Genomic DNA, 111,411 nt, shown 5'->3' with positions numbered 1-111,411 from the left:
GACCGGCTGACGGCGCTTGCGGTCGATGCGAACGCCCACGGTGTCGCGCTTGTCCACGTCGAATTCCAGCCACGCGCCGCGGCTGGGGATGACGCGCACGCTGTGCAGGTCCTTCTCCGTGCCCTTGTCGACGCTGTGGTCGAAGTAGACACCCGGCGAACGCACCAGCTGCGAGACGACGACGCGCTCGGTGCCGTTGATGATGAACGTGCCCTTGTCGGTCATCATCGGGAAGTCACCCATGAAGACCGTCTGGCTCTTGATCTCACCGGTGTTGTTGTTGATGAACTCCGCTGTCACGAACAGCGGAGCCGCATAGGTCATGTCCTTGTCTTTGCACTCATCGATCGAGGCCTTGACCTCTTCGAAGCGCGGGTCGGAGAACGACAGCGACATGGAGCCGGAGAAGTCCTCGATCGGAGAGAGCTCCTCGAGCACCTCCTCGAGGCCACCGACTAGGCCGACATCGCCGCGAGCGGCCGCGCGCTCGCGCCATTCCGGCGAACCGATCAACCAGGCGAACGATTCCGTTTGTAGATCGAGAAGTCCGGGCACCTCCAAGGGTTCACGGATCTTCGCGAAAGACACCCGCAACGGGGCTCCGGGGATTCCGGCAACTGCCTTGGTCTGGGTGGAGACTGCCAAGATGCGTCCTTCCAGCACCTCACGCGCGTCGCGTGGTGGTCCGCGACCGTCGCTTGTCTGCTACGAATTCCGCTGGTTACTACCCGAACGAAACTCGAACAGGCAACCACGGAAGTAACACCGGAAGGGTGAACTTACGTGTGCAAATCGAGGTATGGACAGGAGGCAGCCAGCGCAACGTCCAAACCTACACCCAAGTACACGGGAGTGTCAAAGTACCACCCGTGTGATCGTCCGCATGGCTGCCGCGCCGCGTCGAAGTCGCTGGCTGCGTCCTTCAGGTGCGGTGCGCTGGAAGCCACTGTGACAGCTGCCGCTGTTGTGAATAGCGTGACGGTTCGGGCGAAACTCGTCAAGTGGCAGGCCCGGCCGGGGAGCCGGTGAGATCGCCTGCCGCGCTGCGTCATCCCCGCCGATACGGCGGGGGTTACTGGTCCACGATGTCGCTGGCCAGCCAGCGACCATCCACCTTCTGCATGTGCAGGACCACCGGTCCCGCGACGCTCTGCTGCGCTACGCCGTCCTTGGTGGCGCTCACCACCAAGTTGACGATCAGCTCGGCGCGATCATCGGTTAGCAACGTCACAGCAATCGGATCGGCTTTCGCGTCGGCGCTGGTCTGCGCCTGCTTGACCGCCGAAATCGTCGTGTCGGCGTACTTGTCCAAATCGGCGAGCATCTTCCCGGTGAGCACCTGCTTGGCGGTGTCCCGGTAGCCGTTGATGTTCTGTACGTCGTAGGCGTAGACGGTGCGCAGGGCGTGGTCGGCGGCCGCGCGCACTTCTTGGGTGGCCTCGTTGTCCACATACGCCTGGTTCGAGGTGTCCACCCCGGGCCGCTGGGCGGCCAGCCATGCGAAACCACCCAGCAGGGTAGCGGCGATCAGCATGCCGGCGACGAGTCCCCATCGGGGGCGCCCGCCGTCGCGGCGCGACGGACGACTCGGCTTCCGCGGCAGGATCCCACGCCACCGCGACGACCCGCCCGCGTCCGCACGGGGCTCTTCGCCGCGAACGGCACCCGACTGCCCGCCGGGCCGGGAAATGCCCGTCACGCGCGGTTTACGGCCGGTTGCGGGCCGCTCGGTACGCGCGGAGGCGGTACGCGCGGAAGACTCCGTGGCGGGCCTGCGCTTGGAGGTGACCCGGTTGACCGGTCGGCGAGACGTCATGGGTGTTCCTCCTACGATCCCGGCTTGGGCGCTGCGGGCGGCTGGTCGGCCGCCGGGGCGGGCGCCTGTTGAGCGGGGCCGCCGCTCAACAGCACCGGCTGGCTGAGCGAGGAGATCTGCTCGGCCTTCCAGATGTCGCCGTCCTTGGCCAGGTCGACGGTCCAGGTATAGCGGTAGTCGGCGGACGGGGAGTCCTTGCCCTTTTCGGTGACCTGTAGCACGACCAGCGCCGACGCCTTGTCCTGTTCGCTGTTGAGCGAGGTGAGCGCCGCGCCGAGCACCTTCGAGGTCATCCCGATCCCGCTCTGCTGGGCCAGCTTCTCGGCCTGGTCCTTGTTCTTCGTGGCCGAGTCCAGCAGCGCGCCGGTCATCGAGGACCTGGCCAGCGCCAGCGAGCCGGGCACGTCGTCCAAGTTCATCGAGGTCATGTTGAGCGCGGCCTGCCGGGCGGCGTCCAGCGCGGTGTCGCGGGCGTCGGCGCGCGGTCCGTCGGTCAGCGCGGCCCGCACCCAACCCGCTCCGAACCATGCTGCGCAGCTCAACGCGATCACCAGCAGCGCGGCGGAGCAGACCACAACCACCCGGCCCAGCGCGGACCCGCCGCCCGGACGCGCGGAGTCGCTCCGGTCGGCGGCCTTCTGATCGCCCGCGTCGCCCGGCTTCGCGGGCGGGGCGGGCTTGTCCGCCGTCGCGATGTCCGGCGCGTCCTGCGACACCGCATCGGACTGCTTGGCCAGGTCGGCGGTCACGACAGCGCCTCGCCGTCGCTCGGCTCGGTCGCGCTCCAGGACAGCATGCCCGTGGTTCGCTCGCTCCAGTCACTCACGCTCGACACCCTAACGTCATTGCTCCTGGTCACCGCTTCGGTGTGACCCCCAGCAGGGTCGACAACTGCACGGCGACCGGAGTCAGGTTCAGCTTCTCCGGATCGGTTTTGGGGTTGGAGTCCCAGGGCTGGACGATGGCCGGATCGGCGAATTCGGCTCGGTCGCCACCCCGGACGGCGGTCGGATTACCGAAGGGGACAAGACATCTGGCGTCTTTGTTGAACGGGAACTCGTCGCGCGTGTCGTCGAAGTCCGGGTTCTGCGCCTTCATCTGTTCCAGAATCCGATGCGTGCCCTCGTAGCCCACGGTACAGGCGGGTGGGTTGTTGGTTTCCAGCACGAGGCCGAAGTGGCTGGTCCCATCGCCGGGCGCGGTGGAGGACCCGCCGATCGACAGCTGCGGGATCATCTGCAACAAGGGCTTGATCGCGTAGAACTTCGGCGAGATCGCCTGCAACAACAGCCGCAAGTTGGCCAGGTCCTGGGTGAGCGCGCCGCCGCTCTCGTCGATCAGCGCGCCGATCTGCTCCCCCGCGTCGGTTCCGGTGCCGATGAGCCTGCGCACGTCGGGGTCGCTGGAGCGCAGCTGGGCGGTGAGCCGGTCGAGGCCGTCGCTGAATTCGCGGATCGCGGCGGACTGGTCGGCTTGCGTGCCGAGCGCGACACGGCCGTCGCGGACCAGCTGGATGGTCTGCGGGAGCGTCGCGTGGAAGGTCTCGGTGAACTTGTTCAGCGAATCGATCAGTACTCGCAGATCGTCGCCTTTGCCGTCGAACGCCTTGCCGAGTTCGCGCACCGTCGTGTTGAGCGCGTTCAGGTCCACCGAGCCCGCGAAGGAGTCCACGCTGGAGATCAGCTCCTCCACCGGCACCGGCAGGGTCGCCGAGGTGATCACCGAGTTGTCCCGCAGGTACGGGCCGGCGTCCGAGTCCGGCTGCAGGTCGACGTACTGCTCACCGATCGCCGAACGGTTGGCCACCACGGCTTTCGCCGACGCCGGGATCTTCGGCGAACTCGAGTCGATGACGAGGTTCATCACCACGCCCTCGCCGGTGAGTTCCAGCTCACCGACCCGCCCGACCGGGACGCCGCGGTAGGTCACTTCGGCGCCCTTGTAGATGCCGCCGGTCTGCGCCGCACGCAGCTTCACCGTGTACTCGTTGAGCCCCACCATGTGGTCGAGGCGGATGTACTTGCCGCCGACGTACACGACGCCGAGCACCGCGATCACCAGGAACGCGATGAGCTGCCATCGGACCAGACGTGTCACCGCGGACCACTCCCCACACCGAGTTGCTCGAGGATCGCCCCGGCCGGGTTCGGCGGCACACCCGGCGCGGGCGGCTGCGCCATCAGCGGCGGCAGCGGCAGGATCGATACCGTCGGCCAGCCCGGACGCGGGCCGTTGCCGTTGTAGTACGGATTGGTCGGGTCCACCGGCACCGGGGGGCCGACCGGCGGGATGTACACCGGATCGGGCTTGCCCACGCCGAGGTTGCCGAGGGTGACGCCGATCTGCTGGTCCACCGACAACCACGTGTTCACGCTGCCGCCGAAGGTGCTCTCCAGCGCCGAGTCGGGGAACGGGTAGGTCGGGATCAGGGGAACCGCGGCGACCAGATCCGGCGCCGCACGGCCCAGTTCCTGCAATGTCGGCCGCAGCGCGGTGAGGTCGCGGATCAGGTCGTCCTTCGAGGTGTTCAGCACGTCGAAGCCCACCTCGCCGAGCCGGTCCAGCTGCGCGAGCAGGCCGACCAGCTGCGGGCGCTGTTCTTCCAGGATCTTGATGCCCTGCGGCAGCTCGTCGAGGATCTTGCCGATCTGGTCGGTCTGCCTGCTGACCCGGCTGCTGAGCACATCGAGACCGTCGAGCGCGCGGGTGATGTCGTCCACCTGCTGGTTCAGGCCGCCGATCAGCGTGTTCGCCTGCTCGATCAGCGAGCGCACCCGGTCTTCCCGGCCGCCGAGTGTCTTGTTCAGCTCCGTGACGATCGGCTGCAACTGCGCGACGCCACCGCCGTTGAGCAGCAGCGACAGCGCACCGAGCACCTGCTCGACCTCGGTGGCGTGCCGGGTGCGGTCGAGCGGGATGACCGACCCGTCGGTGAGCCGGTAGGGATCGGGATCGGCGGCGGGCCGGGAGAGCTCGATGAACTTCTCGCCGAGCAGATTCGACTGCCGCACCTCTGCGCGCGCGTTCGCGGGCAGGTCCACCGAGGAGTTGACCAGAGTACGCACGGTGGCGGTCCACTGGTCTTCGCCGAGGCTGATCTTCTCGACCCGGCCGACCGGCACGCCCTCGACCTTGACCGCCGACTGCGGAACCAGGTCGAGAACGTCGTCGAACTGGATATCGATGTGCATCGGGCGCTCGCCCACGTCGGCGCCGCCGGGCAGCGGCACGCTGTAGATGCCGTCGGCGGCGCACGAACTGACCAGGGCGGCGGACAGACCCAGCGCCAGGGCCGCGCCGAAACCGCGTGCGACCGAACGGATCCGAATGCTCATCGCGCACCTTCCTGCGACGGCGGAAGCCGGTCCGACGGCGTGCCGGGCACCGTGCCCGGCACCGGGTCACGCTGCTGGTTCTCGCCGCTGAGGATGCCGAACGGCAGGATCAGCGTCGGGGTCTGCACCCCGGCGGTGATCTGGTCGGTGATCTCCTTGCAGTGATCGAGAACCGGCCGCATCTGTCTGCCGAGGGCCTCGAACTTGGGATCGCCCGGCATCAGTTTGGACAGGTCGAGCATCTTGCACACCACACCGAACGGGTCCTGCAATTCGGGGAAGTTGGCACGCATGTCGAGGGTGCCCGATTCGGCGTTGTGCACGTTGATCAGGTTGCTCAACGCCACCGGCAGGACCGGCAGCAAGGCGGCCACGTCGTCGCGCTGGTCGGACAGCGTCTTGGTGAGCGTGATCAAACCTTCGGCGTTGCTGGCGATCAGGTCTCGATTGTCGTCGATGAAGCGGGCGACGTCGCCGAGCGCGACAGAGAGCAGATGCAGCGCGGCGCCGAGGTCCTCGCGTTCGTCGGCCAGGAACGTCGACAGGTCGGCCAGCTGGGTGTTGAACTGCCGTACCTGCTGGTCGTTCTGGGCCAGCATGGTGATGAAAGCCTGCAAATTCTTGACCGTGTCGAAGATGTCGCCGCGCGCGTCGGACAAGTAGCGGGCCGCCCTGGACAGCTGGGTCAGGCTGTTGGCAAGCGCCTCACCGTTGCCCGCCAGATTCGCCGCGCCGGTGCGCACCAGGTCGTTCACCGCGCCCTCGGCATTGGCGCCGTTGGGGCCCAACGCGTCCGACAGTTCGGTGATGCTCTTGTACAACTGGTCGACTTCGACCGGCGTCGCCGTGCGCTCGCGCGGAATCGTCGCGTCGCGCGGCATCTTCGGGCCGCCGGTGTAGACCGGGGTCAGCTGGATGTAGCGGTCGGAGACGATGGACGGTGTGATCTGGGCGGCCCGCGCGCCCGCGGGCACATCGAACTCGCGGTTCACGCTCATCACGACCTTGACCTGGTCGCCCTGCGGCTCGACCTTGTCCACCGAGCCGACCGGCACGCCGAGAATCCGCACGTCCGAGCCCTCGTAGATGCCGACCGACCGATCGAAGTACGCGGTGATTCTGGTGGTGGTCAGCCGGTTGAACAGCCACCACAGCACCACCGCCACCAGCACGGCGAGGACGACTACCAGCGCGATGCCCACCTTGGCGCCGCGGCTGGAACCGCGCACCGCGCCGACGGGATCGTTACGCCAGTTCTCCGCCACGTCAGTTACCTCCCAGGGTGCGGATCGGCTGACGGTAGCCGGGGATTTCGGGTAGCGCGGGCGGCAGCACGTTGACGATCACCGCGTCGAACCAGCGGCCGGTCCCCAGCACGTTGGCGTAGAGGTTGTAGAACGGGGCCGCGAGTTCCAATGTCTTGGAGATGTTCTGCTGGTTGGCGTTGAGCAGATCGATGGAGGCGCGCAGATTCGTCAGCGCGGGGCCGATCTGCTCCTCGTTGTCGTGCACGAGCGCGCTCAGCTCCGCCGAAACCGTCTTGGCGCCGGACAACAACTGCTTGATGGACTGCTGCCGGATGTTCAGTTCGGCCAGCAGCTGGCCGCCGGAGGCCAGCAGCCGCTCGAACTCGGCGTTGCGGTCGGCGAGTACCTGCGTGGTCTGCCTGGTCGCGGCGAACAGCTTCTTCAGCTCCTGGTCGCGTTTGGCCAGCGTCTCCGACAGCCGCGCGACCCCGTCGATGGAGCCGCGGATCTCCGGCGGCGTCGTCTCGAACGCCTCCGACAGCACTTGCATGCTCTTGGCCAGCTGTGAGGTGTCGATCTGATCGATCGTGCGCGCGGCATCGGTGAACGCGTCCACCACGTCGTACGGAGAGACCGTGCGGGACAGCGGAATTCGCGTACTCGGATCGGCAGGCTTCGAGCCCCTCGGGTCGAGCGCGAGGTACTTCTGTCCGAGCAGCGTCTTGATCTGGATGGACGCGGTGGTGTCGTTGCCGATCCAGGTGTCCTTGGTGCGGAAGTCCACGAGCACGCGGTCACCGGCGAGCCGCACATTGGACACCGAACCGACCTTGACGCCCGCGACGCGGACTTCGTTGCCCTTCTTCAGGCCCGCCGCCTCGGTGAATTCGGCGGTGTACTTGGTCCCCGCGCCGATGATCGGCAACTGATCCAGGGAGAACGCCGACACCGTCACCAGCAGCACCATGGCGAGGCCGAGTACGCCCATGAACGCCGGGCTGCGCTTACCGAGCAGAGTCCGGTCGTCCATCAGCGAGCCTTCCCGTGGCAGCGCGGCGCCGCGTTGGTGTACAGCGGCTGGTTGATCGTCGGCAGGCCCGCGGGCAGGTTGAGCTGCGGCGCGTCGACCGCGCCCGGTCCGACGACGATGTCGATGCCGCACAGGTAGAACTGGAACCAGGAGCCGTAGCTGGCGGCGCGGCCGAGCTTCTCCATCTTCAGCGGCAGGTTGTACAGCGCTTCGTTCACCTCGTCCTGACGCTCGTCGAGCGTGCCGGTCAGCTGGCTCAGGCCCGCGATCGAGCCTTGCAGCGTCGGACGCACCGGGACGAGTAGGTCCGATGTCGCCGAGGTCAGGTTGGCCAGCGAGGTCACCGAGCGCCCGATCGTGTCGCGGTCGGCATTGAGGCCGCTGATCAGCGCCTCGGTGTTCACGATCAACTGGTCGAACTGGTCGTCGCGCTGGTTGACCGCGTCCAGTACGGCGGTCAGGTTGCGGGTCAGCTCACCGATCACGGCGTCCTTGTCCGCGATCTTGTTGGTCAGGTTCGCTGTGGTCGCGACCAGATCGCGGATCGTGCCCTGCTCGCCCTGGAAGACCTGGATGATCTCGAAAGACAACTTGTTCACGTCGTCGGCGGTCAGCGTGCGGAACAGCGGCCGGAAGCCGTTGAACAGCGTGGTCAGGTTCAGCGCGGGCCGGGTGCGCTCCAGCGGGATGGTGCCGCCCTTGTTCAGTTTGCGGCCCTGTTCCCCCGTGCCCTGCTCCAGCGCGATGTAGCGCTGGCCGACGAGGTTGCGGTACTTGATCGTGGCCGTGGTCGAGGCGGGCAGCCAATCCCGGTCGAGCAGATCGAACCGGACCTCGGCCAGCCGCTTGTCCACGATCGAGACATCGGTGACCTTGCCGACGCGGACGCCGGCGATGCGGACCTCGTCGCCCGGGTTGAGGGCGGTGACGTCGGTGAACCTGGCCTTGAACCCGGTGCCGCGACCGCTGTAGTTGGCGATCGACAGCCCGAGCATGGTCGTCACGAACAGGGTCACCACGACGAAGACGACCAGCTTGGTCAGCGGCCCGCCCAGGCCGCGCAGCTGCTGTTTCATCGCACGCTCACCTCGCTTCCGCGGAACGCGGGCGCGCCGGCCCGGGTCACCCAGCCCGGCACCTGATCCGGGGCGACACCGTTGGCCGCGCCGTAGATCGCGCCGAGCGACTGCTGCTCCATGGGAGAACCGGCGATGGTCGGCATCTTGCTCGCCGGGTAGACGCCGAACTGCGGCGGCTCCAGATGGCCGATCTCCTGGTCACCGGGGTTGCGGCTGGGGACAGCGTAGGAGCCGTCGTTGTTCGGGCCGCCGGTGTACTGGCCGGGGTCGACGCCCAACGGCATCTCGGGGATGCACCACGGCCCCCTCGTGTCCAGCCAGCGCGGTTCGTCCTGGTTGGGCAGGTACTTGCCGCGGGTGTTGGTGAGTTCGATGGTCACCCGGGAGCCGGGCGTATCGGTGCCCTTGCCGAAGATCCGGTCGATACGCGGCTTCAGCTGCGCGAAGTTCGCCAGCGAGCAGGCGTAGTTGGGCGAGTAGTAGGCCAGTTGCTCCAGCGCGGGGCGGGAGTCGGCGGCGACGTCGATGATGTTGTCGCGGTTGGCGATCAAGAACTCGGTGGTGGTGGCGGAGGTCGGCGTCAGCGTCGCGTACAGGACGTCGATATCGGTGCGTCGCTGCACGATCGTGGCGTTGGTCGTGCGTAGGTTGTCCAAGGCTTGGATCAGCTGCGGCGCCGCGTCGGAGTAGGTGGCCGCCACCTCGGCGAAACTGCGTAGGTCGGCTTGCAGGTCCGGAAGCACGACGTTGACCTGACGGAAGATGTCGTCCAGCTTGTCCACGCTCTGGCCGAGCGCCAGTCCTTGCCCGGCCAGCGCCTGGGACAGCGCGCCCAGGGTGGCCGCGAGATCCTGCGGCGGGATGGCCTGCAGCAGCGGTAGCAGGTCGTCGAGCAGTTTGCTCAGCTCGATCGCGTTGCCGCTGACGTCCTGGTGCAGCGTCAAGCCGTCGGTCAGGTGCTGTGGGCTGGGATTCTGCGGAATCACCAGGTCCACGTAGCGCTCACCGAACAGCGTCTTGGGTAGCAGGCGCGCGGTCGCGTTGGCGGGGATCTGGCGCGCCTTCTCCGGATCGATGGCCAGGTTCAAGGTCACCTCGCCACCCTCGGAGCGGCTCGACCGCACCGTGCCGACATTGATGCCGCGCACCTTCACGTCCGCGTTGCGGGTCAGCGCGTTGCCCACGCTGTCGGTGATCAGGTCGACGTCGACGGTCCGCACGAACTGCTTGTTGTAGATCGCGACGGTGGTCCACAGGAACAACGCGACCACGACGAAGAACGCGATGCCCAGCACTCGAATGCGCAGTCTCTCCGTCGAGCGCCAGGTCTGTGTGCGGCTCATCCGGCCACCCGCACCGTGGTGGTGGTGCCCCAGATCGCGAGGCTGAGGAAGAAGTCGAGCACGTTCACCAGGACGATGGCGGCGCGGACCGCGCGGCCGACCGCGACGCCGACGCCCGCGGGCCCGCCGGTGGCGTGGAACCCGTAGTAGCAGTGCACCATGATGATCACGAACGCGAAGACAAGCACCTTGAGGAACGAATAGAGCACGTCCTCCGGTGGCAGGAACAGACTGAAATAGTGGTCGTAGGACCCGCTGGACTGCCCGTTGAACCAGATGCTGATCGTCCGCGATGCCAGGAACGTGCCCAGCAGCCCGACGATGTAGAGCGGGATCACCGCGAGGAACCCGGCGATCACCCGGCTGGTCACCAGGAACGGCACGCCGGGCACCGCCATCACCTCGAGCGCGTCGATCTCCTCGGAGATCCGCATGGCGCCCAGCTGCGCGGTGAAACCACAACCGACCGTTGCCGAGAGCGCGAGCGCGGCGACCAGCGGCGCGATCTCGCGGGTGTTGATATAGGCGGTGAGGAAGCCGGTGAGCACCGAGCTGCCGAGCGCGTCGAGGGCCTTGAATCCCTGCAGTCCGACGACGACGCCGACCGAGCCGGACATGAACACGATGACGCCGATGGTGCCACCGATCACCGCGAGCGCGCCGCTGCCGAAGGTGACCTCGGCGAGCAGCCGCATGACTTCCTTGCGGTAGTGCACCGCGGTGCGCGGAATCCACGCGATGGCCCGCAGGTAGAACGACATCTGTTCGCCCGCGCGGTCGATGACGCCCAGCGGCATACGAGCGATCTCACCCACCCGGCGCATGGACTTGGCGACCGGGGTTCGGTATGACGTGGCCATCCGTCAGGCGCCCTTGGCCGGGACGACCTGTAGGTACACCAGGGTCAGAATGAGGTTCACGAAGAACAGCACCATGAATGTGATCACCACGGATTGGTTCACCGCGTCACCGACTCCTTTCGGACCCCCTTTGGGATGCAGACCCTTGTACGCGGCGATCACACCGGCGATCAGGCCGAACACCGCTGCCTTGATCTCGCCGATCCACAGGTCCGGCAGCTGGGCCAGGGCGGAGAACGACGCCAGGTAGGCGCCCGGGGTACCGCCCTGCAGCAGGACGTTGAAGAAATACCCGCCCGCGATGCCGACCACCGAGACCAAACCGTTGAGCAGCAGCGCGACCAGCATCATGCCGATCACGCGCGGCACCACCAGCTTTCGCACCGGATCGACGCCGAGCACTTCCAGCGCGTCGATCTCCTCGCGGATGGTGCGCGAGCCCAGATCGGCGGCCACCGCCGACCCTGCCGCGCCCGCGATGATCAGGGCCGTGACGACGGGAGCCGCCTGCTGGACTGTTGCCAGGACGCTGGTCGCACCGGTGAAGGATTCCGCGCCCAGCTGCTTGATCAACGAGCCGGTCTGCAGTGCGACGACCGCGCCGAAGGGAATCGCGACCAACGCGCTGGGCAGGATCGAGACGCTCGCAATGAACCACGACTGCTCGATGAACTCCCGCCACTCGAAGGGACGACGAAAGGTCTTGCGTAGAACGTCGATGAACAGCGCAAATATGTTGCCGGCCTGGGCAAACCCCGACTCCAGGGGAGTTCGCAATCGCGCCAGGGTCGAATTCACGATCGCAGATGTTACCCGTTAGTTGTGTTGTGTCGCACGGTGGTGTCGTACGTGCCGCCCGGATAATTAGCCAGGTCGCCGCTGTTGTACGCCATCACCTGCGTGTCGTCGCTCTCCGCAAGTGATTCACGGATCGCCACCTGGGCGGCGTGCGGCAGGGTGTGCATGATCTCGCGAACGCGTTCCTTGCGCCGCAGCACCGCCTGACGCACCGGCATGCCCGGGGTCGCACGCATCTGCGGGATGATCCCCTCCACCTCTTCGGCGCCGCCGTGGTGGTGACCGGCGTCCACCAGCGCCTGCTCGCGCGCCATCTGCGCCTCGTCCTTCTCCTCGGACATGCCGATCGGGCCGAGCATGCGGCCGTTGAGGAACTGCTTGACCACGGGCTCCTCGGAGGTCAGCAGCACCTCGCGCGGGCCGAACATGACCAGCTGACGACGGAAGAGCATGCCGATGTTGTCCGGCACGGTGCGCGCGAGGTTGATGTTGTGCGTGACGATCAGGATCGTGGCGTCGATCTGGGCGTTGATATCGATCAGCAACTGCGACAGGTACGAGGTGCGCACCGGGTCCAGGCCCGAGTCGGGCTCGTCGACGAGGATGATCTGCGGATCCAGCACCAGGGCGCGCGCCAGCCCGGCGCGCTTGCGCATACCGCCGGAGATCTCGCCGGGCAGCTTGCCCTCGGCCCCGAGCAGACCGGTGAGCTCCAGCTTCTCCATGACGATCTTCTTGATCTCGGATTCGCTCTTCTTGGTGTGCTCGCGCAGCGGGAAGGCCACGTTGTCGAACAGATTCATCGACCCGAACAGCGCGCCGTCCTGGAACAGGACGCCGAAGAGCTTGCGGATCTCGTACAGCTGCTTGTTGGAGCAGGTGGTGATATCGGTGCCGTCGACGTAGATCGAGCCGCGCTCCGGGCGCAGCAGTCCGATCAGCGACTTCAGGAACACCGACTTACCGGTGCCCGACGGGCCCAGCAGCGCGCTGACCTCGCCCGAGGGCAACGTCAGAGAGACGTCCTGCCAAATCCGCTGCGAACCGAAAGACTTGGTTACACTCTCGGTCCTGACCTCGACGCCCACGCCAACCTCCACAATTCTCAGCGAGCTGCCCACCGGCGAACCGCGCGCTCGGACATCGCGGTGCGTCACGTCACAGTGGGTTCGGTCACTGTAACCCATGAGAGAGACGGGGCACACCCCGAGCTGACTGAAGAGTAACCCCGCGATCCTTTCGCCATTTGTAATTGCGGCAAGTTTGCCGAAAAACAGCAAACGGGCGGCCCCACAAAGGGGACCGCCCGTTCGGCGTGTTTCGGTCCGGAATTACTTGACCGAGACCTTGGCGCCGGCCTCTTCCAGCTTCGCCTTGGCAGCCTCGGCGGCATCCTTGGCGACCTTCTCCAGGATCGGCTTCGGAGCGCTCTCGACGAGGTCCTTGGCCTCCTTCAGGCCCAGGCCGGAGACGATCTCGCGGACCACCTTGATGACCTGGATCTTCTTGTCGCCCGCGCCCTCGAGCACGACGTCGAACTCGTCCTGCTCCTCGACGGCCTCGGCCGGAGCAGCGGCACCGCCGACGGCGGCGACGGCGACCGGAGCAGCCGCGGTGACCTCGAACTTCTCCTCGAACTTCTTCACGAAGTCCGACAGCTCGAGCAGGGTCATGTTGCCGAAGGTCTCGAGCAGTTCGTCAACGTTGGCCATTGTTGTTTTCCTTTCGGTAGGTGATGTCTATGCGGGCGTGTCGTGCCGCACGGGTCTTACTCGGCGGCAGTCGCGCCTTCTTCGGCCTGCTTCTTCTCCTGCAGCGCGGCGGCCAAGCGGGCCACCTGCGAAGCGGGAGCGTTGAACAGACCAGCGGCCTTGGCGAGGTTGCCCTTCAGCGCGCCGGCCAGCTTGGCCAGAAGCACCTCGCGGGTCTCCAGGTCGGCGATCCGCTCGACCTCGGACACGGACAGCGGAGCGCCGTCCATGTAGCCGCCCTTGATGATGAGCGCCTTGTTGTCCTTCGCGAAGGTCTTCAGGGCCTTGGCCGCGTTGACCGGCTCACCGGTGATGAAGGTGATCGCGGTCGGTCCGACGAACAGCTCGTCGAGGCCTTCCACGCCCGCCTCGGCGGCGGCACGCTTGACCAGGGTGTTCTTGGCGACGGAGTACGTGGCGTCGGCGCCGAGCGCGCGCCGCAGCTCGGTGAGCTTGCCGACCGACAGGCCACGGTATTCCGTGACGACGGTGGCCGTCGAGCTCTTGAACTGCTCCGCGATCTCCTCGACCGCGGTGACCTTCTCGGGTTTTGCCATACTTCGCCTCCTCTCTGATTGGTCGGTTCGTATACGCGAACTACCGATCAGGGGCCGGCGACAAAACAAACGCCCCGAACGCAGAGCGTTCCGGGGCGCAACAGAAAACCGATCCGAGATGTACCCGGATCAATTCCCAGCCTCGGCTCTCCCTGCGTGGGCCGCCGGCAATGTCGCCGGACCTTCGACCGAACCCATGCGGGATCGGCGACCAACGGTCTTCGGTAGAACGGATTGGGTAGCGATCGAACTCGTCGATAACTGATGTCCAATGTACCTGTAGGGGTTCTTTCTGCCAAAACGACCCCTCACAGAACACCCGATCAAACGTGCCGCCTCTACCGTGTTGTGGTGCGGGACACATGGCCGGGGCGGCGAGGGCGAGTGCGAACGGCGATGAATGCACGGTAGGTCAATGATTCGCCGCTCGACCGGAAGCCGCCGAGCCGGGTTGCTGAGCTGTGATATCAGTCAGCCGAGCCGAAGGGCGCTGGTTCGACTCGGCTGACGCTCTTCACCTTTTCGATACCTTTGCCGAAGGAGGCGACACTCGATCCAGGATCGGCCTCCGCGAGCGCGACCAGATAGGCGTCGGCAAAGGACAACCGTAACGCCGCAACGGCGGGAACGCGAATGCGTTCCCGCCGTTGCGGTCAGCTCAGCTGCTGCTTACGCGTCCTCGTCGAGGAGGTTGCGGGTGCGGTTCGGGTCCACCGGGATGCCCGGTCCGGTGTTCGTCGAGACCGTCACCTTCTTGACGTAACGCCCCTTGGCGGTCGACGGCTTCGCACGCAGGATCTCGTCCAGCGCGGCGCCGTAGTTCTCCACCAGCTTCGCGTCGTCGAAGGACGCCTTGCCGATGACGAAGTGCAGGTTGGCCTGCTTGTCGACGCGGAAGTTGATCTTGCCGCCCTTGATGTCGTTGACAGCCTTGGTCACATCGGTGGTGACCGTGCCCGTCTTCGGGTTCGGCATCAGGCCGCGCGGGCCCAGGACGCGCGCGATCCGGCCGACCTTGGCCATCTGGTCCGGGGTGGCGATCGCGGCGTCGAAGTCCAGCCAGCCGCCCTGGATCCGCTCGATCAGGTCCTCGGCGCCGACGGCGTCGGCTCCGGCGGCCTCGGCCTCGGCGGCCTTCTCGCCCGCCGCGAACACGATGACGCGGGCGGTCTTACCGGTGCCGTGCGGCAGGTTGACCGTGCCGCGGACCATCTGGTCCGCCTTGCGGGGATCCACACCGAGACGCACGGCGACCTCGACGGTCGCGTCGGTCTTGGTGGTGGCGGTCTCCTTCGCCAGGCGCGCGGCGGCCAGCGGGGAGTAGAGCTTGGTGCGATCGACCTTCTCGGCCGCGGCGAGGTACGCCTTGCTTCGTTTTGCCATGATTCTCTGTCCTGTTCGATCCGCGGCGCTCCCGGGCTCTCCGTGGTCACGTAGGCTTCCGCCTCCGAGCCCGTCGCTGGCGCCGCTGTGTTGGTAGTTCAGACGTGGTTATCGGGCCTGGCCGGCCCTCCCACCAGGGAGCGATTCCGCTCAGCCTTCGACGGTGATGCCCATCGAACGCGCGGTACCCGCGATGATCTTGGCCGCCTGATCGATGTCGTTGGCGTTCAGATCTTCCTGCTTGGTCTTGGCGATCTCGCGCACCTGGTCCATGGTCACCTTGGCGACCTTGTTGCGGTGCGGCTCCGCCGAGCCCTTCTGCACGCCTGCGGCCTTGAGCAGCAGCTTGGCGGCGGGCGGGGTCTTCAGCTTGAAGTCGAACGACCGATCCTCGTACACCGAGATCTCGACCGGAATGACGTTGCCACGCTGCGACTCGGTCGCGGCGTTGTACGCCTTGCAGAACTCCATGATGTTGACGCCGTGCTGACCGAGCGCGGGGCCGACCGGAGGGGCCGGGTTCGCCTGGCCGGCCTGGATCTGAAGCTTGATGATCCCGGCGAGCTTCTTCTTCTTGGGGGGCATCTTTCTTTCCTAGGTGTTTGGTGTCCTTGCTCTTTGCAAGTCTGGTGTCGCGATCCTCGACCGGGCGGATTCACCCGACCGCTGACAGCGGTCTAGATCTTCGCGACCTGGGTGAACGCCAGCTCGACCGGGGTCTCGCGGCCGAAGATCGACACGAGCACCTTGAGTTTCTGCTGCTCGGCGTTGACCTCGGAGATGCTGGCGGGCAGCGTCGCGAACGGGCCGTCCATGACCGTCACCGACTCGCCGACCTCGAAGTCGACCTCGATGACCGGCTTCGGCGCGACCTCGCCGCCCGCGGCCTCGGCGCTCGACGCCGCGGCCGCCGCGGCGGGCTTCTTCTGCTGCTGCGCGGCCGGGACGAGGAACTTCACCACGTCATCGATGGACAGCGGTGACGGACGCGAGGTGGCGCCGACGAAACCGGTGACACCGGGGGTGTTGCGCACCGCGCCCCACGACTCGTCGTTGAGCTCCATCCGAACCAGGATGTAACCGGGCAGCACCTTGCGGTTGACGTGCTTGCGCTGCCCGTTCTTGATCTCGGTGACCTCTTCGGTGGGCACCTCGACCTGGAAGATGTAGTCCTCCAGGTCCAGGTTCTGCACGCGGGTCTCGAGGTTGGCCTTCACCTTGTTCTCGTAGCCGGCGTAGGAGTGGATGACGTACCACTCACCGGGGGCGCGCCGCAGCGCTGCCTTCATCTCGGCGACGGGATCGGCGGGCTCGGCATCCACAGCGGCGGCAGGGGCGGACTCAGCGGGCTCCGATTCCTCGAGCGCGGGCCCGTCGGTCGCGAACTCCTCGACGGAGTCGGTGGGCTCGGCCACCGCGTCGTCGGCCGGGAACTTGTCGGGTGTGTCGTTCTCCGGGGTGCTCACTGGGGCACTCGCTTCCTGTGTCGTCACGTACATCCTCTGCGTGCCGGGCCGGGCGCGCGGCGAAATCACTGCCGCCCGTGTCCGCCCGGGATCGGCTACCGGCGTCGGCGTCGTTCAGCTAGCCGAACAGCCAGTTGACACCCTTGATGAACGCCAGATCCAACCCGCTGATGAACGCGACCATGAAAATCACGAACACCAGAACAACGCTCGTATAGGTGACCATCTGCTTCCGGTTGGGCCAGATCACCTTGCGCAGTTCCGCGATGACCTCACGCAGGAACTTGATCAAACGCTTGAGCGGATTACCCGGCTTCCTGCGTTCGGCCCGATCGGTCGTCTTGGTTGCCTTACGCGACGGGCGGTCGAGCGTGGCGATCGAGCCCGTGTCGACCTGGGAGGAAGCACTGCGGGACCGCCGGGCGGACCGCTTTCCGCTCGGTCGGGTCGCTGCGGCGGTGCCATCGCCTTCGTCGGCGGCATGTGCGCCGCGGCGAGTGTCCCGCTCGTCGCTCACGCCTTCTCCTCGCTGCGCTCGGTGCCGCCGTGCGCGATGCGCGCTGTGCCAATGGCTCGCTCGCTACGCTCGCTCACGTCGGTCCTCTCTCGTCGCTGGCATCCAGGGCAGGGGCGACAGGACTTGAACCTGCAACCTGCGGTTTTGGAGACCGCTGCTCTGCCAGTTGAGCTACGCCCCTTCGGTCGGACGGTATCGGCTGTCCGACCACTGTTCGATATTCAGTTGTGCTCCGGTGTCACACAACACGCGCGCTACTCCGGCAGTTGCCGGCCCCGTCGACGATCCTCGCGGACCGCTTGGAACCAGCCCCACAGAGCAGCGCGCAGCGGCTGGCGACCCCAGAAACCTGAGTGTACGTTACCGTGCGCGCCATTAGCCAATCAGGGTCGCTGTAGCTGGTCAGGCCAGCTGCACCGTGGCGGTGGCGCGGCCGAAGATCTTCTTTCCCGCCGCCTTCGCCACGATGGCGACGACTGCGGTTTTCGACTCCGGATCGACCGATTTCACCTTACCGGTGTACTCGACCTCGGCGGCCTCGTCGGTGCCCACGTAGACCGGGCTGGTGAAGCGGACGTTGTACTCCTTGATCGCGCCGGGATCACCGAGCCAAGAGGTGACGAACCCGCCACCGAGACCCATGGTGAGCATGCCGTGCGCGACGACGTTGTCCAAGCCGACCAGCTTAACGACCTCGTCGCTCCAGTGGATCGGGTTGGCGTCGCCGGAGACACCGGCGTAGTTCACCAGATCGCCGCGAGTGAGCCGGACGATACGCGCCGGCAGCTCGTCCCCGACCGAGACGTCCTCGAAGCGGATGGCGTGCTTGGTGCGCACCGCCTCCGGCACTTGCGCGACCGGCGAGGGCGCCTGGGTCACGACGGGCGTGCTGCGCGGGCTGTGTCCCGGCGCTTCCTCACCGATGCCGTGCATGAGCACGTTGCGGACCGCGGCGTTCAGGTTGGGGTCGATATCGGCGCCGCTGCGGCCGACCAGGGTGGTGTAGGTGGTGAGTACCAGCTCGTCGTTCTGCGCGGTGACGATGTTCTTGGTGACCATGATGTCGCCGCCGAAGGCCTGGCGGAACGAATGCAGGTAGACGTCGCAGGTGAGCTGGTCGCCGACCTTGATCGGGCGATGAAACTCGAGGATCTGGTCGGTCTGCATGATCTGGCTGAGGTCGTAACCGGTGACGACCTGCTCGAACAGCTTGCGCTGGGCCAGGATCCCGACCAGGGAGATGAAGGTGACCGGCGCGAGCAGGTTGTCGTACCCGTACTCCTGCGCCACGTCCTCGTCCCAGTGCACCGGGTGGTAGTCCTGCACGGCGCGGGCGTATTCACGCACCTTCTCGCGGCCGACCTCGTAGTAGTCGTCGACGCGATAGTGGTGACCGACCATCGCCGCGGCGTTCGCCGCGGGGTCGAGCGCCTCGCCCGTCTGGACCGCTTCGTCTGTACCGGTGTTGATTGTCACGGGAGGACTGTACCTATCTGACCCCGTCGCCCGGAGTCGGCGGAGCGTTCACCACCGCACCCGCACCGTGAAAATGCGTCAGGGCCGGACAACTGTCCGGCCCTCGCGGTGCCACGGCCCGAGATACCGGGATGCGACTCCCGGCGCTACACCACGCGGTAGTTCACGCGCGGAGGACTAGCGGGATTCGCGGTGCGCCCGGTGTGTGCCGCAGTTCGGGCAGAACTTCTTCAGCTCCAGACGATCCGGGTCGTTGCGCCGGTTCTTCTTGGTGATGTAGTTGCGGTGCTTGCACTGCTCGCAGGCCAAGGTGATCTTTGGCCGGACATCGGTGGACTTCGCGGCCACGATATGCCTTCTTTCCGGTACCTGATGGGCTTGTATCGGTTGTGGTAGCGATGGCCGGACTTGAACCGGCGACACAACGATTATGAGTCGTTTGCTCTACCGACTGAGCTACACCGCCACGGCGTCGCATTGCCATGGTGCCGAGCCCGCACTACGGGAGCGATGCCGAGTCGGTCACCACCGGCAATCCGGCGAGCCCCCTAACGGAATCGAACCGTTGACCTTTTCCTTACCATGGAAACGCTCTGCCGACTGAGCTAAGGGGGCATGACTACTTCCGCACCGAGCCCCGAACACTCGACCTCAGCGCGGTGAAGTCTTGAACGAGGTTACACACTCCCAGCTCCCACCACCAAACCGCGTGGTCAGAGGGGTGTTTTACGCGCGGATTCCATCGTCCAGGGCCCGTTTGCGGCTCGCATTCGGGCACGAAAGCGCTCGTAGAAGTCGCGCCACGCGAGGCGACGATAGCGGACGGTTCCATCAGGTCGAGCGAGTGAGGGCGGCAAATACCCGCGCCGAATTGCCGCGTCCACGCAGACCCGCTCGAGGGCAAGCGCCGACAACCTGCCGATCCGGCGGTGGGCGCGTTGTCCCGGATCATGTCGAGCGACGGAACGCAGAGCCGTGAATTGGAGCGAGACCAACGTCGATCAGATCTCCTGGAGCACGGACCGAAGGCTCCGATCCCCGGAGCACGAAATCACTCCGTTGTCAGCTTCCCCACAAACCGCACACCCCCCAACGCAACCACGACAAGCGGGTCCGGGGGGCGAAGCCCGCCGGGCGGGGCGTGGGGGTTGCACCTTCACAAGACATTACGAAGCGAGCCCTGTACGCGCTTTCTGCGTACAGGGCTCGCTCAGTGAGCGGAGTGGCAGGTGTAGGATTCGAACCTACGTAGGCTTTCACCGACAGATTTACAGTCTGCTCCCATTGGCCGCTCGGGCAACCTGCCGTTCGCGCATTCTTTCGCGCGCTGAGCAGAATACATCGAACCCGCACCCTGAATGCAAACCGGCTGGCTATCGGCCGTGCGACCCGACTACCCTCGGGTCTCCGGGTAGAACTGACGGTGGCTGGAAGCAGAGGGTTCAGCTCACCCGTCGGACCGTCAGAACAGGAGCGCAGCGTGGCTGATTCGTCTTTCGATGTTGTGAGCAAGGTCGACCGGCAGGAGGTCGACAACGCCCTGCATCAGGCGGAGAAGGAACTCAACACCCGCTACGACTTCCGCGGCACCGGCGCGTCGATCGAATGGTCGGGCGAGGACAAGATCGTGCTCACCGCGGAGGCGGAAGAGCGCGTCAAGGCCGCGCTGGAGGTGTTCAAGGAGAAGCTGATCCGCCGCGACATCTCGCTGAAGGCGTTCGACGCGGGCGAGCCGGTCTCCTCCGGCAAGGTGTACAAGATCACAGGTTCACTGGTGCAGGGCATCGACTCCGAGCACGCGAAGAAGATCTCCAAGAAGATCCGGGACGAGGGCCCCAAGGGCGTGAAGGCGCAGATCCAAGGGGACGAGCTGCGGGTGAGCAGCAAGAAGCGCGACGATCTGCAGGCCGTGATCACCCTGCTGAAGAGCGAGGATTTCGGGATCGCGCTGCAGTTCGTCAACTACCGCTGACCGCCGGACCGGAGCGCGGCCGGGTCGGTCGCGTTGAGCGTGTCCACGAGGGTGTCCTCCTCGTAGGTGAAGTGGGTTTCCAGTTCCGTCGCGAGGCGTTCGAATTCCGTGCGCAGCCGCGCGGGGTCGCCCAGGTGCGGCGGGTCGAGAAGTGTCCGTAGTTCGGTCAGCGCGGTGGCGACCACACCGTGTTCGCGGCTCAGCCGGTCGACCACCGGCGCGAGTTCGGGATGCAGCCGCACCAGGGCGGGAAAGACCCCGTCCTCGCCGGTGTGATGTTCACCGAGCGCACCACAGAACGCCAGGCAGTGGGCGCGCAGATCCCGCGGCGGAGTTGGTTGGGCCGCGACGTCCGGTGCACGCACATACTCCGCGAGGCTCGCTCGAATTTCGGTGAGGTCGCGGCGCAGCTGGGCATGGACCTGACGCAGGTGGTCGCCAACGGCCGCGGCGCGCTGTTGCGCGGGTGCGGCCACTCCAGGCGAGTCGGCCGACGCCATCGTGCCCGCGACGCCGGCCGCTACGGTAGCGACAGCGCCTGTTCCCATCAGGAAGCGGCGCCTCTCGAGTTCGCGCCGCTCGAGCGGCTCCAGAGCGACGACGGGGATAGTCCGGTCGGTCGCCGCTCGATAGGCGGCGAACGCCGGCTCGTCGCTTGCCTGAGCGGCATAGTGACGGTCTCGCTCGGCGCCCTCGAGAACTCGGGCGCTCGCGGTGTAGGTCCGGATTCGCTCACCCTCGCCGATCTCGACGGTCACCTCCGGATTCGCCCGCACATTGTGGAACCAGGCGGGATGGTTGTCGGCGCCCGCATTGGATCCGAACACCAGCACACGGTCACCATCCGGGCGGTAGACGACCGGTACGGTGTGCCTCCGTCCCGTCTTCGATCCGGCGGTGGTGAGCAGGAGCAGGGACGCCCCCTCGAACATCCCGCCGACCTTGCCCGCGTTCGCGCGGAACTCCGCGATGATCGCCCGGTTGAAATTCTCTGGCCTGATCTCCGGATCGGTCATGTCCGATATCCCTTCCGCGGCTCACCTGCCGTGACCGCTGGCTATAACCTGATGCCGAAGTCAATATTTGCTTTGCAAGCAAATATGTTTTGTAGTCAAAGGTTATTGGGAGGTGGGCCGCATGTCAACCGAGGAGCGGGCCGGACTGGGCGTGGACGAGGGCATCCGCACGCTGCTGCTACTCATGCCGCGCGTCGTGGGGCGGGCCAAGAAGCTGGGCGTTCCGAAGGAACTGGAATCGTTCTCGCTGGCGCCCCGGCACCTGTCGCTGCTGGCCAACCTGGTCTTCGACGGCCCGACCACGGTGACGGATCTGGCCGCCCGCCTGGAAGTGGCTCCGACGACGGTGAGCCTGATGGTCGGCGAACTCAGCAAGCAGGGTGTGCTCGACCGCGGCGCGGACCCGGACGATCGGAGGCGCACCATCGTCGCCATCGCGCCCGCCCACGAGCAATCCGTGCGGGAATGGCTCGGTCGCAGCGCCCGGGCCTGGCGTACGGTGCTCGAGCCCCTGACGGCGGAGCAGCGGAAATTGTTCGTCGACACGTTCCGCGCTTACGAGGACCAGCTGGCCTCGGACGATTGAGGCCGCCGGGACTCAGTACCGGCGCGGGCCGCCCGCCATCTCCTCCAGCCGGGCAATGCGCTCGTTCATCGACGGGTGTGTGGAGAACCAGCGGGCGACCTTCTCGCCCGGACGGAACGGGTTGGCGATCATCAGGTGCGACTGCGCCGCCAGCCGTGGCTCGGGCGGAAGCGGAGCGGTGTGCACGCCACGCTCGATCTTCCGCAGCGCCGACGCGAGAGCCAGCGGGTCGCCGGTGAGTTCGGCGCCGGACTGGTCGGCCTGGAATTCGCGCGAGCGCGATACCGCGAGCTTGATCAACGTCGCGGCGATCGGGCCGAGCAGCGACACCAGCAGCACGGCAAGCAGGTTCGGGCCCTCCCCGTTGCGGTTGCCGCCGAACATCGACAGGTAGAAGGCCAGATTGGCCACGCCCGAGATGACCGCGGCAAGCGCGCCCGCGATGGAGGAGATCAGGATGTCGCGGTTGTAGACGTGCGAAAGTTCGTGACCGAGCACGGCCCGCAATTCCCGCTCCTCGAGAATCTGCAGGATGCCGCTGGTGCAACAGACAGCGGCATGGCGGGGACTGCGTCCGGTGGCGAAGGCGTTGGGCGCGTTCGTCGGGCTGATGTACAGCCTCGGCATCGGCTGGCGCGCGGTGGTGGCCAGTTCACGCACGATCCGGTACATGACCGGAGCCTCCAGCTCGCTGACCGGCTGGGCGTGCATTGTCTTCAACGCGATCTTGTCGCTGTTGAAGTACGCGTAGGCGTTCATGCCCACCGCGAGCAGGATGGCGATGACCAGGATCGTCGGATTGCGGAACAGCGCGCCGATGAACACGATCATGGCCGACAGGCCCACCATCAGCCCGAAGGTCTTCAGCCCGTTCGCAAGCCCGTGTCCGTGCATGTGTCTCCCTTGCCCGCTCCCCCGTTCACCGAGTCGCCTGACAGCAGGTCAACGATAGAAGCCGCAGGCAAAGTTCCGGTGAATCCCCCACCGCGCCGAAACCAGCCCGAGGAAATCACTCCGCGCCCGCATGGGACCGTTCTTCGACGCGCGGATCACCCCACGCGTTCGATGGTGTACCGGACCAGCCGCTCGAGGGCGTCGTTGGCGGGGCCGTCCGGGAGCGCGGACAGCTCGGCATAGGCGAGATCGGCGTAGCCCTGCAGCTTCTCCTTCGCCAGCACCATGCCGCGGGAATCGGCCAGCAGATCGAGCGCCTCCGCGACCTCCTCGTCGGTTTCCAGCGGACGGGCCAGCAGTTTGCGCAGGCGGTCGCCCGCGGCGCCGTCTTCGCGCAGCGCGTACAGCACCGGCAGGGTGTGCACGCCTTCGCGCAGGTCGGTGCCCGGGGTCTTGCCGGACTGCTCGGAGGCGGAGGAGATGTCGATGATGTCGTCGGAGATCTGGAAAGCGGTGCCGACCGCGTCGCCGAGGCGGGCCAGCCGCTCGACGTGCTCGGGGTCCGCGCCGGAGAAGGTGCCGCCGAATCGGCCCGCGGCGGCGATGAGCGAACCGGTCTTCTCCCACACCACACGCAAGTAGTGCTCGACCGGATCCTGGGATCCGCGTGCGCCCATGGTCTCGCGCATCTGACCGGTGACGAGTTCGGCGAAGGTCTCGGCGATGATGCGCACCGCGTCGGGGCCGAGGGTGGAGGTGAGCCGGGACGCGTGCGCGAACAAGTAGTCGCCCGCGAGGATGGCGATGTTGTTCCCCCACCGCGAGTTGACGCTCGGAGCGCCGCGGCGCATCGGGGCCTCGTCCATCACGTCGTCGTGGTACAGCGTGGCCAGGTGGACGAGTTCGACGACGGTGCCCGCGGTGATCAGAGCGGGATCGGTGGGGCGCGGGCCGAGCTGGCCGGTGAGGATGGTGAAGAGCGGACGGAAACGTTTACCGCCGGCCTTGGCCAGGTGCAGCGCGGCCTCCTGGAGGAATTTCGCACCGTCGGAGAGCTCGTCGACCAGGAGTTTCTCCACGTCGGCAAGGCCGTCGCGCACCGTGTCCGCGAGCCGGGGGTCACCGAGGTCGACCCCGGCCACGACCGTGCTCACGTCGCTCCCGGCTTCGCTGTGCCCGCCGTGCGCCGTGCCCATGATTCGCTCGCTGCGCTCGCTCATGGCCGATGTGCTCATTTCTTCTCCCAGCGATGCGTCCGACCCCACGGTAGAGAACCTAGCGTGTCCCCGTCGGATGGCCCATGAACACCGTCACTCTGTGGTGGATCGGCCACCGCCGCACCGCGTCGCTCGTGACCGTCCACGGCGCGAGCGCGACCGCCGTCGACACGGAAGAGACGGCCCTGCGAGTATGGACCGCATGGGTTCACCGGAAGCGAGTCCCGCGAGCGACGAGGACGCGTTGCCCAGCCGGGCCGAGGTGCTGGTCGTCGGCGCGGGCCCGGCCGGATCGGCGTCGGCGGCATGGGCGGCGCGGGCGGGACGGGACGTGGTGCTCGTCGATTCCGCCGTTTTTCCCAGGGACAAGACCTGCGGTGACGGGCTCACCCCGCGCGCGACCGCCGAACTGGAGCAACTCGGTCTCGGCGAGTGGGTGCGCGCGCACATCGTCAACCACGGCCTCCGGATGACCGGCTTCGGCCGCGAGGCGCTGCTGAGCTGGCCGGGCGGTTCCTTCCCGACGTACGGCAGCGCGGTCCCCCGTACCGAACTCGACGACAAGCTGCGCGAGACGGCGGTGAAGTCCGGCGCGCGCATGGTGGACGGGACGAAAGTGGTCGACATCACCCGTGACGGCGACCGGGTCACCGGTGTGACGGTGCGCACGGCCGACGGCACTCGGACGATCGCTTGCCGGACGCTGGTGGTCGCCGACGGAGTGCGTTCACCGATCGGGCGGCTGCTCGGGCGCACCTGGCATCGGCAGTACGCGTACGGCACCGCGGCGCGCGCCTACATCAAGTCCGGCCGCAGCGACGACCAATGGATCACTTCGCATCTGGAGTTGCGCGACGCCGCGGGCGAGCTGGTTCCCGGCTACGGCTGGGTGTTCCCGCTCGGCAACGGTGAGGTGAACATCGGCGTCGGGTCGCTGGCCACGGAGCGGCGGCCCTCGCACATCGCGTTGAAACCGCTGCTGGGGCACTACACCGCGCTGCGCAGCGAGGAATGGCAGTTCGAGGGCTCGCTGCGCGCGGTGGCGTCGGCCCTGCTTCCGATGGGTGGCGCGGTCTCGAACGTGGCCGGACGCAACTGGGTCCTGATCGGTGACGCCGCCGGCTGCGTGAACCCGCTCAACGGCGAGGGTATCGATTACGGCTTGGAGGGCGGTCACATGCTGGCCGACCTGCTGGACGAGCCCGACTTCACCGCGGTCTGGCCGCAGGTGCTGCGCGCCCGCTACGGACGCACGTTCTCCGTGGCCCGGCGGATCGCCGGACTGGCCACCCACCCGCGCATGGTGCCGCTGGGTGGTCCCCCCGTGATGCGCTCGAAGTATTTGCAGCGCACGGCCGTCCGGGTGATGGGCAACCTGGTGACCGACGAGGACGTCGACCTGACCGCGCGGGCCTGGCGGATGGCGGGCCGGGCGTCGCTGCGCTTCGACGAACGCCAGCCGTTCGGATAGGGACGGTGGCCGGCGCGATGGGCGAACAACGAGCCCGCGGATTGCCCGCGCTGTCTCTGCTCCCGCATCTGCGCCGAGCCAGGGACCTGGCGGACCGGCGTTACGCCGACCCGCTCGATCTGGACGAGCTGGCGGCGGCCGCCGGGGTGTCGAAATACCACTTCTTGCGCGCGTTCGCCGCGGTCTACGGCCTCACCCCCGCCGCCTACCTGGCCGAGCGGCGCATCGAACGCGCGCAGGATCTGCTCCGGGCGACCAACCTCACGGTCACCGAGGTGTGCATGGTGGTCGGTTACAGCAGTCTCGGCTCGTTCAGCAGCAAGTTCCGCCAGCTGGTCGGGGTCACGCCATCGGAGTATCAAGCGAAGTTCGCCGACGGCGCTCCGCGCATCCCCGGTTGTTTCGTCTTCATGCACGGGCTGTCGGACCGCAAGCGGACCGGCTGAGCAAACGGCGCAATTTCGGAGAAGCCCGCGGCGAGGCGCGCGCCATAGCCTGGGCCGCATGACGACGATTACGAACGTTTCCCTGGTCACGGTGTATGTCACGGACCAGGACGCAGCAAAACAGTGGTATGTCGACAAGCTCGGCTTCGTCGAGACCAGCGATGTCACGATGGGCGACAACGGTTTCCGCTGGGTCACCGTCGCGCATCCCGCGCAGCCGGAGCTGGAGATCACGCTGATGCTCCCGGGCCCGCCGCTGGACGAGCACTACGCCGACGCCGTCCGGCGCGCGCTCGCCAACGGTACGCACGGTTCGCTCGGCTTGCGGACCGAGAACTGCCAGAAGACCTTCGAAGAACTCACCGCCAAGGGTGTGGAGTTCGTTCAGCCGCCCGCCGAGCGGCCCTACGGGACCGAGGCGATCATCCGGGACAACTCCGGGAACTGGCTGGTGCTGATGGAGCCGAAGGAGTACTCGCCAAAGGACTTCGCCTAGAGGTGCCTAGGGCGAAGGGAAGTTGCCCCGGCGCACGCCGGGGCAACTCGCACGCTCAGGCGGTCGGCTTCGCGGACAGCCATTCCTCGATGAATTTGCGCTCGCTGTTGAGCACCCGGTGGTGCAACTGTTCGGCGAGCGGCTCGATCGCGCCGCCGACCAGTGGCACCTTCACCTGAACGGTGCCAACGACCTCGATCTCGGAACCTTCCGCTGTGGAGCGGATCTCGTAGGTGCCGGACATCACGGTATTGATGCCGCCGGTGCTGGCCTCGAAGGCGCCCTTGGCCACCTCGCCGACCAGCGGCTGCCAGTTGTCGGTGCGATCGAAGGTGAGCTCGCTCTTGAGGACCTTGCGCACCAGCGCCGGTACCTTGTCCTGCGCGGCCTTCTCGGTCATGTGGATGCGGATGGTGCCCGCCCCGTCCGGATGCGACAGCTCCAACGTCGCGGTCGGGGCGTCGGCGAAGCGAGCCCGCCAGACGTCATCGGTGGTGAGTGCCCGGTGGAGATCTTCGACCGGGACGGTGTAAGGCACGGTGAAGCTGAATTTTCGGGACATGGCCGTCACCGTAGCCGAGCCGCTCGGTAGCCTGTGGCGGTGTCGGAAACCAGTCGGTCCAGTGGGCGGCCGATCCGCCTGCGGCGGGCCAGGATCGGGGTGCTGATCGCCGCGACGGCGGTGAGCGTGCTCGTCGGGCTGCTGGTGCTGGCCGCTTGGCGCAACGACTACCTGATCAGCTCCGACAAGGGCAGCACCACGGCCGAGGTGCTCTCGGCGGGGCGGCTGCGCTCGGCGGTCATGTATGTCACACCCGATGGAGAGACGCATAATCCGAAGGTCGGCGTCCTGTATCCGACCAACCTGACCGCGGGTGAGCGGATTCGCGTGGAATACAGCCGCAGCGACCCCGACTTGGTGCGCGTGGAAGGCCGTGACGTGCGCGTCGCCATTCCACCCGCGCTGTCGGTCATCGTGGTGGTGTGGCTGCTCGCACTCCCCGCGCTGTGGTTGCTCACCCGCACGGGCAGGCGTGGTCCCGCTCCGGTGACCTGATCCGAGCGTGCCACCGCCCCGCAGCGTCGCGGCCCCGACAATTCGCCGGATCTTTCCGTGTCCTTCACTTCGGTGTGGCGGCGCGGCGCGGTGCACCCGTCACGCTGAGAAGGTGCGTGTAGCGATCGTCGCGGAGTCGTTCCTGCCGAATATGAACGGCGTCGTCAACTCCGTGCTGCGGGTGCTGGATCACTTGGACCGGCACGGGCACGATGCGCTGATCATCGCGCCGGACACCCCGCGCGGGCAGCCCACCGCACCGCGGCGCTATCAACGTTTCCCGGTACATCGGGTGCCCGCGGTCATGGTGCCGAAGATCAGCTCGCTGCCGGTCGGGTTGCCGCAGCCGGGCATCGTCTCGGCCATCGACGACTTCGACGCCGACGTGGTCCACCTGGCCTCGCCGTTCCTGCTCGGCGCGGGCGGACTGGGCGCGGCGCTGCGGCTGGACCTGCCGACCGTCGCGGTGTACCAGACCGACGTCGCGGGCTTTGCCAAGAGCTACGGGCTCGGCCTGGCGAGCCGGGCCGCCTGGAGCTGGACGCGGCGCATCCACGAAGGTGCCACCCGCACGCTCGCCCCGTCCCGGGCCGCCGCGGAGGACCTGGTCCGGCACGGTATCCCGCGCGTGCACCGGTGGGGCCGGGGTGTCGACATCGCGAGGTTCACGCCGAGCGCCCGCTCCGTCGAGTTGCGCGACTCCTGGCTGGGCGGCCGGGACCGCCTGCTGGTGGGCTTCGTGGGGCGGCTCGCCCCGGAGAAGCACGTCGAACGCCTCGCGGTGCTCGACGCCGACCCCGACATCCAGCTGGTGATCGTCGGCGACGGGCCGGAACGCCAGCGGCTGGCCCGTCTCATGCCGACCGCGGTGTTCACCGGCGAGCTCGGCGGTGACGAGCTGGCACAGGCGTACGCCAGCTTGGACGTGATGGCGCACGCGGGCGAGCACGAGACCTTCTGCCAGGGCGTACAGGAGGCGCTGGCGTCGGGAATCCCGGTGATCGGCCCCGACGCGGGCGGTCCGCGCGACCTGATCGCCCACTGCCGTAACGGCTACCTGCTGCCGGTGGACCGGTTCTGCGAGTTGTTGCCCAGCGCCGTCGCAGCGCTGCACGATCCGCGGCTGCGGAGCCGGTTCGCCGGAGCGGCCAGGAAGTCGGTGCTGTCGCGGACCTGGCCCGCCATCTGCACCCAGCTGATGGGCCACTACGCCGAGGTGACCGGTACCCGGATTCGGTTGCCGCATACGGCCTGAGAGCCGGCTCGGCGTGACGGAAGTATCCCCGTGCCACGCTCGGTTCGGAACAGACCGCGAGTTAGGGTCTTGGCGTGGCGAAAACGCAATCGAACCGGGCCTCGTTGGACAAGCAGCCGCGCGAAGTCGCGTCGATGTTCGACGGCGTCGCCCGTCGCTACGACCTGACCAATACGGTGATCTCCGGGGGGCAGGACCGCTACTGGCGCTGGGCGACCCGCAAGGCACTGGCGCCGCGGCCGGGCGAGCGATTGCTCGATCTGGCCGCCGGAACCGGTGTGTCCACCCTGGAGCTGCAGAAATCCGGAGCCTGGTGCCTGGCGGCCGACTTCTCCAAGGGCATGCTCAGCGCGGGCCGGTTCCGCGATGTGCCGATGGTGGCGGCCGACGCGATGGCGCTGCCGTTCGCCGACGACTCCTTCGACGCGGTGACCATCTCGTTCGGGCTGCGCAATGTGGCCGACACCGACCTCGCCTTGCGCGAGATGCTGCGCGTCACCAAACCCGGCGGCAGGTTGGTCGTCTGTGAGTTCTCCGCACCGGTTCTCCCGCTGTTCCGCACGATCTACCTGGAATACCTGATGAAGGCGCTACCCAAAGTGGCGCGCGTGGTGAGCAGCAATCCCGACGCGTACATCTACCTCGCCGAATCCATCCCGGACTGGCCGAATCAGCGCAGGCTGGCGATGCGGATCGCGGCGAACGGGTGGTCGTCGGTGAAGTGGCGCAACCTCACCGGAGGAGTGGTCGCCCTGCACCGGGCGTACAAGCTCGGCTGAGCCCGGAGATCCTGATCACACCTCACCGCCGGATTCGTGTGCGGTGAGGTGGAATGTCACCTGGCGATAACGCGAGGTAAATCCCGCGCAATCGGCGGTCCGCATGATCGAAGGCATGTCTGACGCAGTGACCGGCCGCAGCGACGGCACCGCCCGAACGGCGTGCTCGTACTGCGGCGTGGGCTGTGGAATCACGGTGCGGACCGCTTCGAACGACGCGGGGCAGCCGGTGATCGCCAAGGTCAGCGGCGACAAGTTGCACCCGGCGAACGCGGGCAGGCTGTGCACCAAAGGCGCGACCCATGCCGAGCTGATGCGCACCCCCGGGCGGATGGAAACCGCCTACCGGCGCTTCGAGCGCGGCCAGGTCCCGGTGCCGTTCCCTGTCGACGAGGCCGTGCACGAGGCCGCCACCCGGCTGCGGGCGATCCTGGACGAGCACGGTCCGGACGCGATCGCGCTGTATGTCTCCGGGCAGATGTCGCTGGAAGCGCAGTACCTCGCCACCAAGCTCGCCAAGGGCTATCTGCGCACGGTGCACATCGAGGCGAACTCGCGGCTGTGCATGGCCAGTGCGGGCACCGGGTACAAACAGTCCCTCGGTGCGGACGGGCCGCCCGGCTCCTACGACGACTTCGAGCACGCGGACCTGTTCTTCGTGATCGGCGCGAACATGGCCGACTGCCATCCGATCCTGTTCCTGCGGATGGCCGACCGGCTCAAGGCGGGCGCGAAGCTGATCGTGGTCGATCCGCGGCGCACCGAGACCGCCGAGCGCGCCGACCTCTTCCTGCAGATCGCGCCCGGCACGGATCTGGCGCTGCTGAACGGACTGCTGCACCTGCTGGTCGCCGACGGTGACATCGACGCGGAGTTCATCGCCGAGCACACCGAAGGCTGGGAGGCGATGCCGGAGTTCCTGGCCGACTATCCGCCGCAGCGGGTGGCCGAGATCACCGGACTGTCCGAGGCCGACATCCGGACCGCCGCCCAGTGGATCGGCGCGGCGGGCGAGTGGATGTCGCTGTGGACGATGGGCCTCAACCAGTCCACGCACGGCACCTGGAACACCAACGCGCTGTGCAACCTGCACCTGGCCACGGGGGCCATCTGCCGTCCCGGCAGCGGGCCGTTCTCGCTGACCGGGCAGCCGAACGCGATGGGCGGGCGGGAGATGGGCTACATGGGCCCAGGGCTGCCCGGCCAGCGCAGTCTGCTCTCCGCCGAGGACCGCGCGTTCGTGGAGACCGCGTGGCAGCTCGAGCCCGGCGCGCTACGCGCCGAAGCCGGGCCCGGCACGGTGGAGATGTTCCGCGGACTGGCCGAAGGGGAGATCAAAGCGGCCTGGATCATCTGCACCAATCCCGTGGCCACCGTGCCGAACCGCAAGACGGTGATCGCGGGACTCGAGGCGGCCGAACTGGTGATCGCCCAGGACGCCTACACCGAAACCGCGACCAACGCCTACGCCGACCTCCTGCTCCCGGCCACGCTGTGGGCGGAAGCCGACGCGGTGATGGTGAATTCCGAACGAAATCTCACCCTGCTGCAACAGTCGGTCCCGCCCATCGGCGACGCGCGGCCGGACTGGCGGATCATCGCCGATATCGCCACCGCGATGGGGTTCCCCGGCTTCGACTTCGCCTCCAGCGCCGAGGTGTTCGACGAGATCAAGCGGTTCGCCAACCCCGCGACCGGCTACGACCTGCGCGGCGTCAGCTACGAGGCGCTGCGCGACGGTCCGATGCAGTGGCCGTGCGCGCGGCCGGAGCAGCGGCGCAATCCGATCCGCTACCGCAACGACGGCGTCAGCCAGACGCTGTTCGTCGACGAGAACGGGCACCGGCCCCGGCTGGCCTTCGCCACGCCGAGCCGCCGCGCGGTGTTCTGGCCGCGGCCGCACATGCTGCCGGAGGAGATGCCGGACGACGACTACCCGTTCCTGCTGAACACCGGCCGCCTACAGCATCAGTGGCACACCATGACCAAGACCGGCAAGATCGACAAGCTGACCAAGCTGAACGGACAGCCGTTCGCCGAGGTGCACCCGGCCGATGCCGAGCGTCTCGGGTTGCACGAGGGCGACCAGCTCGAGATCGCCTCCCGCAGGGGCCGGGCCGTGCTGCCGGTGCAGGTCAGCGACCGAGTGCGCCAGGGAGATTGCTTCGTGCCGTTCCATTGGAACGACGAGCAAGGCGAATACCTGACCATCAACGCGGTCACCAACGACGCGGTCGACCCGGCCTCGCTGCAACCGGAGTTCAAGGCGTGCGCGATAGCGCTGCGCCGGGTGGCCGCCGTGCCGCGACCGAAATCGCCCGACGCCCTGCCCGCGACGGAGTCGGCGCACCCGCTGGCGGCCGTGCTCGGTCTCGACAGCGGCACCGCGCCCACGCTCAGCGAAACCGAGCGGATCTATCTGAGCGGTTATCTGGCCGCGCTGCAATCGCTTCCGGTGACGGGTCAGCCGGTGCTCCCGGAGTCGGCGCCGATGTCCGCGCACAGCAGGTTGTGGGTCGACGGTCTGCTGGCAGGCATGTACTCGCGTGCGGCGGCGGGCTCGGCGCCCGCGACGGACGCGGGTGACATCGGGCACGCGATCACCGTCCTGTGGGCCTCGCAGACCGGCACCGCCGAGGAATTCGCCGCCACGGTCGCGGCGCACCTCGCCGAGCACGGCTTCGCGCCCCGCCTGCTGGACCTGGATTCCTGCGAGCTGAGCGCGATCCAGGGTGACGTGCTGGTGGTCAGCAGCACCTTCGGCGACGGCGGGCCGCCGGACAACGGAGCCGATTTCTGGGATCGGCTGGCCGACGGCGCCGTGCGGCTGACCGGCGTGCGGTACGCGGTGTTCGCCCTCGGCGACTCCTCCTATGACGACTTCTGCGGCTACGGCCGCAAACTCGACGAGAGATTCGCCGCACTGGGCGCTACCCGGCTGCTCCCGCGCGTCGACAGCGAACCCGACTACGAAGACGCGGCCCAGCGCTGGCTCGACGACGTGCTCGCCGCGTTCGGCGACGGCCCGGCCGAGAGCCCGGACTTCCCCACCGCACTTCCGGCGCACGGTGCGACCGACTCGAGGCGGTCCACCCCCCGTGGCGGTGGAGTCGCGACCATGGAGTTGCCGACCGCCGCACCAGCGCTCGGCCGCCACCGTGGCGCACTCACACCGTTCACTCGCACGGCGCCCTTGCGTGCTCCACTCGTGCGCAACGAGTTGCTGTCGACCGCGGAGTCGTCGAAAGAGGTGCGCCGCTTCGGGTTCGATCTGCGCGGTCTGGACGCGGCCTACGAGGTGGGCGATTCGCTGGGCGTGTGGCCGGTGAATTCCACCTCGCTGGTCACCGAATGGCTGGCCGCGACCGGGTTGGACGGCCGTCGCGTCGTCGAGGTCGACCAACGCGAACTCCCCTTGGCCGAGGCGCTGCGCACGCATTACGACATCACGAAGGTCGGGCAGGATCTGCTCGGCTTCCTCGCCGAGCGCAACCACAACGGCAAGCTCGCCAAACTGCTGCGCCGGGACAATCGCAACGAGCTGGCGAGCTACCTGTGGGACCGGCAGGCCGTGGACGTGCTGCGCGACTTCCCGGTGCGGGCCGATCTGGTGGAGTGGCTCGGCACGCTGAAGAAACTACAGCCGCGCCAGTATTCGATCTCGTCGAGTCCGCTGGTCAGCCCGGACGAGGTGGAGCTGACCGTCGGCATCGTGCGTTACGGCGATCCCGCTGCCACCGGTTCGGCGGCGCGGCGCGGCGGAGTGTGCTCGACCTTCCTCGCCGACCGGGCGCACGCCGACCGCACCGACCCTGCGGTGCCGATCTTCCTGCAGCGCGCACCGCATTTCCGTCCGCCCGCCGACCCGACCGCACCGATGATCATGGTCGGCCCCGGCACGGGTATCGCGCCCTTCCGCGGGTTCCTGCACGAGCGCAGGGCCCTCGGCTGCACCGGCCGCAACTGGTTGTTCTTCGGCGATCAGCATGCGGCGCAGAACTTCTACTACCGCGCCGAGCTGGAGGACATGTTCCGTTCCGGCTTCCTCACCCGCCTCGACCTGGCCTTCTCCCGCGACCAGCGCGAGCGGATCTACGTGCAGCACCGCATGATCGAGCACGGCGCCGAGCTGTGGTCCTGGCTGCGCGAGGGCGCCCATTTCTACGTCTGCGGCGACGCCAGCCGCATGGCCAAAGACGTCGACGAGGCGCTGCTGCGCATCGCGCGCGTCCACGGCAAGCTCGACGAGGACGGCGCACTGGCCTTCAAGAAGCAACTCGTCGCCGAAAAACGTTACGTCCGCGACGTCTACTGATGTTTCAGTTCGCCAGTACCACCTGAGACGGAGGAAAGGCTTGCCGTGGATGAGCCGACATACGACGAGTTGACGGACTCCATCGTTCGCGCCGGGAACTGGGAGGGTTTGAAAATCTCGGTTCGGGAAGGCATTCCGTACATCGTCGAACGCGATGGCGTGGCGCTGGCTCCTCCCGTCGCCATGCGATTCACTCCGGACACGCTGCGGGACTACTACCGGAAGGTTGCGGAGGACGCTCTGCGTGGCAGGCCTGAATCCCCCTGGGACTGGTGGATGGACTTGATGTCCACCCACCTCGGCGAGGCGATGTACGACATGGACCGCGTAGGCGGTCCAGTCGTGATCACGATCGGTGAGTTCGGCTCCACCGCGACCCCGGTCGGAGCGGATTGACGATCGTTCCCCCGCGTTCACACCGCGGGCGGGTTCAGGCGGGTGAAGTCCGGGAGACGGTAGTACGGGTAGTAAGGGTAGGGCGGGGTGGTGGCGCTGGCTTTGTCCAGGCGGGCGACCTGGTCGGGGGTGAGTTCCCAGCCGACGGCGCCGAGATTCTGGCGCAGCTGCTCCTCGTTGCGGGCGCCCACGATGACGGTCGAGACGGTGGGGCGGCGCAGTAGCCAATTGAGGGCGATCTGCGGGACCGTCTTGCCGGTCTCGGCGGCCAACTCGTCGAGGACGTCGACCACGTCGTAGAGCTTCTCCTCGTCCACCGGCGGGCCCGCCTCGGCGGTCCGGTGCAAGCGGCTGCCTTCCGGGAGTGGCCGTCCGCGACGAATCTTGCCGGTGAGCCTTCCCCAACCCAGCGGACTCCATACCACCGCGCCGACACCCTGGTCGCGGCCCAGCGGCATGAGTTCCCACTCGTAGTCGCGCCCGACCAGCGAATAGTAGACCTGGTGAGCGACGTACCTGGTCAGGCCGTTGCGATCCGCCGTGGCAAGGGATTTCATCAACTGCCAACCCGCGAAGTTGGACGCGCCGACATAGCGGATCTTGCCCGCGCGCACCAGATCGTCCAGTGCCGCGACGACTTCCTCCACCGGCGTGCCCGCGTCGAAAGCGTGCAGCTGGAACAGATCGATGTAGTCGGTACGGAGCCTGCGCAGCGACCCCTCCACCGCACCGATCAACCTGGCCCGGCCGGACCCGGCGTCCAGCGGACCCGGGCCGGTCGGCAGTGTCGCCTTGGTGGACAGCAGCACCCGATCACGCCTGCCCTTGACCGCGGCGCCCAGCACCTCCTCGGAGGCGCCGTCGGAGTAGACGTCGGCGGTGTCGAACATGCTGACACCGGCGTCCAGACTGATGTCGACCAGCCGTCGCGCCTGCTCGGCGTCGGTGTCGCCCCACGCGCCGAACAATTCGCCCCGACCGCCGAAGGTGCCCGCCCCGAAGCTCAGGGCCGGCACGTGCAGGCCCGATGAGCCGAGCCGCCGGTACTCCATCTGCGTGTCCACCGTCTGATCGTTCACTGGAGCACCCTCCTAAAGGGTCTATAGTTCCGTTAACGATTCGAACGATACACCCGTCCACGCTTAAATGAAACTGGAGTGCCGTTATGGAGCTTGAAGACGCCACACCCGGCTCGGTTCGACCAGGTGGACGGACCGCGCGGGTCCGCGCGGCCGTCCTCCAGGCGGCGGGCGATTTGCTGGCCGAACGCGGCTTCGCCCATCTGGACCTCGCCGAGGTCGCGGCTCGCGCCGAAGTAGGCAAGACCACCGTCTACCGCCGCTGGCGCACGCCCCCCGGCCTGATCGCCGACCTACTGGTCGGCATGGCCGAACAGTCGCTGCCACGCGTGGACACCGGCTCGCTACTCGGCGATCTCACCGCCAACGCCCGCCTGGTCGCGAAGACACTCTCCGACCCCCGCCAAGGCAGGCTCTTCCGCGCCGTGATCGCGGCCGCCACGTGCGACGAGTCGGCCGCGTCCGCCCTGCGCCGCTTCTACGACGTCCGGCTCACCGAATGGTCCGCCTGTGTGGATGCCGCCATCGCGCGAGGTGAAGCGCCCGAGCACACCGACGCACGCGCGGTGCTTTCCGCCGTGTCGGCCCCGCTCTACTACCGGCTGCTCGCCAGCGGCGACCCGATCGATGACGCCGCGGCGGACATGGCCGCCCAGGCCGCCGTCGACGCCGTCACCGCGGGCACCTTCGTGACCACCGGTGGACGGCACTGAGCCGACTCCGGCTAGTCGAGCACCGCTGCCCTGGTCTCGGCAGTCCAGTCGGCGCGGCGGCCGGTGAACGCGAGGACCCGCTCCCAGTCGGACGCCGCCGCCGCGACCGGCACCACCGGCCCGAACAAGCCCGGCACGCCCTCGGCGGGAGTGTCGCGCAGCATGTCCAAGAGAATCGCGCCGGACCGGGCATCACACGTGAAAGGCTGGCCGGTGGCCTTCGCCAGATCCCAGCCGTGCACGACCACCTCGTCCAGCGCGAACCTGGCCATCACCGGGGCGGGCTGGCTCACCCCACCCGCCTCCGTCACGCCGTCCCAGGCCGCGGGCTCCCGCCACGCTGCTACCAGGGCATCGAGCCGGGCAGGGATGCGCGAGCGCCAATCTTCCGGCAGGGCGCGCTCGGCAGGGGAATCCGGCGCGACGGACCTGCCGACGGCCTCCTTGGTGGCCGACTGACGAAACGCCTCGGTCAGATCGTCGACGTGCGCGAGCAGAGCACCGACCGTGATGTCCGCGCAGGGTGTCGGCGCCGCGAGCTGGTCGTCGGTGATGCGGCCGATCACTGTCGCCAGCGCGGTAGCGGCCGGTTCGAAATCGAATTCCGGATTCATCGGATCTCCTGAGCCGGGGATATGTTCAACCATGTAGACACAACCGCCGCGCGGAATTCATCGGTCCGGAGGGAACGCGCCGAGCCAGCGCCGCCGCCGCGTGAGCGCTCCGGTCAGCCGTCCGACGCGATGCGGTCGGTTTGTCCGCGATGGACGGCGAGCGCGGTATGCAGGAAGTCCAGGATCAGCGAAAGCTGGGCGGCGTCGTAGCGATCGAGAGCCTGCGCACCTGCCCGGCCGACGGGTTCGAAGATCCGCTCCGCCACCTCTCGCGCAGCGGTGGTGGCGGTTACCAGCACGCGCCGCCGATTGGACGGATCCTGACCGCGCACGACGAATCCGGCACGTTCCAGTCGATCGATCGCCGCGGTGGTGGCCGCGGGGCTGAGTTTCACCGCGGCACTCAGCTCGCCCGCAGGCAGCGGGCCACGGCCGAGCACCACATCCAAGCACCGCATATCGGTGCGGTTCACGCCGAGGTGTGCGGCGACCGCCTCGTCGAAGACGTCGAAGCTCTGCTGAAGCAGCCGCAACTGCATGCCGATTTCGCCGATGAGCTTATCTTTCGACATTCTAAACTTTCTGTTATCGTAACTTTCGTTGATCGAAATCATAGCACGGAGGCGCACCGCCATGACCGACACCCGCGACCGCACCGACGACGACGCCCGGATCCGGGCGCTGTTCGGAGACCTCATGCAGGCGTGGACCGACAACGACGCCGATGCCTACGCCGGGTATTTCACCGACGACTCCGACTACGTGTCCTATGACGGCACCCGCGCCATCGGCCGCGCCCAGCACCAGCACAATCACGACAAGCTCTTCCGAGGCGTGCTGGCAGGCTCCGCACTGGTCGGCGACGTGGAGTCGATCCGCTTCCTCACCTCCGACGTGGCGATCCTGCACGGCACCGCGTCGGTACTGATGCCATGGCGCTCGCGGCTGCCCGAGCGCAGGCTGTCGCGCCAGACACTGGTGCTGGTACGCACGTCCGAAGGCTGGCGGGTAACCGCGATTCACAACGGCCGGGTCCGCCCGGTCGCGATCCCCGAACCGGATTCCTTTCCGGCCGAGATGTCGCACCTCATGGGCCGCCTCGCGCGCAAGCTCGGACTCGGATCGCGCAGGCCCGCTCCGTGATCGGCACGCGCGAGACCGAACCGTCCCGACCGGCTCGCCACACCGCCGTTACCTACTCGTAGCGGCGAAATGCGCTGGAAAAGCGGACAATTGGTAGATGAAGGGTGATCGGGTGGAGATCGTCGTCGACGTGGGCGACGGGTCTCGCAGTTACGAGATCGCGGCTACCCGGGCGGGGCGGCGGGTCGAGGTACGGATCGCGCGCGGCGTGGTCGAAGTCAGCGAAGTGACGCGATCGGGGACGGCGGTGCGGACCGCTCGATTCATGGCCGGGCGCACCCTCGCACTCGTCGAGCACCCCGCCGACGCGACGGCGCCGCAGATCGGCGAAGAACGACAACGTTGACGGGGAGATGCTTGCCGTACGGTCCTGCCGCGGGCATCCTCGATGCAGCCGAAGTTGAACGTCCGCCTCGATTGCGGCGCGCCACGACGGGTATGCCGATCGAGAGGCCTACATGGAGAGGAGCGCACGATGTCAGATCCCCTTGCCGACGCGGTCCCGGAGGCCGATCTCGCCGAGCAGTCCGTTCCGGCGTATCCGGAGGAGCCGGTGCTCGCCGACGACCTGCCGGAAGAGGACGTCGTCGAGCGGGCGATCCTGGAGCGCGACATCTTGGAGGCGAACCCCGCGGACGTGATCGAACAGTCCATCGCGGTTCCGATCGATGACGATCCCGAGGAGGACCTCGGCTACTGACCGCCCCGGCCCGCGCTCAGGGCTAAATCTTCGCCCGCACCGTCGTGTGCAGTTCGCGCAGGCTCGACCGCTCGGTGGCCACCTCCAGCACGCGCACGCCGTGGGCGTGCCCGGTCAGCTCGGTGGCCAGTTGCTGCGGGTCCACCTGCCGGTGCGGGATGCGGTAGGCGGCGCACAGTGCGGCGAGATCCATGCCGTGCGGGGTGCCGAAGACCCGCTCGAACACGCCCGCGTACTGCGGGTCGCCCTGTTCGAGCAGCTCGAAGATGCCGCCGCCGTCGTCGTTGGCGACCACGATGGTCAGATCGGCCGGCCGCGGTTCGCCGGGTCCGATGAGCAGGCCGGACGCGTCGTGCAGGAACGTCAGGTCACCGATCAGCGCGATGGTGCGCCCCTCGTGATGCAGAGCGGCGCCGACGGCCGTGGACACCGTGCCGTCGATACCGGCCACGCCGCGATTCGACAGCACTTCGATCCCCGGCCGCGGATGCGACACCAGCGCGGCGTCACGCACCGGGTTCGAGGCGCCGAGCAAGAGTTGGTCACCTTCGCGCAGCGCGTCCATGACGACAGCGGCGACGTGCAGCCCGGTGGGTTTCGGGTGCCGGGCCAGTTCGGCCCGCACCACTTGCTCGGCTTTGGCGTTCAGTTCGCGGCAGTGCTCCAGCCATTGCGCTCTGGGCGTGCCGGTGATGACAGCACGCGTGCCGGTTCCCACCACATTGCCGGACACGTCGGGCCATCGCGGCCCGGTGGTCAGCGCGTAGACCCGCACGTCGGGATCCGCGAGCACCTTCGAGACCTGCCGGTGCAAAGTGGGGCGGCCGGTGATGATCGCCTGCTTCGGCCGCAGCAGCGGCAGCGCCAACGGGTGCAGCGCCGGACCGTGCATGGGGGCGGTGGGCTCCGCGACGGTCGGCAGATGCGCCAGCTCAGGGCGCAACCCGGCGCCGTGTCCGGAGATGACGACGGTGTCCGGGGTGAGGTCCAGTTCGAGCGGCACGTCGAGCGTCGCGTACTGGGTCTCGGTCCAGGCGCACTCGCCCGCGCGACCGGCGGGAGCCGACTCGCCGGTCGCGAGGTCGGGGACCAGCGGCTCGCGCAGCGGCACATCGAAGTGCACCGGGCCCGCATTGCCGGAGCGGGTGCCGCGCGCCGCCGCGAGCACCCGGCAGACCGCTGAGCGCCACTGGCTGTTCTGGTGGCCGTACGGCTGGTGATCGCCGTCGCCCGCCTCCTCCTCTGCCAGACCCAGCGAGATGGTGGCGCGTACCTGGCTGCCGAACAGGCCGAACTGCTCGACGGTCTGGTTGGCGCCGGAGCCGAGCATCTCGTAGGGCCGGTTGGCGCTGAGCACCACCAGCGGGACCCTGGCGTAGTTCGCCTCCAGCACGGCAGGCCCGAGGTTGGCCACCGCGGTGCCCGAGGTCATCACGACGGGGACGGGGAGCCGGCTGGCGATCGCGAGCCCGACGGCGAGGAATCCGGCCGTCCGCTCATCGATCCGCATGTGCAGCCGCAGGCGCCCGGCCGCGTCGGCAGCCTGCAGGGCGAAGGCCAGCGGAGCGTTCCGGGAGCCGGGGCACAGGACGACATCCCGCACGCCCCCGCGCACGAGTTCGTCGACGACGACCTGCGCTTGTGCTGTAGACGGGTTCACGCCTCCAGACTGGCAGACAGTCAACTAGAAGTCGCCGCCGGGAGGCTCGCAATCACACTGTGTCATCGCACACCCTGCGGCTTCGCGCAGTGGCTCGCCCATGAATCACCCGCACCGCCGCCATCGACCGGAGCGTGATCCGGTATCCCGCGTCGCGCCCTCGTGCGTCGGCTCCCTCGCCGTCTCCATAGGGGGTCGGCCTCGAGGCTCATCAATCGCTGCGTGACCCCACCGGTTCGGCCAAGCCTTTCGAGCGAAGCGAGACCGAGCATCGTCCGTTCACGGCCCGGCTCGTGTCCGTGTGGCCGTCGCGTAGGCGACGAACGAGCAAGCGGCGGCCGCTGGGGTCGCGAACCTTGATGGGGCCGCGAACACGCCGCGTGGAAGGCGCGGCAAACGAACAAGCCCGCCAGTCACCGGGTGCCGCGAACCCTAGCGACCAAGCGCCGGCAAAACCGAACAGCCGAGAGCACCCAGCATGGAAGGCGCTGGGAACAAACGCAGCTCGCGTCCGAGCGACCGACCCGTCCGCGACGAAGTCGTCGGCGGTGGCCGCTCGGACGCGAGCCGTACAGGGGCGCGAACTCGCGCTGCCCGACGCGCTGTGCACAAGCACAGCGCTAGGAGATCACTTGGCGTGCTTCTCGATCAGGTCGCCGACCCGCGGGAGCGCCTCGATGACGTTCTTCTTCGCCGAGGAGCGCATCGAGGAGTAGACCTTCTTCAGGGCGGGGCGAGTGGAGGACTCGGCCCGGGCGTCGGTGACGGCGAGCAACGCCTCGGCGACCTCGTCGGACTTGGCGACGAGCAGATCGGCGAACTTGCCGGAGCCCGACGCGGCGTATTCCTGCCAGAACGGCTCCAGCTGCGCGACGAGCTTGGGCGCCAACGACTCCAGCGCATCGGGCACGATGGACGGGCTGATCTTCTTGACCGCCGCGTAGCCACCCTTCACAGCCAGGCCGGACGCACCACCCTTGTCCGAGACCTCGGCGTCGAGAACCTCGACGGCGTCGGCAAGGAAAGCCGGGCGCTTCGCGTCGTCGAGCAGGGATTCAGACAGTGCTGCAACCACTTTCAGGTTCCTCCGGATCGGTATCGATGAACGAGCGAGGGCAACTATACGCACCCGCGCCAGCATTCACCCGGCTATGGCTGCCAGGGCAGCAACTCCACCATAAGGCCTTCGCAGTCCGCGAGCAGATCGCCCTGCTCATCGCGCAATTCAGCGGTGATGAAAGTCTTGCGCCCTTCGATCCGGTCGACCCGCCCGCGAACCGTCAGCGGTGCTTCCAGCGGAGTGATCTTGCGGTAGTTCACGTGCAGGTACGCGGTGCGACTGATCGGCCGTCCGGCGTAGTGCACGATCATGCCGAGCAGGTCGTCGAACAGCAGCGGCAGCACTCCGCCGTGCGCGGCCCCGTTTCCGCCGAGATGGAAGCGGCGGAACACACCGGTCATCTCGATGCCGTCCGGCCCCGCCTCGACCACCTGCCACGGCAGCAGCAGAAGGCTTCCCCGCCCGGGCAATTCGACGGCGCGGCCCGCCGGGCCCTGCAACTCCGGCGCGCGGTGGGGCTCCAGCAGCTCGATCAGTTCGCGGGCTTTGGCCTGCGCGGCCCCGAAGACGTCGTCCGGCGCGTCCGCCGACACCGCCAGATCCTGCAACGTCCGCATCGCTTCCACGAACCCGCCGAAGTTCGGCCCCACCCGCGCAGGCGTGACCTTCGGAAATCCCCCGTGCTTCTCGTACCGGGAGGCATCCACCGCAGTCCGGTCGATAACCGGTTTCACTCGCTCGCTCATACTTGCACGGTAACGCGTAGTTTTACACCGTCAAATCGAAGTCCGGCGCACACGGCGGCAAGCCGGTCGCCGGCACGCGTCCGAGCACCGCCACGAACCGTGCTGTCCGAGACACTCATAGAGCCCGACGGACTCATGAGTCGCATCCCGACGCCACCACACCGGCTCGACCACCGGTTTCGAGCGAAGCGCGACCGAGCATCCGCCGTTCGTGGCCCGGCTCGCGTCCGAGTGGCCGCCGCGCAGGCGACGAAGGCGCTGCGAATCGGACACAGCGATAATCACAAGGTGACGTTCAATCCGAAGCTGTGGCGTCCCGTTCCGGGATTCGAGAACCTGACCGACATCACCTATCACCGGCACATCGAACAGGGCACGGTTCGTGTCGCATTCGACCGGCCGGAGGTGCGCAATGCGTTTCGCCCGCATACGGTCGACGAACTCTATCGGGCCCTCGACCACGCCCGGATGACGCCGGACGTCGGCGCGGTTCTGCTCACCGGCAACGGCCCCAGCCCCAAGGACGGTGGCTGGGCCTTCTGTTCCGGCGGTGACCAGCGGATTCGCGGTCGCAGCGGATACCAGTACGCCAGCGGCGACACCGCGGACACGGTCGACCAGGCTCGCGCGGGCCGGCTGCACATTCTGGAGGTGCAGCGGCTGATCCGCTTCATGCCGAAGGTGGTGATCGCGCTGGTGAACGGCTGGGCCGCGGGCGGAGGGCACAGCCTGCACGTGGTCTGCGACCTCACCCTGGCCAGCCGCGAGCACGCCCGCTTCAAGCAGACCGACGCCGACGTGGGCAGCTTCGACGGCGGCTACGGCAGCGCGTACCTGGCCAAGATGGTCGGCCAGAAGTTCGCCCGCGAGATCTTCTTCCTCGGCCGCCCTTACACCGCCGAGGAAATGCATCAGATGGGCGCGGTGAACAAGGTGGTCGACCACGCCGAGCTGGAGGACGTCGCGCTGGAGTGGACCGCCGACATCAACGGCAAATCGCCGCAGGCTCAGCGCATGCTGAAGTACGCGTTCAATTTGCTGGACGACGGGCTGGTCGGCCAGCAACTGTTCGCGGGTGAGGCGACGCGGATGGCCTACATGACCGATGAGGCCGTCGAAGGCCGTGACGCGTTCCTGCAGAAACGCCAGCCGGACTGGACCCCCTACCCCTGGTACTTCTGACATGGACATTCTCAGCAGCCGGGTCATCCTGCGGCCCGCCGACTACGAGGTCACCCTCGCGTTCTACCGGGACGGGCTCGGCCTGGCGATCGCGCGGGAGTATCCCGGCGGCACGGTCTTCTTCGCCGGCCAGTCGCTGATCGAGGTGGCCGCGCACGGCGGATCGGGCCGGGCGTCATCGTTCGAGGGCGCCATCTGGCTCCAGGTGCGTGAACTGTCCGACGCGGCCGCGGAGTTGGCGCTGAAGGGCATCCCGATCGACCGCGCCCCGGTCGAAGAGCCGTGGGGTTTGCACGAGATGTGGGTGCACGACCCGGACGGGGTGCCGATCGTGCTCGTGGAAGTCCCGCCGTCCCATCCGATCAGACGGGATTCTCGCTGGTCACCGTCGTAGCGATGATTCCGTTCGGTAGCTCGGCGGGCAACACCGAGTTGCCAACGCGACAACCGGCGAGGACGATAACGCTCGGATGGCCACCCGACCGCCGACGTCCGGGCCGGCTGCGTCCGTGTCCCGTCCGACGAGTGAATCGCAGTCTCGATGTCTGTCGTACTTGAGCCCCGATCCGACCGGGTGGCCGCGCCGCGGGTGCGCCACTCCGGCATACCGACCCGTTCCGCGTGCGGCGACGCGGGCATGACACGATCCCTACCGTGAGGGAGTGCAGCGAGCGAGCCGTGGGTACAGCGGCTCTGAGCACGACCGCGCCTGGTGAGCGGCGAGGCACGGTATGAGTAAGACACTGCGAACCTTGCCGATGCCCACCGGGTCCGGTCTCGGCGACGTCATGCCGCACCTGCGGGAGGCGCTGGAAGGTAGCGGGTCCGCCTGGCTGCCCATTCCCACCAGCGACCGGCGTGAGGCCAGACGCCTGAGCGACGCCCTGTCGCCGGGCGAGCCGATCGATGACGAGATCGCTCTGGTGGTGACCACCTCCGGCACCACGGGCGTGCCGAAGGGCGCGATGCTCGGCACGGCGGCTCTGCGCGCGAGCGGCACCGCGACACACGACCGGCTCGGCGGCCCCGGCAACTGGTTGCTGGCCCTGCCGACCCATCACATCGCCGGTATCCAGGTGCTGCTGCGCAGCATCCTGGCGGGGACCGAACCCACCGTGCTGGACGTGTCCGGCGGATTCCTGCCCGAGGCCCTGGCGGGCGCCATTTCGGGGATGCGCGGGGAACGCCGCTACACGGCCCTGGTGCCCACCCAGTTGATCAAGGCGCTCGAATCGCCGGTCGCCGCTGCCGCGCTGGCCGAACTCGACGGCGTGCTCGTCGGCGGCGCGGCCACTCCGTTGCCGGTCTACGAGCGCGCGCGAGCGGCCGGCATCCCCGTGGTCCGCACCTACGGTATGAGCGAGACCTGTGGCGGCTGCGTGTACGACGGCGTGCCGTTGGACGGCGCGAAGGTGCGTATCGAGGACGGCAGGGTCGTCCTCGGCGGCGCGATGCTCGCCTCGGGGTACCGCAATCAGCCCGACCATCCCGCGTTCGCCGAGCCGGGTTGGTTCCGCACCGAGGACGAGGGCACCTTCGACAACGGCGTGCTCAGCATCACCGGACGGCTCGACGAGGCGATCACGACCGGCGGCCTGCTGGTGATCCCGCAGGTGGTCGAGGCCGTGCTGATCAACCACCCGGCGATCAGCGAAGTGGTGGTGCTCGGCCTACCGGACGAACGACTCGGCCAGCGCGTCGCCGTAGCGGTGATCCCCGCCCCCGGCGCGGCTCCCAGCCTGGCCGAACTGCGCGAATACGTGGTCGCCGAACTGGACGCCATCGCCGCTCCCCGCGAACTCGCCGTCCTCGACGAGTTCCCGCTCCGCGGCCCGGGCAAGCCCGACCGCGCCAAACTGCGCGAATACCTGTTGGCCGAATCGTCGCACTAGCGGTCGTCTGCGGCACTCGCGACGCGGCAGGATCCCGCTGCCGCGGATCCGAGCAATCGCGGCGCGCGGCTACGGCGAAGCGGCTGTGGGCCGCTCGGACCCGAGCCGTCAGAGGGTCGCGAACACACGACACCGAGAAGACAGAGCTGTGCAAGCGCGGTGCAAGCCCGGGTGGCCACAGTAGTCCGCATGACTTCTTTCGCACCAACTTCAGCGCTCGCCGTCGAGGCGGACGGCCTGGTCAAGGTGTTCGGGGAACAGCGAGCCGTGGACGGGGTGAGCTTGGCGGTGCCGCGGGGCTCGGTGTACGGCGTGCTCGGACCGAACGGCGCGGGCAAGACCACGACCATCCGCATGCTCGCGACCCTGTTGCGACCGGACGGCGGCAGCGGGCGCATCTTCGGCCGTGACGTGGTCGCCGAGCCGACGGCGGTCCGCTCGCTCATCGGCGTAACCGGGCAGTACGCCTCGGTCGACGAGGACCTGACCGCCACCGAGAACCTGATCGTCTTCTCCCGCCTGCTCGGCCTGAGCCGAATCGACGCCCGGCGCAAAGCGACCGAACTGCTGGAGGAGTTCGACCTCACCGAGGCGGCGAGCAAGCCGCTGCGGAACTTCTCCGGCGGCATGCGGCGCAGGCTCGACCTGGCGGCCAGCTTGATCGCGACGCCGCCGCTGCTGTTCTTGGACGAACCGACCACCGGCCTCGACCCGCGCACCCGCGCCCAGATGTGGGAGACCATCCGCCGCCTCGTTCGCGACGGGGCGACGGTGCTGCTCACCACGCAGTATCTGGACGAGGCCGATCAGCTGGCCGACCGGATCGCGGTGATCGACCGCGGAAAGGTGATCGCCGATGGCACGGCCGACGAACTGAAGGCCTCGGTGGGTGGTTCCTCACTGCACTTGACCCTGGTCGATCGCGGGCAGCTGGAGGAAGCGCGCCGTATCATCGGCGATTTCCTCGGCGCCGAGGCGCAGATCACCCCGGAAGCCGGGCGGCTCACAGCCCCGCTGACCGACGCCGGTGTCACCGCTGACCTGCTGATCCGCCTGCGCGAGTGGGAGATCGGCGTCGACGAGATCACCGTGAACAAGCCCAGCCTGGACGAGGTCTTCCTCACCATTACCGGCCACCCGGTCGAAGACACCACCGACGAGTCCGAAAGGAGCGCGGCATGAGCGTCAGGCCCGGAGGCGGCAGCGTGCGTAACCACGAAGGGCCCGCGCATGCCGACAACGAACACAGCATGAGCGTCATCGCGACCGACACCGTCGCACACCATGCGGCACCGACCGCGATTCCCGAAGTGAGCAACCGCGTTCCGCTGGGTCGAGCGGTGACCAGTTCGCTCACCATGGCCTACCGCGGCCTGTTGAAGATCAAGCACAAGCCCGAGCAGCTGTTCGACGTGACGGTGCAGCCGATCCTGTTCACCGCCTTGTTCGCCTACATCTTCGGTGGCGCCATCGGCGGCAGCGTGCAGGACTACCTGCCGGTTCTGGTCCCCGGCATCCTGGTGCAGACCGTGGTGCTCACGTCGGTCGTCACCGGTACCCAGTTGCGCGAGGACATGGACAAAGGTGTCTTCGACCGGTTCAAATCCCTGCCGATCGCGCGTATCTCGGCGCTCGCGGGCGCGCTGTTGGCGGACATGGTGCGCTATGTCATCGCCACCGTGCTGACCATCGTCGTCGGCCTGGTGATCGGCTACCGCCCGGAGGGCGGCGTGCTGGGCGTCGTCGCGGCGGGTCTGGTCATCGTGGCCTGCTCGTTCGCGATCAGCTGGATCTGGGCGCTGGTCGGGGTCACCGGCAAGAGCGCGGCGGGCGTGCAGGGCATCTCGATGATGATCATGTTCCCCCTGACCTTCATGTCCGGCGCCTTCGCCTTGGTGAGCACGATGCCGGGCTGGATGCAGGGGCTCAATCACGTCAACCCGGTGTACTACATGGTGAACGCGTGCCGCGGGCTGATGAACGGCGCCGGCTTCGGCGGCGACCTGGCGTGGTCGCTGATCGGGTCGCTGGTCGTCATCGCGATCTTCGCCCCGCTGACCGTCAAGGCGTACATGCGCCGGGCGTGAGACGCGCGCACGCGAGACGGCGGCACGCCGGGGGTGACGACCAGTCCACCGGCGTGCCGCCGTCGTGCTCGCGATTCCGCTCAGCCGACACGGCGCCGCGGGAGTGTCAGCGGGCGGCGTCCAATTCTCGTAGCGCTCGCAGGATACGAGCGGCGGATTCCCTCCTCCCCAAATGACCCGAGCGGCGACGCGCCTGGTCAACCCGTTCGGAGCCCAGCTTCACGACGGCGGCGTCCAGGTGCCGGTCCCAGCGCAGGGAAGGGAAATCCTGGCGGCAGGACACCTTCGGAGCCAGCATCAGCAGCTCGAGACCGCGGTCGATCTCACGGTCGACCGCGATGAGATACGAGCCGATCGCACAGGCGACGGTGCCGATCTGCGGAAGGTCCTGATACTGCGCCATCATCGGCACCGTGAGCTGCGCCAGTTGAGCGCACAGCGTCGCGGCGGCGCCCGCGGCGCCGTGCAGCACCTGGGCGGCGAGTGCGGCCCCGGCGAGCATCAGTGCGCCCGGCCCCGGGCCGAGCGCGCTGTCCGGCCAGCCGAACCGTTCCAGCGCGCGCTCGTAGCGAGCCAGACCGCCCGCGATGTCGCCCACGGCGAAAGCCAGCTCGGCGGAACTCTGCAGCACGGTGGACAGCAGTCGATTCTGTCCGGCGGCCGAGAAATCCAGATCCGATGTGCCGAAGGCGAGGTCGAGTTCCCGTCGGGCCTGCTCCAATTCGCCGATCCCGACCAGCGAAGCCACCAGCACGCTGCGGATCTCCACGATCTCCTCGTAGGCCCCGAACTCTTGCAGCAGGTCGAGCGAGCGGCGGTAATAGGTCACCGATTCGGCGTACCGGGCGATCTGGCCGCAGGCCTGTCCCAGGTGCCTGCACACCATGGCTACGCTCCAGACGTTCTCTTCCCCCAGGATCTCCAGCGCCTTGGTCGCGTCGAGGGTGGAGCCGCGCACATCGCCGAAGTTCTCCCTGATGTTGGCCCGCAACAACAGCGCCGTGGCCTTGGTCTCCGGATCGGCCGAACGCGCCGCATCGGCGAGCAACCTGCCGAGGCCACGCCCGTCAGCCCTGGTGAGCAGGACTCGGCCGACGAAACGGTTGTTCTCGCTGAGTTCGGCGGGGTTGCGCAGCAGTCGGCGCACGCGCAGGCGCAGCTCGGCCATCCTGCGGGCGTCGCTGTTGGTGTAGGCGAGATGCAGGAACATCATTTCGTAGGTGACGAGCACCAGGTCCGGACGCGGTGCCCTGGGGCCGAGGTCGACCGCCTCCAGCTCGATGACCCGCTCGGCCCAGGCGACCACCTCGAGGTGCGATCCGCGGATCACCCACAGCGTCGCGACGACGGGAAACACCGTGTAGGCCGTCGCGCTGTCCTGCCGGTCGATCGCGCAGCGCAGGGCAGCGACCAGGTTGTCCAACTCCGCCGCCACGGAGAGCGCGAGGCGGATCTGATCCCCGGTCAGGTACCGGCTCGCCACGTCCTCGGCGTAGTCCTCGGCCCATCGCATCATTCGGGTGTCGACCTGGTCCGGCTCGCCCGCGACGGCAGCCAGCTGTTCTTCACCGAACTCCCGCACCGTCTCCAGCATGCGGTAGCGGGTACCGAGTACCTCGTCGTCCAGCACGGTGAGCAGTGATTGGTTGACCAGGCCGTCGATAGCCGCGGCGACATCGCTCACGTCGGTTCCACCCGCGACCGCCTCGGCGGCCACCGCGGTGAATCCGGCCGGGAATCGGCACAACCGGCGCAGCGCCGCCCGCTGGTCGGTGTCGAGCAGATTCCAGCTCCAGTCGATCACCGCGTGCAGGGTGCGGTGCCGTTGGGGCGAGCTGCGATCGCCGTGCCGCAGCAGCGCGAACCGATCGGCGAGCCGCTCGGTGATCTCCTCGACGCTCATCACGCGCGCTCGGGCGGCGGCCAGCTCGATGGCCAGTGGCAGCCCGTCGAGGGTGCGGCACAGCTGGGCGACGACGTCCGGGTCCAGCCGGACCGCCGGTCGCACCGCCCTGGCGCGCGCGGCGAACAGCTCGGTGGCCGGTGAACCCGCCGGGTCGATGGTCAGCGGCGGTAGGGGATACACGGTCTCGGCGGTGATCGTCAGCGGCGAACGGCTCGTGGTGAGCACGGTCAGCCGGGGCGCGACGCCGATCAGGTCGGCGACCACCACTGCGACGGCGTCGATCAGATGCTCGCAGTTGTCCAGGATCAGCAGCATCGAGCGCGCCGACACCGCGTCACGCAGCCGCCCGCGCATATCGACGGTCTGCCCGGCACGCAACGTCGCCGTGTCGAAGGTGACCTCGCTGAGGCCGAGCACCGCGGCGATCGCCGCCTCGATCTCGACCCTGGCGTCGTCGTCATCGGCGCGCACCGACGCCAGCTCGACCAGCGCCACGAACCGGGTGGCCGCCGCCCGCGCACCGATCTCGTTGGCGACTCTGGTCTTTCCGGCACCGCCGGGGCCGAGCACGGTGACCACCCGGCAGTCCCGGAGCAGATCGGTCAACGCGGTGAGATCGGCGGCCCGGCCGAGCAGTGCGTTGGGCGCCGCGCGCAGGCCTATCGCCGCATGCTGCGGTCCCAGCGCGAAGTCACCGGGCGAAAGGATGGCATCCGCCGCGAACCCGCTGTGGGGAACGCCGTTCGCCGCCGGCGTCACGACGCCGGCGGAGCGAGGGGGCGCGATGCGTGCTACCGGCTCTCCGCGCAGGATCGCGGTGTGCATCTCGGCGAGCGCCGGTCCGGGATCGGTGCCGAGTTCCTCCGCCAGCCGGGAGCGGAATGCCGCGAACGATTCCAGCGCCTCGTTGGCCCGTCCCGCAGCGGCGAGCAGCCGCATCAAGGTCTGCTGCGCGGGCTCGTGCAACGGGTCGGCGGCGGCGCGCACACGGGCCAAGCTCAACGCGCCGTCGAGGTCGCCGCCGTCCTCGCGTGCGGTGAGTTCGAGCTCGTCGAGTTCGGCGAGGCGCTGCTCGGCGGCGGCACGCAGGTCTTCGGCGAGATCGCCCGGCGGCAGATCGGCGCCGGGGTCGCCGCGCCACAGCGCCCGTGCCCGCTCGACCTCCGCCAGACATCCGGGAAGGTCACCCGCGGCGCGGCGCCCGCGCGCCCGTGCCAGTCGCTCGCCTACCGAGGACAAGTCGATTTGTTCGGCGCCGAGCGTCAAGCGGTAGCCCGCCGGGCCGATTTCCAGCGCGCCTTCCGGCAGCGCCGAGCGCAACCGGGAGACCTGGGTATGCAGCGCGTTCATCGGCGATCGCGGGGGCTGTTCCCCCCAGACCTCCTCGATCAGGGCGTGCGCACCGCGGCTGCGTCCTGGCCGCAGCGCGAGGGCGGTGAGCAGGAGCCGGGAGCGCGCGCCGGGCAACGGCGTCAGCGCACCGTCACGACGCAGCGCCACCTCGCCCAGCAAGGCCACCACGACCGATTCGCCTGCGGGCGGCATCACTGCTCGACTGTGGCCGTGCGGGCCGCTGTGCTCCGGAAACATCCCGCGGTCATCGTAGGCGAGCAGGCCGGACCGGCCGACACGAATTCTTTGCCGCTGATGCGAACGCCGTCTCGCATAGGGTGACCCCCATGGCTGAGTTCGAGGTGGTCCGATCGGCTGTCATCACGGCCGATCCCGCGCGCGTGCACGGGCTGATCGACGATTTCCACGAATGGGTCAGATGGTCGCCATGGGAGGACCTCGACCCGCAGCTCCAGCGCAGCTACTCCGGCGCGGAATCCGGCGTCGGCGCGAAGTACGCCTGGAGCGGCAACCGCAAGGCGGGGGCGGGCAGCATGGAGATCATCGGCAGCGCCGACCGGGAGATCGCGGTGCGCCTGGAGTTCCTGAAACCGATGAAGGCCACCAATATGGTGACCTTCACCCTGGACCCGGTCGAGACCGGCACCGAAGTGACCTGGCGGATGACCGGACAGCAGACCGGCCTCATGGGCTGGATCGGCAAGCTCATCCCGATGGACAAATTCGTCGGCCGGGATTTCGAGAAGGGACTGGCGCGGTTGCAGCAGGCTGTGACGGACGAAACGACCTGATCGACCCGCGCGCACCAGGCGTACCTGCGCCTTCGCTCCGGCCGTGCGCGGGCTGAGGACGGACTGCGTCCGACTGCGCCCATTATGCTGCGGACATGGCTACTGCAGCGCAATGGATCGAGGGCGCGCGACCCCGTACTCTGCCGAACGCGATCGCCCCGGTGCTCGCCGGGACCGGCGCCGCGGCGTCGGTCGACGGTGCGGTGTGGTGGAAAGCGATTCTGGCGCTGCTCGTTTCGCTGGCGCTGATCATCGGCGTGAACTACGCCAACGACTACTCCGACGGCATCCGCGGCACCGATGACGTCCGCGTCGGCCCGTTGCGTCTGGTCGGGCAGAAACTGGCCTCGCCCGCCGCGGTGAAGAACGCCGCGGTCGTCAGTCTCGTCATCGGGGCAGCGCTCGGTCTGGTGCTGGTGTTCACCAGCGCGTGGTGGTTGCTGCTCGTCGGCGCGGCCTGCCTGGCCGGGGCCTGGTTCTACACCGGGGGCAGCAAGCCGTACGGCTACAGCGGATTCGGCGAAGTGGCGGTGTTCCTCTTCTTCGGGCTGGTGGCGGTGCTCGGCACCCAGTTCGTGCAGGCGGGCCGGATCGACTGGGTGGGCGCGCTGCTCGCGGTCGCGGTGGGCGCGTTCTCCAGCGCCGTGCTCGTCGCGAACAACTTGCGCGACATTCCCACCGACACCGAGTCCGGGAAGGTCACCCTCGCGGTGAAACTCGGCGACCCGCGCACCCGCACGCTGCATCTCGCGCTGCTCACGGTGCCGTTCCTGGCGACGCTCGTGCTGGTCGCGCGCACGCCGTGGGCACTGCTCGCGCTGATCGCGGCGCCGCTCGCCGTGCGGGCCAACGCGCCGGTGCGCGGCGGCAAGGGCGGCCTGGAACTGATCCCCGCCCTGCGGGATTCCGGCCTGGCCCTGCTGGTCTGGTCGGCGGTCACCGCGCTGGCGGTCGGGCTGGGTTAGCGGCGCCGAGGATCAGTCTCCGTCGGGCACCAGGATGCCGAGCACCCAGTTCACGATCGAGACGATGATGCCACCGAGCACCGCGGCCCAGAAACCTTCGACGCGCAAACCGTAATCGGTGAACGCATCGGTGATCTCGGCGGTCAGCCACAACATGAGCGCGTTGACCAGAAGCAGGAACAGCCCGAGCGTCACGATCACCAACGGCAGCGACAGCAGCTTCACGATCGGCTTGACCAGCGCGTTCACCGCAGTGAACACCGCGGCCACCGCGAGGACGACGGCGATCTTGGCGCCCGTGCCGCCTTCGGGGGCGAGAATGTCGATGTTGTCCACCCAGAACGCGGCCAGCCAGATGGCCGCCGCGTTGATGATCAACCGAATCACAAGCTGCATGGACCAATGCTAGGCCCCGGGTGGGGACATGCGCCGTGGGACAGCGGGAACCGGCACAGCGCATGTCCGCTCACTCACGCCGCACGGTCGAGCAGGGCGTGCACTTCGGGGCGCAAGGCGTGGACCGCGTCGGCTCCCCCGAACAGCCGCTGGGTGGTCGGGTTGGGCGCCCGCAGGATGCCGAGCAGGACGTGCCCGGATTCGATGGTCTTGTCCTTGCGGGCGAGCGCCTCGCGCAGGGCGAGTTCGAGCACCTTCTTCGCGTCTCTGGTGAACGGGATGTGCCGGTAGTCCCCGGCGCGGCCCCAGCCGAACAGCCCGCGCCGCGGCCCGGGCGCCGCACGCTCCAGTGCGTCTTCGCCGAAATGAGCTTCCAGCGAATCCCGCACGGCGTCGAGATCGATGCCGATGGATCGCAGCGCCTCGGCGTCTTCCGCGCCGAGCGGGTCGCCCTTGCCCTGGTCCGACAGCGTGCGGATGACGCCTTCATGGGTGAGCCCCGCGTCGGCGAGCAACGCCGTGAGCTCCGGCTCGCCCTGCGCGAGCAACCCGAGCAGCACGTGCTCCACATCGATATTCGATGCGCGCAATGCGCGCGCGTCCTCCTGCGCGACCACGATCGCCGTGCGTGCCGACCTGGTGAATCGTTCGAACATCAGCGGCTCCTGTCTCTCCGGTTGTACTTCTGGTGGACCGCCTGCTTGCTGACCTCGAGCGCCTCCGCGATGGCCTGCCAGGACCAGCCCTGAGCACGGGCATTGGCCACCTGGATCGCTTCGAGACGTTCGAGCAGCCTGCGTAGCGCGAGTACCGCGCGCAGCCCGACCTTGGGATCGGGGCTGCCCGCGGCGGCCGCCAGAGTGGTTGCTTCGGTCATGACGTCAATTTTGATTGACAAGCGCGCACGGTGTCAACAAAAATTGACGATCGGCGACGTGGCAGCGCTCGATTCCACTTTCGGCGAACATCCGGAGGCCGCGCCCCGCGCGAGGCGGGAACCGCTCAGTCGTCCCAGACTCCGGTCGCGAAGAACTTCTCCAAGACGGCGGTGGGCTCCGCGAGATCCAGCCCCTGGGACGCGACCCACGCGTCATCGAAATAGGTTCCGGCATAGCGATCCCCGCCGTCGCACAGCAGAGTGACCACACTGCCACCGCACCCTTCGGAGATCATCTCCGCGATCAGCGCGAATACGCCCCACAGGTTGGTCCCGGTCGATCCACCCACCCGGCGGCCGAGGCGCGCGCTCGCGAACCTCGCCGTCGCGATGGACGCCGCGTCCGGCACCTCGAACATGCGGTCGACCACTTGTCCGACGAACGACGGCTCCACGCGCGGACGGCCGATGCCCTCGATCCGGGAGGGCATTCCGGTCTGGTAAGCCGAGTCACCCGTTTCGTAACCGCCGTAGAAGGCGGAGTTCTCCGGATCGACCACGGCCAGCTTCGTCGCGTGCCTGCGATACCGGATATAGCGACCGATCGTGGCGCTGGTTCCGCCCGTGCCCGCGCCGACAACGATCCATTCCGGCACCGGATAAGCCTCCAATGTCATCTGCTGGAAGATCGATTCGGCGATGTTGTTGTTGCCGCGCCAGTCGGTGGCGCGCTCGGCGTGGGTGAACTGGTCCATGTAGTGACCGCCGCATTCGGCCGCCAACCGCGCCGCCTCGGTGTACATGTCCGGCGGGCGGCGCACGAAATGGCAACGACCGCCCTGCGCCTCGATCAACGCGATCTTCTGCGGCGAGGTGCTCGCCGGCATCACCGCGACGAAATCCAAGCCGAGCAGCTTCGCGAAATAGGCCTCGCTGATCGCGGTCGAACCGGAGGACGCCTCCACCACGGTCGTTCCCTCGGTGACCCAGCCGTTGCAGATCGCGTACAGGAACAGCGAGCGGGCCAGGCGGTGCTTGAGGCTGCCGGTGATGTGGGTGGACTCGTCCTTGAGGTACAGCTGGACGTTCCACTCGACGGGCAGGGGGTAGCGCAGCAGGTGGGTATCCGCGCTGCGCTGGGCATCGGCGTCGATCAGCCGCACCGCGTTGTCGACCCAGTCGCGCGGGGCGGTGCGACCACAGGACTTCACGAAGACGTCCCCGCCTCCGGCGGATCGCGTGGCTCGTCGCCGCGTAACCGCGCCCGCAGCTCGGACTTGTCGCGGCGCCTGCGCTCGTCGACCAGGGCGATGTCCTCGTTGACCTTGGCCCGCAGCCGCTTGAACAGGGTCAGTGACAGCGGCATCGCGATGATCAGCGCGAACAGGGTCGCGACCACCACGGGGATGTCCACCGACACCAGCCGCGCGGCCAGCATGATCACCGCGGTGAGCACTACCACGAGACCCAGGCGGGCGACCGTGTAGAGGGCTAGATTGCGGGCCAGCCTGCGACCTGCGCCAGCAGTTTGCTGTCCGGAAGCACCTTTTCGTGGAGTTGCGTCACGCACATCCATCAGCCTATGCGAAGCTGTTGCCCGCCCCCGGTGCACGCCCATAGCCGAGGGTGGGCGCACATCCGATTTGTCTATTACCTCCCCTTTACCAACTGTAGGTGGTTCGAGTACCTAGGGGTTTCGGTGCGACGATGGCGCCATCTGATGAGGGAACTGTCGAGAACGGAGAGGTTTGCTATGACTGCGATCACCGTCGGCGGCCAGGACACCCTGCTGACTCCGGGCCAGGTTGCTGCCCTGTTCCACGTCGACCCCAAGACCGTGACGCGCTGGGCTCATGCCGGGCGCCTCGGGTCACTGCGCACACCGGGCGGACATCGCCGGTTTCGCGAATCGGAAGTACTCCAGCTGCTCAAGTCGCTGACCACGGAGGCGACGGCACGCTGATCGCAGGGCGCGCGGACTCGTCGTGCTCGGGTCCGCGCTCGCCCACAACTCATTTTCGCGTCTGCGGTGTGCAGCGGTCACGTCCGCGGCTACCCTCGTAAGCAGGAGGTGAGCGACGTGACGTACCTGTTGGCACTCATCGCGGTGGTGGCGATAGCGGTGTTGTGCTGGAAGGCGTTCGGCCCCGAGCGGACTGGACCCACTGCCCCGCAAACGCGTTCACCACAGCGCAAGCGCGTAATCGGACCCGACGACGACCCGGAGTTCCTCTGGCGACTATCTCGCCAGCACCGCGACGGCGAGTCCGGTTCCGCCGAGCGCTGATCTTCGGCACGACCCGCGCGATAGCACGCGCCCAGCGGTATTCGGCGTTCGCGCGTTTCCTTGCTCAGTACATCAGCCGTGGCGCCGTCCGGCCGGGGGCGAGCTCGTTCCCCCGCGCCGGGCGGCACGGCGATCGACAACCCGGTTCCGGGTGGGGCAGGCGCGCTGCGGTGCGCCTGCCCCACCCCGATCCGTGCGTCACAGATCAGGGTTCTCCGTTGACGACCGCCATCAGCGCGTCGGTGAACGGCTGCCCACCCTGGATGGCTCCGCCCGCGATCGCGCCGACGACCAAGCCGATCGGGCCGGTGATGATGCTGAAGAAGCCCAGACCGATCAGGGCTCCGAGCAGGCCGCCGAGCAGCGCGCCCGCGACCACGCCCACGACGTTCTTGTTCAGTTCGGCGATGAGCCGGTTCATCGAGCTGATCGGCTGCATCTCGCCGATCTCCTTGGCGCCCGCCACCGGGGTGAGCGCGAGCCGCCGTCCGCTGTCGCTGATTTCGTGCGCGACCGACAGCTTGCTGCCGGAAACCTCGAAGCTCAGCGGCACTTCGGCCACCACGGCTCCGGTGTCGGAGGTCAGCTTGATCTTGGTGCCGTCGTCCACCACGGCGAAGGTGCCGTGCTCGACGGCGGTGGTGATGGCTCCCGTCTCGCGGGAAACCGTGGTGCGGTAGTCGACGCCCTCCTCGACACCGGTTGTCGCGATCTCTCGATCTGGCTCTACGGGTTGCGCGTTCGCGGCCCCCGCGGTGATGCCCAGTGCGGCAACCGCACCGAGCGTTATAGCGGCAATAGTGCCGAACTTCATTGTGGAATTCCTTCTCACCGAGACACCCGGCTCCGGAGGCCGGATGGCGTGTGACTGTACAGCGCCCGTGACTTGTTTCCAGATCTGGCTGTCGGCACACGCAATCGTGATCGTTCGTTATCGGATTGTGATCACTTCGCCAACGATGAGGCCACGCAGGTGGATTCCCGGGGCGGATCACTGGTTATGGGAAGGAAAACTCGACGCGGACGTGCCGCGTAGTGTATGCATGGCGTGGTCTTCAATCCGCAAGATTCACAACTTCGGGTCGCTAGGTGGGTTCGAAGGGTTTACAGCTCTGGAGGACGTGACGTGTCGCGCCAACGTGTCCGTGCCGGTATCACCCTGGCCGCCTTCATGGTCGGGACCGGGCTGGCGGCCGCCCTCGTGGTCTTCGCCGCCGTCTCGATGACCGGCCCCGCCGAGGAGCCGGCCAACGCCGCCCAGACCGCCTCGGCGCCGACTACATCGGCGCCGCCGCCCACCACCGAGGAGCCGCTGCCGACCAGCACGGAGGCGCCGCCGACCACGTCGGCGATGCGCGGCGCGTCGAACAAGAGCGCCACGAGCCTGCAGGTGAACATCGGCGACTGCGTGCGCCTCGGCGGCGCGGGCGGGATCGACAAAACCGCCTGTGGCAGCGCCAACTCCACTTACAAGGTCATCGAGAAGGCGCCGGCGAACGCCGCGTGTCCCACCGACGCCGACCGCACCTACCACGAAACCCTGCACGGCGCCGCGCAGGCCGCGCTGTGCCTGGACATCGACTGGGTGGTCGGCGGGTGCATGGAACTGACCCCGGACAACCCCAAGCGACTGGACTGCGCCACACCCGCACCGGGCGCCGTCCAGGTGATCGACATCAAACAGAACACCGTCGACGTCAACGCCTGCGGCTCGGCCGACAGCGGAATCGTCTACCAGCAGCGCCATTTCGTCGTGTGCGTGGCACGGCTCTAGAACGTCCGCCGCGGCCGTCGTAGCACGCTGCCGCCTCCGCAACCCGGCCACGTGCGCGGTCTTATCAACAGACATGCGAAGTCTCGTGTCCCATTGGACAGTGGGTCCCGAAGCGTTATTGGTTCGGGCAGTTGATATTTCGTGTGTTGCCAACTCGCGCTTTGCGACCCTTGGTCACTGACCTCAGAGACCGAAGTCGGACTCGCGCAATTCCGCCCACATTGTGAAAACGTTTTCATCCAGATTTCTGGCGCAAACGATTCAATAAAACCGACTATTTCGGTGAGTAGCGCTTCGGGCATGCACCCATCAGACTGCGTCGTCGAGTGGCAGACCCATGAGCACCGCATCCCACAGCTCGCCCCCGCGGCGTCGGTAATGCCCTCGCAACACGCCTTCGACTTCGAAACCGGCCCGGTCGTACAGCGCCATCGCGGGCTGATTGTGTGGCCATACCTGCAGAGTCACCTTGTGAGCACCCTGGTCCCGGGACCAACCGATGACTCGGTCGAGCAGCGCCGTTCCGATTCCACGTCCTCGTCGACCCGTCGCGACCATCATGGCGAAAACTGTGACGCCAGGCGTGGTGAAGTAAACCGTCGCCGTGCCCGCGAGGCTTCCGTCGATCTCCGCCACGAAGACACCGCAGCCATCATCGCCGAGATTCGATCGCACGTGGCGGGCAGCGTCTTCCGTATCGAACGGCGCCTCGGCACCGATCCATTTGCCCTCCGCCGCGACCGCGACGCGCAATTGGACGATCCCGTCGACGTCCGCCGGTATCGCAGCACGGACGATCGGCGCGCCACACAGCGATCGCGGACTCTTCGATCGGGTCGGCGCCAGCCGCGCGTACATGTACATGTCGCGACGGCTTTCGCCGACTTGCTGCCACCCACGCAGGAGCCCTTCGCGCCGGAAGCCCGCCCGCTCGGCGGTCCGGACGGACGCCGTGTTCCACGGTTCCACGTAGAGCTGCAACCGGGGAGCGCGGAGCTGCTCGAACGACCAGGCGGTAACTGTCCGCAGTGCGTGCGCGGCAATGCCCTGTCCCCGAGCGGACCTCACCAACCAGTAGCCGATCGACGCTCGGCCCTCCCGGAGATCTCTCACCCACACTCCGATACTGCCGAGCGGCTTACCGTCCACAGCTCGCTCGATCACGAAGGGGTACCCGCTCCCGCTCGAGACCCGCTCCCACTGACGCTCGATGAACCTCGTCGCCTCCTCGGCGGAGTAAACCGACGGCACGCTGGTGATCAACGGGATCAGATCGTCGTCGGCCGCTTCCCGCACCAACTCGGAATCCGCAGAAGACATCGACCACGGTCGGAGCACCAACTCCCCTGCCGCCGCGGTCAATTCCGGCACTCGACGTTCCCCGGCCGTACCCCAGTTCTCCCGCATCACACGATGATCACCGAGCGGGATCACGACCGCCAATGGTTTCGGCCGCGATGCCGACCCGTCAGGATTCGAGTTCGGTCCACGGGATGCTGATCGGGAACGGGAAATCGAACTCGATGCCATCCGGGTTCTGGTGGGTCCACTCGGCGGCGAGGATGTAGTTGGCGGTGCGGAGCGGGTGGACCCCGTCCGGGAGCTGAGCGTGGCCGATATCGAGGCCGTAAGCGCGAACGGTGGCGATGACGCTGCTCTCACGGGCCAGTGCCACCTCCCAATACCACGGGATCCCGGCGCCGGCGTAGCGTCCCTTCTTGGCTTCTACGTCGGTCTGCGTGTTGCCGGGCGACAAGACTCCGCCGACCAGGCTGACGTCGCTGCCGCGCACGTCCTGATAGGGGGCTCCGAGACAACGGTGGACCAGGAAATCCGGTGTCAGGAAGTTGGACTTGCCCGTGCGACCCAAAAAGACGTTCGTCTCGGTGGTGACACGCCAGCACTGTTCGGGATTCTCCGACATGATTTTTCGTGCACAGCGTTCCAGCGTGGCCCAGAGCCGGTTGGAGAAAGTCTGATGCTCGGCCGGGCCGCGGCGCAACCAGACCACATGACCGTCCCACAACTCGATCTGCTGCGCGATCTCCTCGGGGAGTCGCTCCAATTCCTCCCACGTCATCGACTCTGGAAGGTCCGGCCGCTCGATGTGTGGCACCGACATGCCGCAATGGTAATGCCAGGTGCGAGGAGTACCGCCGGCCTCAGTTCAGTCCGGCGTACGAGTGCAGCCCGCTGATCACCATGTTGATGATGAACAGGTTGAACAGCATGGCGACGAAGGCGGCGATGTTGATCCAGGCGGCCTTGGTGTCGCGCCAGCCGGAGGTGGCGCGGGCGTGCAAGTAGGCGGCGTAGAGGACCCAGGCGATGAAGGAGCAGGTTTCCTTCGGGTCCCAGCCCCAGAAGCGGCCCCAAGCGGCCTCGGCCCAGATGGCGCCCAGGATGACACCCGCGCCGAACAGCGGGAAGCCGATGATGGTGGTTTTGTAGGCCAGCCGGTCCAGGGTGCGGGCGTCGGGCAGGCGGCGGGCGATCGCGCCCAGAATGTTGTTCGACTCCTGGCCCTGGGGCTGGCGCAGGCGGTACAGGAAGAGCATGCTCGCCACGCCCGCGAACAGGAACACGCCGCTGCCGATGGCGACGATGGTGACGTGCAGCGGCAGCCAGAACGACCGCAGGGCGGGCACCACGGGCGCGGCGTCGGCGTAGAGCACGGTGCCCGCGAGGAACAGCAGGAGCAGCACCGGCACCAGCACGAAAGCCCAGATACCGCGGTAGCGCTGATCGCGCAGGAACACCAGACCCACCACAATGGCGGCGGCGGTCGCCATCGTGACGAACTCGTACATGTTGCCCAGCGGGAAACGGTGGGTCGAGAAGCCGCGCAACGCGATCGCGCCCACGTGCAGGGCGATGGCGACCATCAGCACCGAGAACGCCATGTTGCCCAGCCGCTCCGACAGCGGCCGCCGCGCGGGCTCGGTGATTCGGCCCGGCCCCTGCGGTATCGATCCGCCGCCCACCGTCACCAGCTCGCGCTCGGCGACCTGGCGGCTGCGCGCCGTCGCGTACTGCCAGATCAGCAGCACCAGCACCAGCGCGTACACCACGATCGCCGTCTTGAAGGCGAAATCGCTGTACCTGGCGATGGTCTCGTCGATCGGCATGCTCACTCTCCCGTGGTCTCGGCGCCCCGCGCCACAGTGGTCTCGGCGCCCCGCGCCACAGTGGTCTCGGCGCCCCGCGCCACAGTGGTCTCGGCGCCCGTGTCGAGCAGGCGGGCGCGCAGCCGGTCGAACTCGCCGCCCCAGCCCGCCTGGTCGGTCCTGGCGAGCCCGCCCATTTCTACTACAGTGCGTCGTTGACCAACGGTACCGGCTGGGTCCTCGGCCGGATAGACCCGCACCCAGATCCGCCTGCGTTTGATCAGCAGTGAAGCCAGCAGGCCCGCCATCATCAACAGCGCGCTCACCAGCACCCACTGCTGAGCGGGGTCGTGCGAGACCTGGATATTCACGAACTCGTGCGCACCGTCGAAGCTGACCTTGGTGCCGTTCGGCAGTGTGGTCGACTCGCCAGGACGCAGATTGACCCTGGCCTCCTTGGTCAGCCGGCCCTGTTTGACCTGTTCGGGGTCCAGGGCGAACAACGACTGCGGCTTCCCGGTGTCCAGGCCGGTGTCACCGCGATAGATGTCGACCGCGACGGCCGGATCGTTCATCGCGGGGAACGCCGAGGTCAGCAGTGACCCGTGGAACATCGCGGTGGGTGCGAACAGCCCCTCGATCGCGATCTGGTTCTTCCGGCGCTCCTCGTCGGTGGCATACATGCCACCGGGCGGGTCGATCCGCAGCACGCCGCTGGACAGGAACGTCGAGGCGTCGTCGGGACGCCACTGGATGGACTCGGTGCGGGTCTGGCCGTTGGGGAAGGTGACGGTGAAAGTCGGTGCGTAACCGTGCCCCTGCAGGTAGAGCCGGTCGCCCGCGACGCGCAACGGATGGTTGACCTGCACCCGGGTGTCGCGCCAGGTGTTCGTCCGCAGGTCTTCGCCCGCCTGGTAGGCGAGGTTGGCCGTGAACATCTCGGCTTGCCCGTTGGTCAGGTAATCGGCCTTGAAATCCTTCACCCGCACGCAGATCGGGGTCATGCCGGTGCCGTCGTTGACGTTGCCCGCTTTGAAGGAGTCGAACACCGCGGGCGAAGTGGTGCAGAAGCCAGGACCGTTGTTCGCCAGCACGATGACGCTGCCCTCGTACCCGAACAGCTTGCCCACCGCGATGGCGACCAGCAGCCCGACCAGCGCGAGATGGAACACCAGGTTGCCGAGCTCGCGGGAGTAGCCCTTCTCCGCCGACAGCGCCAGTTCGCCCTCGCGGGGACCGGGGCGGACCTCGGTGCGCCAGCCGCGCAGCTGGGCGCGGGCGTGGTCGACGAGTTCCCGGGGCGACTGCTCGACGCGTTCCGAGTGATGGTGCGGCAGCCTGGTCAGGTTGCGCGGCGCCCGCACCGGTGGGGTGCGCAGAGCGCGGTAGTGGTCGAGCGTACGCGGCAAGATGCAACCGACGAGCGAGATGAACAGCAATACGTAGACGGCGGTGAACCAGAAACTGGAGAACACGTCGAACAGCTCGAACCGGTCCATCCACGGGCCGAGCGTGGGCCGGTCGGCGATGTACTGCTCGACCTTCTGCTCGTTGAGGTTCCGCTGCGGCAGCAGCGCACCGGGGATCGCGGCCAAGGCCAGCAGGAACAGCAGCACCAAGGCGGTGCGCATGCTGGTGAGTCCGCGCCAGGTGTTGCGCAGGAACGCCCACGCCCTTCCGGCCGGGGATCGGTGCGGTGGGCGTACGGGAGTTTCGCTCGTCGGCTGGTCGGTCACGGTCATATCGGCAAGGTCACCTCGGAGACGAACGCGTCGCGCACCCAGGCGACGAACTGGTCCCACGCGCCGGTGACCAGCGCGACACCGACCGCGACGAGCAGCATGCCCCCGATGATCTGGATGGTGCGGGAATTACGACGCAACCAGCCGACCCCCCGCAACGCGCTCGCCGACCCGAACGCGAGCACCACGAACGGCAGACCGAGGCCGAGACAGTAGGCGACGATGAGGGCCACCCCGCGCACGGCCGTCGTGCCGTCGGTGCCCGCGGCCACCGCCATGACGCCCGACAGCGTGGGGCCCAGACACGGCGTCCAACCCAGCGCGAACACCCCGCCCAGCAGCGGCGCGCCCATGATGCTGGTGAGCCTGCGCGGCTCCATCCGCGTGTCACGCTGCAACGCGGGCACCAGACCTATGAAGACCAAGCCCATCAGGATCGTCACCACGCCACCGATGCGTTGCAGCAGTTCCCGATTCACGTTCAAGGTCTGGATGACGCCGAAAACGGTCGCGGTGGCGAGCACGAAGACCACGGTGAAACCGGCGACGAACAAACCGGCCGCACCGGCGACCCGCATCCGTCCCGAGCGAAGGGGCTGCGCGACGGCCGCCGAACCCGGTCCGGCCGCGCGGGTCCCGGCCGCCTGCGCGACCGTGGCGGGCGGCGCTTCCGCACCGACCAGGCCGGCCAGGTAGGACAGGTACCCCGGCACGAGGGGAACCACACACGGCGAGGCGAACGACACCAGACCCGCGAGCAGGCACGCGCCGAGCGCCAGCAGCAGCGGCCCGGAGGCCGCCGTCTGCTGGAACGAATCACCGACTCCGGCGAACACCGTCACAGGTCCTCCCCGGCACGGGGCGCGTTGCGCTCGGGTGTCACACCGATTCCTCCCGCGTGTCCTGCGAGCGTCCGGCGGCGCGGCGCGGCGAAACCTTCCGCTCTGTGGCGGCGGGTTCCTCGGCCCCGTCGAACACCGCGAAGTCCAGCAAGGACTCGGCGGCGACGCTCCGCGGCACGGTGGCGATACCCGCCCACCGGTCGTCGACGGCCCATCCGCCGCCGATGCGTCGAGCGCCCTGCCGGGGCCGGCAGGCGCGCAGGTGGCGGGTGCGACGGTCGCGATTCACTGTTTTTCCTCCGAGGCGATGCGTTCGACAATTGGCTGCAGATCCTCGGCCAGCAGGGACCGCAGGAAGACCGCGGCGACCCGATGTTGCCGGTCGAGGACCAGAGTGGTGGGGATGACACTGGTAGGGAAGTTCCCGCCGAGCGCGAGCAAGGTGCGCATCGACGGGTCGTAGATGGACGCGTAGCCGACTTTGTTGTCGACCATGAAGTCCTGGGCCTTGTCCTGTTGCGGATCGCGGACGTTGATGCCGAGGAAGGCGACGCCCTTGTCCTTGGTCGCCTCGTAGACCTTCTCCAGGGCGGGCGCCTCCGCGCGGCACGGACCGCACCACTGGCCCCACAGGTTGAGCACCACGACCTTGCCCGCGTAGTCCTCCACCGCGATGGTCTTGCCCGCTGTCATCAGGTCCGGGCCGGCCAGTTCACCGATGGTGCCGCGCGAGGCGGGCGGGTCGTAGAGAATGTCGGTCTTGCCGCCGGGCGAGACGAATTCGAAGGTGCCACCCGAGGCCACCGCGTCCGAACCAGTCGAACAACCCGCGAGCGCGGCGATCAGCGCCACGCACGCGAGCAGCACCGGCAGCACCCGTCCGGGGCGTGCCGAGGGCGGAGTGGGGAACGCGGTGGAGCGAGTCATGCGCCGTGTACCGAGGGGTCCGAACCGCCTGCGGGCTCGGAGTAGACGATGTCGACGAGCGTGTCGCCGTGATAGACCAGCGAGGTCAGCGACGCGAGTGAGCATTGCCGCTGGCGCGGATCGTGCCAGAGGCGCTGCCCCTGGAGGAATCGCCGCAGCGTCCACACCGGTAGCTGGTGGGACACCAGCACCGCCTCGCGCCCGGCCGCTTCGACTCGGGCTTTGTTCACCGCGGCCAGCATCCGGTGCGCGATCTGCAGATAGGGCTCGCCCCAGGACGGGGTGAATGGGTCGCGCAGCTTCCACCAGTGCCGCGGCTTGCGCAGTGCGCCGTCACCGACCGAGACGCGCAGGCCCTCGAAGGTGTTGCCCGCCTCGATGAGGTTCTCGTCGGTGCGCACGATGACGTCGTGCTGGGCGGCGATCGGCTCGGCGGTCTCCTGGGCGCGCTGCAGCGGGGAGGCGATGACCAGCGCGATGTCGTGATCGGCCAGAGTCCGCGCGACGGCGGCGGCCTGCGCTCGCCCCGCCACCGAGAGGCTGAAACCGGGCAGGCGGCCGTAGAGGATGCCGTTCGGGTTGTGCACCTCGCCGTGCCGCAACACGTGCACGATGGTCTCGATCGGAGCGGCGCCGCCGTCGTGCGCCCGTTCGGCCGCGCCGGTCCGGCTGTCGGCGCGCTCGGTCCCGGCCTCGTTCTCGGCCGGGGCTGCCTCGTCCCCTTCGCGCGCCGCGCCGACCGGGGCGTTCGACCCGGCGGCCGCCGCGAAGTGAGCACCCGCGTCGATCACTGTGGCTTCCGCGGCGGAAGCGGCGGCAGGCGCCGCGGCGACCGCACCGTTCGTCGCGGACACATCAAGCTCGGCGGACGGCTTGGTTAGCTCGCGCCGGTCGGCATCGGGCTGATCGAGATCGGAGCTCACGCGCGGGATCCTTCGGGGGTGGCGGCCGCCGCCGCGTGCGCGGCGGCGGGCAGGGCGGCAGCGATACGGTCGAACGCGTCCTCGTCGAGCGCCGCGGAGACGAACCACGCTTCGAACGCGCTCGGCGGCGCGTACACGCCGCCGTCGAGCAGGGCGTGGAAGAACGCGGGGTAGCGCCAGGTCTGACTCGCCTTGGCGGCGGCGTAGTCGGTGACCGGGCGTTCGGCGAAGAACACGCTCACCATATTGCCCGCGAACTGGACTCGGTGCCCGACCCCTGCGGCCGTCAGCGCCGATGTGAACAGATCGCCGAGCCGCTGCGCGTTGCGGTCCAGCGCGGCATAGACCGCGTCGTCGGCCGCCCGCAGCGTGGCGAGGCCCGCGGCCACCGCCACCGGGTTACCGGACAACGTGCCCGCCTGGTAGACCGGCCCGAGCGGCGCGAGGTGATTCATGATCTCGGCGCGCCCGCCGAACGCGGCCGCGGGCAGCCCACCGCTCATCACCTTGCCGAAGGTGTAGAGGTCGCCCGCGACGCCTTCCCTGCCGAACCAGCCCGCGCGGCTGACCCGGAAGCCCGTCATCACCTCGTCCATGACCAACAGCGCACCGTGCTCGGTGGCGAGCGTGCGCAGACCGGCGTTGAAGCCGGGCAGCGGCGCGACCGCGCCCATATTCCCCGCCGCCGCCTCGGTGATCACGCAGGCGATCTCGCCGGGATTCGCGGCGAACGCGTCCGCGACGGCCTCGAGGTCGTTGTAGGGCAGCACGATGGTGTCGGCCGCCTGCGCGCCCGTCACGCCCGGCGAGGTGGGCAGTCCGAGCGTGGCGACACCGGAGCCCGCGTCGGCCAGCAGCGCGTCGACGTGGCCGTGATAGCAACCGGCGAATTTGATGATCTTGGTGCGGCCGGTGTAGCCGCGGGCCAGCCGGACCGCGCTCATGGTGGCCTCGGTGCCGGAGTTCACCAGTCTCACCCGTTCCACCGGCGCGACCCGCTGCACGATCGCCTCGGCGAGTTCGATCTCGGCCTCGGTGGGCGCCCCGAAGGACAGGCCGCCGCCCGCTGCCCTGCGCACCGCCTCGACGACCGCGGGGTGCGCGTGGCCGAGGATCATCGGCCCCCACGAGCAGACCAGGTCCACGTACTCGTTGCCGTCGGCGTCGACGAGCGTGCAGCCGTCGGCCGAGCCGATGAATCGCGGTGTGCCGCCGACGGATCGAAATGCCCGTACCGGAGAGTTGACGCCACCCGGAATCACCGAACTCGCCCGGTCGAAGAGCTGAGCGGAAACCGGCACCGCTGCACTGGTCACGCGCGGAGAAGAACTCACGCTTTCCAGTCTCTCAGCACCGGAAAATCGGTTCGACGACAGGGTGTAGTGCAGTGATGCAGGCCGCAGCCGCCCGGCAACACGCCGAGGTGATGTTCGCGCGAATTTTGATCGCTGAACGGTTGCCGGTGCGTAGTCTCAGCTCACATTCGTCCACCGCCAGGGAGGGTCTGCATGCGGATTGCCATCGTCAGCGTGGGTGTGCTCGCCGTCGTCGCGGGGGCCACCGTGGCCCTCGGCGCCGGGTCCGCCGCCGCGCAGCCGCTGGATCAACTCGACCAAGCGCGACTGGCCATCCCCCTGGACCACACGGCGACCGCCGCTCTGGCCGCCGGACCCATTCCGGCGCTGGTCACCATGGTCGTCCCGCCGAACCGGATCGGCGCCGGGCTGAAAAGCGACTCCGCGATCCACCGGGACGAGCGCGGCGCGGTGCACGCCACGCTTCGCCAAGTGGTCCTGGAGGCGGCCGGCCATCCGGACGGGACGGTCACCGTGTATCTGAACGCTCCCGGCGCCCGCAACGGCCGCGTGCTGGACGTCTACCAGCACTGGAACTGAGCGGGCGCCCGCGCCTCCGCCGTCAGGCGTACATGCAGGGGACTTGCGCCGACATGGTGTGCAGGAAGCACATGAACCCGTTGTAGGGGCCCGCCGAACCGGAGTCCGGCACGAGGATCGGCGCGTCGACCGGGCTCGCGTCCTCCAGGGGCAGTCCCGGGTCGGCGCCCGCGGGCGCGGCCCCGATCCCGAGGGCGGCGGCCACGGCAAACGCGGCACAGATCTTCACGGCGAACCGGTTCATCAAGCACTTTCCTTCATCGACGCACGTTCGAACTACGGCCGAAATACTAACGGCCACAGGGGCACTCCGGCCAAAGTGCGGCCGGGTGGGCGTCGGGCACCCGACAGCGCGCGGTCACACGGTAACTCGTCGCGCCGTGCGCAACGCTTCGCTGGGCAACCTGCGGCTACGTCAGGCCCAGGCAGAACTTGGCGAACCCGGTGGTCACCAGGCAGGCCAGCGGCGTGGGCAAGGCGTGCAGCAACGGCGCGGGCGGAGTGGCCGCGAATACCGGTGTCGCCGGAACAGGCGGCGCCGGAACGGTTTCGGCGGACGCGGTGGCGGGCACGGCCGCGGCGATCACACCGGTCGCCACCGCGCCGAAAAGTGTTCGCTGGACGATTGGTTTCATGGAGTTGGCGTTCCCGTGCTCCCCCACGTCAAACGGCGGCAAGCGTATTCGCGCCGATCAGCGCCCGGCGCGCAGACCGCGCACGATCCGGGCCGCGGCGTCGATGGCGAGCACGCCTGCCACCGCGACGAGCGCGGCGGCCAACAGCCACCAAGGTCCGGCGTAGCGGGTCGCGGTGAAAGCCGGGGCGTCGCCCGCCGGCGCGAAGTCGGTGGTGCGCACGCCGGTGCGCGCGCTCAGCACCGCCCCCAGCAGGACTAGTACGAACAGGTCCAGTTCCACGAGCACCGCGACTATCCAGCGCCTCATCGGTCCGCTCCATCCGCACTGCGCTCCACGGCTTCGGTCAACGCCGTGCGCAACGTCTTGTGGTCTCTGGCCCAGGCCTGCACCAAGCCGCCGTCGGCCAGCCGCAATCCGATGCCGGTGCGGCGGCGCGGCACGCCGGTCAGCTCACCGAGCGCTCGTGCCGATTCCCACTCTTGCTCGTCCCAGGAGTCCTCGTCCCGCTCGGGAAAGACTTCCGCGATCGAGCACAGCGGCAGCGATTCGGTGCCCGCACGCAGCGTCTCCGTGGTGAGCTCCACGCTGACGTGCCGCTTGCCCGCGACCACCTGCAACGCCACGAAGCCCGCGATCAGCGCGGCACAGAAAACGAGGGCGAACCAGTGCACGGCGCCACCGGTGACGATTTCCAGGACGAGAACCGCGAGGCACAGGATCGGCCCGTAGGCCACCGCGCGCCAGCGAGCGCCCGGCTCGACGAACAGGACTGTCGCGGCGGTCACGCCAGGCCCATCACGGCAGCGCGCGCCGACACGACGAAAAGCGGAATCAGCGAGTCAGGCCGGGCAGCAACAGCACGGCGACGGTCAGCACGGCGAACAGAATCAGCAGGCTCAAGACGGCCAGATCCCGCCGAATGCTGTGCGGCTGCTGGATCACCACTCGCATCGATGCCTCCGATCCTCCGGAGCCGTCTGCCGAGATCACGCACGTAATGCGAGTCAACGCACGACAAAAGACCACCGGTTCCCACGTCCACTGTGACAACCCTCACCATACATGCCGGACTGTCTCGGACAAATTGGGAACATGTTCCATCCAGGCGCTCAGCGCCTGCCCAGTTGGAAGTACGTGGTGGATTCGGGCCGGTGGGACAGATAGATCGCACCGGCGGCGAGCACGGCCTGCACGATCGAAGCGCCGCCCGCGACGAGCGAGGCCGTCCCGGTCACCGCCTCGATCGCCAGCAACGCGCCGACGCCGATCACGACCACCCACGCGCCGAGCACCGTCAGCACGGTGCGCGCCCACAGCTTGCCGCGCCCGAACTGGTACACGATCACCGAAGCCAGCGCCGCGACGCCCAGGCCGAGCAGGACGACGAACACGTAGACCAGCGACACCATCAGTTCGGCGCTGGCCAACGTGACCTGCGGATCCTGCACCCTGGCTTGCTCGAACACCTCTTCGGCGAAAGTGCGCCGACGATCCAGCGCGGCGACGATCGAGGCGATCAACTGCACCACGCCGAAGCCGATGACACCCCACCACAGCTGCCGCGCGGTACCGACATCCTCCGGCATCGGGGGACGGACCGGGCCCGCGGCGAACGGTCCCGCCATATTCGTCACGACAGCCAGTGCGCGGCCTCGGTCGCCCAGTAGGTGAGCACGATGTCCGCACCGGCCCGGCGAATGCCCAACAACGACTCGAGGACGGCGCCGCGGCGGTCGATCCAGCCGCGCTCGGCGGCGGCGGTGATCATCGCGTACTCACCGGAGATCTGGTAGGCAGCGACCGGGACCGTCGAGCGATCGGCGACCTCGCGCAGGATGTCCAGATACGACATCGCAGGCTTGACCATCACGATGTCCGCGCCCTCGGCCAGGTCCAGCTCCAGCTCACGGATGGCCTCGCGGCGGTTGGCCGGGTCCTGCTGGTAGGTGCGCCGGTCGCCTTCCAGCGAGGAACCGACGGCCTCCCGGAAGGGGCCGTAGAACGCCGAGGCGTATTTCGCGGAATAGGCCAGGATGCCGGTGTCGATGCGCCCCGCAGCGTCCAGGCCCCGCCGGATCGCGCCGACCTGGCCGTCCATCATGCCGCTGGTACCGAGCAGGTCGGCCCCGGCCTCGGCCTGGGCGAGGGCCATCTCGACGTACCGCTCCAGCGTCGCGTCGTTGTCGACCGTGCCTTCGGCGGTGAGCACACCGCAGTGGCCGTGGTCGGTGAACTCGTCCAGGCAGGTGTCGGCCATGATCACGGTCGAGCCCCCCACCTCGTCTGCGAGCACGCGCAGTCCGCGGTTGAGGATGCCCTGCGGATCACTGGCCGCGCTGCCGACGGCGTCCTTGTCCTCCGGACGCGGCACACCGAACAGCATGATGCCGCCGACACCCGCCGTGACCGCCTCGACAGCCGTCTTGCGCAGCGAGTCCAGCGAGTGCTGCACCACGCCCGGCATGGAGCTGATCGAGCGCGGCTCCGCCAAGCCGTCGGCCACGAACATCGGCAGTACCAATTGCCGTGGTTCCAGTGTGGTTTCGGCCACGAGACGGCGCAAAGCCGGGGTACGGCGCAACCGCCGCGGGCGGTCCATTCCGGTCATGAATCGCACGATACGCCCGGTGCGATCCGCTGTCGCGAGCACCCGTGGGCGGCGCCGGACCCTCGTCCCGGCTCTCTGGGACAGCCGCCGCGCGCGACCCGCCGACTAGACACGTCATCCGACTGATAACGGTGTGTGAAATCTCACCTCCACCCCCGCGCGAAGGCGCATACTCCGACTAGGCGAGACCCGCTGGGGGACAGGATGACCGATCCGCACATCGACATCTCGCTGGCCAGAGCCGCCGACTTCGAGTCGTGGGTGGCGGTGCTGCTGTCGGACTGGTGGCCGGTGCTCACCGACGGCCTGCCCCCGCCCGCGGCCGCGCTGCGGATCTGGCACGACGCCGACGGCGGCTGGGAAAACATCAGCGTGGAGTTCGTCGCACGGCAGGCGGCCGAGCCGCAGGTTATGCCCTGCGCGCACGTTGCCTTTGCCACCCTCGGCATCTATCCCGACGAGCCCGAATGGGCGCGCAGCCGGGGCACCCACCTGGTCGGCGGCACCGAGGACGTCCTCGTCCAGCTGCGTTTCTCCGACACCCGCACCGTCTTCGTCGGCCTGCGCAGCAGGCCGTGTCCAGTCGCTCCGGAGGCGGGCCGACGGCTGCTGGCCGCGGCCGAGGCGACCTTGCGGTTCCCGAACACCTCCACCGGACCGTTGGACGTGCGGGTGGCCCGCAACAGCGCGCGGCATGCCCTCGCCGAGCACAGCGCGCGAATTTCCACCCCGGCCGATCCGTTGCAGCTGGGACCGCCGCAGCGAGTCGCCGACATCGGCTGGGCCTTCATCTTCCCTTGGTCGACCACGTCCTGGTACACCGAGGGCGCCGTCCCCACGTTCCCGCCGGGCACCCGAGGGCCGATCGTGGTCGTCAAGGACACTGGACACATCTGGCTGCTGGACAGCCTGCGCAACTACGACGCGCAGCTGGCCGCGTACGCGCGCGAGCACGGGTACCGTGCCCCGGTCGAGCAGGCGCGATGATGGGGAGCGTGATTGTCGCGGAGTGTCGCGAGGCGAGGGTGCTGAGATGACCGAGCCGCCGAGTGAGGTCGAACTGCTCGCCATGCAACGGCGCGCCGAGGCGCTGTGGGACGCGGGCGACGCCGCGGGCGCCGAGCATTGGCTGCGCCGGGCCGCCGCGGGCGGCAGCGTGTCCGCGATGGGGATGCTGGGCGCGCTGCTGGGAGCCGACGGCCGGCTCGGCGAGGGGATCCGCTGGCTGGAGGACGCCGCCGCGCGCGGCAACGAGCCCGCGGGGGTGCAGCTGGGCCTGCTGCACGTGGAACGTGGAAATCTCGATGAAGCCGAGCGCTGGCTGCGTCCCGCCGCCGATCGGGGATTGCCCGAAGCGCTCTGCAACATGGGCGTTCTCGCCAATCGGCGCGGCCGGGACGACGAGGCCGAGCAGTGGTACGAACGCGCGGTCCGTGCCGGAAACCCTACGGCCATGCGCAGTCTCGGCCTGCACCTGGCGCGCCGCGGCGAAACCGACCGCGCGATGGAACTGCTCACCGAGGCCGCGCGCCGCGGAAGAACCGACGCGTTGGCGGTGCTGGGTGCCCTGCATCTGGACCGGGGAGAACGGATCGAGGGTGAGCGCTGGCTGCGCAAGGGCGCCGAAGCGGGCGACCCGGACTCGATGTTCCACCTCGCACTATTGCTGCGCGCGTCGAATACGCCGTATCTGGCAGGTGATCTCACCGATCCCGAGGTGCTGCGAACCGCCGCCGCCATCGCGACCGGCCGCACGCCCGCGCAGCGGGAAGCACGGCAGTGGCTCGAACGTGCCGCCGCACTGGGACATCCACAGTCGCTGCGGTTGCTGCACGATCTGTGAACCCACCCGCTGCGGCTCGAAAACCTTTGTGGCCAGCGAAGTTTGTCGGTACCCGAAGGTAGAATCGAAGGTACGTTCGAGGGGGCTCGCCTGCCCCCGATCGCCACGGGAGGGATGCCAATGCGCACACCGCAAACCGTTCTCATCGATCGCCCCTACGCACCGCTGCAGAAGCGCCCGCTGCCCGCGGGCCGCCCCCGGGCGTGGTACGTGATGCACAACCGGCGGCTGAAGGCGATGCGCCTGGCGATCGCGCTGCTGGACTCGGGCGTCTACGCACCGAGTTACGCCACGAACAAGCGGATCCGGCACACCGCCGAAGTGATCGGCATCAGACCGCCCTCCGACGCCACCTGTTCCATGGTTCGCACCCTGATGCGTAAGCGGTACTGAGACCGGATAGGTGACGCTGCCCGCCGCGCGCCGATCCGATATGCCCGGGCCGAGCACACTTCGGCCGGGATCGGCCGACCGGCCGTGCTGAATCGCCGTAGCAGTGAGGGAGCGGCGCGCGGGCAAGGGAAACCGCCGACCTGACCGGCTCTCGACGGATTGCTGGCAACCGTGAGGGGTGTTCACGAACGAACTCCCCGGCCCAGCTCGAGCCGTGATCGGCACGACCGCGCCCAACGCGCGGAGGTGCGGCCGACCATCGGCTCGGCAGCCTCCGCCACGGTAGGGCGGTGCGCCCTCCTCTACTCCAGGCCGAGTGACGCGGCAGCACGCATATCCGCCTGGCGACCAGGCCACAACGGCCGCCCTGACCTCAGCACACTGACCAAGCTCCGGGGTCGAGCGAAGCGAAACCGAGCATGCGCTGTTCACGATAGGAGCTGCCAGGACCGACCCGGTTACCGGCTGCGGCGGCTCTTCTTGCGCGGCGGCGGCAACAGCCCCTCCGCACGCAGCCGGGCCGCGTGCTCGGCCAGCGCTTCGACCAGCGGACCGACCTGGGCCACCTCGGGCTGCACGTCCACGCGCAGGCCGAATTCGATGGCGGTTTCGGCGGTCTTGGGGCCGATGCACGCCACGATGGTGCGCGCGTGCGGCTTGCCCGCGATGCCGACCAGATTGCGCACCGTGGAGGACGAGGTGAACAGGACGGCGTCGAAGCCGCCGGTCTTGATCATCTCGCGGGTCTCCGCGGGCGGCGGCGAGGCGCGCACCGTGCGGTAGGCGGTGACGTCGTCGATCTCCCAGCCGCGGTCGCGCAGCCCTTCGGCCAGCGTCTCGGTGGCGATGTCGGCGCGCGGCAGCAGTACCCGGTTCACCGGGTCGAACACGTCGTCGTAGGGCGGGAAGTCGGCCAGCAGGCCTTCGGAGGACTGCTCACCGCTGGGCACCAGCTCGGGGTTGATGCCGAACGAGCGCACCTTGTCCGCGGTGGCCTCGCCGACGCAGGCGATCTTCACGCCGGAGAACGCCCGCGCGTCGAGACCGAACTCGGCGAACTTCTCCCAGACCGCGCGCACCGCGTTGGTGGAGGTGAACACCACCCACTGGTAGCGCCCGTCGACCAAACCCTTGACCGCGCGCTCCATCTGGGCGGGGCTGCGCGGGGGCTCGACCGCGATGGTCGGCACCTCCATCGGGATGGCGCCGTGCGTGACGAGCCGCTCGCTCATCTCCGCGGCCTGATCCTTGGTGCGCGGCACGAGCACGGTCCAGCCGTACAGCGCGCGTGACTCCCACCAGGACATCTTCGAGCGGTGCGCGACCACCTTGCCGATGGTCACCACCAAGGGGCCGACCAGCTCGGAGGCCGCGCTGTTCAGCGTGGCCAGGGTGGCCTCGATGGTGCGCTGCTGGCGGGTGGTGCCCCGTACCGTCACCGCGACCGGGGTCTGCGGAGCCATGCCGTGCTCGACCAGGGCGCTCGCCGTCTCGGCGAGATGCCCGGAGGTCGCGTGGAGCACGAGCGGGCCGGGTGCGGCCGCCAGCGCGGCCCAATCGACCTCGCCGCGCACGTCCGCCTCGGTGTGCCCGGACCCGAGCGCGATGCCCGCGTAGCTGGGGACCGCGGAGCCGTTGGGCAGGCCGGGCAGCACCTCGAAGACCATGTGCGACCGCGTGACGGCGTTGACCTCGGCGATCACCGAGTCGGTGGTCAGCGGGTCGCCCGCGACGACGCGCACCACGTCGTGGCCGCCGCGCGCTTCGGCGATCAGCGTCTTGGCCACCTCGGCGGGCTCGCCGAGCGCGGGCCGCACGTCGACGGGACGCTCCCCGTCGGGCCCTGGTTCGACCGCGGTGCCGATGAGGGCGAGCACGCCCTTGTCGACGTCCGGGTCGGTGAACGCCAGCGTCGCCCGTCCGATCACCTCACGGGCTCGTACCGTGAGCAGCGCCGGGTCACCCGGGCCCGATCCGACGAAAAGGATCCGACCGGGGTGCTTCTTCGTCGCTCGGCTCATGCCAGCACCTCGCTTTCGCTCGGCTCCGGCATGCCCGAGGGCTCGGTGCCTATGTTTCGCTCACTCATGACTCCGCCTCGCTGTCGCTCGGCTCCGTCACGAGCGAGAGCTCGGCTGTGCCTGTTGTTCGCTCGCTGGCACTCGCTCATCGGCTGTTCTCCATTGGGCTGGGGTTGGGCAAGTCTGTGGTGGGCGAACTCACCGCCCGGGTGGGGGAACCGTCGTCCGGTTCGACGGCGAGCAACTCGCGCGCGCCCATGTCGAGCAACTCGCGGGCAAGCGCACGGCCGAGCTCCTCGGCGTCGGCCGGGTCGCCGACCACCGACGCGCGCAGCACGTCGGATCCGTCGACCGCCGCCGCGCACGCGCGCAGCGAGAGCTCGTCCACGATCCGCCCTTCGTCGTCGAGCGATTCGACGACCTCGGCGAGCGCGCCGATCGGCGCGGTGCAGCCCGCCTCCAGTTCGGCGAGCAACGACCGCTCGGCGACGACCGACGCGCGGGTGGCCGCGTCGTCCAAGCCGGACAGGATCTCCACCAGGGCGGCGTGGTCGCTGCGGCATTCCACCGCGAGCGCGCCCTGGGCGGGGGCGGAGAGCATCTGCACCGGCTCCAGCGCCTCGGTGACCGCGTCCAGCCGGTCGATGCGGGCAAGTCCGGCTCTGGCCACCACGACGGCGTCCAGCTCGCCCTCGCTCACCTTGCGCAGCCGGGTGTCCAGGTTGCCGCGGAGCGGGACGATGTCCAGGCCCAGCCCGAGCGCCCGCAGCTGGGCGGCGCGGCGCGGCGCGGAAGTGCCGACCTTGGCGCCGGCGGGCAGCTCGCCGAGGACCAGCCCGTCGCGGGCGACCAGCGCGTCGCGCGGGTCCTCCCTGGGCGGAATGGCGGCGATGGTGAAGCGGGGGTCCTGCGCGGTCGGCAGATCCTTGTAGGAGTGCACGGCGATGTCGATCGCACCCGCCGCCAGCTCGTCGCGTAGCGCGGAGGTGAACACGCCGACGCCGATCTTCTGCACCGGGTCCGACGAGAGGTCACCGGCGGTCTTGATCACGACCAGCTCGGCGGGCTGCCCCGCGGCGATCAGGGCGTCACGCACCGTGCCCGCCTGGGTGAGCGCGAGCAGGCTGCCCCGGGTGCCGATCCGCCACGGCGTACGGGTGCCCTCCGTGGTCGCGCTGCCTTCTTGGTGCACCATGGTCATGCCGTCTGCCCCTGTTCCTCGCCGCGATGGCCCGCGGTGAAGTCGTCGGCCAGCGCGATATCCCCGTCGGCCAATGTGATTTCGGCGCCATCGCCGGTGACTGCGGTGATCTCCATCGGCGCGGCGACCGCCTGCGCCGCACCGGGCTTGAGTTCGAACAATTCGCGCAGCGCCTCGGCGTAGCTGTCGCCGCCCGGCGTGGACGCGAGCTGCTTGACCCGCACGGTCGGCGCGTGCAGCAGTTTGTCGACGACCCGGCGCACCGTGCGCGCGACCTCGTCACGCTCCGGGTCGGCCAGGCCGGGCAGCCGCGAATCCAGGCGGAGCAGTTCGGCCTCGACCACCTCCGCGGCGCGCTGGCGCAACGCGGCCACCGTCGGGGTGACCTCGGCCATCCGCTGTCCGGCGAGGTATTTGGCGAGTTCGTCGGCGACGATCGAGCGGGCGGCCGCGGTGTCGTCGGCGGCGGCGCCTGCGGCCGGATCGCGCTGCAAGCTCTCGATGTCGATGAGCGTGACGCCGGGCAGCCCCGCCACAGCGTGCTCGACGTCGCGCGGCAAGCCGAGATCGCAGAACACCAACGGCCGCTCCACCGTGGCGAATTCCTCGCCGCGCTCGCGTTCGGTGAGCGCACGGTGGGTGTCGCCGAGGGTCACGACCGCGCCGACCGCGCCGGTACAGGTGACCACCACATCGGAGGCCGACATCGCCTCGGTGAGCCGCGACAGCTCCACGGCATCGGCCTCGACACCGTGCGTCCGCGCGGTCTCCGCGAGTCTGCGCGCCCGCCCGAGAGTGCGGTTCACCACGATGATCCGGCCGATTCCGGCGCGCGAGAGGTGCGCGACCGCCAGACCCCCCATCGCGCCCGCACCGACGACCGCGGCGGTGCGGCCCGCCAGCGGGCCGAGCACCTGCTGCGCACGATCCAGCGCGACCGACACCACCGACGCGCCCGCGCGATCGATGCCGGTTTCCGCGTGCACCCGCTTGCCGACCCGCAGCGCGTGCTGCGCCAATTCGTGCAGTGTCCGCCCGACCGCCTGCTGCGCGTCGGCGGAGGCGTAGGCGCCGCGAATCTGGCTGAGTACCTGCTGCTCGCCGACCACCATCGAGTCCAGGCCGCTGGCCACCGCGAACAGATGCTCGGCGGCGGCCTCGGAATAGCGAACGTAGGCGTGCTTGGTCAGATCGGGCATCGGCAGCCCGGAGTGCTTGGTCAGCAGGTCGCCGATTTCGGCAAGACCGCCGTGGAAGGCGTCGACCACCGCGTAGACCTCCACCCGGTTGCAGGTGGAGACGATCATCGCCTCGGACACGTGACTGGATGCGAGTAGACGGTCGATCAGCTTCGGCCGGTCGGCATCGGTGACGGCCACCTTCTCCAGCACCGGAACCGGCGCGCTGCGGTGCGAGATGCCGACGAGGAGAACACTCATGGTGTGACCACCGATCCCTTGCTGTTTGGCTCCGTTGCCGTATGCGAGGTTGTCGTATGCGAGGTTGCCGAGTGCTGGAGCGCCGGGTGCGCGGGCGCCGCGTGCGGCGACGGCAGCCGATGCGCGATGCGCCCCGATCCGGCGTGCGCCACCTCCGGCAGTGGGGTCTGCTCCGCGTTGCGTACCCGCTCGAACGACAGCATCTGCATCTCCACGGCCAAGTCGACGCGACGGACCTCGACCGTCGCCGGTGCGACCAGCTCGCGGGGGGCGAAGCTCAGGATCGACTGCAGTCCGGCCGCGACGAGCCGGTCGCACACGTCCTGGGCGGCGTCGTCGGGAACAGTGATGACCGCGATCGTCGGCTCCAGCTCGGCGACCGCGCTTGCCAGCTCGGCGACATCGCGCACCACCAGACCGGCGACCGACATGCCGATCACCTCGGGATGGCTGTCGAAGATGCCGACCACGGTGAAACCGCGCCGCCGGAACCCGCCGTAGCCGACCAGCGCCCGGCCCAGGTTGCCCGCGCCGACCAGGACGACACGGTGGCCCTTCGACAGCCCCAGCACGTCTTCGATCCGGGAGCGGAGCTTGGCCACGTCGTAGCCCACGCCGCGAACGCCGTTGGGGCCGAGGAAGGAGAGATCCTTGCGCAATTTGGCCGAATTGACACCCGCCGCGACAGCCAGTTCCTCACTCGATACGATGGCAACACCGTCGTCGGCCAACATGGCGAGAACCCGAAGGTAGGTAGCCAGCCGCGCGACGGTGGCCTGCGGGATGTCCTTCTGCAGAGCCCTGCCGGAGACGCCGCCTGGCGCCTCATGCTGCTCTGTCACGTCGTCGGCTCCTCGTACCGGGCTCGGGCACCGGTTCGTCGCTCGACCCCTCTGACCCGGGGGCGGTCCGGTGCCATGGTGTCGAAGTTTCGGATTTCGGGGCGGCTCCGCAGCCTCGGCATGCGGGTCGCGTGCCACCACCGTAACTGCTTGTGAAGCCCTGCACAAAGTCGGTGAAATTGGCCTCATTTTCCGCTGCGACCAGCACAGCGGCCGAATCGGACCGAAAACGGGCGCCTCAGCGCTTCAGGTCCGCCCGCAATCGGGTCTCGTCGACATCGAAATAGCTGTGCTCGCGGCCGTCGAGCAGGACGACGGGAAGCCGGTCGCCGTACTCCGCGCGCAGGCCAGGGTCGGTGCCGGCGGCTTCGTCGACGTCCACGGTCCCCGGTTCGATGCCGAATTCGGCGCAGATCGCGCGCAGCTGTTCCAGTGCGGTCGCGCACAGCCCGCAGCCCGCGCGAGTCAGCAATGTCACCGAATGTGTGGGATTGGTCATGCGGGTATTTAATCCGCCACGCGATTGTGTCGCACGCCGCCTTCCGCCGTCACTGTCAGCCGATCCGGCTACTGTTGACATGGTTCGCGCGACGGGCGGAGGTACTGGTGCCGGAACGATCGAAGGTGGCGAGGGCCGGATTCATCGCGGGACGATTCGGTGAGTTTCCGGCGCGGTGGAATCTGAGCCAGATGGGCCAAGGCCTGCAGGGTCTGCAGGACCAGCTCGCCCGCATCTCGCGCAGCCCTTTCGGCCCCAGCGAAGAGGAATTGCGGGCCAATCTGGCCGGTGAGGCCAGCGCCGACGCCGCGCTGACCCTGCACGACGCGGAGCTCGCCGCGGGCGAGGCTCAGCCCCCGGAGGCGCCGCGCGATCTGACGGCGGCGGCGTTCTTCGACGTCGACAACACCATGGTGCAGGGCGCGTCGATCGTGCATTTCGCCCGCGGCCTGGCGGCGCGCAAGTACTTCAAGACCTCCGATCTGGTGGACGTCGCCTGGAAGCAGGTGAAATTCCGGGTCACCGGCAAGGAGAGCAGCACCGACATGGCCAGCGGCAAAGAGAAGGCGCTGGCGTTCATCGCCGGGCGCTCGACCGCCGAACTGGCCGAGCTGGGCGAGGAGATCTACGACGAGATCATCGCCGACAAGATCTGGCCGGGCACCCGCGCGCTCGCGCAGATGCACCTGGACGCGGGCCAGCAGGTGTGGCTGGTGACCGCGACCCCGGTGGAGCTGGCGCAGGTGATCGCGAAACGGCTCGGGCTCACCGGAGCGCTGGGCACCGTGGCCGAGAGCGTCGACGGGAAGTTCACCGGGCGACTGGTCGGCGACATCCTGCACGGCCTCGGCAAAGCGCACGCGGTCCGCACGCTGGCGATCCGCGAGGGCTTGAACCTCAAGCGGTGCACCGCGTACTCCGACAGCCACAACGACGTGCCGATGCTCTCGCTGGTCGGCACCGCGGTGGCGATCAATCCGGACTCCGATCTCCGCGAAGTCGCGAAGAACCGCGGCTGGGAGATCCGCGACTTCCGGACCGGTCGCAAGGCCGCCAAGATCGGCGTGCCGACGGCGCTGGCCCTGGGCGCGGCAGGCGGAGCCGTCGCCGCGGCGGTCACCCGCCGCCGCGACGGTCAGTAACCGTCTTTACCCCGTGAAGACGTTGCGGCGCTTGGTGAGCAGCTTGTAGAGCGTCTGCTGGATGGTCTCGCGTACCTGGTCGGTGACCTCGAACATGGTCATCGGGTCGTCGGCGGCTTCCGGCTCGTACGGCGTGGTCGAGACGGGGGTGCCGAATTCGATGTACCACTTGGATGGCAGCGGCACCGCGCCGAGCACGCCGAGGTGCGGGAACAGCGGCGTCACCGGGAAGTACGGGAGGCCGAGCAGCCGGGCCAGCGGCTTGAGATCGGCCAGCTTCGGGTAGATCTCCTCGGAGCCGACGATGGAGCAGGGGATGATCGGCACGCCGGTGCGCACCGCCGCGGCCACGAAGCCGCCCCGGCCGAAGCGCTGCAGCTTGTAGCGATCGGAGTACTGCTTGCCGACGCCCTTGAACCCTTCCGGAAACACACCGGTCAGCTCGCCGGAGCGCAGCAGCCGTTCGGCGTCCTCCCGGCAGGCCAGGGTGTGGCCCGCCCGGCGCGCCAGCACACCGAGCACCGGCGTCTCGAAGATCAGATCGGCCGCGAGCAGGCGCAACGCGCGCTGCTTGGGATGCCGGTCGTGCACGGCCAGCTGCAGCATCAGGCCGTCGAGCGGGATGGTGCCCGCGTGATTGGCCACGATCAGCGCGCCACCGGCCTCCGGGAGATTGTCCATCCCGCTGACCTCCACCCGGAACCACAGATCCGCCAGCGGCCGCAGGGCGGGCAGGATGACCGATTCGAGCAGGTGCTCGTCGAAGCCGAACTCGTCGACCTGATAGTCGCCGGTGAGCCTGCGCCGGGCGAAATCAGCGGTCTTGGTGATCTGCTTGCCGAGCGCGCCACGCAGCATTCCCGACAGCGACTCGGGCGCGGGAGGCACCGCCGCCGCTCGCCGCTCGCTCAGCGATGTCACCGGGCTCGGAGCGGCCAGGCGCCGTGGCGCCGGCCGCTGACGAGTCTCGATCTGAAGATCGTGGAGTTGGATGACTTTCGCTACGTCGTTCATTGGTGTGCTCCCGTACCGGCCCCGAGCAGGCCGAGCAGTTTGTGTTCTGCGGCGTCGATCCACGCTGGATCGACCACGGGCCGCAACGCTGCGCCCCCTATGAAGTCGTCGAACGCCTGCACCGTCGTCCAGCGCGGCACGAACCCGAGTTCGGTCCGCATGCGCGTGGTGTCCAGGCCACAACCGAAGTGGAAATAGTCGAGCTGTTCGGCGGAGAACTCCCGCATCACCGGGCCCATGAGCAAGCGACCCGCCGTGCGGAACACCGTGAAGGGCACCGGCAGCTCGATCCGGCCCGCCCGCCGGACCGCCTGCGATAACGACAGCGAGCCGTCACCCGCGATGTTGTACGTCCCGCTCGCCGCGGTGCGCGCCGCGAGCGTCAGCGCGGCCACCGCGTCCTCCTCGTGCAGCAGCTGCATCCTGGCGTCCCGGCCGAATACGGTAGGTGTCACCGGCGAACGCAAGTATTGCACGCCGCGGGCGGCCAGCCGCGGGCCCACGATCGGAGCGAATCGCAGAATTGACGTGGCGATATCGGGGCGTCGGCGGGCGAGCCCGCGAACATAACCCTCTATATCGATCATGTCGCGCGCAAACTCGCCTCGCGGCGGTGTGCGCGCGCTCATTTCCTCGCTGAATTTCGCAGGATCCTTCGCACTGCAACCGTACACCGCCGAGGACGAGCGCAGCACCACCCGGCGCACCGAAGACGCCTTCTGGCACACCGCGAACAGCTGCATCGCGCCGAGGACGTTGTGATCCTTCATGACCGCGCGCCCGCCGCCCGCGGGCGGGCGCGTCAGCAAGGCGGTGTGCACGACGGTGTCCACCTCGCCACCATCGATCACCTTACGGATCAACGGGTTTCGGATGTCCGCGCGCACGAACTCGGCGCGGCCCATGCGCCGCTGCAGCTCTCGGCCGGGCGTCATCGTGTCGACCGCGAGAATGCGTTCGATCCCGGCGTCCTGGGCGAGCCGGGCGACGACCGTGCCACCGAAGAACCGGCTGGCCCCGGTGACCAGCACGACCTTCGGTGTGTGTCCTTCCCGACCCTCAGAACCCACCGGCACCCGCTTCCTCTGCCAGTCGCCGTTGTGATTATTCCCAGCACCTAGCGTAGCGGGTCGTTACCCGCCCACCGAGAGTATTAACCAGGATCTAACGATGACTTCAGTCACGCGATACAAATGATAATTCCAAAATTTGAAATTTCAAACGAAAAGGCCCGTCACCTATTGGTGACGGGCCCCCGCAGCTATCACGCAGCGATGCCTTACTTGCCGAGTTTGCGCCGCTGGACACGCGTACGGCGAAGCAGCTTGCGGTGCTTCTTCTTCGACATGCGCTTGCGGCGCTTCTTGATCACAGAACCCATAGGGTTGTCCTCGCGTTCTCTCTACTCGGCGCGCACGCTGCCCGTGCGCGATTGCCGGACGCCCGTCCGCCGGGACCCCGGCCCACGGGGGCCAGGGTCGCTCGGCAAGCCTCACGCCCCGTGTTCGCGCCGCCGGATACCACGAGGCAACCAACAGCGATGCCACCGGCGGGCGAACACGAACCGAGGAGCTATCGTACCGGCACGCCCGGCCGGTCCCGAAACCGCCTCATCCGGCGTCGAAATAGGACGTTTCCAGATAGTCGTGTACCGCCTTGGCATGTACCCGGAACGATCGGCCGACGCGCACGGCGGGCAACTCGCCCGAGTGCACGAGCCGGTAGACCGTCATCTTGGACACCCGCATCAGACTCGCCACTTCGGCGACGGTGAGAAACTGGGTGCCGCCGCCGAGCACGGGTTGCCCCTGCGTCGCGGCCTCACGCTGTGGACGGGCGTTCCCCCGACCGCCCGCGGGACCGGAGCCGCCGGACGCTCCGGAATTCGCAGACATCTTGTTCGCAGACATCATTGCACCATTGACCTCCGGCACGTCCGCGCCGCCGGCTTCCCCACCGGCGGAACAGACACGCACGTGCTCCTTGAAGCTTAGCGGGACCAGTGGTGTTACTGCGACGGGTGTGAGAAATCGGGTTTTCCGAATTTAAACAGACCGGTCACTCCGCTGATGCGCCTTGTTCGGCCGACCTTTGCTTGGCCGCGAAAAGGGCCTCCAGGAATGCCGAGCGTAGTCCTCCGCGCTCGAGTTCGCGGATGGCGGCCGCCGTCGTGCCCGCGGGCGAGGTGACCGCGGCGCGCAGTTCCGCGGCGGACTGGCTGGAGCCGTCCAGGAGAGCGGCCGAACCGACCATGGTCTGCACGACGAGCTGAGTGGCCACGTCCCTGGTGAGCCCGAGCCCGACGCCCGCGTCCACCATGGCCTCGACGACCAGGAAGAAGTAGGCGGGCCCCGAACCGGACACCGCGGTGACCGCGTCCATCTGGCTCTCCGCCACCGCGACGACCTTGCCGACCGCGCCGAGCACCTCGGTCACCAGTTCCAGATGCTGCTCGCGCGCGTATCGACCCGGCGCGATGACACTCATCCCCTGCCCGACCAACATCGGCGTGTTCGGCATGACCCGCACCACCGGGAAACCGGCGGGCAACTTGCCCTCCAGCCGCGCGGTCGGCACACCGGCCGCGAGCGAGACCAGCACCTGATCGCGATCACTGCCGATCTCCGCCTTGCCCAGCGGGGCGAGTACCGCGTCCACATCGCTCGGTTTCACCGCGATCACCAGCAAATCCGCGCCGACGGCGGCATCGGCCACATCGTCGGTGACCCGGATACCGAAGCGATCAGCGATCTGATGGGCCCGCTCCCGATGGGTCTCGACGACGACCAAGTCCTTGGTCAGCCGCCCGGACTCCAGCAACCCCGCGACCAAGGCCTCCCCGATGCGCCCGCCACCGATCACCGCAATTCTCGTCATGGGGCTCAAGGCTAGACGGCGCGCGCGGAGACTCAACGCTGGGGAACGAGCGCCAGCTGACGACTCTGCGCGACGACCGCACCGGTCGAGTCGAGGACCAGTTGATCTTCGTCGAACATGCGCTTGCCCACCTCGTGCGTGGTGGCGATGATCCGGAGCCAGCCCGGCGCGGGCCTGCGACGCAAGTAGGTGGTCATCTGCACGGTGGGGGCCCAGCCGAAATGGCCCAGGTTGGTCGGCACCGGCGGGCTCATGTCGGCGCTCATCATGGCGAAGTACATCGCGACCTCGGGATCCTGCTCGTCACCCTGGCGTGGGCGCATCCACAGCCGCAGGCGCGGTTCGCCCTTCGCGCCTTGGAGGAACCGCGCCCACTCGCGGTCGAGATAGATCTCCGCGCCCTGGCCCACGTGCACGATCTCGCCCATCGGCGAACCGGGCTCGTAGCCGATCGCGTCGGCAGGCGGCTGGGCGGGCATGTCGGCATGCTCCGGCGCGTAGATCGGGTCGGTGTCGTCGAGGCGGCTGAACGTCAGCGCCGTACGCACCAGGACGCGGCCGTCTTGGACGAGGTCGGCGTCGGCCAGGCAGATCTGGCGGCCGATCTTGCGGACGCGCACCTCGTATTCGACCTCGCCGGGATTGGGGGCGCCGAGGAAATCGGAGCTGGCGGCGATCGGGGCCATGTCCACCAGGGCGGGATCGGACGCGCGCAGCCAATTGGCGGCTGCCGCGGCGCTGGCCGCGACCATCGTCCCGCCGTGGACCTTCGGGCCGATGGTCCAGATGTCGTCGATGACGCCGAGATAGCGCCCGGTCCCCGGCGTGGCCGGTGGCGCCTCGGTCAGCGCGCACACCTGGCTGAACGGCGCGTCGGTCGTGGCCACCGGGCCGAAGTCGGCCGTCAGCTCCGTCGTCATCCTCACTCCTGTCCTCCGTCGACCGCACCCGATGGCGTCGTTCGCGGCGTCGTAGCCCGCACTGTCGCCGAGCGGCGTTCGTACAGCGTACAACGAGGCGCGGGCCGCACCGCATCTCTCCGTGCGGGGGTAGCGACGAGCGTCACACCGGCGGTTCGGGCGACCCACGTCGCGCGCCGGTGGGTGTGGGCGCGGCAGTCAGATGCGCGCGGGCGAAGGCCAGGGTGCGGTGCAACATGGCGGCCCGCTCCTTGGTGGTGCGCGCGTTCTGGGTGTTGATCTCGGCGACGACTTGGCCGGAGAAGCCGTTGCGGACCAAGCTCTCACACACCTCCACGCACGGTTGCGTGCCCTCGCCGGGAACGAGATGTTCGTCGTGTGCGGCGCCCCGGCCGTCGGCCAAGTGCAGGTGAGCCAGACCCGGACCCATGCGGGCCGCCAAGGCCAACGGATCGGTTCCGGCGGTCGCGGTGTGCGACAGGTCCAGGGTGTAGTGACGGAACCCGGTATCGGTCGGGTCGTAGGAGGGGCTGAACGCGGTGAGCGCCGGCCCCGGGCCACCGCGCCGCTCCAGCCGTTTCACCGCGCCCTCACGTCGGCCGAACAGCGTGTCCGCGCGCATCGGGAACATGTTCTCCACCGCGACGATCACCGGGCTGTTCTCTTCCAGCTCGGCCACCTGCGCTGCGAACCCCGCCGCGTAGCGGCGCTGCCAGCGGAACGGCGGGTGCACGACGACCGTGCTCGCACCGAGCGCCTCGGCCGTGTGCACACTGCGCTCGAGTTTGGCCACCGGGTCCGAGCCCCACACCCGCTGCGAGATCAACAGGCACGGCGCGTGCACGGCGAGCACGGGGACACCGTATTCGCGGGAGTAGGCCTGCGCGGTGGCGATGCTCTGGCTGGCGGGCTCGGCCCAGACCATCAATTCGACGCCGTCGTACCCGAGCTCGGCGGCATATCGGAACGCGGCCTCCGTGTTCTGCGGGTATACCGAGGCGGTCGACAGGCCGACCTGGATCGGCTCCGGCCGGGACGCGCCATCGAGGTCACCCGGCGAACCGGCGCCCGTGCGCGACCCCGCCTCGGGCGCGGGCCGCACCCCGGTCTCGTTCGCCTGTCCGATATTCCCCACGACGGCTCCCTACTCAGTTCGTACTGAGAAGAAAGGCTAGCGGGCCCAGCGTGACGAAGATGCCGACGACCACGGCGATCACGGTACTGAGGATGTCGTCGGTCTTGCGCAGAATCCGCACGAGCGCCACCAAGCCGAGAATCACGATCATCGCCAGAGCCAGCGCCACCCAGGGAAGCATCTCCCACATGCGCTCGAAGCCCTTGAACAGCAACATGCCCGCGACGGCGGCGCCGGTGCTCTGACCGCCGAGGATCATCCACTGGCGGCGATTGGCGTCGTACTCCGCCTTCTTCGCCGCCCTGGACCGGCGCGGCGAGGTGGTCCGGGCGGCGCGAGGCTCGTCGGCGATGTCGTCCTCGTCGTCTTCGTCCACCGTGATCGGCTCGTAGACGTCGGTGACGCCGTCCATCTCCGCGGGGTCGACGGCGGCACGCCCACCGCGCCCATTGCGCCTGCCGCGTTCCGCGGCGCCGCGCTCGGCCCGGTCGACCCCGTCGCGCAGCAGGTCGCCCGCGACCGTCTGGCCGGAGATCAGCTGCTGGTCCTGGCTGGCCAGCGACCAGGCGGCGGTGGGGATGCCGGCGGATGCCGGCGGCGGATCGGCTTGCGGCTTGTGCCGCCGGGCCGACCAGGCCGGGAGACCGTTCTCCCCCGCGCCGTTGCGCCGACTCGGTCTGCGCTGCCCCTCCGGCTGCGGCTCGGGCGGAACCGGTCTACCTGGCTTCGGTCGCGGATCCGGCGGCGGCGGGAGGGGTAGCGGTTCCGATTCGGGGGCGAAGCCGCCGGTGGACGGAGACCACGCCGCGGTGGACGGACCGAGGTCCTCGGCCGCTTCCGCGGCTTCCGCCGCCCTGCGCCGGGCCGCGCGCCCGCCCCCGGCGCCATTGCGCTCGGGAAGAGGCGCCCGGCCGAAATCTGGCTCGCCGGGTTCGGCGTAGCCGCCGAAGCCCGGTTCGGCGACGCCCCGGTCGGGCGGCGCGGCCAGGCCGAACGACTCGGACGGCGTCTCTTGCCAGGACCGTACCTCGGTGGCCGATTCGTCCGGTTCCTCACGCCTGCGCCTGCGACCCGAACGCGGGGACGTCTCGGGCACGCCGCCCGGCGGATCGGGGACGTACGGGCCGGGGGCGGCTGAGAACAGATCGGATACGGGGGTATCCGGCGAGAGCGGATCGAACGACGTGCTGTGCCGCGACGAGGGCATCTCCCGGCCGGGCATGACGCGGCTGGATCGCCCCGGCGGCGGATCGGCCTGTGGCGAGTCGGGCTGCGCGTAACCGGCCAGCGGGTCGTACATCGAAATCGGGCCCGACATGGGCGAATACGACGACGGGTCCGGCTGCGGCTCCGGGGGGTGGGAAACCGGCTCGGGCGCGGACGGTTCGAACGAGGGCGGCGCGTAGGCCTGCTCCTGGGCGCCCGACTCGGGCGCGGCGTGCGCGGAATGACCGCCCTCCCGGATGACCGGCAGGTCACCGGTCAGTTCCGCGACGGAGATGCCCCGGCCACCGCGGCGGCGTCTGCCACCACCCGACGAGGCGCCCTGCTGGCCGTTACGCGCCAGCAGTTCCGCGACCGACAGCTGTTTGGAGTCCTCGCTCATGACGACACCGTCCCGATCGAGCCCGGCAGCGGCGCGCCACCGTCGGACGCCGGTCGGCCGTCTCCGGCCGCCGAGCCCGCTGAGTACGTTGCTTCGGGTCCACCATTCATATCGGTATCCAGTTTGCGCAGGATGAGCCCTTCACGCAGCGCCCACGGACAAATCTCCAAGGAATCCAGCGAAAGTGCCCGCATACTCGCCTCCGCGACCAATGCGCCGGCCACCAATTGTTGTGACCGATCGGAACTTACGCCTTCCAATTCTGCACGGTCCGACGCCGTCATCCGCGAGATGAACGCGATCAGCTGGCGCAGAGCCGAGCTCGTGAGTGTACGACGCACCCGCGGACCCGCCGCGGACGGCGCCGCTCCGGTGAGCCGGGCCAGGGAGCGGAACGTCTTCGACGTGCCGACGGCCAGATCGGGCTTGCCCGGTTCGATCAGCTTCTTCGCCGGGACCACCAACTCGGCGTCGAGCCAGTCGCGCAGCACGGCCACCCGGCGCTTGCCCGGCGGATCCTCCCGCAGCCATTCCCTGGTCAACCGGCCCGCGCCCAGCTGCAAGGACAACGCGACATCAGGCTCCTCGTCGCCGCCGTTGGTCATCTCCAAGGAGCCGCCGCCGATGTCCAGATCGAGAATGCGCCCGGCGCTCCAGCCGTACCAACGGCGCACCGCGAGGAAGGTCAGCCGCGCCTCGTCGACGCCGGACAGCACTCGCAGCTCGACGCCGGTCGCCGCGCGCACCCGGCCGAGGACCTCTTCGGAGTTGGCCGCCTCGCGCAGCGCGGAGGTGGCGAACGGCATCAGCTCGACGCACTTGGAGGTCTCGGCGATGCTGGCGAATTCGGCGACGGTGTCGATCAGCCGCTGCGCGCCCGCCTCGGTGATGCAGCCCGCCTCGTCGATGTTCTCCGCGAGCCGCAAGGTGGCCTTCGTCGAGCTCATCGGCAGGGGATGACCGCCACGATGCGCGTCCACCACGAGCAGGTGAACGGTATTGCTTCCGACATCGAGTACCCCAAGCCGCACATGAACACGGTACTGGGTGGTGCGGCACTTCAGCCCAGGCGACTGAACTGTTAGCGTCCTATTTCGTGACGGTAGGCGCATCCCCGAGCAGCCCGACCCGGCCCCGACCAGCGGGGAAGATCGACCCGGCCCCCGAGGTCGACCCCGACTTTCCCCGTGAGTGGATCGAGTTCGTCGATCCGGCAAACGACGAGCATTTGATCGTCGCGGACCTCACCTGGCTGCTGTCGAGCTGGACGTGCGTGTTCGGCACGCCCGCCTGTCAGGGCATCCTCTCCGACCGGCCGGATGACGGCTGCTGCTCGCACGGCGCGTTCCTCGCCGACGACGACGACCGCAAACGCCTGGGCCGCGCTGTGAAACTGCTCACACCGCAGGACTGGCAGTTGCTGCCCGAAGCCGCCAACGCGCAGGGCAAGGTCACCAAGAGCGGCTATCTGGAACTCGACGAGCTCGACGACGAGCCCGCGCTGCGCACACGCCGGTTCGAGGGCGCGTGCATCTTCCTCAACCGTCCCGGCTTCGCGGGCGGCATCGGGTGCGCGCTGCACAGCATGGCGCTGCGGCGCGGCATCGAGCCGCTGGAGGTCAAGCCGGACGTGTGCTGGCAGCTGCCGATCCGCCGCACCCAGGACTGGGTCGACCGGCCCGACGGGGTGCAGATCCTGCGGACCGTGATCACCGAATACGACCGCCGCGGTTGGGGACCCGGCGGCGCCGACCTGGACTGGTACTGCTCCGGCTCCCCCGACGCCCACGTCGGCGCGAAGCCGGTCTGGCAGTCCTACGCTCCGGAGCTCACCGAGCTGATCGGCGCGCCCGCCTACGCCGAGCTGGCCCGGCACTGCAAACGCCGCGAGGGCCTCGGGCTGATCGCCGTTCATCCGGCGACGGTGCACGCCGAGCGGATGCGGGACTGCGTGGATCCGCTCCCCTGATCGCGATCGTTTGCCGAACGAGCGCTCGGTATGGTCGCCGCGCGCCGTGTGATCCAGCGCGGGGTTCACCCCGTCGCCATGCGAGCTTCACCCGGATCGGGTTTGATGTGCCGTTATGTCCAAGAAAGTTCTCACCGTGGCGACCATCGCTCTGGGTGCCGCCCTCTCGCTGACCGGAGTAGCCCACGCGGAGCCGAACGGCGACCCGCACAAGTTCTACGACTTCACCTCGGAGTTCGTGGCGGCCACCGACCCCGCCGCGATCAATGCCAAGGCCGCGGGCAAGCTCCTGATCGCGAGCCCGTACGGCACCTCGCACACCATCGCCTGCCGTGGCACCAACACCGCGGACCTCTACGACTGCATGCAGGAAGACGACCTCGGCTGGATCACCCTGCAGAAGACCGAGACCCCGCTCGGCACCACCTGGATCTACTTCCCCTGACCACCCCGCCTCGCCGGGTCTTCAGGCCGTAATGGTCAGGTCTCGCGGGATTCGCGTTCAGATCCCGCGTCGCGATGCCACTCGTGTTCTGGGCATACCCGGTGAGTTACCCATGTGCTCACGAAGACGGAGGTTCCGTTTCGTGAGCACATGGGTTTTCGGCCGAGCCGGATGAGTTCGCTCTCTATGCTTCGAGTTTGTAGCCCAAGCCGCGCACGGTGACCAGGTGTTCCGGCTTGGCCGGGTCCGCCTCGATCTTCGAGCGCAGCCGCTTGACGTGCACGTCCAGGGTCTTGGTGTCACCGACGTAGTCCGCGCCCCACACCCGGTCGATCAGCTGACCGCGGGTGAGCACCCGCCCGGAATTGCGCAGCAGGTATTCGAGCAGGTCGAATTCCTTGAGCGGCAACGTGACCGGCTTGCCGTTCACCATCACGGTGTGCCGGTCGACGTCCATCCGGACCGGGCCTGCTTCCAGGACGCCGCTCTCGTTGGATCCCTCCAGCTCGTCGCCCGCCCCGCGGCGCAGCACGGCGCGGATGCGCGCGATGAGCTCACGAGCGGAATACGGCTTGGTGACGTAGTCGTCGGCGCCCAGTTCGAGGCCGACCACTTTGTCGATCTCGCTGTCGCGCGCGGTGACCATGATCACCGGCACACCGCTGCGGGTGCGCAACTGCTTGCACACGTCGGTGCCGCTCATGCCGGGCAGCATGAGATCGAGCAGGACGATGTCCGCCCCGGACCGGTCGAACTCGGCGAGCGCGGACGGCCCGTCACCGACCACGGTGACCTCGAAACCCTCCTTGCGCAGCAGGAACGCGAGCGGATCGGCCAGCGACTCCTCATCCTCGACGATCAGAACACTCGTCATCTGCGTGCCTCCACACCATTCGGTCGGCCCGGTCCGGTGGGACGCGGGCTTGTTTCTTTCGTGCTCACCACGGCGCCGTCGTGGTCTTCGTCCGCGCCTGCTTCGTGGTGGGCGGGTATGCGCAAGGTGAACGTCGATCCGGTGCCCAACTTGCTCCACAGGGTGATTTCCCCGTTGTGGTTGGCGGCCACGTGTTTGACGATAGCCAAGCCCAGCCCGGTGCCGCCGGTGGCGCGAGACCGCGCCTTGTCGGACCGGAAGAATCGCTCGAACACTCGCTCCTGGTCTTCCTTGGCGATGCCGATGCCTCGGTCGGTGACCGCCATCGCCACGTGATCGCCGCGCAGCGAGCGGCTCACCGATACGTGCGAACCGGCCGGCGAGTAGGCGATCGCGTTCTCCACCAGATTGGAAAGGGCGGTGACCAGCAAGGTCTCGTCGCCGAGCACCTCCAGCCCGCTGGGGCGGTCGGTGCTGACCGTGATCCCGGCGGCCTCGGCGGCGGTGCGGGACCGATCGACCGCCTGCATCACCACCGTGTCCACGTCCACCACCTCGAGTTCGGGCAGTTTCTCCGCGCCCTGCAGGCGGGAGAGCGCGATGAGTTCGGTCACCATCTTGCCGAGGCGGCGGGATTCACCGAGCACGCGCTGACCGAAGTGTCGCACGGCCTCCGGGTCCTCGGCGGATTCCAGCAAAGCTTCGGCCAAGAGGCTCATCGCGCCGACCGGGGTCTTGAGCTCGTGGCTGACGTTGGCGACGAAGTCGCGCCGGGTGGCCTCCATGCGGGCCTGTTCGGAATCGTCGTCGGCGAACAGCACGGTGAAGGTGGTCTCTTCGCGCGACAGTTGCCTGGCGACGCCGCGCACGGCGATGCGGCCGCGGCCGGGGACCGGATTCTTCGCGGTCAGGTCGAACTCGGCGGATTCGCCGGTGGCCAGCACTTTCTCCACTGCGGCCCAGGCGCGCTCGTCGAGCAGGCGGTTGCGGACCAGTCCGAGTTCCTCCGCGCGCGGGTTGACCAGCACGACGTCGCGGTACTCGTCGACCACCGCGATACCGCTCTCGGAGGCGAGCACGATCAGGTCGAGGACTTGGGACATGGTGAGACCGGACTCGGCCTGCCTGCGCGCGGCCTGCCTGGCATTCACATACGGGATCAATAGCCCGCCGACTGCCAGGCCGACGACAGCCGCCAAGATGGCCAGCAGCACGGCCTGGGGAACACTCACACTTGAATCGTACGGTCGCCGACCGGTCGGCCGACGCCGGGTACATGAAGTTTCGCGCAGGTCATAGGCCCTTCCGGCCCCGTTAGCCGCATGTTTACGCACTGTTCGAAGTGGCGTATCCCAGCGTATTCGCCGGCCGGTCAGTCCGCTTCGTCGTCGGCTCCGGCGACCGCCTCGTTCACGGCGTGGCCGTGCTTGTCCACCCAGTCGCCGAGTGCGTAGATCGGGACGAGCAGGTCCGCGCCCGCGGCGGTCAGTTCGTATTCGACCCGCGGCGGGGCCTCCGCGTAACGGTGACGGCGCACCAGCGTCATCCGCTCCATCCGCCGCAGGGTCTGCGTCAGCATCTTCTGGCTGATTCCGCCGATGGCCGCGCGCAGCTCGCCGGGACGCATCGGTCCTTCGCGCAGCATATAGACGATCACCGGCAACCAGGAGTTGCCGAAGATGTCCACACCCATCCGGGCCGGGCAGTCGGATTCGTAGTCGCCGTAGGGCGCGAATTCCACTCGCTCGGCGCTGACCGGTTCGCTCGGTGCCGCGCTCACTGTTCCAGCTTGCCAGTGCCGTCGCGCACCTCCGGGTGCGTATCGGAATTCCTAGCGTCGTCTCGGAACACTTTTCGAGTCAGGAGTTGGGATGCGAATCGGAATCATCGGAGCAGGCGCGATGGCGCGGGCACTCGCCGGCGGCTGGAGTGCGGCGGGTCACGAAGTGCTCGTCGGCGCACGGTCCCCCGCAGCGGCGGCGGAACTGGCGGCCGCGATCGGGGGGCGGGCCGGAACGATCTACGACGCCGCGGTTTTCGGCGATGTCGTGCTGCTCGCGTTACCCGTCCCGGCGTTGCCGGAGGTGCTGCGCGCCGTCGCGGAGCCGCTGGCCGGCCGCACGGTCGTCGATTGCACCAACGCCTTCGCCCCCGATACGGCGGCGCCCGAGGGAGCCACCGCGTTCGTGCTCGCGCAAGACGCTGTCGCGGAGGCGATCGCGGCGCAGGCGCCCGGGGCGCACGTGGTGAAGGCGTTCAACCTGTGTGCCGCCGAGGTATGGGAGGCGAAGGCGCGCGTCTTCGACGATCGCCGTTTGGCAGTGCCGATCTGCGGCGACGACGCGGCCGCCGTGGCGGCGGTCGCCTCGCTGGCCGGAGACCTCGGCTTGCGGGCGATCCCCGCAGGCGGACTGCACCGGGCCCGGTACCTGGAGGCCCTGTCGGTATTCACTGTCGGCCTCTGGTTCGCCGGACACGATGCCCGCGCGATGTTCCCGCCGTTGGAGGCCGCGTTCGCCGTCGCCGACTGACAGGCCGCACGGGTCAAGCGGGATCTACCGAGCCGAGATCGGCGAGCTTACGCGCGAGCACCGCCCGTTCGCGCTGGTTGCCGCACAACCCGCTGGCACGCTCCAGTTCGATGCGCGCCTCCTGCGTGCGTCCCAGCCGGACGAGCAGTTCCCCGCGAACACTGGGCAGCAGATGCGAATGCGCCAGCGTTTCGGCGGCTGCCAACCTGTCCACGATCGGCAGCGCCGCGGCGGGTCCCTGGGCCATGGAGACCGCCACCGCGCGGTTGAGGTCGACCACCGGCGACGGCGCGAGCCGGCCGAGCGCCTCGTAGAGGAGCACGATCCGCTCCCAGTTCGTCGCGTCCACCGATGCCGCGATGGCATGGCACTCGGCGATCGCCGCCTGCAAGCCGTAGGCGCCCAGGCCCCGGCCGACCCGCTCGGCCCGGGCCAGGGCGGCTTGTCCCCGGCGAATCGCCGAGCGGTCCCAGCGGCGGCGGTCCTGGTGCTCCAAGAGCACCGGCTCGCCGTCCGGCCCGATGCGGGCGGGGAAGCGCGCCGCGGTCAGCTCGAGCAGCGCCAGCAGGCCGTGGACCTCGGGCTCGTCCGGCACCAGCCGGGTGAGCACCCGCGCCAGGCGCAGTGCCCCGCTCGCGAGGCCGAGCCGGATCAGATCCGCCCCCGAGCTGGCCGAAGATCCTTCGGTGAAGATCAGGTAGACCACGCTGAGCACCGAGCCCAGGCGCTTGGTCCGCTCCCCGGCCGATGGCAGCTCGAACGGCACCCGGGCCGCCGCGAGGGTCTTCTTCGCCCGGGTGATCCGAGCCTGCACGGTGGCAGCCGGAACGAGGAACGCCTTGGCGATCTCGTCGCTGGTCAGACCGCCGATCACTCGCAAGGTGAGCGCGACTCGCGCCTCCCGCGACAATACGGGATGACAGGAGATGAACATCAGCGCGAGCAGGTCGTCATCGATCCGGTCCGGGTCCCACAGCACATCCTCGGCGTCCCGGGCCGGATCGGCCGGCGAGCCGCCCGAGACGGCGCCGCCCTCGCCCAGATCCCGGGCGAGCGCGGCGTACCTCTCGTCGAGGGCGGAGCGCCGACGGAACGCGTCGATCGCGCGACGGCGGCCGACGGTGAGCAACCACCCCGCCGGGTTGCGTGGCACACCGTCACGCGGCCACGTCACGAGCGCCTCGGCCAGCGCCTCCTGCGCCAGGTCCTCGGCCAGCGCGAAATCGCCGGTATACCGCGCGAGCGCTCCGACGATCCGCGCGGACTCGATCCGCCAGACCGCGGCGACGGCTGCGCGGCCGGTGTGGTCGGCCATCGCCCCTCGATCCGCTCAGAGCTGGCCGGTGGCCTCGCGCCACGCCCGCTCTTTCTGGATCCACTCGTTGTCCTGCGGGAACTCATCGATCGTCGGGACCCGGCGGATCTCGGTCTTGAACCCCGGGCCGGTCATCGGCATCCGCTTCGCCCACTCGATCGCTTCTTCCTTCGACGCCACGTTGAGGATGTAGAAGCCGCCGAACAGCTCCTTCGTCTCGCCGTAAGGGCCGTCGGTGACGACGGGAGTCTCGGAGGAGTAGTCGACGACCACGCCCTCGGCGGCGTCTTCCAACCCCTCCGCGGCCAGCAGCACGCCCGCCCGGATCAGCTCGTCGTTGAACTTGCCCACGGTGTCGAGCATCTGCTCGAAGTCGGTGTTCGCCATCCCCGCGAAGGCCTCGTCGGTAGCGCGCATGATGAGCATGTACTTCATGGTTGTCTCCCTGACTGTTCGGGTCCCTCTCTGGACCCTCTCACCCATAGGTCGAACGGGGGAACTCGGAGATCGACACACGCGCCGAAATTTTTTTCACCTGGTTCGAACACGCCGATCGAAGCGTGCACCCTCGCCCATACCCCGCAGCGTGAAACATGATGCGCGACGGGTGCACGCTCGGACCGCGCCCCAGCTCTACCAGCCCGGATTCCCGCGGACCGGGATGTTGACGAAACTCGGACGGTCGGGATCCAGGTCCAGATGCTGTGGCCGCAGGCCGGTGTCGATCAGCATCGGCATGATCGGCAGGCCCTTGGGGAAGTTGCCCGCGTACACGTCGACGCGCAGACGGTGACCCGGCTGCAGGAGCGCCTCCGTGGCGGGCAGCGCGATGTCCAGCGTGGTCACTTCGCCGGGGACCGTCATCTGCCGCTGCTCCAACGAGGTGAACGGCCGCGGGTCGGTGTAATCGCCGTTGGCGGACTTGCTGCTGTTCGCCTCATCGATCGCCCGCAACGACGCCATCAGCTGCCCCGACGACAGCACGCTGGACTGCCCGTCCGGCGCAACGTCGTTCACCGTGACCACCCAGTAGCCGTCGGCGGCATCCTGCACGGTGTTGAGCCGCACCGCGATCCGTCCGGAGATCGAAGTAGGCTCGGCGACCGGCGCGCTGGTGAAGGTCAGCCCGTTCGACTCCTGAATCCTGGAGTCCTTCGCACAGCCGTCGATGACCGACAGCGCGCCCGCGGTGGCTTGGGCGGCGTCGTTGGAGCACAGGCTGGTCAGGCCGGGCGGCACGGTCAGGCGCGCGGGCTCGCCGGTGCCCTCGGGGCTGAGCGAACCGTCGTAGAGACTGTCGGCGGTGCCGCTGGGCGCGGCGGTCAGGTACATCCTGCGGTGCGACGCCTGCTGCGAACCCTCCGCACCGGTGGACGCGGCGAACGAGTCGGTGGTGATCCAGCCGCCGCCCTGCTGGCGCAGGGTGATCGGACCGTACTGGTCGATGCCGTTGTCGATGTCCTTGAGCCACTTGTCGAACCAGGCGCGCTGCAACACGTCCAGCCGCGGCGGCAGGCCCGGCTTGCCGTACTCGTTGCCCGAGTTGATGTGATAGGTGTCGCCCATCAGCAATTGCTTATGGCCCGGCGGCAGCGGAATCTCGTTGTAGATCTTGGATTCCGAGTAGGTGAACAGGTCGTGCCAACCGCCGGTCACGAAGGTCGGCGTCCGGATCTCGCCCGGATCACCCAGCCAGTCCCGCCTCGGCCCGGAATCGTCGGTCAGCAGTTCCTTCGCGCGCGGGTCGAGGTCCTCTATGCGCGCGGTGGTGTAGGCGTTGAGCAGCACGTCCATGAAGGTCAACGGATCTCGGGCGCGATCGGCCAGCCACCTGGTGTCCAGTTGCCCGTTGAGCACCGACGCCAGGTCGGGAAGGAGCTTGAGGCCGTTGATGGCGGTCAGCCACAGCGGGATGAAGTTGAAGCCGAATCCGCCGCCGGGCGCCAGCACGTCGTTGACCAGGTCGCTGCCCGGCACGACCGGGAAGATCGCCCGCAAGGCGGGCGGGCGCTGCTGGGCGGCCTGCACCTGGTTGATCCCCGAGTAGGAAATGCCGTTCATGCCGATCCGCCCGTTGGACCAAGGCTGCCGTGACGCCCAGTCGATCACCTCGAGCGTGTCCTGCTGTTCGCGCCCGCGCAGCATGTCCCAGACGCCCTGGGAGAAACCGGTGCCGCGCACGTCGACGACCACCTGCGAGTAGCCGCTCTTGATCAACTGCCGGTCGACGGTGAAGTTGCGCAGTTCGCCGCCGCCGAACGCCTTGGTCAGGTCGGTGACGCCGGACAGCGGGGTGCCGCTCATGTCGATCTGCCGGAAGAACTCGATCAGCGCGTCGGACAGCCCGGGAATCGACTGGGCGTGGTCGGCCAGATTCGAGACCAGCTTGGTGTAGGGCGTCAGGTTGACGACCGTCGGCGTGGGGAGGTCGATCGGCCGGCCGGAGGCGTCCGCGGGACGGTAGACGTTGCCCTTCAGGACGGTTCCGTCACTCATCGTGATGGGGACGTCCCACTGGATGTGGATGTTCGGGTACTGCTGTGGTCCGTCTTGGGTGGCCGCCCATGCCGCTCCGGCGGCGCCGCCGTCCGGGCCGGTCGGCGGCTCGACGGCGTCGGCGAGGAAGGGAACGAGCATCGTGACGGCTATCGCCGCCACCGTGGCCCGGAGCGCGTACTTCATCGAACGTGATCCACCTCTCGGCTGGTCGAACGACCGAAGTGTACCTACCTACTTGTCGGTAAAAACAGTGGGTAACTTAATCCGCCGTTCGAACGGTAGCCGCCCGCCGCGCCGACCGGCACTCGATCCTCCGGCGTGTCGCAAGGCACCGGACCTGCTCGCGAACAGACGAACGCGCTGCCACCCGAGCGGGTGACAGCGCGTCGCGTGGTCGCTGTGGTGCGCGGTTATTTGCCGCCCTGGCCTGCGACGGCGGCGGCGCCCGCGGCGGCCGCCTCCGGGTCGAGGTACTCGCGCGGACGCACCGGGCGCAGGTCCTCGTCGAGGTGGTAGACCAGCGGGATGCCGGTGGGGATGTTCAGGCCTGCGATCTCCTCGTCGGAGATCTGGTCGAGATGCTTCACCAGGGCGCGCAACGAGTTGCCGTGCGCGGCGATCAGCACCGTCTTGCCGGACAGCACGTCCTTGGAGATCACCGACTCCCAGTAGGGCACCATCCGGTTCACCACGTCGAGCAGGCACTCGGTCTTGGGGACCTCCACGCCCGCGTAGCGCGGATCACCCTCCTGGCTGTACTCGTTGGCCGGATCGATCGGCGGCGGCGGCGTGTCGTAGCTGCGGCGCCACAGCATGAACTGCTCGTCTCCGTACTTCTCCCGGATCTGCGCCTTGTTCTTACCCTGGAGTTCACCGTAGTGCCGCTCGTTGAGCCGCCAGTCCCGGATCACCGGAACCCAGTGGCGGTCGGCGGCGTCCAGCGCGATGTTCGCGGTGGAGATCGCCCGGCGCAGCAGCGAGGTGTAGACGACGTCCGGCAGGATGCCGTGCTCGGCCATCAGCTCTCCGGCACGCTTGCCCTCGGCGATGCCCTTGTCGGTCAGATGCACATCCACCCAGCCGGTGAACAGGTTCAGGGCGTTCCATTCGCTTTCGCCGTGGCGCAGCAGCACGAGGGAGTACGTCATGCCGTCATCCTCCCATGCGCGCTCGACCGGGTCGCATCGGTTCCCGCCACGGCCGTCGCGGAAAGCGCGGCGTCAGACCGGTTCGTTCGCGGCGAGCACGGCCGCGCCCGCCAGCGTGGCGCCTGCGGTGATCTGCGACAGCTCCACGCGCAGCTCACGCAGGAATCTCAGCCCGGCGTGCTCGTCCACCGCGGTGCGCAGCGGATCCCACAGCGGCGCACCGGATTGCGCGAAGCCGCCGCCGACCACCACGCGGTCGATGTCCAGCAGGGCGGCGGCCGAGGCAATCGCCGCGCCGAGCGCGGTGCCCGCCCGGTGCAGCGCGGCGACGGCGATCGCGTCGCCCGCGTGCGCGGCCTCGGCCAGTTGCGCTCCCGTGGCCCCGGGCCAACCCTGCTCCCGCGCCCAGCGCACCGAGGACATGCCGCTCGCCACCGCCTCGACGCAACCGCGACCGCCGCAGCCGCACGGCGTGTCCCAACCCGGCACGACGATGTGCCCGACGTGCCCGGCATTGCCGGTGCGCCCGAGCAGCACCTTGCCGTCCGAGACGATCCCGCCGCCGATCCCCGACGACACCGTCATGGCCAGCGCGTCGGCCACCCCGCGCAACGCACCGAGGCGGTGTTCGGCCAGCGCCAGACAGGCGCCGTCGATGGCGAAGCGAATCGCGGCGGCGGGAAACAGCTCCTGTACGGCGGCGACGACCGGGAAGCCCGCTTTCCACTCCGGGATGTTCAACGGGCCGGTGATACCGGCGCGCACGTCCACCGGCCCGGCGGCGCCGATGCCGACGGCGCTGACCCGTTGCGTCCCCGCCACCTCGAGCAGCAGTCCGCGACAGGCGTCCCACACGCCCGCGTCCGGCACGTCGATCCTGCGCACGTCACATACCTCGGCACCGCAGCGCACCACCCCGGCCGCGAACTTCGTCGCGCCGATGTCCAGAGCGAGAATCGCCAACGCCGTGTCCCTTCGCCGATCCGAGCCACCTGCGATTGTCACCCGGGGCGCCGGGCTGGATCCGGCGATCGGTCAGGGCTGGTCGGCGGAATCGACCAGATGCTCGAAGGCGCGCAGATTCTGCAACGACTCTCCGCGCGAAACGCGCCACTTCCATTCCCGCCGGATGGATTCGGCGAAGCCGAGTTCCAGCAGCACGTTGAAGTCGGCGTCGACCGCCTCGAGGATCTGCCCGAACACCCGGTCCAGCTCGTCGGACGTGACAGCGTGTGCCGAGAGGCGGCCCACCAGGTAGATGTCGCCGACCCGGTCGAGGGTGTAGGCGACGGCGTAGAGCCTGCGGTTGCGGCGCAGCAGGAATTTGTAGACGCCTTCGAAGTTCTCGTCCGGCTTGCGGCAGACGAACGATTCGACGCGGACCCCGTGCTTGCCCACCGTGAGCATCACCGTGGTCTTGAGCTTGCGCTCACCAGGCAGGACGACGACGAAGGTCTCCTCACCCGGCCTGGTGTACTCGATCTCCCTGTCGCGCAGCGTCTCCTCGATGAGCTGCGCGGTCGACTGGATCTCGTTCACCGGCGTACTCCCATCCGGCGCCGCCACAGCGCCCGCGATCTGGCCTGGCTGCTCTCGCCGAGGAGGGCCGCCGTCCGTTCTCCGGTCAGGTTGGTGCGGTCGGCGGCGACGCGGTCGTACGCGTCTTCGCGCACCGCGCTGTGTGCCAGGCCGCGCCCGCCGAGCACCACCCGGTCCTCGCGGAAACCCGCCAGGGCTGCGGCGTAGCTGGCCAGCAGCCCGTCGGCGGTGTGCGCCCAGGAGAAATTGGCGGCGTGCGTGACGGCTCGCTCGCTCATCCGGCGCAGCTCGCCGGGGTCGTTCAGCAGGTGACGCAGCGCATTCGCCCAGTCGGCGGTGCGGTGCCCCGGGACGAGCAGGCCCGACTCGGCGTGCCGTACCGCCGTGCCGAGGCCGCCGACGTCGGCGGCCAGCACCGGGGTGCCGCTGGCCTGCGCCTCGATCGCGACCAAGCCGAAGGACTCGTTGTAACTCGGCACCGCGACCAGGTCGGCGGCGCGATAGACCAGCACCAGCCGCTCGGGCGGCTGCGGCGGCAGGAAGCTGACCCGCTCGGCGATGCCCAATTCGGCTGCCAGCTCGATCAGCGCGTGGGGCCGCTCCAGTCCGGTGCCGGAGGGACCGCCGACGATCAGCACGCGCAGCGCGCGCTCCGGATCGGCGCGCAACACCTCCGCCGCCGCGCGCACCAGCACATCGGGCGCTTTCAGCGGCTGGATCCGGCCGACGAACGCGACGATCTGCTCGTCGGCGGCCAACCCCAGCGCGGCGCGGGCGGCGGCCTTGTCACCCGGGCGGTAGCGGGTCAGATCGGCGCCCGGCGGCACGACGTCGATGCGCTCGGGGTCGGCGCCGTAGAGCTCGACGAGCTGGCGCGCCTCCTCGGCCGTATTGGCGACGAGCCGATCGGATTCGGCGATCACCTGCTTCTCACCGATCTCGCGGGTCGCCGGTTCGGGGCAGTCGCCATCGGCGAGCGCGGCGTTCTTCACCGCCGCCAACGTATGCGCGGTGTGTACCAGCGGCACCCGCCACCGATCCCTGGCCAGCCAGCCGACCTGGCCGGACAGCCAGTAGTGCGAGTGCACCAGGTCGTAATGGCCGGGCAGATGCCGGGCCTCCTGACGCAGCACTTCCGCGGTGAAAGGGCACAGCTGGGTGGGCAGATCGTGTTTGTCCAGTCCCTCGAACGGACCCGCCACCACGTTGCGCACCAGCACGCCGGGCGCCGCCTCTTGGACGGGCGGGACGTTCGAGGAGGTGGCCCGAGTGAAGATCTCCACTTCGGTGCCGCGCCGGGCCAGCTCGACGGCCGTTTGCAGGACATAGACGTTCATGCCGCCCGCGTCACCGGTGCCCGGCTGAGCGAGTGGTGAGGTGTGCACCGATAACACGGCGATACGGTTCGGCCGTAGGTCCAGGCGCTGACTCACACTATCCATAGTGCACGTTGCGTTCCCCGGCCCAGACACGCTATCCGCGGCAAGTGAGAGCTATCACAGGGCGGACATGACACCGATCACAGGCTCTCGGCGAACGCGCTCACCTCGGTGACGAACCGGACACGATCCTCGATGAACAGGCCGTGCTGGGCGCCTTCCCAGAACGACACCCGCGCGTCCGGGGCGGTGTCCGCGATGTAGCGGCCGTTCTCGATCGGCACGACCTGGTCGGCCGTGCCGTGCAGGACCAGCACCGGAACGTCCAGCCCGCGCAGGGTCCCGGTGTTGTCGACGGTCCGGTAGAACAGCGCTTTGCGCACCGCGGGCGGGGTGGCGAGGCTGGCTCCGAACAGGCGCTGCGCGTCCGGCCCCTTGTCCGCGCCTGCACCGGTGTTGGCGTTGCCGAACGCACCGAACGCGCGCACGGCCCGCCCCGCGCTCTCCTCGAAGACGCCCGGTATCGCCTCCCGCATCCGGTCGCCGGTCGCCGCGCCCGGCACGCCGGGACCGATGTTCGCCATCGAGCCGGTGTAGACCACACCCGCGACGGCGTCCGTGCCGTAGACGGTCAGGTAATCGGACAGCACGATTCCGCCGTAGGACCAGCCGAGCAGCACCGCACCGGAGTCGATGCCCTCGGCCGACAGCACCGCCGCGACGTCGGCCGCCCAGTTCTTCGGATCGTCGTATCCCGCCGCGGGCGCGTCGGAGTAACCGTGGCCGCGCAGGTCGACGGCGATCACCCGGAAGCGCGCGGCCAGATCGTCGGCGGCCGCGCCCCAGCAGCGCAGATTCGCCGACCAGCCGTGCAGCAGCACCAGCGGGCGGGCAGACGCCGGACCGCTCACCCGGTAGACGATGTTCGTTCCGTCCGCGCTCACCACGTCCCGAATAGGCATGCCCTTCAGGCTAGCCGCGCGCCCGGTGACCGCTCGGGCCCGGCAAACCTCGCGCACCTAGGATCTACCGGCATGAGCACTCGCACCGCCGTCGTCACCGGAGCCAGCTCGGGCATCGGAGAGGCCACCGCCCGGGAGCTGGCGAAGCAGGGCTGTCATGTCTACCTCGGCGCGCGAAGGCTCGATCGGCTGCGCCGCCTCGCCGACGAGATCGGCGGCACCGCGCTGGAACTCGACGTCACGTCCGACGAGTCGGTGCGATCGTTCACCGAGGCGGTCGAGCGCGTCGACGTGCTGGTCAACAACGCGGGCGGGGCCAAGGGCTTGGCGCCGGTGGCCGAGGCCGACGTGGACGACTGGCGGTGGATGTGGGAGACCAACGTGCTCGGCACGCTGCGCGTCACCAAAGCCCTGCTGCCCAAGCTGATCGCCTCCGGCGACGGTTTGATCGTCACCGTCACGTCGGTGGCCGCGTTCACCGCCTACGACAACGGCTCCGGCTACACCTCCGCCAAGCACGCGCAGGCCGTGCTGCACCGCACCCTGCGCGGTGAGTTGCTCGGGCAGCCGGTGCGGCTGACCGAAATCGCGCCCGGGGCAGTGGAAACCGAGTTCTCGCTGGTGCGCTTCGGCGGCGACGCCGAGCGGGCGGCCAAGGTGTACGAAGGCATCGACCCGCTGGTCGCCCAGGACATCGCGGAGGTCATCGGCTTCGTCGCGTCCCGGCCCGCGCACGTCAACCTGGATCAGATCGTCATCAAGCCGCGCGACCAGGCGGACGCGGGCCGGTTCGCCCGTCGCACCTGACGTTTTCATAGCCGAAGCGAATCACTCGATATACGTGGCTGGCCCGGCCGCGAATTGCCCAGACTTCGCCGATCGGCCCGAGCCGTTAGCATCCCAGACGCCACAAGACATCGGATGGGAGTGGTTCGGCTCATGTTCAAGGGCTTCAAAGAGTTCCTGATGCGGGGGAACGTCATCGACCTCGCGGTCGCCGTCGTGATGGGCACCGCGTTCACCGCCGTGGTGACCTCGGTGACGAAAGGCCTCATCAATCCGCTGCTCGCGGTCTTCGGTAGCACCCACGAATTGGGCCTCGGCGTGCAGTTGATCGGCTCCAAACCCGCCACTTTCATCGCGTTCGGCCCGATCATCACAGCGGTCATCGATTTCATCATGGTCGCCGGGGTGCTGTATTTCGCGCTGATGCTGCCGATGAAGACCATCAAGAACCGCTTCGGCACCACCAAGGCCGCCGAGCCAACCGAGACCGAGCTGCTGATCGAGATCCGCGACCTGCTCGCCGAGCGGCACGACGCGGTTCGCGCCCAGCGCGCCGCCGATCGCGAAGTCGAAGAGCAGGACGCGAACGCCCGCTAGCTCCGGTCAGCGGGCGCCGGCGGGCTGCGGAGGCACGGGCGTCGCCGAGACCACGGCCGAGGGGGCGCCCCGCAACGCCGACATGGTCTTCCAGGTGTTCCAGTCGATGGTCCAGTCGTAGAGGTCGCCGTCCGCGGCCGAGAGCGGGATCGCGGTTCCGGTCACCTCGACCGGGTCGCCGTACAGGGCCGTGGGGAAATAGGCCTGGGCATCGGCGGGCGACAGATTGATGCACCCGTTGGTGACATTCGCCGAACCCTGCGCCGACAGCGATTCCGGGTTGGCGTGGATGAATTCGCCGTTGTTCGAGATGCGTACCGCCCAGCGTTCGCGGACATTGGTGTAGTACGGCGGATTCGACATCATGAAGTCCTCGTATTTCTCGGTGACCACGTGGATGCCGGAGCGGGTGACATTGCGCGGCTCGTTGCCCTCGCCGTAGCTGACCGCGAAATCGAACAACGTTCGCCCGTCACGGATCACCTGCATGCGGTGACTCGGGGCGTTCGCCTTGACGATCTGGCTGCGGCCGATGCGAAAATCCGAGGTCAGATCGGAGTAGCCGTAATTGCCGCCGCCCAGGTCGAGTCCGTAGAGCCGAGCCGAGACATGCACGCTCGTGCCCGGCGTCCAGTACTTCTCGGGACGCCAGTGCAGCCGCGAGCCGCCGTCGTCCGGGAACCAGGCCCACGCGCCCTCGGTGGGCGGGTCGGTGGTGACCGTGAGCGCCCGCTCCACCGCCGCCTTGTTCACGACGGAGGACTTGAATTGCAGGATGATCGGCGCCGCGATGCCGACTTCCTGGTTGTCACCGATGTTCAGGGTCGCGGGGACGGTGTTCGCGGGCGCGAGCGTGCGGAAGGATCCGTCGATCGGGATCGGCTTGCCGTCGGTCCCGACTGCGGTGCCCGACCAGGTGTAGGTGGCGTCGTAGCCGAGCGGCTCGGTGATGGTGTAGCCGCGCCGGTCGGGTGAGAGTTCGCCGCGGACCTGCTTGCCCGCGGCATTGGTCAGCGCGACCTGATCGATCGTGCCGTCGCTGATCGTCACCGACACCGGAGCGGTCGGATTGACGTTCGTGGCGTCGTCGGCAGGGGTCAACGTCACCTCGGCGATCGGACCGGAGCCGGTGCCCGGCCCGCCCGAGTCGCGGTCTGCCGTGCAGCCTGCCGCGAAGGCGACGACCACCAGCAGGACGGCCGACACCACGGCAACCGATCGGCGGATCATCGGGCGGTGGTTCACCGAATCGAATCTACGCGCGGCGCGCGGTCGGATCCGTCGCCGCAGCGTGTGGTGTCCACCTCAGCCGATCACAACGTGACGCCGACGGTGACCGGTTCCGGTTCCAGACGGATTCCGAAGCGCTCGGCGACGCCGTCGCGCACCGTCCTGGCCAGCGCGACCAGATCGGCCGCACTGGCCGCGCCCCGATTCGTCAGTGCCAGGGTGTGTTTGGTCGACAGCCGGGCGGGCGCCCCGGCGCCGGGGAAGCCCTTGGCGAAACCCGCCCGCTCGATCAGCCAGCCCGCGGAGAATTTGACCCCCTCCGGCGCGGGGTAGGTCGGAATCGTGACCTCGCCCACGTGAGCGGCGATCGCGGCGCGTACCTGCGCCACCCGCTCCGGCGCGACCACCGGGTTGGTGAAGAACGAACCCGCGCTCCAGGTGTCGTGATCGGCCGGATCGAGCACCATGCCCTTGCCCGCGCGCAGCCGCAGTACCGCGTCCCTGACCTGTCCCGCGGGCCGGGACTCGCCGTCCGCGGCGCCCAGCGCCGAGGCCAGTTCGCCGTAGCGCAGCGGCACACTGGAACCGTCGGCGCGCAGCGCGAAGTCGACCGCGAGCACGACGGCGTCGTCGCGGTGCTTGAGCACGCTGGTGCGGTAGCCGAACCCGAGTTCGCCGGGCTCCACCCAGCGGATCTCCCCGGTGGCGCGGTCCAGCAGGCGCACCCTGCGCAGCAGATTCGCCACCTCCGCGCCGTAGGCGCCCACGTTCTGCACCGGCGTCGCACCCGCCGAGCCGGGGATGCCGGACAGGCACTCCAGTCCCCCGAGACCGGCGCCGACCGTCGCGCGCACCACGTCGTCCCAGTTCGCGCCCGCCTCGGCGACCACGCCGCCGTCGCCGAGTTCGACGCCCGTGGTGGCGACCCGGACCACCACACCGTCGAAGCCGTCGTCGCCGACGAGCAGATTGGAACCTCCCGCCAGCAGCAATACCGGGACACCGGCCGTGTCGAGGGCCCGCACCGTGGCGACCAAGGCTTCGGTAGTCGCACATTCCGCGACCAGTGCCGGCCCGCCCACCCGCAGCGTGGTCAGGTCTGCCAGCCGCACGTCGGGGCGCAGCCGCGCACCGGTACCCGCGAGGAGATGCGAGGGCACCATTCGTGAAGTTCGCACGCCACACGGTAGCGTGCGCGCTCACGGCTACACGCCGGCGTATTCGGCCCGCGAGCAGATCGGATGCCACCATTCGTCTCGCTCGCGCGCCACACGGTAGCGTGTGGTGCCATGGCTACACCGCTGGCGTACACGGCCCGCTACTCTTGCCCGCCCGCCGCGGTGCGCGCCGCGTTCGCGAACGACCAGTACTGGAAGGATCGCATCGCGGCGGTCGGTGGCCCCGACGCCCGGCTGGAGTCGGTCACCGTCAGCGGTGAGCAGGTGCGCATCGAGATGGTGCAAGCCATCGCCGCCGAGAAGCTGCCCGCCGCGGTCACCGCGGTGCGCCCCGGCGATCTGATCATTCCGCGCGTCGAGGACTGGACCGGCGAGCACGCCTCCTTCGAGGCACGCGTCGAGGGCGCGCCCGCCGAGGTCCGCGGCACCATCACGCTGGCCGCCGACGGCTCCGGCGCCGTCGCCACGGTCGAGGGCACCATCGAGGTCAAGATCCCGCTGTTCGGCGGCAAGATCGAGAAGGCGATCCAGGAGCACCTCACCGAGCTGCTGAAGAACGAGGCGGAGTTCACCGCCGACTGGCTCGCCGCGCACTGATCCGAGCCGGGAGCACGGGCACTGTTCGACGTCACATCGTGCGGCGCCCGCGTTCGTGTCACCTCCGCACTCCACCCGCCCGGCGAGGTCGGCCCCGCCGGACCCAGTAACGTGTGAGCCCATGGCACGCCGATTGGACTACTCCGCCCGATACCCGCTGCACACCACAAAAGAGCTGTACGCGGCGCTGTCGAACCGCGATTACTGGGAAGCGCGGATGGAAGAGATGCGGAAGTACTCGCCCGGCAACCAGGTGGTCCGGCTGGAAGCCGGCGACGGCGGGATCGACATCGAACTGCATCACATCCTGCCCCGGGAGATGCTGCCGGAGATCGCCCAGACGGTCATACGCAAAGACATGGTGATCACCCGCAAGGAGACCTACAGCCCCTACGGCGCGGAGGAGATCACCGGTAAGTACTCGGCGTCCATCCCGGCGGGGCCGGGCAGCCTCGGCGGCACCATTCGCCTCTTCCCCACCGAGACCGGCTGCACGATGCGCTTCTCCTCGGAGGCGAAGGTGTTCATCCCTATGGTCGGGCCGCGCCTGGAGCAGCTGATGCTGGTGAACCTGGTCGATCTGTTCCGCGGCGAGGCCGAGTTCACAGTCCAGTGGTTGGAAGAGCAGCACCCCACCCGCTGACCAAACCGGTCGGCACCATCACCCGTGGCACCACCGCCGTCAACCGTCTCCGCCGCAGCGATCGCTGGCTGATCAACGACGAGTTCGTCGCAGACCGGCTGGCAGGCGCTCCCGATCCGCTGGTGGTCGACCTGGGGTACGGCGCGAGCCCGTGGACCACGTTCGAGCTGGCCGCACGGCTGCGCACGGTCCGCGCCGACGTGCGGGTGGTCGGGCTGGAGATCGACCCGCAGCGCGTGGTGCCCGGCCGCGACGGCGTCACCTTCGCCCGCGGCGGGTTCGAACTGGCCGGGCTGCGCCCCGTCCTGGTACGCGCCTTCAACGTCCTGCGGCAGTATCCGGAAGCGGCGGTTCCCGAGGCGTGGTCCACCGTCCTGGCCGGGCTCGCGCCGGACGGCCTGCTCGTCGACGGCACTTGCGACGAACTGGGCAGACGCTGCGCATGGGTCCTGCTCGACCGGGACGGACCGCGCTCGCTCACGCTGGCCTGGGACCCATTCACCGTCGAACGCCCTTCGGACCTGGCCGAACGGTTGCCGAAGGCGTTGATCCACCGCAACGTTCCCGGTGAGCCCATCCACGCGCTGCTCGCTGCCGCGGACCGCGCGTGGGCACGTGCCGCGCCGATGGCGCCTTTCGGTCCGCGCGTCCGGTGGCGGGCGGCGGCGCAGGCGCTCCGCGAGGAAGGCTTCCCGATCCGGCACCACCGCCGCCGTCTGCGCGACAACGTGCTGTCGGTGCCGTGGTCGGCGGTCGCGCCCCTGGCTACCAGCTGATCGGGCACTTCCCGACCCGCACAAGTTTCGTCACGCTACGGCCAGCGCCCGGTACAGCCGTTTCGCGGCACGCGGTGACAAGCGCGCCCCCGCGTCGGTGATCTCCTCACCCGCACAGCGGTGGATGGCGACCGCGTCGGCGACCACTTCGTTCAAGGCGTCCTGCCCGATGTCGGCCTCGGCCAGGTCGAGCACCGTGCGCACTGGTGTCGTCACCAGGAACGGGCCTGCCGATTCGAAGTCGGCGCCGGTCAGCGAGCGGCGCAGGACCACAAGCCGCGGTATGGCCGGGGCGCGGCCCGCGCGCACCGACAAGTGCAGGAACCGCGGGCCCAGACTGCCGAGTCCGTGCAGTTCCGCCGCGCTCTGATGGGAGACGACCGAAGCACCGTCGAACCAGGCCGCCCACATCGCGTATTCGTCCAGCGGACCGTCCGGCCACTCGGCCAGCCGCAGCACGCCCACCCCGGCCCTGGTCACCGAACCGTCACCGAGTCCTGCCCGCACTCGCGCCCCGCAGCCGGTGCGCAGGACCTGCCGAGTTGTGAAGAAACCGGCGTGCCGACCGGCCCAGCGGCGCAGGACACGCCATCCTTGTTCCGCGGATCCGATCGCGCGGCTTGCCGCATCGCCAGCCATGGGCACCAGGCTACGCTGGGTTTTTGTGCCTCATGTCACATTCGGACCCCTCACTGCCTCCACAGAGACGGCACAGAAAGGTCGGGAAGAATTTTCGCCATGAGTACGGACGCAAGCTCCACCTCGACGGTCAACCGGCGGGCCCTGCTGATCGCTGTGACCGTGGTAGCGATTCTGCTCGCCACGGTCCTGGTCGGCGGTGAGGCGTACGCCAGGCACAGGGTCTCGAACTGCATCAGCTCGCAGTTCGAGAAAGAGATGGGATCGAAGATCGACGTGAGCTTCGGTCCGAAGCCGATGCTGATCACCTGGATCGACGGCAAGGTGCCCACGGTGCGGGTGAACAGCAACGACACCAAGTTCGGACCCGCCGTCGGCATGGTGGTGCACTCCGTCTTCCGGGACGTCGACGTCGACGATCCGAACGGGAGCGTGATCGGCAGCTCCTCCGCCGACGTCACCTGGAGCAACGAAGGCATCAAGGAGACGCTCGGCGGGATGGTCAGCAATGTGAGTTCCTCCTCGAGCTCGGGCATGCTCACCCTGTCGGTGCTCGGCGGTCTGGCCGAACTGCAACTCAAACCGCAGATCGTGAACGGGGCGGTACAGGTGGAGACGATGTCGGCGGAGCTGCTCGGCATCGGCATGCCCGCCGACCTGGTGCAGAGCATCGTCGACATCTTCACCGAGAGCTTGCAGAGCTACCCGCTCGGCATGACGGCGACGAAACTCGAGGTCACCGACTCCGGCGTCGATGTCCAACTGGCGGGTGGACGTACCCAGCTCGAGCCCGCGAGCGACAACTCCAGCACGCGCTGCTGAAACCCACCACGGCAACGCCTCCGGATCCGGCGGCGGGCGAACCGGGTGCCCGCGAGAGCTTTCGGCCGCCGGTCAGGCCGCGAAGCCGTCCAGCACCTCGCGCGATCTCGACAGCCCGAGCCGAGTCGCGCCCGCCGCGATCATCTCCGCCGCTGCCTCGGCTGTCCGGATACCGCCACTGGCCTTGACGCCGAGGCGGCCGCCGACTGTCTCGGCCATCAACCGCACCGCGTGCGGGCTGGCGCCGCCCGCGGGATGAAAACCCGTGGAGGTCTTCACGAAATCGGCTCCTGCCCGCTCGGCGGCCCGGCACACCCGCACGATCGCTTCGTCCGGCAGCGCGGCGGATTCGATGATCACTTTCAGCAGCGCCCGATCGCCCACCGCCTCGCGCACCGTGACGATGTCGGCGAGCACCGCCTGGTAATCACCCGCGCGGGCCGCGCCGACGTCGACGACCATGTCGACCTCGGCCGCGCCCTGGTCCACCGCGAGCCGCGCCTCGGCGCCCTTCACCAGCGAGTGATGTTTCCCCGAGGGAAATCCGGCGACCGTCGCGACCACGAGCCCCGGCGCGCGTACCGGCAGCATGGAGGGCGACACACAGATCGCGAGCACGCCCAGCGCACGCGCGTCCTCGATCAGCGTGTCGACGTCGGCGCGGGTCGCCTCCGGGGCGAGCAGGGTGTGGTCGATCATGGCGGCCACTTCGGCCCTGGTCAGCGACGCGGAACTTGCCATGGGGTGAGAGTCTGGCATACCGGAGGCGAATTGCGTTGCGCGCGTGGCGGCACTTCCCGCACACTCGTAGCTGACGGCGCATCGGAGAACGTAACGCCTGGCCTCGACTGACTAACGTGTGCGGATGGGCCCTACTTCGTTCGGGAGGAGACGACCGTGCTGATCCGTCGCGAACGCGCCGACGACGCCGCTGCGATCGCTGCGGTGCACCGCAGCGCATTCGCACCGCACTATGCCCGTGCCGAGCATGTCGAGGAGGCCGTGGTGTCCGGCAATCCCGGCAGCGCGGATCCCCCGGAGGTTGGTCTCGTCGCCCAATTGCGCAGCGACGAGGGCTGGATCCCGACGCTGTCGCTGGTGGCGATCGAGCACGACAGCGTGGTCGGACACCTGTGCCTGACCAGAGCCGCGGTCGGCCCGTTCCCCGTGCTGGCACTCGGCCCGATCGGCGTCCTCGCCGATCATCAAGGCGCGGGCATCGGCTCGGCGCTCATGCACGCGGCGCTCGGCGCCGCCGACGCGCTCGACGAACCACTGATCGGCCTGCTCGGCAGCTTGGAGTTCTACCCACGCTTCGGTTTCGTCCCCGCCGCCCGTCTCGGCATCACACCGGACGACCCCGCCTGGATCAGCCACTTCCAGGTCCGATCCCTGTCGGCCTACGACTCCCGGATCGCCGGCGAATTCCATTACGCGGAACCGTTTTACACCCTCTGACCGACCGGACGACATGGATCGTCCGCCGAGGCGACCGGTGACGCCCACGCGGTTCGATCCCCACCCTCGACCGTGCGGCGTGCGGTTCACGCCCAGGGGTCGATGACACTCACCCCGGCAGCCTGGCACGGCGCGCAATCGCGAGTCGCCACGGCCATGTTCGCGGCACTCGCCGTCGCGGCGACATAGCCGTCCGCGGCACCGGCAGCCCGTGCCGTGGCCATGAGTTCCGCATATGCGATGGAAGCAGTCGAGTCGAATGCGAGCACTCGTCCCGCGAACAGGGGCAGCACCCGAGTTTCGAGTCGTTCGCGCAAATAGGGCGGATAAGGATGCTTCGGACCTCCCTCGGCTCGCAGGCCGCAGCGCGAAGGCGCGGCAAATCTTGTACGGCGCACCTGGGAGGATGAACGCATGAGTTCCGCTCCACCCGTTCAGGACGACCGCCGCTACGTGCTGACCCTCGGCTGCCCGGACCGGCCCGGCATCATCGCCGGGATCACGTCGTTCATCGCCGAGTTCGGCGGCTCGATCGTGGAGGCCGGATACCACTCCGATCCGGATACCGGCTGGTTCTTCACTCGCCAGGCGATCAAGGCCGCGACGGTGCCGTTCGGGATCGCGGAA

At 68.6% G+C, this 111,411-nt stretch carries 122 protein-coding genes and 4 tRNA genes (2 of these 126 running past the window's edge); 40 read left to right on the top strand and 86 right to left on the bottom strand.

Annotation, left to right across the window (positions count from 1 at the left end; translation table 11 throughout):
- The 24 genes from GVY39_RS07905 to GVY39_RS07790 form a co-directional block, all read right to left on the bottom strand.
- The coding region annotated (locus tag GVY39_RS07905; protein ID WP_159921352.1) for a DNA-directed RNA polymerase subunit beta crosses the window boundary (this coding region is incomplete at its 3' end): on the bottom strand, positions 1-663 show 663 of its 1,999 nt. 1,336 nt of the annotated region lie to the left of the window's left edge.
- A gap of 409 nt (positions 664-1,072) precedes the next feature.
- Positions 1,073-1,816, bottom strand: a complete 744-nt coding sequence (locus GVY39_RS07900; protein WP_159921354.1) for a hypothetical protein — start codon at positions 1,814-1,816, stop codon at positions 1,073-1,075.
- A gap of 11 nt (positions 1,817-1,827) precedes the next feature.
- A complete protein-coding gene (locus GVY39_RS07895; RefSeq protein WP_195069589.1) occupies positions 1,828-2,565 on the bottom strand; it encodes a hypothetical protein in 738 nt (245 codons plus the stop codon).
- A 106-nt stretch (positions 2,566-2,671) separates the two neighbouring features.
- Positions 2,672-3,913: an MCE family protein gene (locus GVY39_RS07890; RefSeq protein WP_159921356.1), complete on the bottom strand. Its 1,242-nt coding sequence runs from the start codon at positions 3,911-3,913 to the stop codon at positions 2,672-2,674.
- The gene (locus tag GVY39_RS07885) at positions 3,910-5,151 is read right to left on the bottom strand and encodes an MCE family protein (RefSeq protein ID WP_159921358.1); all 1,242 of its coding nucleotides are present in this window, start codon (positions 5,149-5,151) and stop codon (positions 3,910-3,912) included. Before GVY39_RS07885 ends, GVY39_RS07890 begins: the two co-directional genes overlap by 4 nt.
- Positions 5,148-6,380, bottom strand: coding sequence for an MCE family protein (locus tag GVY39_RS07880; protein ID WP_159921726.1), 1,233 nt, complete (start codon positions 6,378-6,380; stop codon positions 5,148-5,150). The genes GVY39_RS07885 and GVY39_RS07880 overlap by 4 nt, the downstream gene beginning before the upstream one ends.
- 37 nt (positions 6,381-6,417) lie before the next feature.
- Entirely contained in the window at positions 6,418-7,428 is a 1,011-nt protein-coding gene (locus tag GVY39_RS07875; protein ID WP_223518969.1) for an MCE family protein, read from the bottom strand.
- Entirely contained in the window at positions 7,428-8,504 is a 1,077-nt protein-coding gene (locus tag GVY39_RS07870; RefSeq protein WP_195069590.1) for an MCE family protein, read from the bottom strand. The genes GVY39_RS07875 and GVY39_RS07870 overlap by 1 nt, the downstream gene beginning before the upstream one ends.
- Positions 8,501-9,850, bottom strand: a complete 1,350-nt coding sequence (locus GVY39_RS07865; RefSeq protein WP_159921360.1) for an MCE family protein — start codon at positions 9,848-9,850, stop codon at positions 8,501-8,503. Before GVY39_RS07865 ends, GVY39_RS07870 begins: the two co-directional genes overlap by 4 nt.
- Complete coding sequence (locus tag GVY39_RS07860; protein WP_159921362.1) at positions 9,847-10,710, bottom strand: ABC transporter permease; 864 nt, start codon at positions 10,708-10,710, stop codon at positions 9,847-9,849. Before GVY39_RS07860 ends, GVY39_RS07865 begins: the two co-directional genes overlap by 4 nt.
- Positions 10,711-10,713: 3 nt before the next feature.
- Entirely contained in the window at positions 10,714-11,508 is a 795-nt protein-coding gene (locus tag GVY39_RS07855) for an ABC transporter permease (protein ID WP_159921364.1), read from the bottom strand.
- A gap of 11 nt (positions 11,509-11,519) precedes the next feature.
- Complete coding sequence (locus GVY39_RS07850) at positions 11,520-12,596, bottom strand: ABC transporter ATP-binding protein (protein WP_195069751.1); 1,077 nt, start codon at positions 12,594-12,596, stop codon at positions 11,520-11,522.
- A 243-nt stretch (positions 12,597-12,839) separates the two neighbouring features.
- Complete coding sequence (gene rplL / locus GVY39_RS07845) at positions 12,840-13,220, bottom strand: 50S ribosomal protein L7/L12 (RefSeq protein WP_039802004.1); 381 nt, start codon at positions 13,218-13,220, stop codon at positions 12,840-12,842.
- 56 nt (positions 13,221-13,276) lie between these two features.
- Positions 13,277-13,816, bottom strand: coding sequence for a 50S ribosomal protein L10 (gene rplJ / locus GVY39_RS07840; protein WP_159921366.1), 540 nt, complete (start codon positions 13,814-13,816; stop codon positions 13,277-13,279).
- Positions 13,817-14,485: 669 nt separating this feature from the next.
- Positions 14,486-15,199: a 50S ribosomal protein L1 gene (gene rplA / locus GVY39_RS07835; protein WP_159921368.1), complete on the bottom strand. Its 714-nt coding sequence runs from the start codon at positions 15,197-15,199 to the stop codon at positions 14,486-14,488.
- Between the two features lie 150 nt (positions 15,200-15,349).
- Entirely contained in the window at positions 15,350-15,784 is a 435-nt protein-coding gene (gene rplK, locus GVY39_RS07830; RefSeq protein ID WP_014988496.1) for a 50S ribosomal protein L11, read from the bottom strand.
- 92 nt (positions 15,785-15,876) lie between these two features.
- Positions 15,877-16,665 carry a transcription termination/antitermination protein NusG gene (gene nusG / locus GVY39_RS07825; RefSeq protein WP_159921734.1) on the bottom strand — a complete coding sequence of 263 codons (789 nt, stop codon included), beginning with the start codon at positions 16,663-16,665 and terminating at the stop codon, positions 15,877-15,879.
- Positions 16,666-16,783: 118 nt separating this feature from the next.
- Positions 16,784-17,182 carry a preprotein translocase subunit SecE gene (secE, locus tag GVY39_RS07820; protein WP_159921370.1) on the bottom strand — a complete coding sequence of 133 codons (399 nt, stop codon included), beginning with the start codon at positions 17,180-17,182 and terminating at the stop codon, positions 16,784-16,786.
- Positions 17,183-17,290: 108 nt separating this feature from the next.
- Positions 17,291-17,363 (bottom strand) — tRNA-Trp (locus GVY39_RS07815).
- 221 nt (positions 17,364-17,584) lie between these two features.
- Positions 17,585-18,652, bottom strand: a complete 1,068-nt coding sequence (locus GVY39_RS07810) for a fused (3R)-hydroxyacyl-ACP dehydratase subunits HadA/HadB (protein ID WP_159921736.1) — start codon at positions 18,650-18,652, stop codon at positions 17,585-17,587.
- 183 nt (positions 18,653-18,835) lie between these two features.
- A complete protein-coding gene (rpmG, locus tag GVY39_RS07805) occupies positions 18,836-19,006 on the bottom strand; it encodes a 50S ribosomal protein L33 (protein ID WP_011211653.1) in 171 nt (56 codons plus the stop codon).
- A 42-nt stretch (positions 19,007-19,048) separates the two neighbouring features.
- Positions 19,049-19,124 (bottom strand) — tRNA-Met (locus GVY39_RS07800).
- 76 nt (positions 19,125-19,200) lie between these two features.
- Positions 19,201-19,273, bottom strand: a tRNA-Thr gene (locus GVY39_RS07795).
- A gap of 608 nt (positions 19,274-19,881) precedes the next feature.
- A tRNA-Tyr gene (locus tag GVY39_RS07790) sits at positions 19,882-19,964 on the bottom strand.
- Positions 19,965-20,138: 174 nt separating this feature from the next.
- On the opposite strand from GVY39_RS07790, the gene GVY39_RS07785 reads away from it, so the two are divergent.
- Positions 20,139-20,630, top strand: a complete 492-nt coding sequence (locus tag GVY39_RS07785; protein WP_159921372.1) for a YajQ family cyclic di-GMP-binding protein — start codon at positions 20,139-20,141, stop codon at positions 20,628-20,630.
- Here GVY39_RS07785 and GVY39_RS07780 read toward each other — a convergent pair.
- Complete coding sequence (locus GVY39_RS07780) at positions 20,621-21,646, bottom strand: nitroreductase/quinone reductase family protein (RefSeq protein WP_159921374.1); 1,026 nt, start codon at positions 21,644-21,646, stop codon at positions 20,621-20,623. The genes GVY39_RS07785 and GVY39_RS07780 overlap by 10 nt on opposite strands.
- Positions 21,647-21,767: 121 nt before the next feature.
- Between GVY39_RS07780 and GVY39_RS07775 the strand changes: the two genes are divergently transcribed.
- Entirely contained in the window at positions 21,768-22,232 is a 465-nt protein-coding gene (locus GVY39_RS07775; RefSeq protein WP_159921376.1) for a MarR family winged helix-turn-helix transcriptional regulator, read from the top strand.
- 12 nt (positions 22,233-22,244) lie between these two features.
- Here GVY39_RS07775 and htpX read toward each other — a convergent pair whose 3' ends face one another.
- Entirely contained in the window at positions 22,245-23,126 is an 882-nt protein-coding gene (htpX, locus tag GVY39_RS07770; RefSeq protein WP_159921378.1) for a zinc metalloprotease HtpX, read from the bottom strand.
- 155 nt (positions 23,127-23,281) lie between these two features.
- Positions 23,282-24,322, bottom strand: a complete 1,041-nt coding sequence (locus tag GVY39_RS07765) for a polyprenyl synthetase family protein (protein WP_159921738.1) — start codon at positions 24,320-24,322, stop codon at positions 23,282-23,284.
- Between the two features lie 223 nt (positions 24,323-24,545).
- Between GVY39_RS07765 and GVY39_RS07760 the strand changes: the two genes are divergently transcribed.
- From GVY39_RS07760 to GVY39_RS07750, 3 genes are read left to right on the top strand one after another with little or no spacing between them, the layout of a single operon-like run.
- A complete protein-coding gene (locus GVY39_RS07760; protein ID WP_159921380.1) occupies positions 24,546-25,814 on the top strand; it encodes a geranylgeranyl reductase family protein in 1,269 nt (422 codons plus the stop codon).
- A gap of 17 nt (positions 25,815-25,831) precedes the next feature.
- The gene (locus GVY39_RS07755) at positions 25,832-26,260 is read left to right on the top strand and encodes a helix-turn-helix transcriptional regulator (RefSeq protein WP_159921382.1); all 429 of its coding nucleotides are present in this window, start codon (positions 25,832-25,834) and stop codon (positions 26,258-26,260) included.
- Positions 26,261-26,318: 58 nt separating this feature from the next.
- Complete coding sequence (locus GVY39_RS07750) at positions 26,319-26,756, top strand: VOC family protein (RefSeq protein WP_159921384.1); 438 nt, start codon at positions 26,319-26,321, stop codon at positions 26,754-26,756.
- Positions 26,757-26,811: 55 nt separating this feature from the next.
- On the opposite strand, the gene GVY39_RS07745 is transcribed toward GVY39_RS07750, so the two are convergent.
- Positions 26,812-27,318, bottom strand: a complete 507-nt coding sequence (locus GVY39_RS07745) for a DUF2505 domain-containing protein (RefSeq protein ID WP_159921386.1) — start codon at positions 27,316-27,318, stop codon at positions 26,812-26,814.
- A 39-nt stretch (positions 27,319-27,357) separates the two neighbouring features.
- On the opposite strand from GVY39_RS07745, the gene GVY39_RS07740 reads away from it, so the two are divergent.
- The 5 genes from GVY39_RS07740 (at position 27,358) to GVY39_RS07720 (ending at position 34,558) form a co-directional block, all read left to right on the top strand.
- On the top strand, positions 27,358-27,813 hold the full coding sequence (locus GVY39_RS07740; RefSeq protein ID WP_159921388.1) for a DUF3592 domain-containing protein: 456 nt from the start codon (positions 27,358-27,360) through the stop codon (positions 27,811-27,813).
- Between the two features lie 112 nt (positions 27,814-27,925).
- Positions 27,926-29,068, top strand: coding sequence for a glycosyltransferase family 1 protein (locus GVY39_RS07735; RefSeq protein WP_159921390.1), 1,143 nt, complete (start codon positions 27,926-27,928; stop codon positions 29,066-29,068).
- Positions 29,069-29,142: 74 nt separating this feature from the next.
- Entirely contained in the window at positions 29,143-29,847 is a 705-nt protein-coding gene (locus tag GVY39_RS07730; RefSeq protein ID WP_159921392.1) for a demethylmenaquinone methyltransferase, read from the top strand.
- Positions 29,848-29,962: 115 nt separating this feature from the next.
- On the top strand, positions 29,963-34,162 hold the full coding sequence (locus tag GVY39_RS07725) for a bifunctional nitrate reductase/sulfite reductase flavoprotein subunit alpha (RefSeq protein WP_159921394.1): 4,200 nt from the start codon (positions 29,963-29,965) through the stop codon (positions 34,160-34,162).
- 45 nt (positions 34,163-34,207) lie between these two features.
- Positions 34,208-34,558 (top strand): hypothetical protein, encoded by a 351-nt coding sequence (locus GVY39_RS07720; protein ID WP_159921396.1) that lies wholly within the window; start codon positions 34,208-34,210, stop codon positions 34,556-34,558.
- Positions 34,559-34,575: 17 nt separating this feature from the next.
- On the opposite strand, the gene GVY39_RS07715 is transcribed toward GVY39_RS07720, so the two are convergent.
- Positions 34,576-35,610, bottom strand: coding sequence for an aldo/keto reductase (locus GVY39_RS07715; RefSeq protein ID WP_159921740.1), 1,035 nt, complete (start codon positions 35,608-35,610; stop codon positions 34,576-34,578).
- 113 nt (positions 35,611-35,723) lie between these two features.
- Here GVY39_RS07715 and GVY39_RS07710 point away from each other — a divergent pair, with 113 nt between their 5' ends.
- Positions 35,724-36,350 (top strand): TetR/AcrR family transcriptional regulator, encoded by a 627-nt coding sequence (locus GVY39_RS07710; RefSeq protein WP_159921398.1) that lies wholly within the window; start codon positions 35,724-35,726, stop codon positions 36,348-36,350.
- Between the two features lie 11 nt (positions 36,351-36,361).
- Here GVY39_RS07710 and GVY39_RS07705 read toward each other — a convergent pair whose 3' ends face one another.
- Positions 36,362-36,964: a TIGR03086 family metal-binding protein gene (locus GVY39_RS07705; RefSeq protein ID WP_159921400.1), complete on the bottom strand. Its 603-nt coding sequence runs from the start codon at positions 36,962-36,964 to the stop codon at positions 36,362-36,364.
- 113 nt (positions 36,965-37,077) lie between these two features.
- Entirely contained in the window at positions 37,078-37,599 is a 522-nt protein-coding gene (locus tag GVY39_RS07700) for a MarR family winged helix-turn-helix transcriptional regulator (RefSeq protein ID WP_236565310.1), read from the bottom strand.
- Here GVY39_RS07700 and GVY39_RS07695 point away from each other — a divergent pair.
- The 3 genes from GVY39_RS07695 to GVY39_RS07685 all read left to right on the top strand — a co-directional run bounded on the left by GVY39_RS07695 (position 37,598) and on the right by GVY39_RS07685 (position 38,807).
- Positions 37,598-38,107, top strand: a complete 510-nt coding sequence (locus GVY39_RS07695; RefSeq protein ID WP_159921402.1) for an SgcJ/EcaC family oxidoreductase — start codon at positions 37,598-37,600, stop codon at positions 38,105-38,107. The genes GVY39_RS07700 and GVY39_RS07695 overlap by 2 nt on opposite strands.
- A 97-nt stretch (positions 38,108-38,204) precedes the next feature.
- The gene (locus GVY39_RS07690) at positions 38,205-38,453 is read left to right on the top strand and encodes a hypothetical protein (protein ID WP_159921404.1); all 249 of its coding nucleotides are present in this window, start codon (positions 38,205-38,207) and stop codon (positions 38,451-38,453) included.
- A gap of 129 nt (positions 38,454-38,582) precedes the next feature.
- Positions 38,583-38,807 carry a hypothetical protein gene (locus tag GVY39_RS07685; RefSeq protein ID WP_159921406.1) on the top strand — a complete coding sequence of 75 codons (225 nt, stop codon included), beginning with the start codon at positions 38,583-38,585 and terminating at the stop codon, positions 38,805-38,807.
- Between the two features lie 22 nt (positions 38,808-38,829).
- Here GVY39_RS07685 and menD read toward each other — a convergent pair whose 3' ends face one another.
- The 3 genes from menD to GVY39_RS07670 all read right to left on the bottom strand — a co-directional run bounded on the left by menD (position 38,830) and on the right by GVY39_RS07670 (position 42,273).
- The gene (gene menD, locus GVY39_RS07680) at positions 38,830-40,467 is read right to left on the bottom strand and encodes a 2-succinyl-5-enolpyruvyl-6-hydroxy-3-cyclohexene-1-carboxylic-acid synthase (RefSeq protein WP_159921408.1); all 1,638 of its coding nucleotides are present in this window, start codon (positions 40,465-40,467) and stop codon (positions 38,830-38,832) included.
- Positions 40,468-41,095: 628 nt separating this feature from the next.
- Entirely contained in the window at positions 41,096-41,542 is a 447-nt protein-coding gene (locus GVY39_RS07675) for a hypothetical protein (RefSeq protein ID WP_159921410.1), read from the bottom strand.
- Between the two features lie 74 nt (positions 41,543-41,616).
- Positions 41,617-42,273: a PaaI family thioesterase gene (locus GVY39_RS07670; protein WP_159921412.1), complete on the bottom strand. Its 657-nt coding sequence runs from the start codon at positions 42,271-42,273 to the stop codon at positions 41,617-41,619.
- Between the two features lie 288 nt (positions 42,274-42,561).
- On the opposite strand from GVY39_RS07670, the gene GVY39_RS07665 reads away from it, so the two are divergent.
- From GVY39_RS07665 to GVY39_RS07645, 5 genes are all read left to right on the top strand, one after another.
- A complete protein-coding gene (locus GVY39_RS07665; RefSeq protein WP_159921414.1) occupies positions 42,562-43,455 on the top strand; it encodes a 1,4-dihydroxy-2-naphthoyl-CoA synthase in 894 nt (297 codons plus the stop codon).
- Position 43,456: 1 nt separating this feature from the next.
- Complete coding sequence (locus tag GVY39_RS07660; protein ID WP_159921416.1) at positions 43,457-43,849, top strand: VOC family protein; 393 nt, start codon at positions 43,457-43,459, stop codon at positions 43,847-43,849.
- A 337-nt stretch (positions 43,850-44,186) separates the two neighbouring features.
- Positions 44,187-45,347, top strand: a complete 1,161-nt coding sequence (gene menE / locus GVY39_RS07655) for an o-succinylbenzoate--CoA ligase (protein ID WP_159921418.1) — start codon at positions 44,187-44,189, stop codon at positions 45,345-45,347.
- Between the two features lie 189 nt (positions 45,348-45,536).
- Positions 45,537-46,529, top strand: coding sequence for an ATP-binding cassette domain-containing protein (locus tag GVY39_RS07650; protein WP_159921420.1), 993 nt, complete (start codon positions 45,537-45,539; stop codon positions 46,527-46,529).
- A 68-nt stretch (positions 46,530-46,597) separates the two neighbouring features.
- The gene (locus tag GVY39_RS07645) at positions 46,598-47,434 is read left to right on the top strand and encodes an ABC transporter permease (protein WP_159921744.1); all 837 of its coding nucleotides are present in this window, start codon (positions 46,598-46,600) and stop codon (positions 47,432-47,434) included.
- 106 nt (positions 47,435-47,540) lie between these two features.
- On the opposite strand, the gene GVY39_RS07640 is transcribed toward GVY39_RS07645, so the two are convergent.
- Entirely contained in the window at positions 47,541-50,885 is a 3,345-nt protein-coding gene (locus GVY39_RS07640) for a BTAD domain-containing putative transcriptional regulator (RefSeq protein ID WP_236565325.1), read from the bottom strand.
- Between the two features lie 134 nt (positions 50,886-51,019).
- Between GVY39_RS07640 and GVY39_RS07635 the strand changes: the two genes are divergently transcribed.
- Positions 51,020-51,484 carry an SRPBCC family protein gene (locus tag GVY39_RS07635; RefSeq protein WP_159921424.1) on the top strand — a complete coding sequence of 155 codons (465 nt, stop codon included), beginning with the start codon at positions 51,020-51,022 and terminating at the stop codon, positions 51,482-51,484.
- 95 nt (positions 51,485-51,579) lie between these two features.
- Entirely contained in the window at positions 51,580-52,449 is an 870-nt protein-coding gene (locus GVY39_RS07630; protein ID WP_159921426.1) for a 1,4-dihydroxy-2-naphthoate polyprenyltransferase, read from the top strand.
- Between the two features lie 12 nt (positions 52,450-52,461).
- Here GVY39_RS07630 and GVY39_RS07625 read toward each other — a convergent pair whose 3' ends face one another.
- The 5 genes from GVY39_RS07625 to GVY39_RS07605 form a co-directional block, all read right to left on the bottom strand.
- Positions 52,462-52,845, bottom strand: a complete 384-nt coding sequence (locus GVY39_RS07625; protein ID WP_159921428.1) for a phage holin family protein — start codon at positions 52,843-52,845, stop codon at positions 52,462-52,464.
- A 74-nt stretch (positions 52,846-52,919) separates the two neighbouring features.
- On the bottom strand, positions 52,920-53,501 hold the full coding sequence (locus tag GVY39_RS07620; RefSeq protein ID WP_159921430.1) for a Clp protease N-terminal domain-containing protein: 582 nt from the start codon (positions 53,499-53,501) through the stop codon (positions 52,920-52,922).
- Positions 53,501-53,722 (bottom strand): hypothetical protein, encoded by a 222-nt coding sequence (locus GVY39_RS07615; RefSeq protein ID WP_043699011.1) that lies wholly within the window; start codon positions 53,720-53,722, stop codon positions 53,501-53,503. Before GVY39_RS07615 ends, GVY39_RS07620 begins: the two co-directional genes overlap by 1 nt.
- Before the next feature lie 125 nt (positions 53,723-53,847).
- Complete coding sequence (locus GVY39_RS07610) at positions 53,848-54,933, bottom strand: PLP-dependent cysteine synthase family protein (RefSeq protein WP_159921432.1); 1,086 nt, start codon at positions 54,931-54,933, stop codon at positions 53,848-53,850.
- Positions 54,930-55,292, bottom strand: coding sequence for a DUF4229 domain-containing protein (locus GVY39_RS07605; protein ID WP_236565311.1), 363 nt, complete (start codon positions 55,290-55,292; stop codon positions 54,930-54,932). The genes GVY39_RS07610 and GVY39_RS07605 overlap by 4 nt, the downstream gene beginning before the upstream one ends.
- Before the next feature lie 183 nt (positions 55,293-55,475).
- On the opposite strand from GVY39_RS07605, the gene GVY39_RS07600 reads away from it, so the two are divergent.
- Together GVY39_RS07600 and GVY39_RS07595 are read left to right on the top strand one after the other, a co-directional pair.
- Entirely contained in the window at positions 55,476-55,685 is a 210-nt protein-coding gene (locus GVY39_RS07600; protein ID WP_040783886.1) for a BldC family transcriptional regulator, read from the top strand.
- 117 nt (positions 55,686-55,802) lie between these two features.
- The gene (locus GVY39_RS07595) at positions 55,803-56,009 is read left to right on the top strand and encodes a hypothetical protein (protein WP_043733248.1); all 207 of its coding nucleotides are present in this window, start codon (positions 55,803-55,805) and stop codon (positions 56,007-56,009) included.
- A 205-nt stretch (positions 56,010-56,214) separates the two neighbouring features.
- Here the strand turns inward: GVY39_RS07595 and GVY39_RS07590 are convergent, their stop codons facing one another.
- Complete coding sequence (locus GVY39_RS07590; protein WP_159921436.1) at positions 56,215-56,823, bottom strand: hypothetical protein; 609 nt, start codon at positions 56,821-56,823, stop codon at positions 56,215-56,217.
- Positions 56,824-57,135: 312 nt separating this feature from the next.
- Between GVY39_RS07590 and GVY39_RS07585 the strand changes: the two genes are divergently transcribed.
- Positions 57,136-57,783 carry a hypothetical protein gene (locus GVY39_RS07585; RefSeq protein WP_236565312.1) on the top strand — a complete coding sequence of 216 codons (648 nt, stop codon included), beginning with the start codon at positions 57,136-57,138 and terminating at the stop codon, positions 57,781-57,783.
- Positions 57,784-58,092: 309 nt separating this feature from the next.
- Here the strand turns inward: GVY39_RS07585 and GVY39_RS07580 are convergent, their stop codons facing one another.
- The 9 genes from GVY39_RS07580 to hemL form a co-directional block, all read right to left on the bottom strand.
- Positions 58,093-59,190: a GNAT family N-acetyltransferase gene (locus tag GVY39_RS07580; protein WP_159921438.1), complete on the bottom strand. Its 1,098-nt coding sequence runs from the start codon at positions 59,188-59,190 to the stop codon at positions 58,093-58,095.
- Positions 59,191-59,251: 61 nt separating this feature from the next.
- A complete protein-coding gene (locus GVY39_RS07575) occupies positions 59,252-59,905 on the bottom strand; it encodes a Uma2 family endonuclease (protein WP_159921440.1) in 654 nt (217 codons plus the stop codon).
- 40 nt (positions 59,906-59,945) lie between these two features.
- On the bottom strand, positions 59,946-60,911 hold the full coding sequence (gene ccsB / locus GVY39_RS07570) for a c-type cytochrome biogenesis protein CcsB (protein WP_159921442.1): 966 nt from the start codon (positions 60,909-60,911) through the stop codon (positions 59,946-59,948).
- A 2-nt stretch (positions 60,912-60,913) separates the two neighbouring features.
- On the bottom strand, positions 60,914-62,632 hold the full coding sequence (locus GVY39_RS07565) for a cytochrome c biogenesis protein ResB (protein ID WP_159921444.1): 1,719 nt from the start codon (positions 62,630-62,632) through the stop codon (positions 60,914-60,916).
- Positions 62,629-63,474, bottom strand: a complete 846-nt coding sequence (locus GVY39_RS07560; RefSeq protein WP_159921446.1) for a cytochrome c biogenesis CcdA family protein — start codon at positions 63,472-63,474, stop codon at positions 62,629-62,631. The genes GVY39_RS07565 and GVY39_RS07560 overlap by 4 nt, the downstream gene beginning before the upstream one ends.
- Positions 63,475-63,511: 37 nt before the next feature.
- Positions 63,512-63,763, bottom strand: coding sequence for a hypothetical protein (locus GVY39_RS07555; protein ID WP_159921448.1), 252 nt, complete (start codon positions 63,761-63,763; stop codon positions 63,512-63,514).
- On the bottom strand, positions 63,760-64,401 hold the full coding sequence (locus tag GVY39_RS07550) for a TlpA disulfide reductase family protein (protein ID WP_159921450.1): 642 nt from the start codon (positions 64,399-64,401) through the stop codon (positions 63,760-63,762). The genes GVY39_RS07555 and GVY39_RS07550 overlap by 4 nt, the downstream gene beginning before the upstream one ends.
- Positions 64,398-65,024 (bottom strand): histidine phosphatase family protein, encoded by a 627-nt coding sequence (locus GVY39_RS07545; protein ID WP_159921748.1) that lies wholly within the window; start codon positions 65,022-65,024, stop codon positions 64,398-64,400. Before GVY39_RS07545 ends, GVY39_RS07550 begins: the two co-directional genes overlap by 4 nt.
- Before the next feature lie 296 nt (positions 65,025-65,320).
- Positions 65,321-66,658 (bottom strand): glutamate-1-semialdehyde 2,1-aminomutase, encoded by a 1,338-nt coding sequence (hemL, locus tag GVY39_RS07540; RefSeq protein WP_159921452.1) that lies wholly within the window; start codon positions 66,656-66,658, stop codon positions 65,321-65,323.
- 174 nt (positions 66,659-66,832) lie between these two features.
- Here hemL and GVY39_RS07535 point away from each other — a divergent pair, with 174 nt between their 5' ends.
- Positions 66,833-67,219, top strand: a complete 387-nt coding sequence (locus GVY39_RS07535; RefSeq protein ID WP_159921454.1) for a hypothetical protein — start codon at positions 66,833-66,835, stop codon at positions 67,217-67,219.
- A 22-nt stretch (positions 67,220-67,241) separates the two neighbouring features.
- Here GVY39_RS07535 and GVY39_RS07530 read toward each other — a convergent pair whose 3' ends face one another.
- The 6 genes from GVY39_RS07530 to hemB form a co-directional block, all read right to left on the bottom strand.
- Positions 67,242-67,463, bottom strand: coding sequence for a hypothetical protein (locus tag GVY39_RS07530; RefSeq protein ID WP_159921456.1), 222 nt, complete (start codon positions 67,461-67,463; stop codon positions 67,242-67,244).
- Positions 67,464-67,629: 166 nt separating this feature from the next.
- Positions 67,630-67,854 carry a hypothetical protein gene (locus GVY39_RS35115; protein WP_159921458.1) on the bottom strand — a complete coding sequence of 75 codons (225 nt, stop codon included), beginning with the start codon at positions 67,852-67,854 and terminating at the stop codon, positions 67,630-67,632.
- 57 nt (positions 67,855-67,911) lie between these two features.
- Complete coding sequence (locus GVY39_RS07520) at positions 67,912-68,163, bottom strand: hypothetical protein (RefSeq protein WP_159921460.1); 252 nt, start codon at positions 68,161-68,163, stop codon at positions 67,912-67,914.
- Positions 68,160-68,642: a hypothetical protein gene (locus GVY39_RS07515; RefSeq protein ID WP_159921462.1), complete on the bottom strand. Its 483-nt coding sequence runs from the start codon at positions 68,640-68,642 to the stop codon at positions 68,160-68,162. Before GVY39_RS07515 ends, GVY39_RS07520 begins: the two co-directional genes overlap by 4 nt.
- Positions 68,643-68,966: 324 nt before the next feature.
- The gene (locus tag GVY39_RS07510) at positions 68,967-69,482 is read right to left on the bottom strand and encodes a hypothetical protein (protein ID WP_159921750.1); all 516 of its coding nucleotides are present in this window, start codon (positions 69,480-69,482) and stop codon (positions 68,967-68,969) included.
- 5 nt (positions 69,483-69,487) lie between these two features.
- Positions 69,488-70,465 carry a porphobilinogen synthase gene (hemB, locus tag GVY39_RS07505; RefSeq protein ID WP_159921464.1) on the bottom strand — a complete coding sequence of 326 codons (978 nt, stop codon included), beginning with the start codon at positions 70,463-70,465 and terminating at the stop codon, positions 69,488-69,490.
- 204 nt (positions 70,466-70,669) lie between these two features.
- Here hemB and GVY39_RS07500 point away from each other — a divergent pair, with 204 nt between their 5' ends.
- From GVY39_RS07500 to GVY39_RS07490, 3 genes are all read left to right on the top strand, one after another.
- Positions 70,670-71,452 (top strand): hypothetical protein, encoded by a 783-nt coding sequence (locus GVY39_RS07500; protein WP_159921466.1) that lies wholly within the window; start codon positions 70,670-70,672, stop codon positions 71,450-71,452.
- A gap of 46 nt (positions 71,453-71,498) precedes the next feature.
- Positions 71,499-72,308, top strand: coding sequence for a tetratricopeptide repeat protein (locus tag GVY39_RS07495; protein WP_159921468.1), 810 nt, complete (start codon positions 71,499-71,501; stop codon positions 72,306-72,308).
- 120 nt (positions 72,309-72,428) lie between these two features.
- Positions 72,429-72,701 (top strand): hypothetical protein, encoded by a 273-nt coding sequence (locus tag GVY39_RS07490; protein ID WP_159921470.1) that lies wholly within the window; start codon positions 72,429-72,431, stop codon positions 72,699-72,701.
- Between the two features lie 458 nt (positions 72,702-73,159).
- Here GVY39_RS07490 and GVY39_RS07485 read toward each other — a convergent pair whose 3' ends face one another.
- The 5 genes from GVY39_RS07485 to GVY39_RS07465 all read right to left on the bottom strand — a co-directional run bounded on the left by GVY39_RS07485 (position 73,160) and on the right by GVY39_RS07465 (position 78,703).
- Entirely contained in the window at positions 73,160-74,722 is a 1,563-nt protein-coding gene (locus GVY39_RS07485) for a bifunctional uroporphyrinogen-III C-methyltransferase/uroporphyrinogen-III synthase (RefSeq protein ID WP_159921472.1), read from the bottom strand.
- A 145-nt stretch (positions 74,723-74,867) separates the two neighbouring features.
- A complete protein-coding gene (hemC, locus tag GVY39_RS07480) occupies positions 74,868-75,923 on the bottom strand; it encodes a hydroxymethylbilane synthase (RefSeq protein ID WP_159921474.1) in 1,056 nt (351 codons plus the stop codon).
- Positions 75,920-77,362, bottom strand: coding sequence for a glutamyl-tRNA reductase (locus GVY39_RS07475; RefSeq protein WP_159921476.1), 1,443 nt, complete (start codon positions 77,360-77,362; stop codon positions 75,920-75,922). The genes hemC and GVY39_RS07475 overlap by 4 nt, the downstream gene beginning before the upstream one ends.
- Positions 77,359-78,204, bottom strand: coding sequence for a redox-sensing transcriptional repressor Rex (locus GVY39_RS07470; RefSeq protein ID WP_159921478.1), 846 nt, complete (start codon positions 78,202-78,204; stop codon positions 77,359-77,361). The genes GVY39_RS07475 and GVY39_RS07470 overlap by 4 nt, the downstream gene beginning before the upstream one ends.
- A 238-nt stretch (positions 78,205-78,442) precedes the next feature.
- Positions 78,443-78,703, bottom strand: a complete 261-nt coding sequence (locus GVY39_RS07465; RefSeq protein ID WP_159921480.1) for a glutaredoxin family protein — start codon at positions 78,701-78,703, stop codon at positions 78,443-78,445.
- 191 nt (positions 78,704-78,894) lie between these two features.
- Between GVY39_RS07465 and GVY39_RS07460 the strand changes: the two genes are divergently transcribed.
- On the top strand, positions 78,895-79,845 hold the full coding sequence (locus GVY39_RS07460) for an HAD family phosphatase (protein WP_236565327.1): 951 nt from the start codon (positions 78,895-78,897) through the stop codon (positions 79,843-79,845).
- 6 nt (positions 79,846-79,851) lie between these two features.
- On the opposite strand, the gene GVY39_RS07455 is transcribed toward GVY39_RS07460, so the two are convergent.
- From GVY39_RS07455 to GVY39_RS07415, 9 genes are all read right to left on the bottom strand, one after another.
- Positions 79,852-80,859 (bottom strand): lysophospholipid acyltransferase family protein, encoded by a 1,008-nt coding sequence (locus GVY39_RS07455; protein WP_159921482.1) that lies wholly within the window; start codon positions 80,857-80,859, stop codon positions 79,852-79,854.
- On the bottom strand, positions 80,856-81,929 hold the full coding sequence (locus GVY39_RS07450) for an NAD-dependent epimerase/dehydratase family protein (RefSeq protein WP_236565313.1): 1,074 nt from the start codon (positions 81,927-81,929) through the stop codon (positions 80,856-80,858). Before GVY39_RS07450 ends, GVY39_RS07455 begins: the two co-directional genes overlap by 4 nt.
- A gap of 209 nt (positions 81,930-82,138) precedes the next feature.
- A complete protein-coding gene (locus GVY39_RS07445; protein ID WP_003402602.1) occupies positions 82,139-82,240 on the bottom strand; it encodes a 30S ribosomal protein bS22 in 102 nt (33 codons plus the stop codon).
- A gap of 229 nt (positions 82,241-82,469) precedes the next feature.
- Positions 82,470-82,754, bottom strand: coding sequence for a helix-turn-helix domain-containing protein (locus tag GVY39_RS34290; protein WP_223519053.1), 285 nt, complete (start codon positions 82,752-82,754; stop codon positions 82,470-82,472).
- A gap of 163 nt (positions 82,755-82,917) precedes the next feature.
- Complete coding sequence (gene proC, locus GVY39_RS07435) at positions 82,918-83,736, bottom strand: pyrroline-5-carboxylate reductase (RefSeq protein ID WP_159921484.1); 819 nt, start codon at positions 83,734-83,736, stop codon at positions 82,918-82,920.
- A gap of 32 nt (positions 83,737-83,768) precedes the next feature.
- Entirely contained in the window at positions 83,769-84,656 is an 888-nt protein-coding gene (locus GVY39_RS07430; RefSeq protein ID WP_159921486.1) for a thioesterase family protein, read from the bottom strand.
- A gap of 142 nt (positions 84,657-84,798) precedes the next feature.
- Positions 84,799-85,677 carry a sugar phosphate isomerase/epimerase gene (locus GVY39_RS07425; protein WP_159921756.1) on the bottom strand — a complete coding sequence of 293 codons (879 nt, stop codon included), beginning with the start codon at positions 85,675-85,677 and terminating at the stop codon, positions 84,799-84,801.
- Positions 85,678-85,804: 127 nt separating this feature from the next.
- A complete protein-coding gene (locus GVY39_RS33840) occupies positions 85,805-87,397 on the bottom strand; it encodes a hypothetical protein (protein WP_195139289.1) in 1,593 nt (530 codons plus the stop codon).
- Positions 87,394-88,428 (bottom strand): Ppx/GppA phosphatase family protein, encoded by a 1,035-nt coding sequence (locus GVY39_RS07415; protein WP_159921488.1) that lies wholly within the window; start codon positions 88,426-88,428, stop codon positions 87,394-87,396. The genes GVY39_RS33840 and GVY39_RS07415 overlap by 4 nt, the downstream gene beginning before the upstream one ends.
- Before the next feature lie 65 nt (positions 88,429-88,493).
- Here GVY39_RS07415 and GVY39_RS07410 point away from each other — a divergent pair, with 65 nt between their 5' ends.
- Positions 88,494-89,366, top strand: coding sequence for a hypothetical protein (locus tag GVY39_RS07410; protein ID WP_223519059.1), 873 nt, complete (start codon positions 88,494-88,496; stop codon positions 89,364-89,366).
- Positions 89,367-89,481: 115 nt separating this feature from the next.
- Positions 89,482-89,811, top strand: coding sequence for a hypothetical protein (locus GVY39_RS07405; RefSeq protein WP_159921490.1), 330 nt, complete (start codon positions 89,482-89,484; stop codon positions 89,809-89,811).
- A gap of 184 nt (positions 89,812-89,995) precedes the next feature.
- On the opposite strand, the gene GVY39_RS07400 is transcribed toward GVY39_RS07405, so the two are convergent.
- From GVY39_RS07400 to GVY39_RS07390, 3 genes are all read right to left on the bottom strand, one after another.
- Positions 89,996-90,685 (bottom strand): response regulator transcription factor, encoded by a 690-nt coding sequence (locus GVY39_RS07400; protein WP_039802162.1) that lies wholly within the window; start codon positions 90,683-90,685, stop codon positions 89,996-89,998.
- Positions 90,682-91,917: a cell wall metabolism sensor histidine kinase WalK gene (locus GVY39_RS07395; RefSeq protein WP_159921492.1), complete on the bottom strand. Its 1,236-nt coding sequence runs from the start codon at positions 91,915-91,917 to the stop codon at positions 90,682-90,684. Before GVY39_RS07395 ends, GVY39_RS07400 begins: the two co-directional genes overlap by 4 nt.
- A gap of 140 nt (positions 91,918-92,057) precedes the next feature.
- The gene (locus GVY39_RS07390; RefSeq protein WP_195069606.1) at positions 92,058-92,465 is read right to left on the bottom strand and encodes a helix-turn-helix domain-containing protein; all 408 of its coding nucleotides are present in this window, start codon (positions 92,463-92,465) and stop codon (positions 92,058-92,060) included.
- A gap of 91 nt (positions 92,466-92,556) precedes the next feature.
- Between GVY39_RS07390 and GVY39_RS07385 the strand changes: the two genes are divergently transcribed.
- The gene (locus GVY39_RS07385; protein ID WP_159921494.1) at positions 92,557-93,216 is read left to right on the top strand and encodes an NADPH-dependent F420 reductase; all 660 of its coding nucleotides are present in this window, start codon (positions 92,557-92,559) and stop codon (positions 93,214-93,216) included.
- A 13-nt stretch (positions 93,217-93,229) separates the two neighbouring features.
- Here GVY39_RS07385 and GVY39_RS07380 read toward each other — a convergent pair whose 3' ends face one another.
- The 8 genes from GVY39_RS07380 to GVY39_RS07345 all read right to left on the bottom strand — a co-directional run bounded on the left by GVY39_RS07380 (position 93,230) and on the right by GVY39_RS07345 (position 102,058).
- Positions 93,230-94,531 (bottom strand): RNA polymerase sigma factor, encoded by a 1,302-nt coding sequence (locus GVY39_RS07380; protein ID WP_159921496.1) that lies wholly within the window; start codon positions 94,529-94,531, stop codon positions 93,230-93,232.
- A 15-nt stretch (positions 94,532-94,546) separates the two neighbouring features.
- Positions 94,547-94,966: a YciI family protein gene (locus tag GVY39_RS07375; RefSeq protein WP_159921498.1), complete on the bottom strand. Its 420-nt coding sequence runs from the start codon at positions 94,964-94,966 to the stop codon at positions 94,547-94,549.
- A gap of 198 nt (positions 94,967-95,164) precedes the next feature.
- Complete coding sequence (locus GVY39_RS07370; protein WP_159921500.1) at positions 95,165-97,213, bottom strand: CocE/NonD family hydrolase; 2,049 nt, start codon at positions 97,211-97,213, stop codon at positions 95,165-95,167.
- A gap of 227 nt (positions 97,214-97,440) precedes the next feature.
- On the bottom strand, positions 97,441-98,178 hold the full coding sequence (locus GVY39_RS07365) for a phosphoglyceromutase (RefSeq protein ID WP_159921502.1): 738 nt from the start codon (positions 98,176-98,178) through the stop codon (positions 97,441-97,443).
- Positions 98,179-98,250: 72 nt separating this feature from the next.
- Complete coding sequence (locus tag GVY39_RS07360; protein WP_159921504.1) at positions 98,251-99,141, bottom strand: ROK family protein; 891 nt, start codon at positions 99,139-99,141, stop codon at positions 98,251-98,253.
- Positions 99,142-99,213: 72 nt separating this feature from the next.
- On the bottom strand, positions 99,214-99,708 hold the full coding sequence (locus tag GVY39_RS07355) for a YbjN domain-containing protein (protein WP_159921762.1): 495 nt from the start codon (positions 99,706-99,708) through the stop codon (positions 99,214-99,216).
- Between the two features lie 5 nt (positions 99,709-99,713).
- Positions 99,714-101,159, bottom strand: coding sequence for a D-inositol-3-phosphate glycosyltransferase (mshA, locus tag GVY39_RS07350; protein WP_159921506.1), 1,446 nt, complete (start codon positions 101,157-101,159; stop codon positions 99,714-99,716).
- Positions 101,160-101,236: 77 nt separating this feature from the next.
- Positions 101,237-102,058 (bottom strand): alpha/beta fold hydrolase, encoded by an 822-nt coding sequence (locus GVY39_RS07345; RefSeq protein WP_159921508.1) that lies wholly within the window; start codon positions 102,056-102,058, stop codon positions 101,237-101,239.
- Positions 102,059-102,130: 72 nt separating this feature from the next.
- Here GVY39_RS07345 and GVY39_RS07340 point away from each other — a divergent pair, with 72 nt between their 5' ends.
- The gene (locus GVY39_RS07340) at positions 102,131-102,865 is read left to right on the top strand and encodes an SDR family NAD(P)-dependent oxidoreductase (RefSeq protein ID WP_159921510.1); all 735 of its coding nucleotides are present in this window, start codon (positions 102,131-102,133) and stop codon (positions 102,863-102,865) included.
- 132 nt (positions 102,866-102,997) lie between these two features.
- Complete coding sequence (mscL, locus tag GVY39_RS07335) at positions 102,998-103,441, top strand: large conductance mechanosensitive channel protein MscL (protein ID WP_159921764.1); 444 nt, start codon at positions 102,998-103,000, stop codon at positions 103,439-103,441.
- 6 nt (positions 103,442-103,447) lie between these two features.
- On the opposite strand, the gene GVY39_RS07330 is transcribed toward mscL, so the two are convergent.
- Both GVY39_RS07330 and GVY39_RS07325 read right to left on the bottom strand, forming a co-directional pair.
- Positions 103,448-104,671, bottom strand: a complete 1,224-nt coding sequence (locus GVY39_RS07330; protein WP_159921766.1) for an Ig-like domain-containing protein — start codon at positions 104,669-104,671, stop codon at positions 103,448-103,450.
- A gap of 83 nt (positions 104,672-104,754) precedes the next feature.
- A complete protein-coding gene (locus GVY39_RS07325) occupies positions 104,755-105,834 on the bottom strand; it encodes a UDP-N-acetylmuramate dehydrogenase (RefSeq protein WP_159921768.1) in 1,080 nt (359 codons plus the stop codon).
- A 126-nt stretch (positions 105,835-105,960) separates the two neighbouring features.
- Here GVY39_RS07325 and GVY39_RS07320 point away from each other — a divergent pair, with 126 nt between their 5' ends.
- The 3 genes from GVY39_RS07320 to GVY39_RS07310 all read left to right on the top strand — a co-directional run bounded on the left by GVY39_RS07320 (position 105,961) and on the right by GVY39_RS07310 (position 107,865).
- Positions 105,961-106,446: a DUF2505 domain-containing protein gene (locus tag GVY39_RS07320; RefSeq protein WP_159921512.1), complete on the top strand. Its 486-nt coding sequence runs from the start codon at positions 105,961-105,963 to the stop codon at positions 106,444-106,446.
- A 121-nt stretch (positions 106,447-106,567) separates the two neighbouring features.
- Complete coding sequence (locus tag GVY39_RS07315) at positions 106,568-107,089, top strand: DUF2505 domain-containing protein (RefSeq protein WP_159921514.1); 522 nt, start codon at positions 106,568-106,570, stop codon at positions 107,087-107,089.
- The gene (locus GVY39_RS07310; protein WP_236565315.1) at positions 107,059-107,865 is read left to right on the top strand and encodes a class I SAM-dependent methyltransferase; all 807 of its coding nucleotides are present in this window, start codon (positions 107,059-107,061) and stop codon (positions 107,863-107,865) included. Before GVY39_RS07315 ends, GVY39_RS07310 begins: the two co-directional genes overlap by 31 nt.
- 30 nt (positions 107,866-107,895) lie before the next feature.
- Here GVY39_RS07310 and GVY39_RS07305 read toward each other — a convergent pair whose 3' ends face one another.
- Complete coding sequence (locus tag GVY39_RS07305) at positions 107,896-108,504, bottom strand: hypothetical protein (RefSeq protein WP_159921516.1); 609 nt, start codon at positions 108,502-108,504, stop codon at positions 107,896-107,898.
- 99 nt (positions 108,505-108,603) lie between these two features.
- Here GVY39_RS07305 and GVY39_RS07300 point away from each other — a divergent pair, with 99 nt between their 5' ends.
- On the top strand, positions 108,604-109,326 hold the full coding sequence (locus tag GVY39_RS07300; protein WP_159921518.1) for a DUF2993 domain-containing protein: 723 nt from the start codon (positions 108,604-108,606) through the stop codon (positions 109,324-109,326).
- Positions 109,327-109,398: 72 nt separating this feature from the next.
- Here the strand turns inward: GVY39_RS07300 and deoC are convergent, their stop codons facing one another.
- Positions 109,399-110,067 carry a deoxyribose-phosphate aldolase gene (deoC, locus tag GVY39_RS07295; protein WP_159921520.1) on the bottom strand — a complete coding sequence of 223 codons (669 nt, stop codon included), beginning with the start codon at positions 110,065-110,067 and terminating at the stop codon, positions 109,399-109,401.
- Positions 110,068-110,223: 156 nt separating this feature from the next.
- Here deoC and GVY39_RS07290 point away from each other — a divergent pair, with 156 nt between their 5' ends.
- Positions 110,224-110,784, top strand: coding sequence for a GNAT family N-acetyltransferase (locus GVY39_RS07290; protein WP_159921522.1), 561 nt, complete (start codon positions 110,224-110,226; stop codon positions 110,782-110,784).
- 86 nt (positions 110,785-110,870) lie between these two features.
- Here the strand turns inward: GVY39_RS07290 and GVY39_RS35215 are convergent, their stop codons facing one another.
- Entirely contained in the window at positions 110,871-111,200 is a 330-nt protein-coding gene (locus tag GVY39_RS35215) for a PIN domain-containing protein (protein WP_159921524.1), read from the bottom strand.
- Here GVY39_RS35215 and purU point away from each other — a divergent pair.
- Positions 111,199-111,411, top strand: partial view of a formyltetrahydrofolate deformylase gene (purU, locus tag GVY39_RS07280; RefSeq protein ID WP_159921526.1) — the start only. Its footprint extends 678 nt past the window's final position; 213 of the gene's 891 nt are visible here — the first part of the coding sequence; the start codon lies at positions 111,199-111,201; its stop codon lies beyond the right edge, outside the window. The genes GVY39_RS35215 and purU overlap by 2 nt on opposite strands.

The organism is Nocardia sp. CY15 (assembly GCF_009829295.1).
GTDB classification, from domain to species: Bacteria; Actinomycetota; Actinomycetes; order Mycobacteriales; family Mycobacteriaceae; genus Nocardia; species Nocardia sputi.
This window is presented reverse-complemented; position numbering and strand designations above follow the sequence as displayed.

Bases quoted from the DNA above. Each gene is read 5' to 3' on its own strand.
- GVY39_RS07705 (WP_159921400.1), bottom strand. From the start codon at position 36,964: ATGAATCCGGAATTCGATTTCGAACCGGCCGCTACCGCGCTGGCGACA.
- GVY39_RS07520 (WP_159921460.1), bottom strand. From the start codon at position 68,163: ATGAGGCGCTGGATAGTCGCGGTGCTCGTGGAACTGGACCTGTTCGTA.
- GVY39_RS07575 (WP_159921440.1), bottom strand. From the start codon at position 59,905: ATGTCGGTGCCACACATCGAGCGGCCGGACCTTCCAGAGTCGATGACG.
- GVY39_RS07490 (WP_159921470.1), top strand. From the start codon at position 72,429: ATGCGCACACCGCAAACCGTTCTCATCGATCGCCCCTACGCACCGCTG.
- rplL (WP_039802004.1), bottom strand. From the start codon at position 13,220: ATGGCCAACGTTGACGAACTGCTCGAGACCTTCGGCAACATGACCCTG.
- GVY39_RS07300 (WP_159921518.1), top strand. From the start codon at position 108,604: ATGAGTACGGACGCAAGCTCCACCTCGACGGTCAACCGGCGGGCCCTG.
- GVY39_RS07700 (WP_236565310.1), bottom strand. From the start codon at position 37,599: ATGGCGGTGCGCCTCCGTGCTATGATTTCGATCAACGAAAGTTACGAT.
- GVY39_RS07875 (WP_223518969.1), bottom strand. From the start codon at position 7,428: ATGGACGACCGGACTCTGCTCGGTAAGCGCAGCCCGGCGTTCATGGGC.
- GVY39_RS07750 (WP_159921384.1), top strand. From the start codon at position 26,319: ATGACGACGATTACGAACGTTTCCCTGGTCACGGTGTATGTCACGGAC.
- GVY39_RS07465 (WP_159921480.1), bottom strand. From the start codon at position 78,703: ATGACCAATCCCACACATTCGGTGACATTGCTGACTCGCGCGGGCTGC.
- GVY39_RS07345 (WP_159921508.1), bottom strand. From the start codon at position 102,058: ATGCCTATTCGGGACGTGGTGAGCGCGGACGGAACGAACATCGTCTAC.
- GVY39_RS07550 (WP_159921450.1), bottom strand. From the start codon at position 64,401: ATGACTCGCTCCACCGCGTTCCCCACTCCGCCCTCGGCACGCCCCGGA.
- ccsB (WP_159921442.1), bottom strand. From the start codon at position 60,911: ATGCCGATCGACGAGACCATCGCCAGGTACAGCGATTTCGCCTTCAAG.
- GVY39_RS07640 (WP_236565325.1), bottom strand. From the start codon at position 50,885: ATGCCGCCCGCAGGCGAATCGGTCGTGGTGGCCTTGCTGGGCGAGGTG.
- GVY39_RS07715 (WP_159921740.1), bottom strand. From the start codon at position 35,610: ATGGAGTACCGGCGGCTCGGCTCATCGGGCCTGCACGTGCCGGCCCTG.
- GVY39_RS07455 (WP_159921482.1), bottom strand. From the start codon at position 80,859: ATGAACGACGTAGCGAAAGTCATCCAACTCCACGATCTTCAGATCGAG.
- GVY39_RS07325 (WP_159921768.1), bottom strand. From the start codon at position 105,834: ATGGTGCCCTCGCATCTCCTCGCGGGTACCGGTGCGCGGCTGCGCCCC.
- GVY39_RS07340 (WP_159921510.1), top strand. From the start codon at position 102,131: ATGAGCACTCGCACCGCCGTCGTCACCGGAGCCAGCTCGGGCATCGGA.
- deoC (WP_159921520.1), bottom strand. From the start codon at position 110,067: ATGGCAAGTTCCGCGTCGCTGACCAGGGCCGAAGTGGCCGCCATGATC.
- mshA (WP_159921506.1), bottom strand. From the start codon at position 101,159: ATGGATAGTGTGAGTCAGCGCCTGGACCTACGGCCGAACCGTATCGCC.
- GVY39_RS07530 (WP_159921456.1), bottom strand. From the start codon at position 67,463: ATGAACCGGTTCGCCGTGAAGATCTGTGCCGCGTTTGCCGTGGCCGCC.
- GVY39_RS07615 (WP_043699011.1), bottom strand. From the start codon at position 53,722: ATGACCGAAGCAACCACTCTGGCGGCCGCCGCGGGCAGCCCCGATCCC.
- GVY39_RS07510 (WP_159921750.1), bottom strand. From the start codon at position 69,482: ATGGCGGGACCGTTCGCCGCGGGCCCGGTCCGTCCCCCGATGCCGGAG.
- GVY39_RS07670 (WP_159921412.1), bottom strand. From the start codon at position 42,273: ATGAGCGAGCGAGTGAAACCGGTTATCGACCGGACTGCGGTGGATGCC.
- GVY39_RS07590 (WP_159921436.1), bottom strand. From the start codon at position 56,823: ATGAAGTTCGGCACTATTGCCGCTATAACGCTCGGTGCGGTTGCCGCA.
- hemB (WP_159921464.1), bottom strand. From the start codon at position 70,465: ATGACCGGAATGGACCGCCCGCGGCGGTTGCGCCGTACCCCGGCTTTG.
- GVY39_RS07685 (WP_159921406.1), top strand. From the start codon at position 38,583: ATGTCAGATCCCCTTGCCGACGCGGTCCCGGAGGCCGATCTCGCCGAG.
- GVY39_RS07580 (WP_159921438.1), bottom strand. From the start codon at position 59,190: ATGCGGGAGAACTGGGGTACGGCCGGGGAACGTCGAGTGCCGGAATTG.
- GVY39_RS07385 (WP_159921494.1), top strand. From the start codon at position 92,557: ATGCGAATCGGAATCATCGGAGCAGGCGCGATGGCGCGGGCACTCGCC.
- GVY39_RS07765 (WP_159921738.1), bottom strand. From the start codon at position 24,322: ATGGGCACGGCGCACGGCGGGCACAGCGAAGCCGGGAGCGACGTGAGC.
- GVY39_RS07780 (WP_159921374.1), bottom strand. From the start codon at position 21,646: ATGACCGATCCGGAGATCAGGCCAGAGAATTTCAACCGGGCGATCATC.
- GVY39_RS07710 (WP_159921398.1), top strand. From the start codon at position 35,724: ATGGAGCTTGAAGACGCCACACCCGGCTCGGTTCGACCAGGTGGACGG.
- proC (WP_159921484.1), bottom strand. From the start codon at position 83,736: ATGACGAGAATTGCGGTGATCGGTGGCGGGCGCATCGGGGAGGCCTTG.
- GVY39_RS07745 (WP_159921386.1), bottom strand. From the start codon at position 27,318: ATGTCCCGAAAATTCAGCTTCACCGTGCCTTACACCGTCCCGGTCGAA.
- GVY39_RS07690 (WP_159921404.1), top strand. From the start codon at position 38,205: ATGAAGGGTGATCGGGTGGAGATCGTCGTCGACGTGGGCGACGGGTCT.
- GVY39_RS07900 (WP_159921354.1), bottom strand. From the start codon at position 1,816: ATGACGTCTCGCCGACCGGTCAACCGGGTCACCTCCAAGCGCAGGCCC.
- GVY39_RS07635 (WP_159921424.1), top strand. From the start codon at position 51,020: ATGGCTGAGTTCGAGGTGGTCCGATCGGCTGTCATCACGGCCGATCCC.
- GVY39_RS07645 (WP_159921744.1), top strand. From the start codon at position 46,598: ATGAGCGTCATCGCGACCGACACCGTCGCACACCATGCGGCACCGACC.
- GVY39_RS07885 (WP_159921358.1), bottom strand. From the start codon at position 5,151: ATGAGCATTCGGATCCGTTCGGTCGCACGCGGTTTCGGCGCGGCCCTG.
- GVY39_RS07380 (WP_159921496.1), bottom strand. From the start codon at position 94,531: ATGGCCGACCACACCGGCCGCGCAGCCGTCGCCGCGGTCTGGCGGATC.
- GVY39_RS07630 (WP_159921426.1), top strand. From the start codon at position 51,580: ATGGCTACTGCAGCGCAATGGATCGAGGGCGCGCGACCCCGTACTCTG.
- GVY39_RS07405 (WP_159921490.1), top strand. From the start codon at position 89,482: ATGTCCAAGAAAGTTCTCACCGTGGCGACCATCGCTCTGGGTGCCGCC.
- GVY39_RS07400 (WP_039802162.1), bottom strand. From the start codon at position 90,685: ATGACGAGTGTTCTGATCGTCGAGGATGAGGAGTCGCTGGCCGATCCG.
- GVY39_RS07305 (WP_159921516.1), bottom strand. From the start codon at position 108,504: ATGGCTGGCGATGCGGCAAGCCGCGCGATCGGATCCGCGGAACAAGGA.
- GVY39_RS07620 (WP_159921430.1), bottom strand. From the start codon at position 53,501: ATGTTCGAACGATTCACCAGGTCGGCACGCACGGCGATCGTGGTCGCG.
- GVY39_RS07315 (WP_159921514.1), top strand. From the start codon at position 106,568: ATGGCACGCCGATTGGACTACTCCGCCCGATACCCGCTGCACACCACA.
- GVY39_RS07375 (WP_159921498.1), bottom strand. From the start codon at position 94,966: ATGAAGTACATGCTCATCATGCGCGCTACCGACGAGGCCTTCGCGGGG.
- GVY39_RS07320 (WP_159921512.1), top strand. From the start codon at position 105,961: ATGGCTACACCGCTGGCGTACACGGCCCGCTACTCTTGCCCGCCCGCC.
- GVY39_RS07430 (WP_159921486.1), bottom strand. From the start codon at position 84,656: ATGACGACGGAGCTGACGGCCGACTTCGGCCCGGTGGCCACGACCGAC.
- rplK (WP_014988496.1), bottom strand. From the start codon at position 15,784: ATGCCCCCCAAGAAGAAGAAGCTCGCCGGGATCATCAAGCTTCAGATC.
- GVY39_RS07535 (WP_159921454.1), top strand. From the start codon at position 66,833: ATGCGGATTGCCATCGTCAGCGTGGGTGTGCTCGCCGTCGTCGCGGGG.
- GVY39_RS07600 (WP_040783886.1), top strand. From the start codon at position 55,476: ATGACTGCGATCACCGTCGGCGGCCAGGACACCCTGCTGACTCCGGGC.
- htpX (WP_159921378.1), bottom strand. From the start codon at position 23,126: ATGCACGGACACGGGCTTGCGAACGGGCTGAAGACCTTCGGGCTGATG.
- GVY39_RS07650 (WP_159921420.1), top strand. From the start codon at position 45,537: ATGACTTCTTTCGCACCAACTTCAGCGCTCGCCGTCGAGGCGGACGGC.
- GVY39_RS35215 (WP_159921524.1), bottom strand. From the start codon at position 111,200: ATGCGTTCATCCTCCCAGGTGCGCCGTACAAGATTTGCCGCGCCTTCG.
- GVY39_RS07485 (WP_159921472.1), bottom strand. From the start codon at position 74,722: ATGAGCCGAGCGACGAAGAAGCACCCCGGTCGGATCCTTTTCGTCGGA.
- GVY39_RS07370 (WP_159921500.1), bottom strand. From the start codon at position 97,213: ATGAAGTACGCGCTCCGGGCCACGGTGGCGGCGATAGCCGTCACGATG.
- GVY39_RS07865 (WP_159921360.1), bottom strand. From the start codon at position 9,850: ATGAGCCGCACACAGACCTGGCGCTCGACGGAGAGACTGCGCATTCGA.
- rplJ (WP_159921366.1), bottom strand. From the start codon at position 13,816: ATGGCAAAACCCGAGAAGGTCACCGCGGTCGAGGAGATCGCGGAGCAG.
- GVY39_RS07725 (WP_159921394.1), top strand. From the start codon at position 29,963: ATGTCTGACGCAGTGACCGGCCGCAGCGACGGCACCGCCCGAACGGCG.
- GVY39_RS07760 (WP_159921380.1), top strand. From the start codon at position 24,546: ATGGGTTCACCGGAAGCGAGTCCCGCGAGCGACGAGGACGCGTTGCCC.
- GVY39_RS07445 (WP_003402602.1), bottom strand. From the start codon at position 82,240: ATGGGTTCTGTGATCAAGAAGCGCCGCAAGCGCATGTCGAAGAAGAAG.
- GVY39_RS07565 (WP_159921444.1), bottom strand. From the start codon at position 62,632: ATGACCGTGACCGACCAGCCGACGAGCGAAACTCCCGTACGCCCACCG.
- GVY39_RS07365 (WP_159921502.1), bottom strand. From the start codon at position 98,178: ATGACGTACTCCCTCGTGCTGCTGCGCCACGGCGAAAGCGAATGGAAC.
- GVY39_RS07870 (WP_195069590.1), bottom strand. From the start codon at position 8,504: ATGAAACAGCAGCTGCGCGGCCTGGGCGGGCCGCTGACCAAGCTGGTC.
- GVY39_RS07775 (WP_159921376.1), top strand. From the start codon at position 21,768: ATGTCAACCGAGGAGCGGGCCGGACTGGGCGTGGACGAGGGCATCCGC.
- GVY39_RS07860 (WP_159921362.1), bottom strand. From the start codon at position 10,710: ATGGCCACGTCATACCGAACCCCGGTCGCCAAGTCCATGCGCCGGGTG.
- GVY39_RS07625 (WP_159921428.1), bottom strand. From the start codon at position 52,845: ATGCAGCTTGTGATTCGGTTGATCATCAACGCGGCGGCCATCTGGCTG.
- GVY39_RS33840 (WP_195139289.1), bottom strand. From the start codon at position 87,397: ATGAGCGAGGACTCCAAACAGCTGTCGGTCGCGGAACTGCTGGCGCGT.
- mscL (WP_159921764.1), top strand. From the start codon at position 102,998: ATGTTCAAGGGCTTCAAAGAGTTCCTGATGCGGGGGAACGTCATCGAC.
- GVY39_RS07330 (WP_159921766.1), bottom strand. From the start codon at position 104,671: ATGATCCGCCGATCGGTTGCCGTGGTGTCGGCCGTCCTGCTGGTGGTC.
- GVY39_RS07755 (WP_159921382.1), top strand. From the start codon at position 25,832: ATGGGCGAACAACGAGCCCGCGGATTGCCCGCGCTGTCTCTGCTCCCG.
- GVY39_RS34290 (WP_223519053.1), bottom strand. From the start codon at position 82,754: ATGTCTGCGAATTCCGGAGCGTCCGGCGGCTCCGGTCCCGCGGGCGGT.
- GVY39_RS07695 (WP_159921402.1), top strand. From the start codon at position 37,598: ATGACCGACACCCGCGACCGCACCGACGACGACGCCCGGATCCGGGCG.
- GVY39_RS07460 (WP_236565327.1), top strand. From the start codon at position 78,895: ATGGGCCAAGGCCTGCAGGGTCTGCAGGACCAGCTCGCCCGCATCTCG.
- GVY39_RS35115 (WP_159921458.1), bottom strand. From the start codon at position 67,854: ATGAAACCAATCGTCCAGCGAACACTTTTCGGCGCGGTGGCGACCGGT.
- rplA (WP_159921368.1), bottom strand. From the start codon at position 15,199: ATGGCAAAACGAAGCAAGGCGTACCTCGCCGCGGCCGAGAAGGTCGAT.
- GVY39_RS07500 (WP_159921466.1), top strand. From the start codon at position 70,670: ATGACCGATCCGCACATCGACATCTCGCTGGCCAGAGCCGCCGACTTC.
- GVY39_RS07660 (WP_159921416.1), top strand. From the start codon at position 43,457: ATGGACATTCTCAGCAGCCGGGTCATCCTGCGGCCCGCCGACTACGAG.
- hemC (WP_159921474.1), bottom strand. From the start codon at position 75,923: ATGACCATGGTGCACCAAGAAGGCAGCGCGACCACGGAGGGCACCCGT.
- GVY39_RS07495 (WP_159921468.1), top strand. From the start codon at position 71,499: ATGACCGAGCCGCCGAGTGAGGTCGAACTGCTCGCCATGCAACGGCGC.
- menE (WP_159921418.1), top strand. From the start codon at position 44,187: ATGAGTAAGACACTGCGAACCTTGCCGATGCCCACCGGGTCCGGTCTC.
- GVY39_RS07475 (WP_159921476.1), bottom strand. From the start codon at position 77,362: ATGAGTGTTCTCCTCGTCGGCATCTCGCACCGCAGCGCGCCGGTTCCG.